This is a genomic window from Chryseobacterium glaciei (assembly GCF_001648155.1).
In the GTDB taxonomy this organism is placed as follows: domain Bacteria; phylum Bacteroidota; class Bacteroidia; order Flavobacteriales; family Weeksellaceae; genus Chryseobacterium; species Chryseobacterium glaciei.
Window position 1 is genome coordinate 865,071 of the sequence record NZ_CP015199.1, and the last position, 115,343, is coordinate 980,413.

A 115,343-nucleotide genomic window follows, 5' to 3' on the forward strand; every position below is an offset into this window, starting at 1 on the left:
ATGTATAATTATATTAGCGCAGAAGAAGCAATTTATACCGTCAAAAGCGGAAACCGAGTGTTTTTTCATGGAAGTGCATGTACTCCAAATTATTTAATTGATGAATTGGCAAGACAATCCCACAGACTGCAAAATGTAGAGATGGTTTCTATCACTCAACAAGGAGCTGTAGAAATTGCCAAACCAGAATATAAAGACAGTTTTTTCGTCAACTCGTTATTTGTTTCCACACCGGTAAGAAATGCGGTTAATTCTGAAAATGGAGATTATGTTCCTATTTTTTTAAGTGAAATTCCTATTCTTTTCAGAAAAAATATTTTGCCACTGGATGTTGCTTTAATTACTGTTTCTCCACCGGACAAACATGGATTTTGCACATTGGGAACTTCGGTAGATGTTGCAAGAGCGGCTGTAGATACTGCGAAATTAGTTGTTGCAATTGTAAATCCATTAATGCCAAGAACGCACGGTGATGGAATGATCCATATCAGCAGAATTCACAAGTTGGTTTGGCATGAAGAAGAACTTCAAACCGTAGATTATGGTTCAAAGGTTGGCCCTGACGAAATGCTTGTAGGGAAAAATGTTGCTGAATTGATTGACGACAGATCAACCTTACAAATGGGTATCGGAACTATTCCTGACGCGGTTTTAAAATGTCTGAGCAATCATAAAGATCTTGGAGTACATACCGAGATGCTAAGTGACGGTGTTATCGATCTGATTCAAAATGACGTTATTAACAATAAATATAAAGGTTACCACGATAATAAAACAATCACAAGTTTCTGTTTCGGAACAAGAAAACTGTACGATTATGTAGATGATAATACTGTGTTCGATTTCAAAGATGTGAGTGATGTTAATTTCCCGATTAACATTATGAGAAACAACAAAATGGTTGCGATTAATTCTGCTATTGAAATTGATCTTACCGGACAGGTCTGCGCAGATTCTATCGGAACCATGCAATACAGCGGAATCGGTGGTCAAATGGACTTTATGAGAGGTGCTGCCTTGAGCGAAGATGGAAAGCCCATTATCGCCATCACTTCAAGAACTAAAAAAGGCGTTTCAAGAATTGTCCCTTTCCTAAAACAAGGCGCGGGCGTTGTTACAACGAGAGGTCACATTCATTGGGTGGTCACGGAATACGGAACAGCCTATCTTTACGGGAAAAATTTACGCCAGAGAGCGCAGGAACTGATCAGCATTGCACATCCCGATGACAGAGAGATGTTGGAAAGAGCAGCTTTTGAAAGGTTCAAGTGTTAATATTGAAATTATTCTTTGATTTAAATTATTTGACATAAAAAAACCGTATTTTTAACTTAACATAAACAAAATCATAAAAAAGCCTTAAAGTTTTGGCAGTATTTTTGATAAAATCACTTTTAAAATCTAGAACTTGAAGACTATATATAATTCGATAAGGGAGGAAGTCATAAAACATTCTAAAGTAAAAAACTCAGTTTTAGGGAATGTTGACGAATGGAAAAGAAGCCATTATATAATTCTTTCTGAGATCATCAAAGATGAGCTGTCGGAATCTGAAGAGATGAAGGGCGGAAAAAAATTCGAAATAGGAAACACTATTTCGCATGTTACCTTACAACGTTTTTTTGAAAATGATTATCAGGATAAAACCCATAATGATTTAAGGTTTTTAAAAACTTTAGATAAAATATGTATTTTTTTAGGTTATAAAGACCTCAACGCTTACATACAGTTTATAAAAGAGAAAAAACAGGAAAATGATTCAGATGATCAGGCATTTTTAAAACAAATGGTTTATGATTATTGTGCTACTGTTTTTGAGTTTTATAAAAAATTCCCTAATCATGAAACAGAATTATTCAAACCATTGGTTTTTGATGATTCTCCGTTTTTGGAAAGAGCATCACAATTCAGCAGAGAATTATGTGAACGAGATTTTCAGTTGGTGACAAAAAACAACCGTTCCAACTTCGAAGTTTTCGATATTCATATTGTTACTGATGAACCGGATAAAAAAATATTAGAATCTCAGGAATTCTGGAATCTTTTATTTAAAGTTGGAGAATCTGGCGAAGAACATTTTGTAAATCAACTTAATACACAAATCTATTTCATAAAAAAGATAGACAACATCTGGAAAATATGGGACAATTACAATCCCGACGCAGGAAGATTAAACAAGAAAATCGAATAAAATAAAAAATGAAAGCCGTAGAGATCTACGGCTTTCACATTTTCGAAATATTTTTTTTCCACTTGCTTTGTGTACACAAATGTAAATAACCTAATCGTGATATAAGAAACTTAAATATACTTAAATGAACTCTTCTTTATGATTATGTTAACTATCTTCAAGGATTCACCATTATTATTTTTAAGGTTTCAGGGAATTTTGTATTTTGCATACCTATAAAATAAAAGTAAAAGAGAAAATATGTCAACACTTACATTTGCCGAAAAAATTGCTCAAGCAGAGAATTTTTTGCCTATTAATGGTACAGATTACATTGAGTTTTATGTTGGAAATGCTAAACAGGCTGCTCATTATTACAAAACCGCTTTCGGTTTTCAGTCTGTGGCATACGCTGGTCCTGAAACAGGAGTAAGAGACCGTGCATCTTATGTTCTTCAACAAGGAAAAATTAGACTGATCTTAACGACTGGTCTTAAGTCTGACTCACCAATCAACGAACACGTAAAAAAACACGGAGATGGAGTAAAAGTATTGGCACTTTGGGTAGATGACGCTTACCAAGCTTTCGAAGAAACTACAAAAAGAGGTGGAAAACCATATTTAGAGCCTGTAACTTTAACAGACGAGCATGGTGAAGTAAGAATGTCCGGAGTTTACACTTACGGAGAGACTGTTCACATGTTTGTAGAAAGAAAAAATTACACAGGTCCTTTCATGCCTGGTTACCAAAAGTGGGAAAGTGCTTATCAACCGGAAGACGCAGGTTTATTATATGTAGACCACTGCGTTGGAAATGTAGGTTGGGACAGAATGATTCCTACCGTAGAATGGTACGAAAAAGTAATGGGATTTGTAAATATCCTTTCTTTTGATGACAAACAGATCAACACAGAATATTCTGCATTGATGTCTAAAGTAATGTCCAACGGAAACGGATTCGCAAAATTCCCGATCAACGAGCCTGCAGAAGGTAAAAAGAAATCTCAGGTAGAAGAATATCTTGATTTCTACGAAGGAGAAGGTGTGCAGCACATCGCTGTAGCTACAAAAGACATCATCCACACAGTAACTGAACTTAAAAAACGTGGTGTAGAATTCCTTTCTGCTCCACCAGAAGCATATTACGACATGGTTCCTGAAAGAGTTGGCCATATCGATGAAGATCTAAAGAAATTACAGGATTTAGGTATACTTATTGATCATGATGAAGAAGGATATCTTTTACAGATCTTTACGAAGCCTGTTGAAGACCGTCCTACTCTTTTCTTCGAAATCATTGAAAGACACGGTGCACAGAGTTTTGGTGCCGGTAACTTCAAAGCATTGTTCGAAGCATTAGAGAGAGAGCAAGAGAAAAGAGGTAATCTTTAATTAAAAAATACAATTACAAGTTTTGTCAGGATTCAGAGTCTTGGCAAAACTTTTTTATAAACACATTATATGAAAAAATTATTTATCGGGGTTTTATTTTTGGGAGCATTGGGTTTAAAAGCTCAATACGGATCAATGAATGAAATTCTTACCATCCTTGAAGAAAAAAAAGGCATCAATCAACATCTGGAAAATGAAAGTGTAGACAACAAAAAATTTGTTTTCATTAAAGACGCGGAAGACCACACAGAAAGGGATTTTATTATTATTAAAGGAAATAACGCTACCTACGTAGAAGTTTTTGATGATAAAGCTACCGGAGAAACAAGCTCAAATGTTTTCACAGGTGATATTATCAGAAAAAAGAACATTCTTTCTCTACGGGCGAATATGCTTGAAAATAAAAGAGTTCCCATTCCGGTTACCAAAACTTTACTGCTTACAAAACAAAAAGATATTCTGTATCTTATTGACATCAACACCAAAGACAGATGGATCGATGAAGCATCGTATTCAAAAAAATAATATAAATCTTGGAAGAACACTCGTCATTGCGCATAGCATAAGTTTATGCTGAGCCTGTCGAAGTAAGCAATCTTTTTAATAATCTAAACTAAATTCAAATCTTATGAAATCATTTGTAGAGTATTCCTCCAATTCGGACTTTTCAATACACAATATTCCTTTCGGAGTAGCAGTTTTTAACAAAGAATATATCGGATGTTGTACAAGAATCGGAGATCAGATCGTTGATCTTGCGACGTTGTATGACCTTAGTTATTTTGAAGACATTGACGGATTAGAAGACAATGTTTTTGAAGCCTATACCTTAAACGAATTTATTGAACTGGGAAAACCTGTTACCAATGCTGTTCGTTTAAAAATTCAGGAATTATTACTTGAAGGTTCTATCTTGTCTAAAGACCAGAAAACCATTGAAGACGCTTTCTATGATTTGGATAAAGTAAAAATGATGATGCCGGTTCACATTCCGAACTACACTGATTTTTACAGCAGCATCGAACATGCAACCAACGTTGGAAAAATGTTCCGTGACCCTGCAAATGCATTGTTGCCTAATTGGAAACATTTACCTGTAGGATATCACGGCAGAGCTTCATCAATTGTGGTTTCAGGAACGGATATTAACCGCCCAAAAGGTCAGACGAAACCTGCAGATGCAGAAAAACCAGTTTTCGGACCTTCAAAACAATTGGATTTTGAATTAGAAATGGCTTTCATCATCAATAAAAATACAGACATGGGTGAAAGTATCTCTACAAAAGAAGCGGAAGACGCTATTTTTGGAATGATTATTTTCAACGACTGGTCTGCAAGAGATATTCAAGCTTGGGAATATGTTCCACTAGGACCATTTTTAGCTAAAAACTTTGGTTCATCAGCTTCTCCTTGGGTTGTAACATTGGAAGCTTTGGAGCCTTTCAGAACGGCTTCTCCTACACAGGATCCTGAAGTTTTAGATTATTTAAAATTTGAAGGAGATAAAAATTACGATATTAATTTAGAGGTTTATTTACAGCCGGAAAACGGTGAAGAAAATCTGATCTCTGAAAGCAATTATAAATTTATGTATTGGAACATGACGCAACAACTGGCTCACCACACTGTAAATGGTTGTAACCTGGAAGTTGGTGATCTGTATGCAAGTGGAACGATTTCAGGAAGCGATCCAAAATCTTTCGGTTCTATGCTTGAGTTGACATGGAGAGGGCAAAATCCAATCCAATTAAGCAACGGACAAGAAAGAAAGTTCATCGATGATAACGACACTGTAACGATGAAAGCCTGGTCTGAAAAAGATGGTGTAAGAGTTGGTTTCGGTGAAGTAAGTGGAAAAATTATTCCTACTAAATAATAAAAATAATATTTAACCACAAAAGTCACAAAAGATTTTATGATTACACAATCTTATCTGACAGATTTAACATATAAGATAAATGGCGCCTGCATAGAAGTTCACAAAATTCTTGGCGCAGGCTTATTAGAAAGTGTTTATCATAAATGTTTGGAAGAAGAATTTAGATTGAGAAATATCAATTTTAAATCTGAATTTAAAATTCCTGTAGTTTATAAAGGAAAAGAAATTAATTGTGATTTCTTTTGTGATTTTATGGTTGAAGATTTAATTGTTGTTGAATTGAAAGCAGTTTCTATATTAAATGAAATTCATCGAGCACAACTTCTGAATTATATTAATTTGATGAAAAAGCCTAAAGGAATTTTAGTAAATTTTAATGTGAAAAATTTATACAATGACGGGCAAGAAACTTTTGTAAATAAATATTACGATATGCTTTTTTGATCTTAAAAGAATTAAGGCTCTTCATCTTAGACTAATTATCTTTTGTGTCTTTTGTGGTTCAAAATCTCATCAATACATAAGCTTTCAAACTTAAAATATTTTCTTAAAAAAATAAACTTTTGCCCTTTTCTTGGTCAAAACAAAAAAATATGAAAACAGCAATCCCATCCGAATTATCTTCCGTACAACTACAAACCATTATGCAAACAGCCGTTTCACCACGACCGATTGCATTGGCTTCAACGGTGGATAAAGACGGAAATCATAATTTATCTCCATTCAGTTTTTTTAATATGTTCAGTACGGTTCCTCCGATATTGATATTTTCACCATCGAGAAGAGTCCGTGACAATACTACAAAACACACATTAGAAAACGTTCTGGAAGTTCCGGAAGTTGTCATCGGAACCGTAAATTTCCCAATTGTACAGCAAATTTCTTTAGCTTCTACAGAATATGGTGACGGAGTAAATGAGTTCATCAAATCGGGCTTAACCATGAAAGACGCGGATCTGGTTCAACCTAAATTAATTGAAGAATGTCCTGTCAACTTTGAATGTAAAGTTTTAGAAATAAAATCTTTGGGAGATCAGGGTGGCGCAGGAAATCTAGTGATTTGTGAGGTTCAAAAAATCCACATCAGAGAAGAATATTTGAATGAAGAAGGAAATTTAGACCAGAAAAAACTTGATATGGTCGCTCGTCTCGGCGGAAACTGGTATTCAAGAAATAATGAAAATAATCTTTTTGAAGTTCCGAAACCGTTGGTAACAAAAGGAATTGGTTTTGATCTTCTTCCTGATGCTATCAAACTTAGTAATATTTTCACAGGAAATGATTTAGGAATGCTTGCCAACGTTGAGGTTTTACCTTCTGAAAATTGTCATGCAGACGAAAACATTCATCAAGAGGCTCAAAAATTATTACTGGAAAGCAAAATTGATGAAGCGTGGAAAATATTAGTCATTTAAGCATATTATATGAAAAACTCTATACTTTTATTTTTTGCTATTTTCACCTTACAATCATGCTACTACCCTGTAAAAAAGGATTACGGAATTTATAGTAGATCGCTTGTCTTTTCAAAAGATCAAAAATGGTTGATCAATAGAATTTATACAGATGTAGATTCTCATCATAGAGAAATGATGGAACAAGATGTTTTAAAATTTTTCAATACAATGAGCAATTCTAAAGCCTATACGCTCAATATGGCTAAATCCGAAAATATCATATTAAACAGAATTCCTTTTGAGCCTGAAATTGAAGATCTAGAAACACTAAAAAGCAGTACAGATTTCAATTTTCTGGTTAATATTTCAACCATAAAAGTTCGAAAAGATCTGGATACCGAACTTGGTCAACAGACAGAATATAAAAAGAATGAAACTTTCGCGATCATGGAAGTTTACGACATCCGAACCATGAAGAAAATATATTCTTTTAAAGCCTCTTCTGAGTTTTCTGTTGAGAAAGGAGAAAAAGCAACTATTTTCACTCCCACCAGTGAGATGATGACGATGAAGAATTTCAGACAATTACTGAAATCTATAAAAAAGAATGCCGTGAAAAGCTAAATTTAAGAGCTTAATGGTTCAATACAATAAAAGGAGTGAAAATTTTTCACTCCTTTCTTTATTCATTTACAATCTTATCGTTGATAAATTGAATGCATTTTTCAACAACTGTATTCAATTCTTTAGGCAAATTATTGTCTTCCCAAGGCTCTTTTGATCCAAACGTGTGATTGGCATTTTCAATTAAAAATAATTCAGAATTTGGGTTTAAAATATGAAGATGTTCCGCACTTTTCACACTTACGCTTTCATCATTTGCTCCATGAATAACTAAGATATGAGCTTTCGCCATTTCTGTAGCTCTTTCTACATCAAAACGATGTTCATCTTTTTCAAAATCTTTATAGAATTGATAGTAATGAGGCATCTCTTGCTTTGTTCGTCCGTTCAACACATAATAAACTCCTTTCGTTTTCCAGTTTTCCAAAGCTTCATCTTTCGGAAAACGTTCCAAAGTATCAACACTTGCTAACGTAATTAATCCATTAATTCTTTCATCTTCAAAAGTTTTAATAATAGAAATCCCTCCTCCTCTGCTATGCCCGATCAATATTATTTTCTGATCATCAATATTCGGATGCTTAACAAAATGATTAATCACAACACCTAAATCTGAAAGTTCTTTAGAATAATTATTATTTCCAAAAGCTTCAAGGTCTGCAAAATTATGAGGATCTTCAACCGTCGTTCCGTTGTGCGAAAAATTAAACTTAACAAAGAAAAGTCCGGCTTCGGCAAACTTTTCTGCCATTAAATCCCATGCTCCCCAATCTTTGTAACCTTTGTAGCCGTGAACGAAAATGACTAACGGTAATTTTTTATCTGTTTCCGGATAAAATGCGTCTGCAAGAAATTCTCTGGTTTCAGAATTTTGGATGATTATATTTTGTTGTTTTGTGATTTTCATGTTTTGATTTTGTCCTATTTATTTGTTGGTTAATCGCAAAGGCGCTAAGTTTTTATTTAAATTATGTTTTTAAGGCGCAAGAAAATCGGAGATTTTCATTTTAGTCATTTTATTTTAATGTTTAATTATTTAGACCCAATCAATTTTATCGCAGATAAAATCTTTGCGTCTTAAAACGTTCTGTTAAAAATTATTTGCGCCTTTGCGATTAACCAACCAATTTTCACTTAAAAATATTAAAAATACACCTAAACACAAAGTAAAATCTTATTTTTGCGATATGTTGGATTTAAGAACGGTAACCGTAATGCGTTATATTCTGCCACTTCGCGAGGGAGGTTCGCTTCCGGCTTTGGCAGAGGCTGATGATGATTTTAAATATGTTTTGAAATTCCGTGGCGCTGGTCATGGCGTTAAAATGTTGATTTCTGAATTATTAGGAGGAAAAATAACAGAAGTTTTAGGATTAAAAATTCCTGAACTGGTTTTTATCAATCTTGATGTAGATTTTGGAAGAGCCGAAGCAGATGAAGAAATCCAGGATTTATTGAAAAATTCTGAGGGACTCAATTTAGGACTGCACTATCTTTCCGGCTCGATTACATATGATTCGAGTATAAAAGTTGATCCGCTTTTGGCTTCAAAAATTGTCTGGCTGGATGCCTTTATTACCAATATCGACCGTACTTTTAAGAACACCAATCTTTTGATGTGGCATAAGGAATTGTGGGTGATCGACAACGGTGCGTCATTTTATTTCCACCATTCTTGGCAGAATTTTGACGTGGCAGCGAAAACTCCCTTCAAATATGTGAAAGACCACGTTTTGCTTCCACAAGCGAAACTGCTGGATGAAGCTGATACGTTCGCAAAAGAAGTTTTGAATGATACCGTTTTCAGAGAAATCGTTAATTTGATTCCTGAAGACTGGCTGCATTGGAATGACGCCGATGAAACGCCTGAAGAAATTCGCGAGATCTATTTCAACTTCCTGAAAACACGATTAGAAAATTCTGAAATCTTTTTAAACGAAGCCAAAAATGCAAGAGGATAAAATTTACGAATACGCTGTAATACGCTTGGTACCGAAGGTTGAGAGAGAAGAGTTTTTCAATGTCGGACTCGTTATGTTCTCAAAAAGAGAGAAATTTATCAAGGTGGATTATTATTTATGTCCCGATAAATTCAAATTAATGCACAGCAAACTGGATTATGACGACATCATTCAAAATCTGGAAAGCTTCCAAAAAACAGCAAATGGAGATAAAGACGGCGGGCCTATTGCACAATTTGAAATCCCAGAACGTTTCCGTTGGTTAACGGCTGTGAGAAGTTCTGTTGTTCAAACTTCAAGACCTCATCCGGGAAAATCTAAAGATCTGGAAAAGACTTTTGGTAAACTTTTTGAAGAGTTAGTAAAATAGCACTCTCTCAAAAAATATTATATGAAATCATTCATAAACAATACATCAATCTACAGGTTTTCAATAAACCTGTTTTTTATTTTATTTTTAAGTTCATTTATGTTAGGCTTTTCTCAGCTTCCATTTGAACCCAAAACTGGGAAAAGTACACTGTTACCGGAAAAGGCAAAAGTTTCTGAAAATATTATCTACAAAACCAATCAAAATGGTGATCAAATGGCTTTGGATATCTACACGCCAAAAGATACCTCATCAGAGAAACTTCCTGTTGTAATCTACGTCTTCGGAGGAGGATGGGTAAAAGGTGATAAAACCATACGATCTGAGACTTATATTGAAGATATGTTTCTAAAATTGGTTGAAAAAAAATATGCAGTAATTGCGATAAATTATACCTTATTAAACGAAAATATTCATTTTCCATTACCTCTTCAAGATACTAAAGACGCGGTAAGATGGGTGAGAAAAAATGCTGAAAAATATAATTTTGACACTAATAATATTGGATTATTCGGAGCTTCGTCGGGTGCTCATCTTTCTATGCTTGCCGCTTATACTCAAGATAATGAATTCGTTGGAAGCCCTGAACTCGCGCCTTATTCTGCAAAAGTAAATTATGTAGTTGATAATTTCGGGCCGGCAGATCTTAATACACTTCTTCATACCCGAATCGGAAAAATACCTGTTTTTTTCGTTGGATTAATATTTTCAGATAAAATCGTGACTTTAAGAGAAAATCTTGTCAATGGAATTTCCGGATATGACATTAAAAAAGAAAAAAGAAAAGTTGTAAAATATTTCAAAACCGTATCTCCGATAACGTATGCAGATACTGCTGTTCCGACTTTAATTGTACAAGGTGATAAAGATAAAGTAGTTCCTTTAAAACAATCTAAAAAGCTCAGCAGAAAGCTAAAAAAAGCCAACGTACAAAATTCTTTAATTATCGTAAAAGACGGAATGCACGGATTTGGAACGACTGACAAGAATTATTTACATCAAATTGATGATGAAATGGTAAATTTTATTGTTTCACAAAAGAAAAACTAATTAATTTCCAGGTTCATCATAAAGCTGACTTCCCCAAAACTGAATATCTCTTTCCGCCAAGTTTGAATTAAAAAATAAATCTTTTACTTCTTCTATAATTTTTTGAACAGCGTTAATATCGGTGGTTCTTATTCTTGTTTCGTGGTTTTCTTTTACACCGCTTCCTGTAAAATTAAGAGAACCTAAATAGGCAATTTCATCATCAATAACGTAAATTTTGCTATGAATAAACGTTTTATTGAAAGAATTTCCATTATTATTTGGAGAAACAAAAACCTTGAAAGGAAATAACTGTTTATAGGTGTAATGATAAACTTTGGTATTTCTAATTTTCTTAACCACAGAATCTCTCGCAAAAAATATCAGAACAACAATGATGAAACCAAGTCCATATTTCAAGTCTTTCAAAAGATACATTAAAGGAAACAAAACGACCGCCAATCCTATCATTGCAAAGAGTAGAGTTCCCGACAAACTCTCCAGATTATCTCTCGTTTCTTTTGCTTTCTGATCAACATGCTTGTTTTGAATAATGAGTTTGTGAATATTTTTTTCATATCCATAAAAATCTTCAATCTCATCACTCGTAATAAGTTTAATATTGATCCCTCTGGAATGAAGAAAAATCAGTTCTTTAATTAAAAAAGGAGAAAGATAGGGAGAAACAATTTTCACGTTTTTCTTAGCATTTCTAATATCCTGCATGAGCTTGGCACCAGCGCCCTTTCCCATGTAGATATCGCATACTGCATTATTATAAAAAGTTCCCATTCTTATTAAAAATTGAAGTTTTTCATTATTTGTTTTTGTTGTTTTTATCGGACAGCAAAAATAGTTCAACTTTAAATATTTTAACCTTTAAAAGTCAATTTTTTCTAAAATTAAAGTGAATATCTGTTTTTAAAGATTTCTTTTAACGCAAGGTTCGCTAGGTTTTTCTTTAAAATAATTGAGAATATTTTCGTTCGCAAAGGCGTTCTACTCAGCTAAGTTCACTGATTTTTCTTCAATTATGCTAAATTAAGGATAATGAAAAATTAAAAAAAAACGGATTCCCATAAAGAATCCGTTCCTAATAAATAATAATAGAAAGCTAAAAAAACATTTAAAAATTGAAATTAAGTCTTGAAAACAGATATCTACCATTCTGTCCAAACTGCGATGTAGAGCGCGAATAGATGAACTGATCGTTATTGGTAGATGCCGTAAGATTTTTTGTAGGATAAATATCAAACAAATTATTTACCCCTAAAGTAAGTCCAACATTTTTTGTAAACTGATAAGCCACAGAAAGATCCGTGATGATTTTTGGAGTGATTTGCTGATGTTCATTCGTCTCAACAATTCCGTTTCCGTTGGCATCAATGATATCCGGACTTGTTACTTTTCCGAAATAAGTATTTCTTAAATAAACAATTGTTTTCCCCCAAGAAAGCTGGTTTGATAAACTTGCTTTTACCCTTGGTACAGCTTCTTCCAAATAAATTCTTGAGGCTTCAGAAAAATAGACATTTTCTAAATTCGTTTCCTGTAAAGAACCTGAGGAATGAATATTTCCAACTTTTTTCGTCTGATTAAGATTGATCGCAAAATTGTTATCCAATTTCACTCCGGAAAACCTCAAATTATGACTGATAACCACATCTAAACCTTTTGTTTCCGTGTCAATTGCATTGGCAAATAGCTGAACTGCATTTACTCCGGCCGCATCAAAGGCTTCCTGTGCTGCTGCAGAAACCGCAGCTCTTGCAAACTGCCCTGTAAGAATAATTCGATTATCAATTCTTGTAAAATATCCATCTGCTGTAAATGTTAAATTAGCAGCCGGAATTTTATAGGTAAAACCTACACTTGCCGACTTTGAAGTTTCCTGTTTTAAGCTTGGAATACCCAATAAATTGGCAACTTTTGAATCATTGCTAAAAGTTCCAACCTCTTTTAAAACCCCGTCTGTAAACAAAGTAGACGTTACATTATAATAAATCTGATGAATTGATGGAGCTCTAAACCCCGTAGATCCTGCAAATCTCAAGTTAAAGTTTTTATCTAATTTAACTCTGGAAGCCAGCTTATAATTAAAAGTAGAGCCAAAATCAGAATAATTTTCATATCTCGCTGCTGCGTCTACCAATAACCAATCTGTGAAATTAAATTCCAGATCTGCATATCCTGCAACCGACTGGCGGTTTTTATCCACCGCATTTTCAGGTCTGAAACCTCCGAAAACCTGTGATCCTCCTGGCAGTACGTTTCCGAAGAAATCTGTTGGTCTTGCAGAACTGCCATTCCAAACATTTCCATTTACATCATATGTTGCATATGACGCTTCTTCTCCGGCCGTAATTTTGAAATTTTCATAACGGTGTTCTGCTCCGAAAGCAACATTAATTCCACTCCAGACATCATATTTTTTAGAAAAATCTAAATTGATTGTATTTTGTGAGAATCTTAATCCACCTGCACTAAACTCGCTTGGCGAGGCAAATCTCAACGATGTATTTCCTGTATTTTGAATAGTATAATCAAATGAATTTTGCCCGAAAGTATTGCTTAAATCAATATTCCAACCACTCCAATTTCCTTTAATTCCTGCAGAAAGCGACAAATCCTGAATATCCGTCCCAATCTGTGGCAAATATCCGTTGGCTGCCAATCCTGTAAACGTTCTGCTCTGATTAGGCTTTCTGTAAAAACCTCCGGAAGTACCTTGTCTGTAGCTGTAACCACCAAAAGTATAGACTTTCCAGTTATCATTTATTGGAATTTCAATGTTGGCAAATAACTGATGATTGCTAAGCTTAGACTGACCAACCTGCATATTGAAATCTTTTCTATCTTGACCTCTGTACGCTAATTCTTTATCAGTTACATCAAAATTTAATAAGGATTGAAGACCTTGCTGGATAACATTTCCATTACTGTCTTTTATATCTTGAATTGTGTTAGCATTCTGTATCGCCGACTGTTGTGTGGAACTAAAATAATTTACACCCTGAGCATATTGATGAATAGAATTAATAATTTGCTGAGAGTTTGGTATACTTCCGATATTCGTAAAAAGGGAAGATAAATTCACTCCATTATTCAAAGCGCGTTGTTCTATGGCGTTGTAAGCATTGTAAATCGTACCACTTTCTGTTCCTGCTCTGTAAGTTGGATTTCTGAACTGTGAAGTCCATGTTATGTTGTAAAAACCACCTTTTTTTCCTATTTTATTTCCGTAATTAAGATCAACCTGAATATTCTGTCCGTCAAAATCTCCGGTATGATCATTGCCTGTTGGCGTCAAATTACCTCCATAATTTACCTGTCCAGTTAGTTTTCCAGTATCTTTTTTCAATTCTAAATTGATAACTCCTGCAATCGCATCCGAACCATATTGAGCGGCAGCTCCGTCACGCAAAACCTCAATTCTGGTTAATGCAAAAGATGGAATTGAGTTTAAATCCGTTCCCACACTTCCTCTTCCAGGCGATCCGTTGACATTCACTAAGGCTGAAGTATGCCTTCTTTTTCCATTCACCAGAACCAAAACCTGATCTGGGCCAAGTCCTCTTAACTGGGCAGGATCGAGGTGATCCGCCCCATCTGCATTCGTCTGAATTGTGGACGTAAAAGATGGAGCAACCGAATTTAAAATCTGCGAAATATTGGTTTGCGGAAGAATAACCGAAGATTCTTTTACATTAAATACATCCACAGGAACCGGACTGTCAACTTTAGACCTTGCACCACTTCTTGATCCCAGAATTACCACTTCCTCTACATCTCCCGTCTTTAAAGTATCTTTTTGTTGAGCGTATGTATAAGTTCCCAAGAAAAAAAGTACGGAAACTGAAAAAATTGTCTTTTTATTTTTCATAGACTTTCTAAAATAATTAATAATTTATGTTTTTTTTGAGGAGCAAATGTAAATCATATTTATTAGTCTACAAAATTAATAGACTTTTAAATTGTAAAAATCTTTATCCTCTAAATTCATTAAATAAATTTTCCATCTAAAAATCACTGCCAATTTAATTTTTAAAGAGTAAAATGGTATTTCACCAACCGATCTTATGACAATCAATCATTTCATTTAAACATGATGTAAAAATGCTAACACACTGATTAATAATTAATAATAACTTATTATATTTACTCTTAAATAACACATAATATGATAAAATTAAATTTACTCGAAGAGACTCGTTTTGAAAAATTACCTGTCACTGTTTTTGAAAATCCCAAATCTGCTTCCATCAATGTCGCTCATCGCATCGCCAATATTATTAGAAAAAAACAGGCAGAAAATACGTTCGCTGTACTAGGCTTGGCAACCGGAGTTACTCCAATTGCAGTTTATAACGAGTTGGTGAGATTGCACAAAGAGGAAGGTTTAAGCTTTAAAAATGTAATCACTTTTAATCTCGACGAATATTATCCAATGCTTCCCAATGCTTCTCAAAGCTATGTTACCTTTATGAATGAAAACCTTTTCGATCATATTGATATAGAAAAAGAGAACATTCATATTCCGGATGGAACTTTACCTTTAGAAGATATTCCTGACTTTTGTTTAAATTATGAAAAGAAAATTGCAGAACTTGGTGGATTAGACATTCAAATTTTGGGAATAGGACGTACAGGACACATTGGTTTTAATGAACCCGGATCTGCACCAAATTCAGGAACACGTTTGGTTACGCTTGACGATCTTACCCGACGAGATGCTGCAAAAGATTTTGGCGGAAAAAGTTTTGTTCCCACGAAAGCAATCACGATGGGTATCGGAACCATTTTTAAAGCTAAAGAAATCATTCTGATGGCTTGGAGCCGTAAAAAAGCTTCCATTATTAAAAAAGCCGTAGAAGGAAAAATTTCAGGAAAAGTTCCCGCGACCTATCTCCAATTATCTAATAATGTAGAATTTATTCTGGATCAGCCTGCTGCTTCTGAGCTTACCCGTTTTGACACTCCCTGGCAGGTAAAAGATTGTGTTTGGACTGATGAATTGATTCACAAAGCCGTCATCTGGCTCGCCAATCATCTGCAGAAACCTGTTTTAAAACTAACAGAAGACGACTACAATAACAATGGAATGGCTCAGTTAGCCACCGAAAAAGGCCCCGTTTACAATATTAATATTCATATATTTAATAAATTACAACACACCATTACAGGCTGGCCTGGTGGAAAACCTAATGCCGATGACTCTCAACGTCCCGAAAGAGCCGAACCGTCTCAAAAACGTGTGATTATTTTTTCACCACACCCTGATGACGATGTTATTTCGATGGGCGGAACCTTTATTCGATTGGTAGATCAAAAACATGATGTTCATGTAGCTTATCAAACTTCGGGAAATACTGCTGTTTGGGATGATGATGCACTTCGTTTTATAGAGTTTAATGTTGATTTTACCGAAAAAATGGGAATGGATAGCGCAAAACTCAAAGAAATGTATCAAAATATGCGCTTATTCATTGATCAGAAAAAACCGAATCAGGTAGATACTTCTGAGATTCAAACCATCAAAGGATTGATCCGAAAAGGAGAAGCTATTGCTGCAGCCCGTTATTGCGGTTTGGAGGACGATCACATTCATTTTCAGTCACTTCCTTTTTACGAAAGTGGAAAAACGAAAAAAAATCCGGTTACAGATTTGGACATTGAATTAACAATGAAACTTCTTCAAAAAATACAACCTCATCAGGTTTTCGCAGCCGGAGATTTTGAAGACCCTCACGGAACGCATATTGTTTGTTTTAATATTATTTTAGAAGCTTTAAAACGTTTACGCAAAACTGAAAGCTGGGTGCAAGATTGCTGGTTATGGATGTATCGCGGTGCGTGGCATGAGTTTGAAACCCACGAAATTGAAATGGCAGTTCCCATCAGTCCGCAGGAATTGGAAAGAAAGAAACACGCTATTTTTAAACATCAAAGTCAGAAAGACAGAGCTGTTTTTCCGGGCGATGATGCAAGGGAATTCTGGCAACGTGCCGAAGACCGTAATCGCGAAACTGCGCAAGCTTATGATGATTTGGGACTTTCTGAATATGAGGCGATGGAAGCTTTTGTGAGATGGAAGTTTGAGGACTAATTCTTTACTTGAATTTTCACTAAAACTTATATTAAATTTCCCACAGATTACACAGATTTGCACAGATGATTGCGTATAATTCTTTTTCAATAAGCCTTGTCAAGGTTTAAAACCTTGACAAGGCTTTATAAATAAATTAAATCTTAGTCAACTTAGCATATTTCAAGATCAGATTTTTTTCGCCTTCATGCATGAAAATAACTTTTGCCTTAATATTTTGCGGGTCTGTACCGTCCAAGAAAGTTACCTGTCCGATTCCGAAACGGTCGTGTCTTACACTGTCTCCTACTACGATATCCTGAGAAGAAGCTCCGCTTGGATTAATAATTTTAGCCGTGCTTACAGGTTTCAATTTTCTTGGTTCAGCAATTGGCTTTGAGCCTTCTGCTTTTTCAATACTTTTCTTTTCAACTCTTTTGAAACTTTTCATTTCAGAAGGATGTTCATCGAAAATATTTGATTTTACACCCGTATTATTAATGAAACGTTTTTCGATCGCAGGATTCACAAATTCAATAAACTCTTCATCAATTTCACTTAAAAATCTTGAAGGTTCTGCATCGGTAATTTTACCCCATTGAAAACGGGAAACTGCATATGAGAAAAACACTTGTTTTTCAGCTCTCGTTAAGGCAACGTAAAATAAACGTCTTTCCTCTTCCAAATCTTCTCTGGTTGCAGAACTCATAAAGCTCGGGAAAAGGTTTTCTTCCAAACCAACCAAGTGGACAACCGGAAATTCCAGTCCTTTTGAAAGGTGAATGGTCATTAAAGAAACCATTTCATCCTCATTATCTTTATTTTGTGTATCCGCCGAAAGAGCAATATTTTCAAGGAAATTCGGTAAACTTGGGTCTCCATCTTCCAGCTGCATCTGTTCTTCGATAAAGCCCTGCATGGAGTTCATTAATTCCTGAACGTTTTCTACACGGGAAATTCCTTCCGGAGTCTGATCGTCTTTTAAAAATTTAATCAAACCGCTTCGTTTGGCAACTTCCATTGCAACATTGTAGGCTGTTTCCGTTTTTAACAACACTTGAAATGCCTTGATCATCGACCAAAAATCACTCAATTTTGTTAAGACTCCGTTATTAAAACCTAATTGCGGTGCATAAATCGGAAGATTATCTAAAACATTAGACACCGGAATATTTTGAGAATCTGCAAATACTATCAACTTATTCTGAGTCGTTTCTCCGATTCCTCTTGTCGGATAATTAATGATTCTCATCAACGCTTCCGAGTCATTTTCATTCACCAATAATCGAAGATAACCGATCAAATCTTTAACTTCTTTTCTTTGGTAGAAAGACAATCCTCCATACACTTTGTACGGAATATTTTTACGTCTCAGCGCATCTTCAAAGGCACGTGTTTGAGAGTTTGTTCTGTATAAAATAGCGAAATCACTGTATTTCCTTTGATCTCTATTTCTTAATTCCCAGATATTTCCGGCAACGAAATTGGCTTCATCCGCATCGGAAAGCGAACGGTAGACTTTAATTTTATCTCCCAGTTCATTTTCACTGAAAACGTTTTTCTTAAACTGCTGTAAGTTTTTAGCAATCACAACATTGGCCGCATTTACGATCGTTTGTGTTGAACGGTAATTTTGTTCCAAAGAAACAGTTACTGCGTCCGTATAATCTTTTTTAAAGTTTAAGATATTGTAAATATTAGCGCCACGGAAAGAGTAAATAGACTGAGCGTCATCTCCAACCACACAGATATTTTCAAATTTTGAAGCTAATGCTTTAACAATAAGATACTGAGAATGGTTTGTATCCTGGTACTCATCCACCAAAATATATCTGAATCTGTCTTGATATTTTGCTAAAGCTTCCGGAAAACGAGTTAATAATTCATTGGTTTTCAATAATAAATCATCAAAATCCATTGCTCCATTTTTGAAACATTGTTCAACATATTTCTGATAGATCTGTCCGATGAATTTCATGTTGGCTTTTTCATCAGCTTCGACCAATTCAGGATTGTTGAAATAGGCCTTTACCGTGATCAGGTTATTTTTATAAGTAGAAATTCTTGACTGAACTTTTTTCGGTTTATACAAATCTGCATCTACATTCATGTCTTTGATCACTTTTCGGATAACATTTAAAGCATCCTGCTGATCATAGATCGTAAAATTGGAAGGATAGCCTAAATAATGACCTTCAATTCTCAAAATTCTTGCAAAAACAGAGTGAAAAGTTCCCATCCAAAGGCTTCTTGCATTGCTTTGTCCAACCACTTTTGCAATACGTTCTTTCATTTCTTTTGCCGCCTTATTGGTAAAGGTAAGCGCCAGAATATTGAAAGGGTCTACTCCATTCGTAATCAAATGAGCGATACGCATCGTCAGTACACGCGTTTTTCCGGAACCCGCTCCCGCAAGCACCATCAGAGGTCCTTGTAACGTGGTAACGGCTTCATATTGTGATTCATTGAGTCCTTTCAGATAATCCATACTGCAAAAAAATTTTGGGAACACAAAATTAGTGTATTATATGGAGAATTCAAATTTTGATTTTGTCGCATCATTGAAAATAACAAACTCTTCAGAATGTTTCTGAAGAGTTTGTTCTCTAATCTAGTTGTTTAAAAATTTATATTCTAATTCATTTTTGTTGAAGTTTTTTAGATTGCTCTTTAGATTTATTATACTTATCTACTTCCCCCCAATATACATCGTAAAATTTTGTTCTGCGACGAAGATTTTTTATCCCATCAGCAAAGTATTCTGTTATTTTATTTCTGTCTGGTGAGTGCTCTGTAAGACAATCTTTCTCATCATCATAAACCAATACACAAGAGTAAATACCCTCAAATTTTTCTTCTCCACCAGCATAAATGGTGTACAGCGTATTTTTATTTGGAAACAAACGTCTTTTTTCCCAAACTAAAATGGGATGTTCTTCATTATTAGGACGAATTTCTTTATCCCAAACCCCAAAATTGTCAAACATCATTTGTTGAGTATAACTAGCAAAATATGTATTATTAAACCTAAGCTCATGGAGTGTATCCTTTTTTGCAGCAACCGGAATCTTAATAATATTAAAATCTTTATAACCACGTTTATAGATAATTGGAGTATTTGGGTTAAATGTTCTTTCTGGAGCCCCAACAGGCTTAGTTTTCTTCTGAGCATTACAGAAAAAAAGAAAATTAAACAATAAGATAAGTGAAAATATAATTTTCATTGTTTATGTTTTTTTTAATAAATCGCCAATATTCACGATTCTTATTATTTACTGCTTTATCATTGTAAACTCTCCTCTTGGTAAGGAAAAATCAGGAGGGTTCATGTTTTCAAAATCAGGTAGAACATCTGTTAACTTCACCTGTAAAACTTCTTGTCCGTTTACCATTGTTTTCCTTATGATATAATCTCCTGATCTGTTTGTGTCTACATCTCTTATTTTTAAACGTAATCTTTTCTCGTTGGGATTGCATTGTGGACATTTCCACACTCTGTTGTTATTTTTAATTGGAGCATTTCCAGCTAATGCATGTTTTGCAAATTGGTTATTATACACAACATTAAGATTAGAAAGTGTATTTGCTTTTTCTACTCCATTCACTATATATTGATATTCTCCGATAATTAAATCTTCAAAGTGCAGTCCTTCAGTTTGCTTTATCATCTTTTGCAAAATGATTTTGAATTTTTTATTTCCATTAGTATAAATATATGTTCCTTGAAATGGATCTAAAACATTATTTAAATCTTTTTTATAATAATTATAGTAGGTATTAGTCATTCCAGAATAAGTAGTATCTGTTATATCAACAATAGTTTGTGATTTTACAATACTTGAGATAAATAGAATTAATATTATATGTATATATTTCATTTGATTAAGTTTTTTAATTACAATTAACAGGAGTTACAACTGCGGTATCTGAATTTTCACTGATTGTAAGCTTGCTCCAATTAGTTAAATCACTACTCGCTTTATACAAACCAATATTGGTACCGAAATTAAGTTGTAAAAATACACGTTCATAATTTGGATTGCTTTTTTCTGATTCAGTATCATATTTATCTTTAAATGCTTTATCCATTTTTTCTACAATCTGTTTAGGTTCTAGTCCTATATTTTCAGGATTAGCCCATACGTCTTCTACTTGTTGCCCTATATTTTCAAAGACAATAGCGTAGGTTTGCTTTACCCCATTCTCATCTTCACAAACTAATAAAAAACTTGTATGTCCATTGTTGTATTGATAAGCTTTCATTTCTAAATTATATAATACCATCATGTCACTATAAGAAAACATTGGATATGCTATTTTGGGGTGAGTATGTGCCATTGAATAATAGCTTGTTCCCCATTTAGGTGGTAGAGATAGGGTATCTGAAGGAGGAGCTATTTCTGTCGTAATATTTCCTGCACTATCTTTTCTTAAATATAACCCGGCTTCACCTTTATTACCGCTATTGATATAGCTAAACATACCGTTAGTAATCAGAGGTTTTAAGTTCGCCTTTGAAGGAGTTAATAAATCTTTTAACTTTTCACAAGGAGTAGGTGGATTTTCCACATTCGGTATCGTAGGAATTCCTCCACCGCAAGGGTTCATACCAATATCATCATTCGGGATTTGTGGTCCGGTAAGTACTCCATTGGGTGTACATGGTCCATCGTTACCTCCTATAATAGGATTATCATTATCGCCGTAACCTCCGCCGCCTGATCCACCACCACTGCCATCTCCGCCACCGCCTCCGTTATTACCATCCCCCATTAGAGTCGCAAACAAGAATAGAAACGGTTACTTTTACAGATTTCACTGCCGCGTCACAGTTTTTTTGTCCTTTCTTATGTACGCCTTGACTACAAGTGGTAAATGCTGTAGCTTGCACCCAACTGCAATCTCCATTTTTATTGGCCAATCCTGTATAGCTACCAAGTTCAGTGATAGAAGTTTTATCTTTTGTATCAATATCTTCTCCTTTCAGTAAAGCAATCTTTTCCTGCTTGGTAAGATTGTAAGAAACTAAAAGTGCTCGGTAGGTTCCATCTGTGTATGGACTTAGCACAACATTTTCTAAAGGATCATTATCAGAGCTGTTTTCTCGGATTACCCTAAAAGTATATGTATAATAATCTGCTCCGTTTTCCATGTAGATCACATGATCGGTATCCAATGAAATTCCATTCCCAAATTCTATTGTTTTTCCAAAGATATTAGCTGTTCCTATTTGTTTAAGCATTGTTTCTGTTTTTAGAACTTCAGGGATAAGTTTATCCTTGTGCTTACTTTGGTTAAGAGAGATTGTTTTAGACGTTAATTGAAATGCACTGCTATTGTTATAAGTTTCCTGGTGATCAGGAAGAAGATCGTTTCTACAGGACTGTAGTGTAAAACCGAAGACTGCTAATAAGAGCAGTCCGATGATAAAGCTTTTTTTCATTAATTGTAGTTTTAAAGTTGTAAATATATAAATTTTTGTTTCACCTTATGGAGAACTTTGGCAAATCTAAAATTATATCTCAATCTGCACAACAACTTTTGTTTTAAAATCCAGCACATTTGTTTTAATTTTAAAATCTAAAAAACAGTAAATTAGCCAAAAATTATACCCATATGTCTTTAGGAACTAAACTTCGTGAGCTGAGAAACGAAAAAAAATTATCACAAACACAGATTGCCGTTGAGCTTGATGTCTCTCAAACTGCATACGGGAAATGGGAAAGTGACCAGACGAAACCCGGAATAGATAATCTTTTGAAGATTTCCGAGTTTTATGAATTAGATATCTATGAGCTTTTAAAACCTGACGATGCTTACACACAAATAAATAAGGAAAATTCAGCTAATGAAAATTCTAGTAATAATATGATTCAGAATCAGACTAATAATTATAACGCTTCTGAAAAGCTAATCGAACAATACGAAGCCCGCATCAAAGATCTTCAAGATCAAAACCAAGAACTTCGTGAGCAGGTAAGCTTCTGGAAAAACAAAACGGAAGGACAGTAACATACTTTCTATTTTCCCGAAAGCTTCCTGCACCCTAGCAACAGACTTTCGGGAAGCTCCGAAAACCTCCCGCATCCTAGTAAGAAGTTTTCGGGAAAGAAAAAGATGTACAACTTTGTAACATCTTATCTATACATTCTACTAATTGACAAAACAATTTCTATTTTATGAAAAAACGACTTCTTTCTGTTGCTGCAGTGGCTTTCTTCGGAATGGCTTTGAATGCACAACAAATTAAATTCGAAGAGTATGACCTACCAAACGGGCTTCACGTAATTCTTCATCAGGATAATTCGGCGCCGGTAGTTACAACAGGGGTAATGTACCACGTAGGTGCAAAGGATGAAGTAAAAGGAAGAACGGGTTTTGCTCACTTTTTTGAGCATCTTTTATTTGAAGGAACTCCAAACATCAAAAGAGGTGACTGGTTTAAAATAGTTTCTTCAAACGGAGGACAAAACAACGCCAACACAACCAACGACAGAACATATTACTACGAAACTTTCCCTTCAAACAATGAGCAATTGGGTCTTTGGATGGAGTCTGAAAGATTGCGTCATGCTGTTATTAACCAAGTTGGGGTAGATACTCAGAGAGAGGTTGTAAAAGAAGAAAAAAGATTGAGAATGGATAACCAGCCTTATGGAAATCTATTCACAACAGTACAAAAAAATCTATTCACGAATCACCCATACAACTGGCCAACGATCGGTTCTATGGAAGATTTGAATTCAGCTAAATTAGAAGAGTTCCAAGCATTCTATAAAAAATTCTATGTTCCAAACAACGCTACTTTGGTAGTTGCAGGAGACATTAAGCCTGAGCAAACTAAAAAGTGGATTCAGGAATATTACGGAGCGATTCCTAAAGGAACTGTATATCCAAAAAATTATCCAAAAGACGCTCCTATTACTCAGGAAAAAGAAGTTACGGCTACAGATCCTAATATTCAGCTTCCTGCGTATGTTTTTGCATACAGAACACCTGCTAACAAAGAAAAAGATGCTTATATTTTAGATATGCTTTCTTCTTATTTAAGCAGTGGAAAATCTTCAGTTTTATACAAAAAATTAGTAGATCAGGAGAAAAAAGCACTTCAGGTGCAGGCTTTCAACCAAGGTCTTGAAGATTATGGAATTTTTGCATTTTTCGCGATCCCAATGGGACAAACGACGAAGCAGACATTACAGACAGATATCGATGCTGAGATCAAAAAACTTCAGACAACTTTAATTTCTCAGGAAGATTATCAGAAACTTCAAAATCAATTTGAAAACCAGTTTGTAAATCAGAATTCGAGCATTCAGGGGATTGCTGCTTCATTGGCAACAAACCACGTTTTGATGGGAGATACCAACTTAATCAACAAAGAAATAGACATCTACAGAGGCATCACAAGAGAAGACCTGCAGAATGCCGCTAAAAAGTATCTTAATCCTAACCAAAGAGTAGTTCTTAACTACGTTCCTGAAAAAAAATAATTTTTTACAAATGAAAAAGCAATTAACATATATAGCGGTAGCATTTTTATTCACAGGAATGCTTTCTGCACAAAAAATAGATATTAATGCAATGCCGAAGCCGGGGCCAACTCCTGCGATCAACATTGCTAAGCCAAAAACTTTCCAGTTAAGCAACGGTCTTACGGTAATGGTGGTTGAAAACAACAAGTTACCAAGAGTAAGCGCTAACCTTTCTATGGACAGACCTCCATATTATGAAGGAACTGTTTCCGGGGTAAGTTCAATCATGGCAGAGCAGCTTGAAAACGGAACAACGAATTTAAGCAAAGACGAATTCAACAAGAAAATCGATTTCCTTGGAGCTAGCTTAAACTTCTCTTCAAACGGAGCTTTTGCAAACTCACTTTCAAAATATTTTCCTGAAGTTTTAGGTTTAATGGCTGATGCGATTATCAATCCTAAATTCTCTGCTGAGGAAATTCAAAACTCAAAAGAAAGAACGATCGAAGGATTGAAATCTGATGAGAAAAATGCTTCTTCTATCGCAAACAGAGTTTCAAACGCTTTGATGTATGGAAAAAATACTTCAAGAGGGGAATTTGAAACAGTTGAATCTATCAGCAAAATTCAATTAGCTGACGTACAGAACGTTTACAAAAAATATTATTCTCCAGACAACGCTTATTTAGTTATTGTTGGTGATGTAAAATTTGATCAGGTAAAACCTTTGATCGAAAAAGCATTCAGCAGCTGGAAAAAATCAAATACAACATTTGCAGCTCTAGAACCGGCTTCTAACGTAGCTAAGACAGAAATCAATGTTGTAGATGTTCCTTCTGCTGTACAGTCTGTTGTTTCTGTAAACAACCTGAACACGCTGAAAATGAAAGATGCGAACTACTTCCCTGCTACAATGGCCAACTATATTTTAGGTGGTGGTGGTGAAGCCAGACTTTTCATGAATCTTCGTGAGAAAAACGGATTTACATACGGAGCTTATTCTAGCATGACTGCAAGTAAATTCTCTCCGGACTTTTCTGCTGAAGCAAGTGTAAGAAACGAGGTTACAGACAAAGCAGTTAAGGAATTCATGAATGAACTTAACGCAATTTCTACTGTAAAACCAGAAGAATTGGAAAATGCTAAAGCTAAATTGAAAGGATCTTTCATTATGTCTTTAGAGAAGCCTGAAACGATCGCAAGATTTGCTTTAAACCAAAAAGTTCAGGATCTTCCTTCTGATTTTTATACTAATTATTTAAAATCAATTGATAAAGTAACTGCTGCAGACGTAACAAATGCTGTAAAAGCTACTATTTTACCAAATCAAAGCAGAATTTTCATCGCTGGTAAAGCTTCTGATATTTCTGAAGGATTGGAAAAATTGGGTTACCCAGTAAAATACTTCGATAAAGATGCAAATCCTGTTGCAAAACCGGCTGCTCAGAAAGTTGACGCAAGTGTAACAATTGGATCTATTGCTGATAAATACATCAATGCGATCGGAGGTTTAGCTGCTGTTCAAAAGATCACTTCAATCTCTTCTGATGCTACTACGAAAGTTCAGGGAATGGATATGAGCATGAAAATGATCCAAGGAAAGAACGGAAAAATGGCAATGAACGTTAGCATGATGGGAAATACAGTTCAAAAAATTGTATTTGACGGAAAAGACGGTTACATGGAAGCTCAAGGAAAAAAAGCTCCTCTTAGCGACAAGCAGAAAGCTGATATGTCGAAAGATGTTGAACTTTTCCCGGAACTTGCTTTTGCAAAATCGGCTGAGTACAAACTTGCAGGAATCGAAAAATACAACAACGAAGATTCTTATGTAGTAAAAGGAGCGAAAGAAACGTATTACTACAGCGTAAAAACTGGTTTGAAAACCGGTGAAGTAAAAGCTGGAGAAGGAGGTTCTATCCCGACAAGCTATGCAGATTACAAGGATGTTTCTGGAGTTAAATTACCTTTCACGATCACTCAGAATATGGGCGGAATGGATATTAATTTGACGGTACAGTCTTACCAGATCAATCAGGCAAAAGATTCTGATTTCAAATAAGAACAACCTATTTCATATAAAAAACGGCAACAATTGTTGCCGTTTTTATTTTTATTACCATTTACTTCTATCTTTTTTTTGCCATTCAGTAAAAAAAGATTAAATTTGCCCATTCAAAAAGATATCAAATTCATGGATACTATATTTATTTTATTGATGGTTCTCACTATGATTGCTAGTGTTTTATTAGTAATCGTTGTTATGGCTCAGAACCCAAAAGGTGGAGGTCTTTCAAGTACATTCGGAGGTGCATCTTCTGCACAGTTCGGGGTACAAAGAACCAATGACTTCATGGAAAAAGCAACTTGGAGTTTAGGAGCAATCATTATCGTTCTTATCCTTATCAGCGTTGTAATTACAGGAAAACCAACACAAGCGGCTCCTGCTCAACAGCCAATTAAGAAAGAAGCACCTGCACAATCTGCTCCGGCTTCTAAAACAGCTACTCCGGCTAACACTCCTGCGACACCGGCTAAATAAGCAAATAATATTTTACATATACAAATAACTCTCGGCTTCGAGAGTTATTTTTTTTATTTACTATCATTGATTTTTATCTGTATTGATTCCAATAATCATCCTGATTCGAGATAAATAAACACTCAATAAAAGAATCCAAAGACATCATATGCAGTGCTTCTTTATCTAATGGTTCGAAATCCTTTTTAAAAAATTCAGCGTTTAATTGAATATTTTCCCGATCGAGAACTAAAATATTTTTTGGATTATAAAAAGGATAATTTTTAATATCCGTATTCGCTGTTATCAGCTTTCTTCCCGAAGCCAAAACTTCAAACGTCCTGATCGTTAAACCATATTGAAAAGGTTTATTAATATCAAGTACAGACTTTGATTTCTGGTAATAATCGATGATTTGCTGATGATTGAGTTTTTCGAAACTTAATTTATTATTATCAAACTTCTTTAAATTTTTATCAATCAACTTTTTAATTCTGAAAGCGACCTTTCCCATTGCATAATAATAGAAAAAAGTCTTTAAATTAAGAGCATCCGCCTTAGCTTTTACCTCCTCTCCTACGATATAACGGTCTGTGTGTGCACTTCCGATAAATACAATGTCATATTCAAAAGCCTTGGAGTTTTGATTTAAATTTTTATATTCATCCAAATAAAAAAGCGGTCTGAAATTTAACCCATACTTCACCGAATCATCATATTCAAACGTAATTTTTCTGTCGAAATATTTGAGATTTGAGATAAGGTTTGGATATTCCTTTAATGGATCGAAATTATAATAGATCATTTCCATTTCAGGGTTTAATTCCTTGATTTTTTCAAGAAAAAAAAACGGAATTGCCTCCCCTTTTATTAATAGAAAATAATTGTATTTTTTATTCTTAATCTCATCTAAAATTGCATTGTAATATTTCGTAATCTGAGATTGATACAATCTTTTATTTAAACGGATAATTCCCTTTGAAAAGTTAGAATTGGAAGGTCTTTCATCATAAAAATCAACCTCAGCGCCTAGCTCAGTTAATCTTTTCGCAATAGCTCTTTCATATTTAAAAAAGCTAACCGATAAGAAAAGTATTTTTTTATGTTTTAAACTGATCATTTTAAAAGCCCTTTAACCTTCATTTCCTCCAACGATTCTTTGAACTTTATGTCCTGAATATTCTGTTGTAGTACCCAAGTTGTAAACCTCGACATTCCTTCTTCAAAAGAAATTTTTGGCTGAAAATTTAGCTTTGATTTAATTTTACTGATATCCGCAAAATTATGCCTGATGTCCCCCAAACGAAACTGTCCGGAAACATTAATATCAAAATCTTTATTGTAAAATTTTCGTAAATTTTCGGCAACTGCAGTTACAGCGGTAGAAACTCCTGTTCCAACATTAAAAATTTCACCATTCGCTTCATCATTTTCGATACACTTTATCGTTGCTTCAACCGCATCATCTACATGCACGAAATCTCTTGATTCTTTACCGTCTTCAAAGACATTAATGTCATTTCCATTAAGGATTTGTGATGAAAAGATGGATAAAATTCCGGTATAAGGATTCAATAAAGACTGACCTTCTCCGTACACATTCTGAAATCTTAATGAAACAGGTTCAATCCCAATAGCAGCGCAGGTTGTCATAACCATTTGCTCCTGATTATGTTTAGTAATTCCGTAAATAGACGTTGGATGAATTTTCGATTCTTCATCAGTTGGAAGAGCTTCAAGAACTTGTCCGTCAGAATATTTCACTTCAAAATCACCGCTTTTCATTTCTTCAACTTTTCTTGGCTTTGGATAAACCAATCCCAGCTTAGGATGAAGATATTTTCCTTCGCCATAAATAGCTCTGGAAGATGCAATGATTACTTTCTTAACATGATGGGTTTTATTAACCAAAATATCCAGCATTTTTGCTGTTCCTGATACATTTACTTCAGTATATTTTTCGATCTGATACATTGACTGTCCGGTTCCAGTTTCAGCGGCCAAATGAACAATTACATCCTGACCTTCAATGGCATTTTCCCAATCTTCACGATTTGTAACATCTCCTTTAATAAAGTTGATTTTATTTAAAATACTCCTATACAAAGGCGAGTCTTCCGATGGATTTTCTCCATGAATCTGTGACGAAAGATTATCCAACACCGTTATCTCATGCCCCTTCTTTGTAAGCTCTAATGACAGCTTACTTCCTATAAAACCAGCTCCACCGGTGACGAGTATTTTCATTGTGAATTAGTAAAAACTTTATTTTTTTATATTGTTGTTATAATAAAACTGTCTGCCTAGCAAAAGTAAGTATTTTGCTTTGTAAAAAAACCTGAATAAGATATATTGGATAAATGATATTTTTTTCAGTTTGTACATTTCATGAAGGTTTTTACGGAATCCTTTTCTCATTTCAAAAAGGTTCGCAGATAAACCCGAAACACCAAAAGATCTTTTTCCTTTTCCAACACTGACTAAACTTTGGTTCAAAATATACATTTTGTTCTTCAAAGAAATTTTCAACCAATAATTCACATCTTCTGCATATCTTTGATTATCATCGAAATACCCTGTATTTTCAAGAATTTTCCTTTTAAATAGTACCGTTGACGGTTGCGCTTCGTTTCTTATGAGAAGTTTGTTGAAAGTTATTTCCGCAAGATTATTTTTTATTTGATAAGGGAAAAGAATTTTATTATCATTTCTTTCCGTTGCTAGAAAATCAATATCCGTCGATGTATCTTCAAAATAACTCATCTGAGTTTTTATTTTTTCCGGCAACCATCCATCATCAGAATCTAATAAGGCGATGTAATCTCCTTTTGAAATCTTTAAACCTGTATTTCGAGCTTTTGAAACCCCACCATTGGCCTGACTGATCAATTTGATGTTCATATCAGGATTTTCTCTGATATATTTCTCGACAATAACTTGGCTTTTGTCTGTCGAACCATCATTGATGATGATAATTTCAAACTCTTTTTGAGGAAAAGTCTGTTGTTTTACGGAATCCAAAGCAAAAGATATAGACTCTTCTGCATTATACATCGGGATAATTACAGAAATCATACTACATTTTTTTGATGGTTATTTTTAAAAAATCCATACACTAAGCCCAATATCACGAACGGCATTGACATATTAAAAAAGCTCAGGTCAAACATAGAATTATTGACAATATCATTGTAACCATACTCCATTAAATAAATAATAAAAGGCACAAAAACGCAGATAAACAGTAAAGTTCCTGTCCAATAAATACTATCATAAAAAGATTTCAATTTAAAGGACAAAATAAAAGCTAATATGATGTATGAAATACTTAAAAATAAAGGTTGCTTTGCCCCTTGTATCATAAACGGGTTATGTTTTACTATCAAATCAAAGCTTTCTGCATTATGAAAAAACAAATACAGAATACAGGAAATCATTATAACAAAAACGGATGCAAAACGTAACTTTTCCTTTATTGTAAAATTGTAAAACTTTTTAAAAAGCAATAAAACAATTGGAATAATTACGGAAAGGCGCGTAAGAAATATTAAAGCTGTTAAAACTGAAGCCCATTCAAGTTTCAGCTTTTTTTCTTTTATAAAATTCTGCCATATCAAAAACACAAAACCTGAAACTATTATAAAATTAGAAAACAAATCACTTTTGACATACACTTCCCATAAATAACTTGGAGAAAAAAATAGCAAAATCAATACTGCTAATCTCTGCTTGTAATTATTAAAAATTTTAATAATTAAATATGAAAAAAATAAAAAAATGAATGACTGCAGAAATCCCACGCTCCCAAATATTAAATAAAAAGGCATTCCTAAGATAATCAACATCGGCAAGTTAGAAGACTCCCTTCCCATATGGTCGGGAATATTATAGGGATATTCACCGTTCAGCAATGCTTTTATGCCTATTTCCATTGCAGACCATCGGTCTACATTCAAAGATAAACCATCAACAGTATAATTTAAATAAATACTAAATATAAAAAATGAAATTACTCCTATCCAGAATATGTATTTATAAAATAAATCTTTAAGTTCAATTTTAATATAAAATAAACTTATACCAAGAATAGCAATAATGTAAACAGCCAATAAAGGAAATCCATACTTTTCACCATATTTTAAAACAAAGAGTGAGTTAACAATAATGTAGATAAAAAAAAGACTGTATTTCTTTATATTGTTTAAAGTATAGTTAGAAAATATATCAGATGTTTTCATGGGAAATCAATCAACTTTATTTGTATTTATTAGCTTGCTTCATTATAAGGCAACCTATTAATAATCGATCTTCCCAAAGAAATTTCATCAGCATATTCCAACTCGTCCCCAACTGAAATTCCTCTTGCAATGCTTGAAAAATTCACATCAAAACCTTTGAATTTCTTATAAATATAATAGGCAGTCGTATCTCCTTCCATCGTTGCACTTAAGGCAAAAATAAATTCTTTTACCTGCCCTGCATTAAGTTTCTTTTCAATACTCGGAATATTTAACTGATTTGGTCCCACTCCTTCCATTGGAGATATTTTTCCTCCTAAGATCAAATATTTTCCTGTATATTTTCCTGTATTTTCAATGGCAATAACGTCGCGAACGTCTTCTACGATACAAATAACTTCGTCATTTCGTTTATGATTGCTGCAGATTTCACAAATCTCAAAATCAGAGAAGTTATGACATTCTTTGCAGTATTTTATTTCGTTAACAAGATTAATCAGAGAATTTCCTAAAGTTACCGCTCTGGAATTAGGTTGTTTCAATAAATGTAATGCTAAACGTAAAGCTGTTTTTCTGCCAATCCCCGGTAATCCAGAGATCTCATCCACTGCTTTTGCCAAAACTTTACTAGGGTAATCCATAACTACAAAAATAATACAAAAAGATGATTTTCCGTAGTTTTACGGGGGCTAAATCAAGAGATAATTCCAATAAAAAAATTATCTTTGGAAACTTAATATTAATCTGAAAAAAAAATAAACTAAATGGTACTTAACAACCTAAATTATCCACTGGATTTTAAATTTAAAATCACAACATTAGCCAGCGATTTCAACATTACTGACAAAAACGGAAATGCCGTTGCTTATGTTCGTCAAAAAATGTTTAAATTGAAGGAAGATGTGATCATTTTCAATGACGAAAGCAAATCAAAAGAGCTTTTTAGAATTCAGGCGAATAAATGGATCGATTTTAATTCTTCTTATTCTTTAAATGACTTAATTGATAAGAAAAATTACGGAAGATTGGCCAGAAAAGGAATGCGTTCTATCTGGAAGTCTACTTATAATATTTTAGACTCAAACGATCAACCAAAATTTACTGTGACAGAGGACAATGCATGGACAAAATTCTTCGACGGAATGGTAAGTGAGATCCCAATTATTGGTATGTTTACAGGATATTTTCTTAATCCGGCTTATACTGTAAGAGGAATTGACGGAAAAGAATATTTTAAACTTAAAAAAATGCCTTCATTCTTCGGAAGAAGATTTCAGCTTGACAGAATGATCGATATTGACGACGAAGACGAAAGTTTAGTTGTTCTTTCATTATTAATGATGGTTCTTCTAGAAAGAGGCAGAGGATAAATAATATAAACCACAAACAATGAAATACCTAATTATTTTCTTTTCAGCGTTCTTATTGGTCGCTTGTAAAAAAGACAAAGAAACAGTTTCGAGTTCGCCAGCTAAAGATTCACTGAATATTGTTCAGGATTCTGCAAAAACGACAGCTTCTTCAGGTAAAATTTTAGTTGAAACTATTACTTTTCCTAAAGAAATTAAAGAATGTTCATGTTATTTTGCCAGAAACAAAGCAGATTTTGAAGCGGAAAAATATATTTACGCCGATGACGCAGGAAAAACAGCCTATATGAAACTTGACGGTAAAAGATTAGCAATGAATCTGATCTCCTCAAGCGATATGGAATCTGACGAAGAACTCAGCAAAGAAATTGAAATTGACGATTACAAGATCTCTGTAAAGGGTAAAAAAATAAAAGGGGAAGAAGCTTTGTTATTTCAAGGCACATTAACTATTGAAAAACCAGACGGAACTGTTGAAACAATGACAATTTATGGTGAATGTGGATGCTAAACAAGTTCTAGCTTCTAATAAAAATAATGCTTCCAGATTTACGGAAGCATTTTTTATTTCGTAATTTTGATAAAAATAAAATTTCATGGAATTATCTAATATAGAACCGCAAATAGTGTGGAAAAATTTCGCCAAACTTAATGCTGTTCCAAGACCTTCAAAAAAAGAAGAAAAAGTAATTGCTTTCATTAAAGAATTTGGTGAAAGTCTAGGATTGGAAACTAGAGTTGATGAAGTAGGAAACGTGATCATTAAAAAACCTGCCACTGCAGGAATGGAAAACCGCAAATCTATTGTGCTACAATCGCATTTGGATATGGTTTGTCAGAAAAACAATGATGTTACTTTTGATTTCGAAACTGAAGGAATCAAAATGGAAATCGATGGAGATTGGGTAAAGGCAAAAGGAACAACTTTAGGAGCTGATAACGGTTTAGGAGTTGCTACAATTATGTCGATCTTAGAAAGTTCAAACATTCCGCATCCAGCTTTGGAAGCGCTTTTCACAATTGATGAAGAGACTGGAATGACTGGAGCAATCGGTCTAAAACCAGGACAATTGACAGGTGAAATTTTATTAAATCTTGATACTGAAGAAGACGATGAAATTGACATCGGCTGCGCAGGTGGAATTGATGTTACGATTTCTCAAAACTATCAAACAGAAGCTTCAAACGGACAAATTGTAAGAATTGAAGTTAAAGGTTTACAAGGTGGTCACTCGGGAATGGACATCCATAAAGGTTTCGGAAATGCGAATGTTATTTTAGGAAGATTACTTTATAAAGCTTTAGCAAAAGAAAATATTCAGTTAATTTCTATCGACGGTGGTGGATTACGAAATGCTATTCCGAGAGAAGGTGTAGCTATCGTATCTGTGAGAAATGCTGAAGAATTTATTGAAGAAATTACGAATGGTCTTAAAAAAGAGATTCTAGAAGAATTTGCAACAGTTGAACCTGCTCTTCATATTAATATTGAAAATTCAACAAGTTCTGATAAAGCGATTTCGGAAGAAGATTCAAAGAAGATCATTTTAACTTTGAAAGCTCTTCACAACGGTGTTTACAGAATGAGTCCGGATGTTAAGGATTTGGTGGAATCTTCAAACAATGTGGCAAGAGTTGAATTAAAAGAAGGAGGATTGAAAATTTTAAACCTTTCAAGATCATCAGTTGATTCTTCTAAAGATTCTGTCTCAGAACAATTAAAATCTGTGGCAGAATTAGCAGGAATGAATACTGAATTCAGCGGTTCTTATCCAGGTTGGAAACCTAAACCGGGTTCTGAGATCGTTCAATTAATGGAGAAAATTTACACTGATAAATTTAACGAAAAACCACAAGTTGTAGCTTGTCACGCAGGTTTAGAATGTGGAATTATCGGAGCAAATTATCCAGAAATGGAAATGGTAAGTTTCGGGCCAACTATCAGAGGTGCTCACTCTCCTGACGAAAGAGCAAATATCCCTTCCGCACAGAAGTTTTGGAGTTTCCTAAAAGATATTTTAGCGAATATTCCTCAGAAATAAAATAATACAATTGCTATATTGAATATCCAAAATCGTTTGATTTTGGATATTTTTTATTATAGGATCATATAGATTTTAAATTTGAAGTTTAATATATTTGCATTAATTATTATTTTATCCCAGTTATAAGAAATATTAAAAAAAATACAACTATATGAAATTAAAATTTTTATTTACAGGCTTAATCTGTTGCCAATTCTTTTCCGCTCAATATAATTATCCAGCAACGCCAAAACACCCTGTTGTAGATGATTATTTCGGAACTAAAATTACAGATAATTACCGATGGCTGGAAGATCTTAAAAGTCCGGCTGTACAATCTTGGTTCAAAGCTGAATCTGATTTTAGCAATACTATCATCGACAAAATTCCTCACCGTGAAGATCTTTTCAAACAAATGAAAGATATTCAAAATATGAGCGGAGATTCTTTCGGTGTTATCATGCAAAGGCAAAATTCATATTTTTACACAAAAACAAAAAAAGGAGAAAACCTTTCAAAATTATACTCAAAAGACATTTCTACAGGAAAAGAAGTTTTAATATTTGATCCTGAAAAAATCAAAAAAGGAACTCAAATAACCAATTTCACCGTTGACCTAAAAGCACAAAAGATTGCTTTATTATTATCAAAATCTGGTGGTGAGATTTGTGAGCTTAAAATATTAGATCTTAATACAAAAAAATTGCTGAACGATTCCATTGATCCGATCTGGAGTGAATTTAATTTTGAATTTACACAAGACGGCAAGTCTATCATTTATACTAAAATGAGTACCGGAGACCCAAACAGCAACATGCTTTTAAAAGACATGAAAGCAATGCTTCACGAAATTGGTACAGATGTAAAAAATGATAAAATATTAGCTTCAAGAGTAGATTATCCTGAATTAAATGCTTTGACCGAACAGTTTACAAGTATAACATTTAGTGATGATTATAAATATATTATTCTGAGATTAAGCTCTGTAAAATCCGAAAGTCCAATTTTTGTTGCGCCATATTCAGAGTTAAAAAATAAAAAAATCAACTGGAAGCAGATCGTCAAAGCGTCAGATGATATTACCGATATCTATATTTCTGATGATAAACTTTTCCTGCTTACCCATAAAGATGCTCCCAATTATAAAATCATACTTACAAGTTTAGCAAAGCCTGATTTTATTAATGCAAAAGTAGTAGTTCCTGAAAGTAAGGATGCGGTGATTATTGCAATTCACACTTCTAAAAACTATTTATACTATTCATTAGGTAATGGCATTACAAGAGATAAATATCAGGTAAATATCAAGACTCTAGACACTAAAAAGGTTCCATTACCACCTGGTGTAAACTCGTCGTTATCATTAAATCCGCATGAAAATGACAATATTTATTGTGAGAATATGAATTGGCTTACTCCATTAACTATTTATGATTATAACCCCGAAAAAGGCGCTCCGGTAAAGAGTAAATATCTTAGCTCTGACGGAAATTATCCAGATTATAACAAACTTTACACCGTAAAAGAAATTGAAGTAAAAAGTCACGACGGAGTAATGGTTCCGCTTTCTATTATTTACCCTAAAAATATGAAAATGGATGGCTCCTCTCCTGCTTATATTACTGGATATGGTGGTTACGGAATATCTTATGAACCAAGATTTTCCCAAAGATTGACTGCATTATTAGAACAAGGAGTAGTTATTGCTATTGCGCACGTAAGAGGTGGTGGTGAAAAAGGCGAAAACTGGCACAAGACAGGTATGAAAGCAAACAAACCAAATACTTGGAAAGATTTTATTGCGTGTTCAGAATATCTAGTTGCTCAAAAATACACTTCTCCTTCAAAACTTATTGGAAATGGAGTAAGCATGGGCGGAGTTCTTATCGGAAGGGCAATAACTGAAAGACCGGATCTTTTTGCTGTTGCAATTGCTGAAGTTGGTATGACGAATGCACTTCGTTCAGAAACTACTGCCAATGGTCCGAACCAAATTCCTGAAGTGGGAACCCTACAAAATGAAGAGGATACAAAAAATTTGATGGAAATGGACGCTCAGAGTAAAGTAAAAAAAGGAGTAAAATATCCCGCTGTAATCATCCGTACCGGAATGAACGACTCAAGGATAACACCTTGGGAACCGGGAAAATTCGCAGCCATTCTGCAGAAAAATTCAGGTTCAGGAAAACCTGTTTTATTATATGTAAATTATGAAAATGGACATTTTACAAGCGACAAAGATGTCGTTTTCCATGAATATTCTGATATTTATGCGTTTGCTTTATGGCAGGTGGGGCATCCAAAGTTTCAGCCAGCAAAATAACGATAAAATTAAATTCATCTATAAAACAAAAACTCTCGAAAATTTCGAGAGTTTTTTATTATTTAGTTAAAACTTTTCTAAGGATAAGGAGCAATCTCCACTTCAAGACCTTCCATTTCTTCAACAATATGCAGCTGGCAACCCAGTCTGCTATTCTCTTTCACATGGTAAGCTTCCGCAAGCATTGCATCTTCTTCATCGCCCATTTCTACAAGTCCCGAATCACTGATCACGTATACCTGACATGATGCGCACATCGCCATTCCTCCACAAACTCCGATTGTTCCTTCTTCTGCTAATTCATACGAACGGATGATTTCCATTAAATTCATGGACATATCCGTAGGAGCAACAATATCGTGAGTTACACCGTCTCTATCGGTGATTTTTATATTAATATCGTTCATTCTAGTTGATAGTTGATTGTCTGTAGTTGATGGTAAAAGTTCGTTTTAACTAACAACTAATAACCGTCAACTGGCAACAAATTTAATCAATTTTTTTCACAACAGCTTTCTCAGCTTCTTTACGGCTTCCGTCAAACCCGTCTACTCCACTTACGGTTGTATATTTTAAGACGTATTTTTTACCCGGATTTAGTCTGTTGTAAACACTCTGACACATCAACGTTGCCTCGTGGAAACCACAAAGAATCAACTTCAATTTACCCGGATAGGTATTGATATCTCCAATTGCATAGATTCCATCGATATTTGTTTGATAATCTAATGCATTGTTTACAACGATTGCGTTTTTCTCAATGTTTAATCCCCACTTAGAAATATCTCCTAATTTTGGAGTCAATCCGAATAATGGGATGAAATAATCAGTTTCAAGATCATAAGCTTCTTCACCATCTTTCACAATAGTGATTGCTTCCACTTTTCCGTCTCCTTTAATTCCTGTAACTTCAGCAGGAGTAATCAATTTGATTTTTCCTTGATTTTTAAGATCCTGTACTTTTTCTACAGAATCCAAAGCTCCTCTGAACTCATTTCTTCTGTGAATCAAAGTAACTTCACTTGCAACATTTGATAAGAAAATACTCCAATCAAGTGCAGAATCACCACCTCCGGCAATCACTACTTTTTTATTTCTGAAATGTTCAGGCTCTTTAACGAAATATTCAAGACCTTTTTCTTCGTAATCAGCTACATTTTCAAAAGTTGGTTTTCTAGGCTCGAAAGTTCCCAAACCACCTGCAATTGCAATTGCTTTTGCTCTGTGAACAGTTCCTTTGTTGGTAATAACTTCAAACCATTCATCATCAACTTTAGAATAAGAAACCGCCGTTTCTCCCAATGTAAAACCAGGTTGAAACTGCTTGATCTGCTCCATTAAATTATCAATTAATTCCCCTGCATTCACCGAAGGATACCCCGGAATATCGAAAATAGGTTTTTTAGGATAAAGCTCAGTCAATTGGCCTCCAGGTTGAGGAAGTGCATCGATGATGTGACACTTCATTTTTAATAAACCTGCTTCAAAAACAGCAAAAAGTCCAGTTGGTCCGGCTCCTATGATCAATATATCAGTAGTTATCATAATAATAAGATAATTTAATTATAAGTATAGCTGCAAATTTACTAATTTTAATGCTAAGCATATTTAATTCAGTCTAAATAAAAAGCTGAGATTTATCAAATATGAGTAAATAAATAAAAAATTTAAATTTGGCAACGTTTTTGTAAAACTCTTAGTATGAAGAAAATATTTATTATTTTAACTTTATTTGTTTTCTGTTTGGGCAGCGCTCAAATAGATAATATCGCGAACGGTGAATCTTTAACCTTGAGAATTCATTATGGTTTTCTCAATGCAGGAACTGCAAACCTAACAACCAAAACCACTACCTATCAAGGAGTTCCGCATCTTTATGTAAAAGGAACCGGATCTACAACGGGTGCTGTAAAAGCATTTTTCAAAGTAGAAGATTTGTATGAAAGTTTTATCAACGTACAAACCGGACTTCCAAGTTTTTATGTAAGAGATGTAAAAGAAGGGAGTTACACACAGCATTTTGAAACTGTTTTCAATCACGATAATCAAACTTTAATCTTAACAGATAAAAAGACTCCGGCTAACGGCTCTAAGGTTCTAAAATCAGTAAAAGGAGTTCAGGATATGCTTTCCTGTTTCTATTATTTAAGAAGTAAAAGCCCGGCCGAGCTAAAAGTAGGAACTGTGATCAACATGAACGTTTGGATTGATGATGAAATGTTTCCTTTCCAATTAAAAGTAACAGGAACAGAGAATTTAAAGACAAAATTCGGAACGATTAATTGTTTAAAAATTATTCCGTCTGTAAAAAGCGGAAGGGTTTTCAAAGAAAAAGAAGGCGTGACGATGTGGGTTTCCAATGATGCGAATCACGTTCCGATGTTATTGAAGGCAGAATTGGCTGTAGGCTCTCTAAAAGCCAGTATTGATGATTATAAAAATGTGAAATATCCCTTGAAATTCACAAAATAAAATATAGTTAGTTTTTTTAATTTTGAAAATGTCTGTAAAAATTTTTACAGACATTTTTGTTTTTAGATGTAATAAATTCTCTTTTTAGATTGTCTTGATTTTATAACACTAAGAACATGAGAACTAAATTACTGATCATTTGTTTACTATTTCACTCATTGATAGCGTATTCTCAGAAAAAAGAAGATGATCATATTGAAAGGAAAAAAATTATTATCACTAAAACCTCATCATCCCCAAAAATTGATGGAATTCTTGATGATGCAGAATGGCAAAACGCTCCCATCGCAACAAATTTTATTGAAAGAAATCCAAATAATGGAAAACCTCAGGCAGATTCTTTAAAAACTGAAGTCAGAATTTTATATGATGATACCGGAATTTATTTTGGTGCCCAAATGTACGATCCCACTCCCAAAAAGATTGCAAAAGAATTAACGGAAAGAGACGGAATCAGCAATGATGATTTTTTTGGAGTTGCTTTAAATGGATACAATGATAAACAGCAAAGTCTGGAGTTTGTAGTAACTGCAGCTGGAGTTCAGTTTGATGCTAAATTAACGACTGACGGAGAAGATGATACATGGAATTCAATTTGGTACAGTGGAGCAAAAATCAACGATAAAGGTTGGGCTGTTGAAATAAAAATACCTTACTCCGAATTGAGGTTTCCAAAGAATAATGTTCAGGAATGGGGAATGAATATGTTCAGAAAAATTCAGCGGACAAAAACTTTTTATGATTGGAATTTTGTAGATAATGCCAAAAACTCCTACACACTTTTTGACGGAGTTTTACAAGGTATCGAAAATATCAATCCTCCTACCCGATTGTCTTTTACACCTTATTTTTCAAGTTATGTCAATAGTTTTGACGGAAAAACCACAACAAATTTCAATGGCGGAATGGATGTAAAATATGGGATTAATGATGCCTTTACATTTGACATGACCTTAATTCCGGACTTTGGGCAGGCTAATTTTGATAATTCTATTTTAAATTTAAGTCCGTTCGAGCAGCAGTTTTCCGAGCAGAGAACTTTTTTCACAGAAGGAACTGAATTATTCAGCAAGGGCGGAATGTTTTATTCAAGAAGAGTCGGCGGTGAACCATCAAGATATCCAACAACAAATGAAAATGAGGAAGTTTTAGAATATCCTGCAAAAGTAAAATTATTCAATGCTTTTAAAATTTCAGGAAGAACAAAAAAAGGTTTAGGAATCGGCTTTTTCAATGGAATAACTCAAAAAATGGAAGCCACAATTTTAAATAATGAAACGGGCGAAACCAGAAAAGAAGTTGTAGAACCATGGACGAATTACAACGTTTTGGTTTTTGATCAAAGATTCAACGGAAACTCATCAGTTTCCCTTGTGAACACCAATGTAACAAGAGAAGGAGATTTTCGCGATGCCAATTCCACAGGGATTCTCTGGGATTTAATCAACAACAAAAATACCTACAAAACTTTCGGAAGTCTGAAGGGAAGTTGGGTGATGGATGAAGGAACAAAATTTGGAAGTCGCGCAGAAGCCGGAGTTGAAAAAATTGCAGGAAAACACCGTTTTTCATTAAACGGAAACGCAACCACAAAAGATTGGGACATCAATGATCTTGGATTTTCAACCAAAACCAATTTTGCTAATTATAACGCTTGGTATGGTTACAGAATTTTACAGCCGACAGAGAAATTCAACAATATTTATCTAAATTTTAACCTAAATTATTTTCATCGAATTGAACCATTTTTAAATTCAAATTTCGTATTCAATAACAACAATAGTTTTACTGATAAAAAGTTCAGAGTTTTTGGTGGCGGAATTGAATTTACCCCTTTCGGACAAAATGATATTTACGAACCCAGAACATTTGGAAGACATCTTAAAATTCCTGGATATTTTGATTCGTGGGTTTGGTTTGAAAGTGACAGCAGAAAAAAATTGCAGTATAATTTTACGGTAGATTATTATGCATTTGATGAAAAAGGAAGAAATCAGTTTTTCACTAATTTCGGATTGCGTTACAGATTTTCAGATAAATTTAATGTCAATTGGAGTTTTAACCCTAGTTTCAGCAACAATGAAACAGGTTTTGCGGGAAAAAGTGACACGGATATTTTCATTGGAAGAAGACAAAGAAATACGTACGAAAATGCTTTAACCTCAAAATATACTTTTAATGAAAAAATGGCTTTAACGTTGACTTTCCGTCATTATTTTTCAGATGTTACTTACAAAAACTTTTATACTTTAAATCAAGACGGAAGTTTAGCCGACACCAATAATTTCACCAAAAACCTTGACGGAACTTACAATGCCTGGAATGTAGATTTAAGATTTTCGTGGTGGTTCGCTCCGGGAAGTCAGTTGACTTTATTATATCGAAATGCAACTTCAAATTATCTGGAAATGTCAAGGTTGAATGTGGGAAAAAATTATGATACGCTCTTCAGTGAGCCGATGGTGAATAATTTTTCGTTAAAGCTCACGTACTTTTTAGACTATAATCGAGTAAAAACCTGGACGAAAAAGAAGAATATGAAAAGTTAGTTTGATGCTTCAACAGGCTTAATACCATCTTTAATACGAGCTGTTTAATTATGTATTATTCCGAGCCAATGTCATGTGGAGCTGCGTTGAAGCATCTTTTAAGAATAATAAGTACTGTATAAGTTTTTCAATAATCAGTTTTTAATTACGTTTTGTTTCTAAGGTCAGTAATTAAAAACAAAAAACCTCCGGAAATTTTCGGAGGTTTTGTTATCATTCATTTGTGTAAAAAGAAATAATTTTTTTTTATCATTTTGTTGATACAAAGATACCAACATCCAGTATATTATTGTTTTAAATAGCGTAGATATATATCGGTTGGGTTATAGATATTTTTCTATAAAAAAACCTCCGAAGTTATCGGAGGTTTAATTTTTATTATAAAGTTTTAAACTGTTCTAATGTTCGGATATCATTTTCGAAGAACATTCTGATATCGCTCATTTGGTAAAGAAGCATCGTAATTCTTTCAATACCCATTCCGAATGCATACCCGGAATATTTCTCAGAATCAATATTTACATTCTTCAAAACGGCAGGATCTACCATTCCGCAACCCATGATTTCTAACCAACCTGTTCCTTTTGTAATTCTGTAGTCAGTTTCAGAGTTTAACCCCCAATAAACATCAATCTCAGCACTTGGCTCAGTGAACGGGAAATAAGACGGTCTCATTCTGATTTTAGATTTACCGAAAAGTTCAGTCGTAAAGAACTGGATCGTTTGCTTCATATCTGCAAAACTTACGTTCTCATCAATATATAAACCTTCAATCTGGTGGAAAATACAGTGCGAACGTGAAGAAATTGCTTCATTTCTGAATACTCTTCCCGGGGATAAAATTCTGATCGGCGGCTGATTTTCTTCCATGTAACGAATCTGTACAGAAGAAGTATGCGTTCTCAACAAAAGATCAGGATTTTGCTCGATAAAGAAAGTATCCTGCATGTCTCTTGCCGGATGATATTCAGGAAGATTCAGGGCTGTAAAATTGTGCCAGTCATCTTCGATTTCTGGTCCGTCTGCAACAGCAAATCCGATAGATTTAAAAATCTCAATAATTCTGTTCTTCACCACATTAATTGGATGTCTTGAACCCAAATCCAATGGAAAAGCAGGTCTCGTAAGATCTTCTTTTTCTAAGATAATAGAAGATTCAGACGATGTTTTCAAATCTTCCAATTTTACAGCAACCGCTTGCTTTAGAGTATTGATCTTCTGTCCGAATTCTTTCTTCTGGTCATTCGGTACTTCTTTAAATTTTTCAAAAAAATCATTCAGAACACCTTTTTTACCATTGTACTTAATTCGGAAGTTCTCTATCTCCTCTCTAGATGTAGCATTAAAGCCGTTTACTTCAACAAGTAGTTCTTCTATCTTTTCTATCATTATTCTACACTTTCAAAAATGTTTTGCAAAAATACGGTTTTTAAGTTTAATAATTTATTTGAACCAAAAAAAATCTGCCTCTTTTCGGAGGCAGACTTCAATCACTTATTTCACTTAAATAAAAAAATTATTTTTTTTCTAAAGCTTTAACGTTGATCTGAAGAGTTACTTCATCCTTGATGACTCCGTTTTCAGCAGGAGCCTGGAATTTCACGCCAAACTCTTCTCTTTTAATATCCTTAGGCTCAGTTGCAACGCTCACTACTCCATCTTTTACGGAAACATTGGCTTTAAACTGAGTTGGTTTTGTAATTCCTTTAATCGTTAAGTTACCGTCTAGCAATGTGTTGTAATCACCCTCCGCAGCTGGCGTAACTTTTGTAATTTCATAAGAAGCTGTGGGGAATTTTTCTACTTCGAAAAAATCTCCGCTTTTCAAATGACCATTTAATTTTCCTAACTGATCAGCATCGTCTTTTAAATCAACTGATGTTAAAGAATTCATATCAGCAACGAATTTTCCGCTTTCAAGTTTTCCGTCTTTTACTGTAACGTCTCCACTTTCAAATTTAATGGTTCCGAAATGGCTTGTATTTTCAGATTTAAAAACTTTATATCCTTTCCATTCTACTTTACTGTTCAATGTATCCAGCGTATATTGGCTACCGTCTTTTGTTGTAGCAACTTCATTACTTTCACTTGTCAGCGGTTTGTCTTTATTACAAGAAACCACTACAACCGCAGTAAAAAGAGCAGGAATAGCTAACGAAAACAGTTTTTTTCTCATTTTTGATATATTTTTATTCTACCTGTAAATATAATAAAATATTTTATTTTTTCCTAAAATCGCTACATTTGTAATATGCTATTAGAAATAAACAATTTATACTTCTCACATACCAAAGACAAACCGCTGTTTCAGAACCTCAACATTAAGTTTGAAGAGGGGAAGATCATCGCATTGGCGGGGGAAAGCGGTTGTGGAAAATCTACCTTATTAAACTTGATTTACGGACTTCTCGACTGGGAAAGTGGTGAAATTATCTTTAACGAAACCAAACTTTTCGGACCAAAAGGAAACTTAGTTCCCGGTGAAGCTGAAATGAAATTTGTAGCTCAGAATTTTGATTTGATGCCTTATTCTACAGTGGCTGATAATGTGGGAAAATTTATTTCTAATATTGATTTAAAAAAGAAAAAAGAAACCGTAACCGAACTTCTGGAAGTTGTTGGCTTGGAAGAATTTACCAACATTTTACCTAAATATTTAAGTGGTGGTCAACAACAAAGAGTTGCCATTGCAAGAGCACTTTCCGTACTTCCGAAGCTTTTAATTTTAGATGAACCTTTCAGTAATCTGGATTTTCCAAGAAAGATAGAACTTCGTGAAAAACTGTTCAGATATGTGAAAGAACATAATATTTCTCTGATTATTTCTACCCACGAATTACAGGATATTATGCCTTGGCTTGACCAGATTGTTATTCTTCAGGAGGGAAGATTAATTCAGAATGAAAGTCCGGAAGAAACGTATAGAAATCCTTACAATTCTTATGTTGCAAAGCTTTTTGGAGAAGTGAATATTTTTAATGAAAATGAAATTTATGATTTAAAACTTTCTAAATTTTCTTATTATCCGAAAGAAGTTACAATTTCTGAAAATGGTTTTGAAGCAGAAGTTTTAGAAAGTCGATTTGCAGGAAATCATTATTGGAATAAGTTGAAAATGAAGGATAAAGAGCTTGTTGTTTATACTGATGGAAAGCTGGAAAATCCGGTTAATATTTCTTTCGAGTAAACGTTTTCAGCATACAGTTTGTCATTCCGTAGGAATCTCAACAATGCTATTTATCACTTAATTTAGATTCCTACGGAATGACAAACTTGGTGTTGACTTAGTGTTAATTTTAATGCTAAATTCAGATGACAAAATTTGAAAAAAACGACTACCACCTTAGCCCAGATAGAAACGGTTACCCCGCAGTAAGAGTTGGAACATTGGAGGGTTTGAGCGTTGGAGTGCGCTGGCACGAGGAGTATGGGTGGATAGCTGGAAATAGCTTCTAAAAAAAATCATAATCACCACATTTACTAACAGTTATTGTCAATTTGTGGATAAAAAAAATCGCGATCTATTAATCTTTTTCTTAGATTTGTAGTACCACAGCATAAGGAAATTTTTGGTTAATTCTCTTTCATCCATTAGACGGACATTAGCAGGCTCTGCAATTAAGTCTTCGAAAGATAACACTGTCCAATTCTTTCCTTTTTTTTGTGTTTTATCAATAAAAAATGCGCCTTAAAGACGCATTTCTATTATATTTATTAAAGCTAACTTAAGCTTTCTTTACAAATTCAGATTTCAAAGCCATAGAACCGAAACCATCAATTTTACAATCAATATTATGGTCGCTGTCTGGTCTTAAACGAATATTTTTCACTTTAGTTCCTGCTTTTACCGGTTTTGGAGCACCTTTTACAGGAAGATCTTTCACAACAACTACAGAATCACCGTCTTGCAATTCATTTCCGTTAGCATCAAGGATTTTTCCTTCGTTTGAAGCTTCAGAAGCCGCTTCTTCAGGATTCCATTCGTAGAAACATTGGGAACAAACCGTCATGTTATCACTTGGATAGGTAAATTCGGAACTACATTTCGGGCAAAGTACAGTATCACTCATATTTTTTAATTTTTGCAAAGGTAAAATTTTATAATTAATCAGCTGGAAGCTTGAAGCTGGGAGATGAAAGTTATTGTGTCGTGAAAAACTCATAATTCATAACTTATAAATCATAACTAATACCATTTATAATTTTCGTATTTTTGCAGATTCAAAACAGGAGAAGCAATTTATGGAACTTATTCACAGAAACTTAGCGATCGGAATTCACGATGCTTTACAAGAAACATTTTTCGAGAAAAATAAATACGCTGATAAAGTAATCGAAAGACTTTTAAAAGCTCACAGAAAATGGGGAAGCCAAGACAGAGCCGTTGTTTCTGAGATTTTCTATAATATCATCCGTTGGAAAAAACGTCTGGAATATTATATGGGAGAAGGCGTAAAACCTGATAATATTTACAAACTGATTATCGCCTATTTACTTTGGAGCAAAACAAATTATAAAAGATTTGAAGAATTCGAAGGTGTAAAAATCGCTGATATCACAACTAAACTTAAAAAAGGAACTGTTCCTACCAAAGCAATCGAATATTCTATTCCTGAATGGTTGGTTGAGACTTTGGAAAGAGAGTTAGGTCCAATTTGGGAAAAAGAAATGAAAGCTCTGAATGAGCGCGCTCCTACCGTTTTAAGAGCGAATGCTTTAAAAACTACACCAAGAGAACTTATTTCTGACCTAGAATCTGATAATATCGTTTCTTATACTGTAAAAAATTATCCAGATGCGGTACAATTGGAAGAGAAAAAGAATGTTTTTCTTACAACTGCTTTTAAAGACGGATTATTTGAAGTTCAGGATGCTACTTCACAAAAAATCGGATATTTCCTTGATGTAAAAGAAGGACAAAGAGTTGTGGATGCTTGTGCAGGTGCAGGTGGAAAAACACTTCATTTAGCTGCTTTGATGGGTAATAAAGGACAAATTATCGCTTTAGATATCTACGAATGGAAATTAGCTGAGCTAAAGCGTCGTGCAAAAAGAGCCGGAGCTCACAACATTGAAACCCGTATGATTGCTGACAATAAAGTAATCAAACGTCTTCATGAGAAAGCTGACAGATTGTTGATTGATGCGCCATGTTCAGGTCTAGGAGTTTTGAAAAGAAACCCTGACAGTAAATGGAAAATCGACCAAGATTTTATCGATAGAATTAAAAAAGAACAACAGCAAATTCTTCAGGATTATTCTAAAATTCTTAAAAAAGGTGGAAAAATGGTGTACGCAACATGTTCTATTCTACCTTCTGAGAACAACTTGCAAGTTGAAGAATTCTTGAAAAACAATGCAGATTTCAAAATGGTTAAAGAAGATAAAGTAATGCCAAGCGAAGGGTATGATGGATTCTACATGGCTTTGATCGAAAGACTTGCTTAAACATTAGCTTAACATTATCAAAATACATAAACTACTCTATTTTTGGAGTAGTTTTTTGTTGTTTTCAATTAAAATTTAGAAAATAAAAATCATACAAATTCGTTTAAAAAATTAATATTTTTTATTGAGGTGTAACTTTCACATTGTCATTTCATACCTATTCATCAAAAGCTATTTTCAAAATTCACAAAGTTGATATTATGTTAACTAAATTTTATCTTTGTGATAAACCTACCCTATTATGTACAAAAGAATTTTATTAAGTTTTCTTTCTGTCTTTTTATTTTGTTTGACGTTTGCTCAGACATACGAAATCCAATACATCAGTTCTTACAACGGAAAAGTGTTGATTGACCAGACTCCTACTTTAGTTTGGGCTAATGAAAAGGAAAATTTCATATTAAATAATAAAATCAGAGAACAAAAAAGCGATTATCCTTTTGAAATAACGAAAATTGAAAAACCATCAAACACCATTATTTCTTATGGATTTTTAAAGCCTAACGAAATTATTTCAACGTCTGATGTAGAATCTATAGGAAAACAAACTTTCGAACTGACGAATGAAACGAAAAAAATTCTTGGTTATAATTGCAAAAAAGCGGTTACAAAAATCAATTCAAACACCATTGAAGTTTGGTATACAAATGATTTAAAAATCAAAGGTGGGCCGTCAACTTTAGGTCAAAACTTAGGACTGGTATTGGAAGTTGAGCGTAATAAAAACTCAGTGATAACAGCTAATTCAATTAAAAAAGTTAAGAAAACAGATATTGAAACTTTATTAAAAGGTTCCATAAATTCTACGGATTTATTAGGCTATAAAGATCTTCTTTGGAAAAGCAGATTTACAACCTTAAAAGTTTTTGAAAACGAAACCATTAATTTTTCTGATCAATCAAAATCAGATGAACAAATAAAAAGATTCGCCAACGGAACAATTATACTTAAAAAAATTAAGTTCCCAAAAATTTCAGAAGGTGAACTTATTTTTGCTGAACTTAAGCAACAATCCAATGGCGACGCTTACGACAGAACCGGAACAGTTTTCTTTATTCCACAGGATAAATCACAATCTTTCTTTGATGGATTAGAAAAAGGAGCAAAAACACTTCCTCTTTATGACAACGGTAACGGAAAACAGTATTACGGGATAACTTCAACCGAAAATTATACTCCCGCAACGGAAATGATGAGATTTTTCACCGCTTTCGGAACTCAAAAATTTAATCATATTGAATTAAAAGGAAAAACATGGCAAACGATCACGCCTTACCGTCAGGATATCACCGAATTGAAACCTTCTCTTTCCGAAAAAGAACTTTGGATCGGTACTTTTATCGGTAACTACGACAAAGGTGGTCACAAAGTGAGTTTAGAAATAACGATTCACAAAAGCGATCAGACCGTGAATAAAAATAACACTGTCATTCCACTTTTTAATACATTAAATATTATGGAAATGGCGGGACAGGATTATTCCACCATGTTCAATAACGATAAAGGGCTTTTTGTAGAATTTACCTTACAAAAAGATTTGAAAAATGCACAGTTAAAATATACAACTACAGGCCACGGCGGCTGGGAAAACGGAGACGAATTCGTTCCTAAAGCTAATTCCATCTTTCTGGACGGAAAAATGTCGTTTTCTTTTGTTCCATGGAGATCAGATTGCGGATCTTACCGTTTGTACAATCCTGCATCAGGAAATTTCCCGGACGGACTTTCATCATCAGACTTAAGTAGATCAAACTGGTGCCCTGGAACGGTTACCAATCCAAACTTCATTCCTCTTGGAGATCTAAAAGCAGGAAAGCACACCATTCAGGTAAAAATACCTCAGGGACCAACGGAAGGAACAAGTTTCAGTTCGTGGAATGTATCAGGTGTTTTACTAGGTTCCCAATAAAACAAAACCTTCTTGCAATGGGATTGCAAGAAGGTAAAAACACAAATGATGAAAAAAAATTATTTCGAGCCACAAAGTAAGGGCAAAAATTCGTATAATTAATTAACATAGATTAATAAATATTTCATTTTTATTTCGTATGTAATAATGAATTAATATGTAGATGTGAAAAATATTAATCAAAATCGCCATAATCAATGGATTTAATTAATATTTTACCGTTAAACAATTTATTAAGTTAAAATTTTTCACATTTATGTATTTTTTGTTGTTATTTTTAAATTACAATTCTATTTTTGCTTTAAATAAATGATAAAAAATGTGTGGAATCGTATGTTTGTTTGATGCAAAACAAAAAACCGAAATATTAAGACCTCAAGTTTTAGAAATGTCAAAAAAAATCCGTCACAGAGGTCCGGACTGGAGTGGCGTGTTTCAAAATGAAAAAGTAGTTTTCTCTCACGAAAGACTTGCTATTGTAGATCCTACTTCAGGAAAGCAGCCTTTATTTACCAAAGACGGAAATGTTGTTTTAGCCGTAAACGGAGAGATTTATAACCATAGAGAATTAAAGGAAGAATTTCCTGATTATGAATTTCAAACTCAGTCAGATTGCGAAGTTATTTTAGCTCTTTATAGAAAATACGGAAAAAATTTCATCGAAAAACTAAATGGAATTTTCGCTTTTGCTCTTTATGACATAGAAAATGATGTTTATCTGATCGCCCGTGATCATATGGGAATCTGTCCATTATATCAAGGTTGGGACAAAAACGGAAACTATTATGTAGCTTCTGAACTAAAAGCTTTAGAAGGAGTTTGTAAAACTATTGAAACTTTTTTACCCGGACATTTTCTTTTCAGCCCGGATGGGACTGAACTTCAACAGTGGTACACAAGAGACTGGGAAAGTTTTGATAATGTAAAAGATAACGAAACTGATATTTCGAAAATCAGAAAAGGACTTGAAGATGCCGTTCACAGACAATTAATGAGTGATGTTCCTTACGGAGTGCTTCTTTCAGGAGGTTTGGATTCGTCTGTTATTTCTGCAATTACTGCAAAATTTGCAAGACAAAGAATTGAAAGTGGTGACACTCAGGAAGCCTGGTATCCAAGATTACACAGTTTTGCCGTTGGTTTGGTAGGTTCACCTGATTTGATTGCGGCAAAAAAAGCGGCAGAACATATCGGATCAATTCATCATGAAGTTAATTTTACTGTTCAGGAAGGTCTGGATGCAGTTCGTGATGTAATTTATCATCTGGAAACTTATGATGTGACGACCATCAGAGCTTCTACCCCGATGTATCTTTTGGCAAGAGTTATTAAATCAATGGGAATAAAAATGGTACTTTCCGGTGAAGGTTCCGATGAATTATTCGGTGGATATTTGTATTTCCATAAAGCTCCGAACGCAAAAGAATTCCATGATGAAACGGTAAGAAAATTAGGAAAACTTCACCTTTACGATTGCCTGAGAGCCAACAAAGCGTTGATGAGCTGGGGAATTGAGGGTCGTGTACCTTTCTTAGATAAGGAATTCATGGATATTGCAATGGCCGTGAACCCAAAAGATAAAATGATCAACGTTGCCGAAGGAAAAATTGAAAAATGGGTTTTAAGAAAAGCATTTGAAGATCTACTTCCTGAATCTATTGCTTGGAGACAAAAAGAGCAGTTCTCGGACGGCGTTGGCTATTCATGGATCGACACTTTAAAAGAAGTTGCCGAAAAAGAAGTTTCTGACGAAATGATGACGAATGCCAAATTCAGATTCCCGCTAAACACTCCTCAAAACAAAGAAGAATACCGTTACAGAAAAATTTTTGAAGAACATTTCCCAAGTGAAACGGCTGCAGCTACTGTTCCATCTGTTCCATCTGTTGCTTGCTCAAGCCCAATTGCTTTGGAATGGGACGAGGCTTTCAAAAAAATGAACGATCCGAGCGGAAGATCTGTAAAGGTTCACGAAACTTCATATGAATAAAAGGGTTTAGGGTTTAGGGTTTAGGGTTTAGGAAAATAAAATTTAAAACAGTAAGCTAAAAACCTAATTCCTAAGCCCTGAATCCTATTACCTAACAATAAAATTTATCAATCCTGTAGCGATACAGGATTTTCTTTTGAAAAACTAATAATAAATTGATATAATTTAACTGACAATCAAAAATATTATCTAATAAATAATTATATTTGGAAAACGAAAAATCAATTTTATAAAAATGAGAAGAAACATTACTATCTTTTTTGCTTTATTATCTATAACTTTTACCTTTGGTCAGGGTAAATTTGGTAAATATCTTAACTCAAAAAAACTTGCTTTAACATACAAAAGCGTAAAGGATAATGAAAAGGATGATTATTATCAACAATTCTATTGGCTTGCAAAAGCTGAACAGCTAAAAACATATCCACACCTTAAGGATGTAAAGCCTAAGGTTTTGTATGAGTTTGTGAAAAAAGTAAATCCTCAAAATCCAACAAAAAAACTGGATGCAAGAGGTAAAGAATTAAGAGCAACAGCAGAATTATCTTTAAATCAATATTTTAAAAATAAAAATTTCGAGAACAATAATGTCTTAATGCTAAACCTGGAAACTTATTGTGATCCTTCTCAAGGAGAATATTTCACAAAAGTAGATCCGGAAAAAATCAAGGAATTGGTACCAAAAGAATTATTTGCATTCAACTCATTGAACAAAAAAACTCAGGAAGAGAAGACTTATTATCTTTGGATCAACAAGAAAAAAGATGATTTCAATATTGTAGACATCATTCCTGAAGAGAAAGAAAACAAAACTTTCTATGCAAGAGTGAAACAATATCTTCCAAGTTATAAATTCTCTAAATATGTACCTTCAGTTAAAAAAGGAACGAAAACAGATAAAACTGACGTAGATTTTTACTACATCATGCCTTTTGAACAGAATACTGATAACATTGAATACAAAACAACGGATTTCAAAACTTACGAACTAAGCCAGTATAGAAAAGCTGGTGACGAGTGGAAAGGAGTAGAAAAACCTAGAAAATAAATTAAAAAGTCTTGTGAAATATCGCAAGACTTTTTTGTTGAAATCAATTCTAAATTTGCCATTCCCAAGAAATCTAAACTTAGTTTACTATTTTACATAAAATCTTTGTTTAAAAAACTTATTAAGGAATAAATATTGCTTTAAAAAGAACAATTCTTTGAACCAAAACAAATCTGGAAAGTTTCATTTTCAGTAAAAATCATATGTCAGAAGTAAGTGAACAACCCAAAACATCCATAAAAAAAATCCTTCCACTGATTCTTGCCACTGCGATTTTCATGCAGATGCTGGATTCCACAATTTTGAATACTTCCCTGCCTTCCATCGCAAAAGACCTGCAGGAGTCTCCACTTAATATGCAGAACGCGATCATCAGCTATGTTCTTACGTTAGCTGTTTTTATGCCGGCAAGCGGTTTCTTGGCCGATCGTTTTGGAACGAGGAAAGTTTTTATTTTTTCGTTAGTACTTTTTAGTTTGGGTTCGTTTTTTTGTGCTATTTCGCAAAACCTTACGCATTTGGTTATTGCGCGAATAATTCAAGGTGTTGGAGGAAGTTTAATGACTCCCGTCGGAAAATTAGCTTTAATTAAAACTTTCGATAAAAACGAATTATTAAAAGCAATGAATTTCGCCATCATTCCTGCATTGATTGGCCCTGTTTTAGGCCCATTGGTTGGAGGTTACATGGTAGATTATCTTTCGTGGCACTGGATTTTCTTAATTAACATCCCGTTTGGTATCATCGGAATTATTTTAGGCGTCAAATATATGCCCAACTATAAATCCGAATCCCCCGATTTCGATTTAAAAGGTTTCCTGATTTTTGCAGCAGCCTCTCTCCTACTTTCAATTTCATTAGAACTTTTTGGAGATCTTCAAAATACAACGCCTGTTTTGGTCGTATTTATTTTAGGCTTTTTATTCATGTATTATTATTACAGACATGCAAAAAGAGGTGGAAATCCTATTTTTCCGTTAAATCTTTTTCAGGTAAGAACATTTCGTGTAGGTGTTGTAGGAAACTTAGCAACGCGAGTAGGAATCAGCGCTATTCCACTATTATTGCCATTAATGATTCAGATCGCGTACAAACAATCCGCGGTAACTTCTGGCTGGATTATCGCGCCAATGGCTTTAACCGCCATGTTTGGAAAATCGTATGTCATTAAAATTTTAGATACATTCGGTTACAGACAAACACTGATGGTCAACACATTTATCATCGGAACATTAATCTGCTTATTGGCCATTCCAAATATTCACACTTCTTTATATTGGTTTGTACCGATTATTGCTGTTTTGGGATTTTTCAATTCGATCCAATTCACTTCAATGAATACAATTTCCATCGCTGATTTGCGAAACTTCCAGACAAGCAGCGGAAACTCATTAATATCCGTTAATCAACAACTTGCCATTGGTTTTGGGATCGCATTTGGTTTAATTGTTTTAAAATTATATGAAAACACAGATTTAATTGAAGGAGAAATTCACAACGCTTTCCGATACACATTTCTCACCGTTGGAATTTTAACCATTATTTCCGGTCTTGTTTTCAGAAGGCTTCATGTCTCAGATGGAAAAAATATGAAATCAAAAGAAGATTAAAATTCTATATTTCATCAATTATAGTTTATATTTTTTTTGAAGCTATTTCCCGCTTTCCGCTACAATCTTTTTTTTCAAAAAAGGATTTTCGCTGCAATCGGGGCTGGGTATTTGTCGTTATTTCAACACTCATAATCAATTCAACATTCTCTTTGTCATTCCACAAACATCTAGACTCGAATTTTTCTACACAATAAACCTAACAGGTTTTGAAAACCTGTTAGGTTTGTCTCATCACTGAGACAAATCTCGTTTCAAAATCTCACTTTTAAAAACTCTTAACTTCAGAACAAACCAACTACTTATCACACATCAATGCATCTGATTTTTAACTTTAATAATTTTGTATCTATAAAATCAACAATTATTATGGCAACTAAAAAAGTAGAAATCGTAATATCTCCAAAACCTGCACATTTCGTGGGTGACGGTTTTAGGGTGCATAATTTTATTCCGAGTGTACAGGGATTGGATATGAAGAGAATGGATCCTTTCATTATGCTCGATTATAACTCAAAATTTCATTTTAACGGAACAGAAACACCAAGAGGAGTCGGCGTACATCCTCACAGGGGGTTTGAAACCGTAACAATAGCTTATCAAGGCAGAGTGGAACATCACGACAGCGCAGGAGGCGGTGGAATTATCGGCGAAGGCGATGTACAATGGATGACCGCTGCAAAAGGTGTTCTCCACAAAGAATATCACGAAACCGAATGGGCAAAAACAGGCGGAATTTTCCAAATGGTTCAGCTTTGGGTAAATCTTCCGTCAGTGTATAAAATGAGTTGCCCAAAATATCAGGCAATCAAAAATTCCGACATGGAAAAAGTTGATCTTGGTGACAACGGATTTATAGAAATCATTGCCGGAGAATATAACGATCATAAGGGGCCTGCATTTACTTACAGTCCGGTTCATATGATGAATGCAAAATTAAAATCAGGAGGAAAAGCTAACTTCAATTTTCCTGCAAACTTTAATACCGCAGCTTTGGTTGTTGAAGGAAGTATCATCATAAACGGAAAAGAAAAAGCACCATCAGATCATTTGGTATTATTCAAAAATGATGGTGAAAATTTCACCATTGAAGCATCTGAAGATTCAATTGTATTAATCATCAGCGGAATGCCATTAGACGAACCTATTTATCCACATGGCCCTTTTGTAATGAATTCAAAAGAAGAAATTATGCAGGCTTTTGAGGATTATAATTTGGGGAGATTTGGATATTTGGCGGATTAATTTTTAATTATTTCTTACCTTTATAATTGAGTTTTTGGATAATCGCAAAGACGCAAATTTAATTAACAACTTATTATTTTAAGGCGCAAGGATTTTATCTACGATAAAATTTATTGAGTAGAAAACAACCATCAAATTAAATAGGATTAGAAATTGAAAATCTTCGATTTTCTTGCGCCTTAAAACAGAATAATTAAAAAATTCTTTGCGTTTTTGCGTTTATCCAACAAAAATCTATTCAACTTTAATTTTCATTAAAGTACCATAACCATTGGAAATATTGATTACATTAGCGTAAACAAAAATTGAAAAAACAACTTTAGCCATGTCAAACATCGGACTTATTATAGAAGAAAAATCAGCAGATATAGGAAACTTTTTAGTGGGAAGATTATTGCCTTTCCGTGAAAAAAGAGCAGTCGGACCTTTCGTTTTTATCGATCATATGGGACCTTCTGAATTAAAAGATTATCAAAATCTTGATGTTCCGCCACATCCGCATATCGGACTTTCAACCTTAACTTATCTTTTGGAAGGATCAATTTTCCACAGAGATAGCATCGGAAGCGCTCTTGAAATAAAACCTGGCGCTGTAAACTGGATGACAGCCGGAAAAGGTGTCGTTCACTCAGAAAGAACACCGGAATATTTAAGACATACCGATAAAAAACTTCACGGATTTCAAATCTGGGTCGGACTTCCGAAACATTTGGAGCAATCAGAACCGACTTTTCATCATATCGAAGCGAATGAAATTCCGGTTTGGGAAGAAGGTGATATTCAATATAAATTAATTGCAGGAGAAGCTTTTGGAAGAACATCTCCGGTTCCTGTTCACAGTAAATTATTTTTTATTGAAATTAAAACAAAAACGGCTCAAAAAATCAGCATCGGAAAAGATCTTTACGGTGAAGCTGCGGTGTACGTTTTGGACGGAACCGTTACTACAGACGGAAATTCTTACGGTTCAAAACAATTAATGATCGCCAAAGAAACCAAACTTTGTGAGTTCGAGATGAGCGAAAACGGAACTGTTTATCTTTTCGGAGGAGAACCTTTCGATGAAGAGCGTTTTATATTCTGGAATTTTGTAAATTCAGACAAAGAATTAATCGATGAAGCAAAAGTGAATTGGAACGATCAAAATCACGATGCTTTTCCTTTAGTCCCAGGCGATGAGCATGAATTTGTTCCGCTTCCTAAAGCTATTTTAAACAGAAAATAAACATTTAAATTTCAAAATAATTACCCGTAAATCCTAAATAAATGAATAGAATAATTCTTGTATTATTAATAATTATATCTTTTATAAGTAATGCTCAGACCGTAAATGAGCCTAAAAACAACCCTGAAGAATGGTCAAAACCTTATGAACCGTTCAGAATTGCAGGAAATTTATACTATGTAGGAACTTACGATTTGGCATCTTATCTGATTGTTACCGATAAAGGAAATATTCTTATCAACACAGGATTAGCGGGCTCACTTTCAATGATCAAGAATAATATTAAAAAACTTGGTTTTAATTATAAGGACATCAAAATTCTGACTTTGACACAGGCTCATTTTGACCACATGGGAGCAATGGCCGACATCAAAAAAGAAACAGGCGCCAAATTGTATGTAGATGAAAAAGATGCGGAAGAATTAAAAAGTGGCGGAAAATCTGATTACGAACTGGGAAAATATGGAGTAACATTTAAACCTGTAAATCCAGATTATCTTTTGAAAAATAATGCTAAAATAAAACTAGGAAATACGACCTTGACTTTACTTCATCATCCCGGACATACAAAAGGATCTTGTAGCTTTTTATTCGAAACCAAAGATAAAAATCAAACGTATAAAGTTTTAATTGCCAATTTGCCTTCGATCATTATTGATGACAAAAAATTCTCTGAAGTAAAAACGTATCAAACTATTCAGAAAGATTATGGTGATACATTTAAAGCTATGAAAAATGTGAATTTTGACATTTGGGTAGCTTCTCATGGAAGTCAGTTTGGTCTGCATTCAAAACGAAAAGCAGGAGATGCCTACAATCCGAAACTATTTGCAGATAAAGAAGTCTATTTTCAAAAACTTGAAAAATTAGAAGCAGATTATCAGGAAAAAGTAAAACAAGATTCACCAGAAAAATAACAGAAAGTATTAAATAATGAAAATATTAGCATTTGCAGGAAGCACCTCTTCCACTTCAATTAACAGAGAATTGGTGAAATTTGTTCTGAAAGATTTTCAGGATGAAGAAATTAATTTAATTGATCTTAATGATTTCACAATGCCTACTTTTTCTGTTGATCTTGAAAAGAAAGGTTTTCCCGATGAAGCGCACAACTTTTTAAAGCAAATAGAAGAATGTGATGTGATTATTTGTTCGCTTGCTGAACATAACAGATCGTACAGCGCAGCTTTTAAAAACGTTTTCGATTGGGCTTCAAGGATTAATGTTAAAGTTTTTCAGAATAAGCCAATGCTATTGATGTCAACTTCTCCGGGAGGTTATGGTGGCGGAAACGTGATGAATACGGCAAAAACGTTCTTTCCAAACTTTGGAGCTGATATTAAAGACACTTTTTCTCTTTCTAAATTTTACGAAAACTTCGATTTGGAAAGCGGCGTCATCAATCCGGAAATGCTTAAAGAATTAAAGGAAAAAATTGAGAATTTTAAAATTCAGGTTAAAAACTAATGACAAAAGGAAGATTAGAGGCTTTCAGTGACGGTGTTTTAGCTGTTATTATTACAATTATGGTGCTTGAATTAAAAGTACCGGAAGGAAGTAATTGGGAAAGTTTAAAACCTATTATTCCAAAGTTTTTGGCTTATATTTTCAGTTTTATTTATATCGGAATCTATTGGAACAACCATCATCATTTGTTTCAGGCTGTAAAAAAAGTGAATGGAAGTATTCTTTGGGCCAATCTTCATTTGTTGTTCTGGCTTTCATTAATGCCCGTCGCAACAGAGTGGATCGGGGAAACCCATTTTGCAAAAAATCCCGTAACAGTTTATGGCATAGGATTGATAATGGCCGGGATTGCGTATACTATTCTGGAAAATTTAATTATAAAAAATGAAGGCGAAAACTCAAAGATAAAAGAAGCAATACATTCTAAATTTAAAGAATATATATCGATTATTTTTTATATTTCAGGGATCGTGACTTCGTTTTTTTATCCTTATATTGCAATAGGTTTTTATTACGCCTCTGCTTTATTATGGCTCGTTCCCGACAAAAGAATTGAAAGATCATTAAAAGAAGATTAGTATGGAAACACACGAATACATCAATGGAGAAATCACTGTTATCTGGCAACCTCAAAAATGTATCCATTCAACAGTTTGCGTGAAAACTCTTCCAAAAGTTTATAATCCAAAAGAAAGACCCTGGATAAAAGTTGAAAATGCAACTCCTCAGGAACTTAAAAATCAAATAGACCTGTGCCCTTCCGGAGCATTAAGTTATAAATTCAAGACACAACAATAATGGGAGTAACCGTAAAAGCAGTTTTAGGAAAAGAAAAATATTACACCGAAGTAACGGCTGGTGAAAATCAACTGATCACAGATGAACCTGTAGATAAAGGCGGACAGAATAAAGGTTTCAATCCTTTTGAAATCCTAGCAACATCTTTGGCAAGCTGTACCGCAGCTACATTAAAAATGTATATCGACCGAAAAGAATGGGACGTAGAAAAAATAAATGTAGAAGTAGAACTTGAAAATTTTCCTTTGACAAAACTTTGTGTTTTCAAAAGAAATATCAGCTTTGAAGGTACAAATCTTGACGAAGAACAGATGAAAAGACTTCATTTGATAGCGGACGCATGCCCTGTACACAAAATATTAACTCACGATATAGAAATTCAAACCAAATTTTCATAATATGATAGAAGTAAAGCAAAACAACGACGAAAAACACGGAAGTTTTGAGGCTTTCATAGACGGGATCTCAACAGGAAAAATGACTTACACTTGGGCAGGTGAAGAAAGATTCATCATCGATCATACCGAGGTAGGCGAAGAACACAACGGAAAAGGTGTTGGTAAAGAAATGCTTTTGGCTGCGGTAGATTTCGCAAGGCAAAATGGCAAGAAAATCATTCCGCTTTGTCCGTTTGCAAAGGCTAGTTTCCAAAAAAGTGAAGAACTTCAGGATGTTTTAGTTAATTAGTTTTAAATTAAACACAGAAAATAAATCAACCTTTCAGTTATCAATACTGAGAGGTTTTTTTTCTTTTTTAACACACCATAAAAAAACTATATTTGTAAAATTTTAATCGAATAAAATATGTCTCCATTTATATTATTGTCCATTATTATCATTTATTTTGCCCTACTCCTTTGGGTAGCTTATAAAACAGGAAAAGGCAGTGATAATGAAAGTTTCTTCATCGGAAACCGTAAAAGTAATTGGATGCTTGTTGCCTTTGGAATGATCGGAACTTCACTTTCAGGAGTGACTTTTGTGAGTGTTCCGGGCGCAGTTGGAAAAGACAGTTTTTCTTATTTACAGATCACTTTAGGATATCTTATCGGATATATTGTGGTTGCCTACGTTTTACTTCCTTTATATTATCGGTTAAAATTAACCTCCATTTATGGTTATCTTCAGCAAAGAATGGGGCAACTTTCCTATAAATCGGGAGCATGGATTTTCATTGTTTCGAGATTGGTTGGTGCGACAGCAAGATTGTATTTGGTTGTTAATATTCTTCAAATCACTATTTTAGATAGTTTGGGTGTTCCTTTTATTGTGACGACTTTAATTATTTTAATCATGATTATCCTTTATACGTATGAAGGAGGCGTAAAAACCATTGTCTGGACGGATACTTTACAGACTTCTTGCATGCTTTTAGGATTGATTATCTGTACGGTTTATATGTTGAATCATTTAGATCTAAGTGTTGGACAGAGTTTAACCGCAATGAACGACAAAGGCTACACGAAAATATTTGAATTTGATATTAATTCTCCCGGATTTTTCATCAAACAAATTCTTGCCGGAGCATTTATTACCATTACCATGACCGGAATTGATCAGGAAATGATGCAGAAAAGTCTTTCTGTAACGAAGCTGAAAGATTCTCAGAAGAATATGGTAACGCTTGGTTTTATTTTATTGGGAGTAATTTCACTCTTCCTTTATATGGGCGGACTTTTATATCTTTTTGGACAAAGCGAAGGTGGTCACATCACAGAAATCATTAAAGACGGAATTCCTAAAAAAGAATTTTTATTGAATGGAAAAGATATTTTCGGAGATAAAATTTTCCCGGAAGTGGCTTTAAATCATATGCCTGGATTTATTTCAATTATATTTATCATTGCTTTAATCTCGGCTTTATTTCCAAGTGCGGATGGTGCTATGACAGCGCTTACCTCATCAATTTGCATTGATATTGTCGGAATGAAAGACAAGCCTTGGGATACTAAAAAGAAAGAAAAATTCAGAAAAAATGTTCACTTGATCGTTGCTGCTTCTTTCTTAGTTATGGTTGTTATCTTTAAAATTATTAATGATAATTCCATGATTGGTTTAATTCTTAAACTGGCAGGATTCACTTACGGACCTCTATTAGGTCTTTTTGCTTTCGGAATTTTCACTAAATATAAAGTAGTTGATAAATTGGTTCCTTACGTTTGTATCGCAGCGCCGATTATCTCTTATTTTATCGATAAATATCAGGCTACTCTTTTCGGAGATTTCAAAATTGGTTTGGAGTTGTTGATCATTAATGGATTGTTGACTTTCTTTGGACTTTGGTTGATTAGAAAGAAATAGTTTTTAAGTTTTGGCTAAAGCCAATTGAATAGATCTTTTGGCTTGGACGGGCTAAAGCCCGCCTCTATTGATGAAAAAATTACATTGTTGAGATTCATTCAGAATTACAAAGATTCAGTTGCAATATTTAGTTAAAAAAGATTAATAATATTTTAATAAAACTGTCAACATCCATCATCAAAGGCTGTTAAAGCAATAAAATGTTTAAATAATTCAAAATCCGAGTTTTACACTCGGATTTTTACATTTTTATAAGCCATTAAAAAATTGTAAATTCGCGTGTAAATAAATCAGATATAATGAGTAAAAGTATCGAAGAGTTGAAATCTCTTACTACACAAATCAGAAGAGACATTTTAAGAATGGTTCATGCTGTAAATTCAGGTCACCCGGGTGGAAGTTTAGGTTGTACAGAATTTTTCACGGCACTTTACGGAAAGGTAATGAACTATAGCCTTCCGTTCACAATGGAGGGGAAAAATGAAGATCATTTTTATCTTTCAAACGGACACATTTCACCGGTTTTCTATTCTACTTTAGCTAGATTTAATTTCTTTCCAGTTGAAGAATTAAAAACTTTCAGAAAATTAGATTCAAGACTACAAGGACACCCAACTACTCATGAGGGTCTTCCGGGAATCCGTATCGCTTCAGGATCTCTTGGTCAAGGGCTTTCTGTAGCTTTAGGTGTGGCTCAAGGTAAAAAATTGGACGGAGACAGCTCTTTAGTATATACTTTACATGGAGATGGAGAATTGCAGGAAGGTCAAAACTGGGAAGCCCTGATGTATGCTTCTGCTAAAAAAGTGGATAACATTATTTCAACAATTGACTACAACGGTCGTCAGATCGACGGTGATACTGATGATGTATTAAGCTTAGGAAATCTTCATGCTAAACTGGAAGCTTTCGGGTGGACTGTTTTGGAAGAGAAAAACGGTAACGATCTTGAAGCAGTAATTGCTATCCTTGAGAGAGCAAAAACTGAAACAGGAAAAGGAAAACCAGTGGTAATCCTTCTTCATACAGAGATGGGTTATGGTGTAGATTATATGATGGGATCTCACGCTTGGCACGGAAAAGCTCCTAATGATGAGCAATTGGATACTGCATTCAAACAATTATATTTAGAAGCTCCTGCGGACTATTAATAATAAATGATGAATCATCAATGATAAATGATGTGTTACAATATCGTTTATCAACTATAATTTATCAATTATCAAAAATTTTAATAAAATGAAATATACATATACAGAAAAAAAAGATACACGTTCAGGATTTGGAGCTGGATTAGCTGAACTTGCTGACACACACCCTAATGTAGTAGCACTTTGTGCAGACCTTATCGGTTCTTTGAAAATGGAGAAATTCATTGAAAAAGCACCGGAAAGATTCTTCCAGATTGGAATTGCAGAAGCAAATATGATGGGAATTGCGGCAGGTCTTAGTATTACAGGAAAAATTCCTTTTACGGGAACTTTCGCTAACTTCTCTACTTCAAGAGTTTATGACCAGATCCGTCAATCTATCGCTTACTCTGATAAAAATGTAAAAATTTGTGCTTCTCACGCCGGACTTACGCTAGGAGAAGACGGAGCTACTCACCAGGTTTTGGAAGACATCGGAATGATGAAAATGCTTCCGGGAATGACCGTAATCAATACTTGTGATTATAATCAAACTAAGGCAGCAACTTTAGCTATTGCTGATTTTGAAGGTCCTGTTTATCTAAGATTCGGTAGACCGGTAGTTCCAGTTTTCATTCCGGAAGATATGCCTTTCGAGATCGGAAAAGGAATTATGCTTCAGGAAGGAACTGATGTAACGATTGTTGCAACAGGTCACTTGGTTTGGGAATCTCTTGTAGCTGCAGATGAGCTTGAAAAAGAAGGTATTTCTTGTGAGGTGATCAATATCCACACCATTAAACCTTTGGACGAAGAAATCATCTTAAAATCAGTTGAAAAAACTGGAAAGATCGTTACAGCTGAAGAGCACAACTATATTGGTGGTTTAGGAGAGTCAATTGCTGGTATGTTGGCTAGAAAAAGACCAACCAGACAGGAATTCGTTGCTGTAAATGATACTTTCGGAGAATCTGCAACACCTGCTGAATTAATGAAAAAATATAAAATCGATTCTACAGCCGTGAAAGAAGCTGTGAAGAGAATTTTAGATAAATAAGATCATCTTTTTGATATATAAAAATGCCTCAAAAATTTTGAGGCATTTTTTATTTAGTATTAGTAATCTATTGATAACGTTTGCTTATTTCGTCCGTATTTATAGTCTGCATGGAATTTAAGTCGGTTTTAAAATAAGTATCATGGATAGAAAAGTAAGCGTCAGTTTTTACTTCCGTTTGTTCTGAAGCTTTTTTCCAACATTCTAAAAACCAATTTTCAAACAATTCGTATTTCTCTGTATTATATTCGTCCAGAATATCATCAGAATCATCCTCTTCATAAATATCTTCAAAAGCTGTAACTGTTACCCATATTTTTTCTGGAATCAATGCATCCCAATCATCACTTTCATTTATGATGTCAATCTCTTTTGAAGGTAACTTAATTATTTCAGTGATTCTTTCACCTTCTTGATCAACTGCCCAAAATATAATGTTTAAATAATCATATCTATATTCAAAATATAATGCTTTTGTATCAGCCTTCGATTTATTGTTAAGATAATTAATGTTCTTATCATTAACCAATTCTGTCAGCTCCACAATAAGCATTGGACTTATTTTTTCTTCCAGATATTTTTTTAATTCAATATTTAAACTTTTAAGATTTACCACAAGCCAATTATTTTTAATAGATATTTAAATTATTTAAAAAACTTCCACTTCGGGATAATCGCCAACATTCCAAATCCTGTGAAAAGGAAAAGGTTGGTAACGTCTGTGTACAAAAATGTTGATAAATAATAGTTGTGCATAAAGAAATGCAGAACCAGCAAAACAGGAAATGCAAAGATCCCTATTTTTCTATAAAAGAACATCAGCACCAAGCTTATCATCATTAATGCATCAATTGAAAAGATCACGTAAAAATACCATCTTGGGATATTAAGAAACTCGTGCTGCAGGTATTCATCTACATCAATCCCCAATCCCATTACCGTAAATAACATCAAAGCGGCAAATGCTGCAATAAAGCCCCATCCTTTCTTCGGATCCTCGTCAAAGTAACTGTATTCTTCCATAGGTACAAAAATAAAGAACTTATGAGAGATTTCATAAGTTCTTTTATAGTAATTCGTTTAAAATTTGATTAAATAGAAATAGCGTTGATCAATCTATTTTTATCGCTTAAGAATTCTTCCATAGAGATCATACTCTCAGTTCTCATAACATCCTGGATGTCATCGATCTGATAAATGATTCTCTTAGCATCGTCCGTATTCTTAGCTCTTACTTTACAGAAAATATTATATTTTCCTGAAATTACGCTCGCTTCGATTACGTTTGGAATGCTTGTAAGCTCTTTCAATACCTCTTGTGTGCGGTTTGATTTCGTTAAAAGAATTCCGATAAAAGCTGTAAAATGATAGTCTAACTTACCATAATCGATATTAAGGGATGATCCCAAAATAATACCTGCATCCTCCATTTTTTTCACTCTTACGTGAATTGTACCCGCAGAAACATCCATTTGCTTAGCAATTTCAGTAAAGGGCATTCTTGTGTTTTCTACTAAGAAGTCAAGAATCTTCTTGTCTATTTCGTCCAGTTGATAGTTCATATTAGTTAAATTACAATTTCCTTAAAAATTCTATGTATTCTTTGCAAATTTAGGAAAAATAATTTAACCCTGAAAATTATATCAAACATTAACAATAATTAACATGTATGATAAAAATCATTAAAATATTCTGATTATTTGCCCCCTGTTTTTACAGAATCTGTTTTTATTTCAGTTTTCGACTCGGTCTGTTTTTTATCTTTTTTCTTCTTTTTGAACAAAGAATTGAAGCTGCGACTCCATACAACACCCCCTCCATAGGCTTGATTAGCAGAACCGTTAGTTCCTGCTCCAACACCCATTCCGATATTACTCGGCTTGGAATATCCTCTTAAAATTAAGCTTCCGTCATTCTTTTTAGACACATCATATTCAATAGATCCTTCCCCTGAAAGATAATTTGCTTCTGTACTTTCGGTTTTTGTTAAAGGAATTCCCAGCCCTGTTTTTACTTTAATTCTAGGCGAAAGCGCAAAACTTACCCCTGCATTTGCCCGGTCTCCCGTATTGGAATTCTGGTCTCCTTTCACATAATTAAGGTCAATCTGGAACTCGTTACTCATGGCATTAAGAACCGAACCTAATTGTTTTAAAAGCAAATTATATCCGGAAGATTCTGCAACTCCGGCAACATCTATATCTACTCCTCCGGTATTCGAAACGTTAAAACTATTTAACAAAAGAATTGAACCAAATTGTAAAACCTTCTCCCCTTCCTGACTCATTTTTGCAGCCAGCGTTTCTTTTATCTGACTGGAAACATCGAGTGCTGAAACATTCAGATCTATTTTAGGATCAATAAGAGATTGTGTGATATTTGCCTGAAGCAAAATGCTGATCGGCTGAATACCTCCCATATTCAAATATTCTCCCGCATTGGAAACCATTCTTACATAATTAGCTTTGATATCTAAGGCAGGCTTCATCGCATCACCATCCCAACGAATGCTACTTCCGTTCGCAATTTGGAAGGTTTTATTAAGAATCGCTTTAGAAACAAAAGTTCCGTTATCTACTTTATATGTTCCATTCATTGCAATACTTCCCTGTCGGCTCATTTGGAACCTCAAATTATCGGCAACACCTTTTACGGTAATATTTCCTACATCATCTCCGATCAATACGTTTACCGTAGTACCTTTATCAACATCAAGATCGAAATCGATATTCATATTGGCTCCGGTTTTTTTCTTTTCCTCGAGTGTGATTAATCCATCTTTTCCTTCTTTCAGGAACCTCAACATTTTGAACTCTTCAACATTTGATGTAGAACTGGAATTGAATGTGAATGTACTTCCATTCAGTGCCTTCATATTTGGAGTTGAGATACTTAATCCCGAAACTGGTCCATCAACATAGAGATCACCTTGTCCGTAAATTCTTCCCCAGAATAGGTCATAATCTTTTTGTGTGGTGTTCAGCATTAATAAATTATCAGCTCTCATTACAAGGTTGACCCCCATTGAAGAAAGCGTTTCAAACTGAATTGCTCCGGAAATCGTCCCTTGTGAATTGGATCTTCCGTCATGAACACTTATATTGTTAAGTACCGCTAATCCTTTAGATAAAGGAATTACCGTATCATCAAATGAATAATCTACCCCAGTGAATAACAGTTTTAAGCCAAAACTTTTCATGGCAATATCTCCACTGTAATCAAGGTTGTTTAATTTTCCGCTGATTTTAAGATCTCCTGTTGCTTTGCCCCTTAAATTTCCAAAAACTGACTTTACAAACTGTTGAGCAAAAGCTACATCAAATTCACGCATTTGTGCCGTTAAATCGATGGTTGGTGAAGAGGTATTATTATTAACCGTACCTGTTAAATCTAAATTATTTCCGCCAAGTACTCCTGCCGAAGTTACTTTTATATCTACATCATACACATTTAATGAAAAACCATTGGTCGCTGAAATCGTAAGATCTCCCATATCATTTCCATTCATCATGATATCGTCAACCGTAAGATCTACCAAAGGTTGCAGCGTACTTTTGTCCATTTTGATTTTTACACTTCCGTTAGCGAGACCCTTGATATTCATTGAATTACCGCCGGACTGCATTTCCAGAAGCTTTTCGATCGCAAAATCTTCTATATCTGCATCTACATAAAAATCCTTGGCAGATTTAAACTGAGCTTCCTTAATAAACAATGAACTTTTATCTGAATAAATCTTTAAATTTCTAATATCAAAATCAGAAGTTGCTTTACGATAGGTAATAGAATGATCGAGTTCCGGGCTAGTATCTATCGCCCAAGTCACATCATTAAATTTAACTTCCGTAGGTTCAAATTTAAATACAAAATCTCCGCTAGCATTGGTAGATTGATTAACATTAATAGCATATTCTTTCAATTGATCACTAAGCTCATCTTCCGGACTTCCGTGCTTGAATTTTGTTGCTAAATGAAGAATACTGTTATTTTCATTTCTACCGCTTAACGTGACATCTTTTAATATGTTTTTGTTGTATTCTACCCTGTTTATTTTAGCATAAATCTGTTCGTCAAGATTGGCCGTATTAATTCTTACCATGACGCTGTCGACCATTGCGCTGTCTCTCGTAATATTATCTCTGTCATTGATTTTATAGGCAGGATTTGCTTCCGCTAAAGCTTTATCTGCTTCTGTAATCTCAACCTTTTTGGTCATGATGTATTTCAGGGAAGCAGCATCAAGATTTAAGATCAAATTATTTGAATTCCCATCGTATTGCCCATCAACTACAGCTCCCTGAGGAAGTTTAAGATCAGGCATAAAATAGCTCACCAAACCTTGCTGAACATTAAAGTTCATGGCAAAATTCTGTCCTCTGTATAATTTTCTCGGCGGTGGACCTACTAATATTCTTCCGATACCGTTTTCGATCATTCCTACAAGATCGGCTAAATTATATTTTCCTGAAATCTTTCCGTTCACAGCTCCCGGAGCATCGACATCGATCACTCGACCACCCGCTTCCAAGAACGTTTTTATTTTAGCATTCGGAATAACATATTTTTGAGTCGCTGTCGCAAAATTGATGTTACTGGCTTCAACATCCAGATTAAGATCACTAATAGAAGTCATTGCCATTTTTCCGACAACTTTTCCGCTTACGATCTGACTTCCCGGTTTATCCGTGAAATAATTCATATTTAAATGATCAACATCAGCGTCTACATTCATAGAAATCTTTGGAGTACTGAAATCTATTAACCCTTTTATGGTCGCTTTCGCCTGTTCATCATTAATTGTGATTAATCCGTTATATTTTTTGTGATCCAGCAAACCGTCCAAATAAAGATTGTTAATTTCTTTATTCATAATCTCGATCTTTGTAATCTGCGATTTTGTAGTCAAACGCATCGTATTAACATCGAAACTCTGTCCGTTGATATCAAATTTTCCTGAAATTAATCCAACTGATTTATTTTTAGTAATGACGGAAGTGTTTAAATCATTCACCTCAATATATCCCGAATATTTTGGAACAGGCGTGCTGTATCCTGTAAGAGAAAATTTGGTAATTTTTGCCTGTCCGATTCCGGTCATTAGATTTCCGGTCGGCACATAAACCTGTTGAGGAGTAACTCTTGCCGCTCCGTTATATTTTAACTTCCCGAAATCATCAGCGAAATTCTTCATTTTTTTAGAAATAAATGAAGGCATCATTGCTTTCAGATCTTTGTATGTAAAATCTGTTGAAAGATTATTGGTTTCAATTAAAAAATTACCTTTTAGTAAATTATTAACCTTCATGGTCTGAGTGGCAATATTTACATCCGGATTTCTGATCAGGAAATTTTCAAGGTGAAATTTATTCAACGGCCCTGTCATTTTTCCGGAAACGTTGAATGGCTTAAAATTATCCCAATTCGTTACAAAATAGCTGATATCATAACCGCTCAACTGGCTTCCCTGTTTAAGATTCATATCCCAACGAACTTTGTCGGCAAAATCTGCCCATGAACCTTTGTGAAGATTAAACTTAATGTCTCCCTGCAAAAGCGTGTGATCGGTATTTAATGTCAAATCTTTAAGCAAAAGAAAATCCTGCGACATCGAAAGTTCCGTAGAAAAAGTATCTACAAAATGAGATTTCCCCCATCTTGTTGTGACAAAGGACATATTATTGATCAACGCAGAAATATTAGTTCCGTTTACTTTAACATTCGGAGCTTTTAGATTGAATTTTGTCGCCGTTAACCATTTTCCAGGCTCGCCGGGTGAATTTTGATTAATAATTGAAACTTTAGAATCAATAATTTGTAACCTAGAATTCAGTTGAAAAGGAGGTTTGGTGGGATCTTTCTTTTTTCCGCTGTCGAACAATTGCGTAAAGCGAATAAAATTTGAAATACTGTCGCCTTTATAAGTAATTACCTGAATATTTGCATTTTTCAGTGTTAATGAATTAAAACTTAAAGAATTGTGCTTACCAATATTTGTAGCCAGTGAAAACCAATCTGAATTGGCAGTAAATTCTTTAGCTGTAATAAACTCAAGGCCTTTATAATCTTTAATTTTTAAACCTTTAATCTTTACATTTCCAAAAAAATTCACTTCTACACTTTCTGTGGACATATCTGCTTTAAAATCCTGATTTACGATCTGTAAAGCCTGATCCGCAGCCCATTGTTTAGTTGCAGGAAGGTTAATAATGATAACGATCAGCGTTACAAGACCCAACATCAGCCAGAAAAGAATCAGCAACAATTTTGCCCACCAAGAATAGCTCGTAACATCTTTTACAGCCTGTTTACCAAATTCTTCAGCAGTTTGAACGGGATGATGAATGGCATCCGAAGCTAGTTCGGACGCTTCTTTAACTGCTTCCTTCACAACTCCCTCTACATCCTCCACAGTCTTGTGTACCTGATCACCTAAGTTTCCAGCTACTGATTTTTTGTTCTCATTCTCGTTATTATTCTCTAACTTTGCCATTATTATGAGCGACTCTATAATTTTAGGTATTGAATCGTCTTGCGACGACACATCAGCAGCTATCATCAAGGGAAATTCTATTCTGTCAAACATCGCCGCGAATCAGGAAATCCACAAAGAATATGGTGGTGTTGTCCCTGAATTAGCTTCACGCGCGCATCAGCAAAATATAATACCCGTAGTTGAAAAATCTCTAACTAAAGCAAATATACAACAAAATGCTATTTCTGCTATAGGATTTACTCGCGGACCCGGACTTTTGGGTTCTCTTCTCGTAGGAACTTCATTTGCTAAGTCTTTAGCAATGAGTTTGGATGTTCCTTTGATTGAAGTAAACCATCTCCAGGCACACATTTTAGCACATTTCATCGAGGATGCAAATCCTATGCCGCCAAAGTTTCCGTTTTTATGTCTTACTGTAAGCGGAGGACATACGATGATCGTTTTAGTGAAGGATTATTTTGATATGGAAATCATTGGAAAAACCATTGATGATGCAGCAGGAGAAGCATTTGATAAGATTGGAAAAATCTTTGATTTAGATTATCCGGCAGGTCCGATCATCGATCGATTGGCTAAAGAAGGGAATCCTGAGGCGTTCAAATTTAATAAACCAAAATTAGAGAATTACGATTATTCTTTCAGCGGAATTAAGACTTCTGTATTATATTTTATACAAAAAGAGGTTAGAAAAGATCCTGATTTTATTAAAAACAATTTAATTGATCTTTGCGCTTCTGTTCAGCGAACAATCATTGAAATTTTGATGGCTAAACTTGAAAAAGCGGCTAAAGAATTAGATATAAAAGAAGTTGCCATCGCTGGTGGAGTTTCTGCCAATTCTGCGCTGAGAAAAGCGATGCAGGACAATAACGAAAAATTAGGCTGGAATATTTACATTCCAAAATTTGAATATACGACCGATAATGCGGCAATGATCGCAATGGTTGCTCAATTAAAATTTGAGCGAGGTGAATTTACGGATCTGAGAACTTCCGCAACCGCAAAATACGATTTATGAAAATATTGTTAGAAGAAAAAATACTTGGAACACAATCTAAAAAGAACTCAAAATATTACTGGGTTTTAGAAACTATTGTAGGAAAAAATGAAGTAACAGAAAAATCTGAAGATGAAGATTATTTAATGATAAGTTCAGAAATTGGATATGTTCAAAATATAAAGGAAGAGATCGTAGAAAAAATCAATTCAGAAAACGTATTTAGTTTTACTTACGAACCCAAAGAAGGAGATTTTTTATCCATCAAAAATAATTTAAGAAAAAACGAATATTTGAATTTAATTTTTATGAATAATAAGTGGATTGAAGAAATTTACTCATGTTCATATAGAGATTGTGAAGGTGATATTTATACCACGATAAAAACCGGTGTGGCATTTTTAAGCGATAATGAAATTACCTTTTAATAATCACTTGTAAATAAAATTAAGGCAGATTTTAAATATCAATATATGAAACTTTTTTTTGGCGAAATCAGTAACGGAAAAGCAATAATTAATGACGAAGAACAACAGCACATCGTAAAAGTTCTTCGAATGAAAGATGGGGAAGAAATTCATGTGACAGACGGAAAAGGAAACGTGGCTTCCGGAAAATTAATGATCGAAGGCAAAAAAGCCAATATTGAAGTTTCTGAAATTAAAACCAACACTCCTGATTTCAATCCAAAACTTCACATTGCGATCGCGCCAACGAAAAATATTGACCGTATTGAGTTTTTTGTAGAAAAAGCCGTAGAAATGGGAATTTCTGAGATCACCATTTTACAGACTGAAAAAACGGAGCGTAAAAATATCAATATTGACAAACTTAGAAAACAGGCTATTGCAGCTTCAAAACAGAGTTTGAGATTTCACTTTCCTGTAATTAATGATTTAATTAAACTTCCTGATTTTCTGAAAAATATTAATCCAGAAACCACTTTCGTTGCACATTGTAATGAAAGTTTAGAAAGGATTGAATTAAAAGATATTCCACATTTAGAGAACATTACATTTTTAATTGGGCCTGAGGGAGATTTTTCTGATAAAGAGATTCAGCTTTTAGCCGAAAAAGGAATTAAAGCTGTTTCACTGGGAAATCAGAGATTAAGAACGGAAACTGCAGGAATATTTGTTGCAGCTTGGAATTATTTAACTTAAAATTAATCACTAATAATTGAATATTTTAGTATTATTTTAATATTTTTGCGCTTAAACTAACATATCGTGAAGCGTATTTATTTATTTTTAGCATTTTTTATATTTAAATTATTTTTCTCACAACTCGATAACACGCATTACTTACAGCCCATTATTTTTGGAGCATATGATACAACTACTATAACTGAGGAGTATATCTACCTTTCTACTCCATCTTCAACAAATATTACAGTAAATATAAGAATGGCCGATGGAACTACCATTCCAAGACTGGCTGTTTATAATATTAATGCAGCAACAACCGCTAACGTTGCTACAGGTGTTGTGACATTTAGTAATACTACTCCTGTAAGAATTACTGTAATCAACGCGTCAAATGTAGTTTTACCACCGGGATCATCTCCCATGACAGTAGCTACTACCAGAGCAGGAACAATAATTCCCGCAAATGTAGGTGGATTATTATTCACTTCTACTGATGATTTTTTCGTCAATTATAGAGGATTATCCGGTTCTCAGGCAGGATCAGTTCTTACAAAAGGAAAAGTAGCCTTGGGGAAAAATTTTTTCTGGGGAGGAACACCCAACGAATTTACCACATCTGTAGCAGAGGTTGGCAATATGGTTTCTATGATGGCTACTGAAAACAATACAGTCATTACCATATCTAATATTGATTCCGGAACACAATTTATTAACGGAGCCAGTGCTACACCACTCACGGGAACGACTTTTACAAGAACATTACAAAAAGGGCAATCTTTTGTACTTTATGCCAAAGTAAAACTTAATGCACTCAGTTTACAAGACCGAGGCTGGCTGGGTGCTAAAATTTCTGCAGATAAAAATATTGCCGTTACCGTAGGAGGGCTAATGCAACAAGGAAGCATTGAAACCGGAACACTTTCAGACAATCGTGACTTTGGTGTAGACCAATTGGTTCCCGTAGAACAATTAGGAAACGAATATGTAGTAATGCAAGGAAATGGCGGAACTTATGAAAGAGTAATTGTGGTTGCGACGGAAGCCAATACAACAATTACCATGAATGCCAATGCAAATCCAAGTTATACATTAGCGAATATTGGAGATTATCAAATCGTTCCGGCCAGTTTTTTCACCAATAAAAATATGTACCTGAAAACCAATAAAGCAGTTTATGTTTTTCATAAAATATTTGGAAGCTCTGCACTTAACACGAACAGTTTTATGTTTATCCCACCTCTTTCATGTTTCGGACAGACGTCAGTAAACATGATTCCGGATGCTAAACAGATTGGAACAACTTTATATGACAATACAGAACTTGCGGTACTTGCCGCAAGCGGAACAGCAAATATCCCCGTTGTAACGGTAGGCGGAACAGCTCTTGCAGCAACTGTAGCAGCAGGAACAGCTGTACCGGGAAATGCTAACTGGAGAAGCTACAGATATAATATTGCCACCGCAGCGGGAGGAACAGCTACGATTAAAAACGTAAGAGTAAGTTCTGCAGGAACCATTCAGGCCGAATTAGTCGGAGCCAGTGGTGCTGCAGGATTTGGAGGATATTATTCAGGATTTGGAACGGCTCCTATCGTTACTATTGCAGTAGCTAACAGCCCTAGTTCAAGACCTTGTACGGGAACTACGGGAAGTTCATCACTATCTTTATCTGTAACACCCGGTTTAGGTACTTATCAATGGTATAAAAACGGTCTTCCCATTTCCGGAGGAACGAACAGTAATTATTCGATTCCAATAACAGATAATTCTGCTGCGGAATATAATGTTGTGGTAACTCCACCCGGAGGATGTCTTATTTATTCGAATGTTGTAAAATCATTTGCATGCCCTTGTTATAAGCCTGGCGCAACAGGAACTCCCGAAATTACCAAAATAGGTGTTTCAACAAGAGCTTCCAAAAGTACAGCAAACTGGCCTGCAGATATGAACAACGCATTTTTAGCACTTGAATCTAACGACAAAGGTCTTGTAATCACAAGAATTCCTGATCCGGAAGTTTCAATTGAAACTCCTGTAAACGGAATGATCGTATTCGACACAGATGACTTATGTCTAAAAATATATGACGGAACTCAATGGAGCTGTATTAACCAAACATGCAATTAATTATGAATTTAAAAGTAAATCTATTTATTATATCTTTTTTTGTATCTGCTCTTGCGAACGCTCAAATAGGTATTGAGAAAGAATCCATAGACGGTAGCGGATTAGTGGATTTTCCTGAAGGAACTACAAAAGGAATTATACTTCCTCAGGTAGCCAATAATATCAATATGACAGATACTTCAGCAGGAACTTTTGTTTTTGACGGAGCCTCTTCAAAAGTAAAATATTACAACGGTGCCGATTGGATCGAGCTTACAGGTCAGACAGGTGCTTCAAAAACATTACTTGCAGGAACTGAGCAGGACAGGTCAGCAGGAGTTATCATTGGAGCCCCAGATTCAACGGCTAAAGGCGTATTAGTTTTAGAATCAAACGATAAAGCATTAATTTTACCTAAAATAATTGATCCTGCAACCAATGTAAAATCACCATCAGCAGGGATGATGTGTTATGATCCTGTAGCAAAACTGGTTTGTTTTTATAATGGAACTAGCTGGAGTTTTTGGGGAAATATAGAATAATACATTTTTCAATAAACATAAAGCACAGAATAGATCTGTGCTTTTTTACTTATATTTCAATATTGTTATCTCTCAAATACTTCTGAAAAATCTGCTGTCCGCTTTGCATTGAATTTACCGCCCAACGGATTTTCATTTTCAATAATTTCTCATCACTTAATTTATAATCGAGGTTTGAATTAATCAGTTTTTGTTTTAATTCATACATACAAATTCCCGCCGCCACAGAAACATTATAGCTTCTCGTAAAGCCAAACATAGGAATAGCCAGCGTTTCATCTGCGAAATCAATTACTTCTTCTGAAACTCCTGCCATTTCAGTTCCGAAAACCAATGCAATAGGTTCTGTAATTTGATAATCAGGAAGCATCACTGCATTTTTTTCTAATGATACAGCCAGGATTTTATATCCTCGATCTTTAATTTTTTGTAAAGAATCGATATTTTTCGGCATTTTTTCAACTTCAACCCAAGTTTCGGCACCTTTTGTTACCGTAAGATTCGGATCAAACACATTTTCTTCCTCCATTGCCACAACTTTGTGAAAACCACAAGCTTCCACCGACCTTATAATAGCCGCGGCATTCCTGAACTGATACACATCATCCATCACAGGAAGCACAAAATCAGAACTTTCAGGAGAAAAATGATCGATCTTTCTCAGTCTTTCATCTGTTAAAAATTGTTTTAAATACTCAAAAGTTTTCGCTAAATCTTCCATTCATTTTCAAATCTTTGCAAATTAACGTAATTTTGAGGAACGAACCTGAAACAGCGGTGAAATTCTAATAAAAGTACTACATGAAACGAAAAGTCCTGCTCATCTATACCGGAGGAACCATCGGTATGGAGAAAGATTACGAAACCGGAAGCCTTCGTGCGTTTGATTTTGGAAATATCTTCGAAAAAATGCCCGAAATGAAGTTGATGGAATGTGAAGTGTTCGTTCATCCTTTTGCCAAACCGCTCGATTCTTCGGATATGGGACCTCAAGAATGGAAAATCATCGCCAATTATATTCTTAAAAGCTATGATGATTATGACGGATTCTTGATTCTTCACGGAACAGATACCATGTCCTACTCCGCTTCTGCATTGAGTTTTATGTTAAAAGGTTTGAAAAAGCCCGTAATATTTACCGGCTCTCAACTTCCCATCGGAGATTTGAGAACTGATGCTAAAGAAAATCTTCTGACGAGCTTGTATTACGCAAGTTTGTATGAAAATGATGAAGCTGTCATTCAGGAAGTTGCCATTTATTTTGAATATAAATTATTAAGAGGAAACAGAACGTTAAAATATTCTGCGGAGTATTTTGATGCCTATTCCAGTCCGAATTACCCTATTTTAGGACAATCCGGAGTTCATTTAAATATAGTTAAAGATAATCTATACCGTTGCGAACCTGATGTAAAATTTCATGTGGATGAACATATTTCAGAAGATATTTTATTTTGGAGAATCTTTCCGGGAATGCATTTAAGTCACTTTAAAGAAATTCCGAAAATGAAGGTTTTAATTCTTCAGGTTTTCGGTTCAGGAACGATTTTCAGCAGTGAAAAAACTCAGGAAACACTTCAGGAAATCAGAAATAACGGAACTGAAATTGTAGTGGTAAGTCAGTGTATTTCAGGCGGAATCTCATTCGGAAAGTACGAAAACAGTAATATTTTCTCAAGAATCGGAGCTATTAGCGGAAATGATATTACTGCCGAAAGCGCGATCACAAAAGCAATGCATTTAATTGACAATCCGACTTACACAGGAACTTTTGCTGATAATTTCGCGAAAAGTTTATGCGGAGAAATCACCGAGTAATTGAATTAATAATTTGTCAGTTCAATAAAATAGCCTATTTTTGCAATCTTAAATAGAGAGGTGTCCGAGTGGTTGAAGGAGCTACCCTGGAAAGGTAGTATGCGGGTAACTGTATCGAGGGTTCGAATCCCTTCCTCTCTGCAAATCAAGGTCTTAGGTTTCATACTTAAGACTTTTTTTATTTAAAAATACTTTAGATCAATAGATAAATAAAAAAAATCCCAATCAACTTGACTGGGATTTCTGTTTGAAAAATCTACTAACTTTTTTCAAACTACAATTTAGCTATATATGAATGTTTTGGTTTCAATTATTAATTACAGATTGTTAAAAACTGATGGCTCATTTGCACTCTGAATTTCGCTTCTGATCTCGCTTTGCTATAAATAGAATGTTCAAAAGCCTGTACCGACTTTAATTTCTGATCTATAAACTCCGCAATTTGAACAATGGAGAACATAAAATCTCTGTATACAGCGATATTAACCGTTTGTCCATAACACGGTAAATATGCTTTCAGGAAAGGGATTGTTGATTGATGTTGGTTATAATTTACGCAATATCCCGCTCCATCTTTAGAAGTGACGATCTCGTGATCGTTGATATAATCCAGCACATTTTCTGTTTTTGGAGAAATATTATTCGTTGAAAAATACCTGTTGATTTTATCTAAAATATATTGTGCATATTCCATCATAGTGATCGTTTTCCACTCGAATACATGATTCATTCCGTTTTTTATTTGTTTCCCGTTTTCACAGCTTGTGCAGAATGAAAGTCCAATTTTTTCATAGTACGGAAAAAAGCAATCTTTAATCTGAATAGATGCATCCGATTGTAATCTGTCGCTCGCAAAATTGTAGTACAGATATGGACTGTACAACTCTGTAAGGCTTTTCAGATAGTCTATTTCGCTTGTATTATGATATTCTTCGAACCAATTTTCAAGATTATCGTAATAACGGTTTTGAAATTCATTGAAACTTAAATAAAACGGCATTTCCATAACTCTGTATTTTGATATGACAAAGCTATAGCGGTAATGCGACAAAACTTGACGTGTTATTTTTTTAGTTGAAAGATTTTTACAGGTATTCTTTTTAATAATTTTTTTTTAACGTAAGGGTCGCAAAGTTCTTTCATCAATAATTCTGCTGATTTTTAAGATCGCAAAGGCGTTCCACTCAGCAAAGCTAACAAAGGTTTCCATCAAAGTTTGTCATTCCGGAGGAATCTAGACGTAGCTTTTAAATGTAATTATTGAGATTCCTCCGGAATGACAAACTTCATGGAAAATTTAAACTTAAAATAGACCAAATATTAAAGCTATTGCTAGTTTATTATTAAGTCAGTTTAAAAGCTTATTCCTTAAAGCCTAATGCATACTGCCATTACTTATCATAGTTTTTCATTATAAACTCAAAATAATGGATCATTTTAAGATAGTTTTCGATACTGATATATTCGTTCGTACTGTGGATTGATTGTTGTTCAGAGTTATTTATTTTGATTGGCATGAATCTGTAAACATTTTTACTTACGATCTGATATTTATAGGCATCTGTAGCAGCCATGGTAAGATATGGAGCTGCGATAGCATTAGGATAAATCTCTTTAATTCCCGCTTGAATCAGTTGAAAAGCTTTTGTATTTGTCGGAGATACCGCCGAAGCTTCTCTGGTATTATCCACCTCTTCTACTTCAACATCAAACCCTTTTGTAGCCTCAGCGATATGTTGTTTAACATCTTTAATAGTATTTCCCGGGAGAATTCTAAAATTGACGACAAATTCAACCTCAGGAGAAAGCACGTTGGGAGCATCGCTGCCTTTCATCATCGTTAAGGCTGTGGTTGTACGAATTAATGCATTAGTAGAATTATTTTTTTCCAACTGTGAAAGCAGTAATGACTTTAAAAGCCATTGATTGGAAATCGCCAATCTGCTCGTAAAAGGCATAACTCCTCCGATGTTATTAAAAAATTCTTTAATAAGCGGTGTAATTTCTGGTTTCATTTGGCTTTTTTCTAACCTCTGCATTATAATCGCCGCTTTCCCGATAGCACTTTCCATAGGAGGCATGGAAGAATGGCCGCCCAGCCCTTTTACTTTGATCTTTGCTGATAAAAATCCTTTTTCTGCGCATCCGATCACGGCAACATCCGAATCGATTCCTTTTACACTTCCTTTTTCTAAAACCAATCCGCCTTCATCATACACAGCATCGAATTTTAATCCTTGTTTTTTGAAATGATTTGCAATCTGTAACGCCCCTTTTTGTCCGCCAACCTCTTCATCAAATCCAAAAGCCAGGTAAATATCACGTTGCGGAACATGTTTATTTTTAATCAAATTAGTCATGGATTCCATCAAAGAAAATAACATTCCCTTCATATCGATCGTACCTCTTCCATAGATTCTTCCATTAGCAACAGCTCCTGAAAATGGTGCATAATCCCAATCTTCCGCAACTTTTGTAACCCGTGATAAAACTTTATCATCCGGTTTGAAAATATTTTCTTCCTTATTTTTAATATCTCCATCTCCAGGAGGAACAACATCCATGTGGGAAAGAAATAAAATGGGCTCCAAGTTAGGTTGACTTCCTTTTAGTTTAAAAACCAATCCATACTCATTAACTTCATAGTTTTCTGTGTTCTGATAAAGTTCGGGATAAGATTTTTTAAGATATTCTTTGAATGTATCAAAGGTTGAATAATCAAAATCACCCAACTCCCCCGTTGAAATTGTTGCGATCTTTATTCCGTTTGAAAGTCTTTGAACAGCCGAATCATTTTTTACAACCTTCCATTCTTTTGCAGCGTTTGAATTATTTTTTTTAAAAGGATACGTGAAAGTTTTAATGAGTAGAATTATAATTAATACAATAATAATTCCCAGAACGATTAAAAGGAGTTTTTTCATGGTGATTTGGTTTTGTGATTGGTACCATAACTAATATAAGGAACAAATTCCACTAAAACCTAATTCGAAAACAAAAACATAAAATTTTCGAAAAAAATAATCTCATCCAGACCCAATCCCTACAAATTATTTTTATTATCTAGCTCCTGTTTTCTATTTTTTATAAAATCCGTCGGGCGAATTCCATTCAGTTCAAAGAAGAGATCAGAGAAATTCTGTCTTGATGCGATACCGCATTCTTTGGCGAGGGTTTCGATGCTGTATTTAAGATATTCTTTGTTTTCGAATAATAAATTAGTGATATAATTGATTCTAAGCTCGCTCAAATATTTATTAAAATTCATCCCTTTACAGTCATTGATAACCTGAGAAAGATAATTGGAATTTGTATTCAATTGAGTGGCTAATTTACTCAGAGTAAGTCCTTTTTGGGTAAATTCTTTTTTATCCTCAAATGATTTTAATTTCTGAAGCAATTCTTCAACCTTGCTTTCATTAAGGCTTGATTTTCTTTCTTCGACAGGAAAAACCAGTTTTTTAGGAACATTTTCAATTTGATGAACTAAGAATTTTTCTTCTAATAAAACATATTTTTTCTTTACTTCTTTCGCTTTTTTATGTCTTTTGGTGAATAAAGTAACCATTCCTATCGCCCAAATAATCAAAACAATAATTACAATCGTTCCTAAATAATTGATTTTCTGCAACTTTTCTTTTTCTTCCAATAACGTTTTTGTGTCATAATCTTTATGGATTTTTGGAGATAAATAAGTAAAATCCTTCGACATGATACTGTCTGCCTTCAAAAGTTGGGTGGTATAATATAATTGCTGCGTTTGATTTTTCTCTTTTTTACTCTGATCAATTAAGATCTCATAATTCTCTCTTAATTCCGGAAGAATAAACTGATTTTCTTTAAAAATAGAATCTACTTTTTTAAAGTATATCATCGATTCTTTAGCATTTTTTAAACTATAATACGTTTTTCCAATGTAAAAATAATCGAGCGAAAGTCGAGAGAAATCCCGGCTTTTTTTAATTGCAGAAAGTGATTGATTTAAGTTTGATAACGCTAACTGAAATTGATTATTCCTATATTCAGAAATACCTTTGGATAATAGAAAATATCCTTTTTCCTGAGCATATTCAGGATTATTTCCTACTTCGGCAAGTCCGATTTGTATGGCAGAATCTGCTTCTTTATATTGCTCTAAATGTCTGTAGCAAATAATTAACTGATGAAGACAGTTCAAATACCCTTTTTTACTATTATAAATAGCATTTGGGCCAAGATTGGATCTGGATTTTTCCCTATCATAATACTCCAGACTATTTTTGAATAATTCTGAGGCATCCTGATAATATCCCAAATAGCTTTTTACAACACCAATATGGTACAAATTCTGATATTTCAGAAATTCATTTTTTGTATTTTTAGAATATTCATAAGCTTTGAGATATTCATTAAGTGCCTGTTGAAATTTTTTATAATGGTAATAATATATAACTCCTTTCTCAAGATAGGCTATACTTTTCAGGTCACCGTCTTTGGACTGATTTGCAGCCCAAATCATACTGTCAGAATATTTTAATTTAATCCTATTTTCAGAAGAATAAAATACTCCATCTTTATATCCTTGAACTAATTCTTTATAGTTCTTCTCTTTTTTTGCTTTAGAAATATAAGGTCGAAGAAACGGAAAAGCTCTTGCATCATTCTCTTCAATATTTTCGAATTTTTGTCTCAGTTTTTGATAATCACTATATTCTTCCTGAGACAGAAGAAGTTTAAAAAATCCGATAAAAAGTATGAAGAATATTTTTCTTGTCACCCCGATGAACATTCAGTGTCCTAATTTCGATCAAAAGTACATAAAATTGACAAGTTTTTCTCATTGATTATTGAATTAATGCCAACATGAGCATTATTTTTATTTTACAAAACAAACCTCTATTAATCAGAACATTAAATATCACTAATTCATACATTAGGACGTATAAATTTATAAATTAAGACAACAAGTATTTTTTTTAATCGATTCAAGGTGATAATTTCGGCCTCAGATTTTAAATGGGAACAACTTAAAAACAAATCAAAGTTGTAGAAACGAAAAAACATTAGACGGGTAAAAACACAAAAAAAACTACTATAAGTTTTGAAGAAAACAAATATAATTTCATGATTGTACAGTAAAAATTACCTCCTTCCTTCTTGGGAAATTTCTTTTAAGGAAGGATGGTTTTTAAAATTGATTAAAAAAAAACTAATAACCTTTTCATATAAAAACTAATATCCATTGAAATATTCAATTTAGTTGTGGTCATTTCCTGCAGGTAAATTTTGAAGGGTTCTTGTAAAAGAACCTTTCTTTATTAAAGTTTTCAGTTTAGAATCGAAAAGAGACTGTTCCGTATGGGCAGCCTCTTTTCTTTTTTAAAACATTAAGGATTTATAATCACTTCCAGCCTCCGCCTAAGCTCTTATAAATATCAACAACTGTACTCAGCTGTTTTTGTTTTGCTTCAATCAATTCCATTTTGGCATCCAAAGCATCTCGTTGGTTCAGAAGAACTTCCAGATAATCTGCTCTTGAGTTTCGGAATAATTGATTCGCAATATCGATAGATTCATCCAAAGCCTTTGTTTCTTGAGACTTCAGCTGATAATACTGATCTATGTTTTTCACTTTTGACATCAAATTTGCCACATCCAGATATGCATTTAGAATCGTTTTGTCATATTCATACAACGCCTGGATCTGTCTAGCATCCGCCGTCTGAAAATTAGCTTTAATCGCACTTTTATTAATAAGTGGTCCCGCCAATTCTCCTGCTAAACTTGAAGCAATAGATTCCGGCAACTTGACTAAATAAGAAGGTTTAAACGCTTCTAATCCTAATGTTGCAGAAATTTCCAATGAAGGATAAAACTCTTTTCTTGCTGCTTCTACATCTAGTTTTGATGATTTTAATTCTAATTCAGCTTGTTTGATATCCGGACGGTTCGCCAATAATTGTGACGGAATTCCTGTGTAAACAGTAGGAGCAATTGTTGACATAAAACTTTCCTTCGTTCTTACAATCGGCTGAGGATATCTTCCTAAAAGAGCATTGATCTGATTTTCTTTTTCAGTAATACTCTGACGGATTGTGTATTCCGAAGCTTTTGATTTGGCTAATTCCGCTTCGAATTTCTTCACTGCTAATTCAGTCGCCGCTGCAGCTTCTTTCTGAATTTTAGAGATCTCCAAGGCTTTTTGCTGAAGTCTGATATATTGCTGAATAATATCCAACTGATTATCAAGCGCCAATAAATCATAATAATTATCAGCTACTTCTTCAATTAAGTTTGAAAGAACAAAGTTTTTCCCTTCAACCGTAGACAGATAATGAGCTACTGCCGATTCTTTTTCTGTTTTAAGCTTTTTCCAGATATCAACTTCCCAATTAGCCATTAATCCACCTTCAAAATTACCAAGCGGATCCGGCATTTCTTTTCCGGGCTCGATTTCAGTAGATGCATCACCGGCTCCTTCACTGGTGTAACGTCCGGCTTTTTTTACTCCGGCTCCTATTCCTGCAGAAACAGTTGGTGTTAATCTTCCTTTTTTAGCTAAAACACCACTTTTTGCAATTTCAATTTCCTGCAAAGTGATCATCAGCTCCTGATTATTTTTTAAAGCTGTTTCAATTAAAGAAACTAAATTAGGGTCAGTAAAAAACTGTCTCCAAGGAGTTGTTCCACTGTTATTATTGGCGTCTTGTTGCTCTTCCTGATTAAAGTTTTGAGGGATATTTTCTTTCACCTCATCTTTTATTACGGTCGCCATCGGTGCTTTACAACTTGCTAAAACAAGCGATAAAGCAATGGCTGCTATATATTTATTATAAGTCTTCATGTTTTCCATCGTGTTTGTAAGGTTCAGTTTGTTCGGTTAAAGGATTTTCTTCTTCATATTTTGCCAGTTTAGATTTCTCGGCAATTGTTCCAAAGATGTAATACAATCCAGGGATAATCATTAATCCGAAAATAGTTCCGATCAACATACCTCCTGCTGCTGCTGTACCGATTGTTCGGTTACCTGTTGCACCTGGTCCTGTTGCCATTACCAACGGAATCAAACCTGCAATAAATGCAAATGATGTCATCAAAATCGGACGGAAACGGATCGCAGCTCCTTCAATAGCAGCCTGCGCCACCGGAATTCCTTCTTCCGCCTTCTTCTGGACGGCGAATTCCACGATCAATACGGCATTTTTACCTAAAAGTCCGATCAACATGACCATGGCCACCTGAGCATAAATGTTGTTTTCTAATCCTAATAATTTCAAGCATAAGAATGCCCCGAAAATACCTGTCGGCAACGAAAGAATTACTGGTAATGGAAGAATAAAACTTTCATACTGAGCCGCAAGAATCAAATAAACAAATCCTAAACACACCAAGAATATATAAATTGCTTCGTTTCCACGGCTTACCTCATCTTTCGAGATACCTGCCCAGTCGATACCAAAACCTCTCGGAAGAGTTTTATCAGCAACTTCCTGAATGGCAGCAATTGCCTGTCCGGAACTGTAACCCGGCGCAGGAGTACCACTTACCTCAGAAGAGTTGTACATATTATGTCTCGTGATTTCAGATAAACCATAAACTTTTTCCAAATGCATGAAATCTGAATATGGAACCATCTGGTCTTTATCATTTTTAACATATAGCTTTAATAAATCGCTCGGTAACGCTCGATATTGAGGTCCTGCCTGAACGATTACTTTATAAGGTCTGTCGAAACGGATGAAACTGGTTTCATAGTTGGAACCTATCAAATTAGAAAGGTTATCCATCGCATTTTCAATCGTAACACCTTTTTGTTCAGCCAAATCATTATCGATTTTCAACATATACTGAGGGAAACTCGCGGAATAGAATGTGAAAGCAGAACCCAGTTCAGGACGTTTTTTCAGTTCTTTAACAAAGTCATTACTTACTTTTTCCATTTTCTGATAATCCCCACTTCCTGCTTTATCTAAAAGACGAAGCTCAAAACCACCTGCAGCTCCATAACCCGGAATAGATGGCGGTTGGAAGAATTCAATATTGGCTCCCGGAATATTTTTAGCTTTTTGTTCAAGCTTTTCTATAATCTCGGCGGCGGATTCTTTACGGTCTTCCCAACTTTTAAGGTTGATCAAACAAGTACCTGAGTTTGAACCTGTACCTTCCGTCAAGATTTCGTAACCTGCCAATGATGAAACAGACTGTACACCGTCAATATCTTCAGATTCTTTCAATAATTCTTTGGCAATCTGGTTTGTTCTTTCCAATGTAGAACCCGGAGGTGTCTGAATAATTGCATAGATCATCCCCTGATCCTCACTCGGAATAAACCCTGATGGAAGTGAATTACTTAAAAAGAATGTACACAAACAGAACGCCAATAATAACGGAAGTGTTACCATTTTTTTCGTCACTGTTTTGTTCAGCATTTTCTCATATCTCCCTGCTCCTTTCGTAAATAAATTGTTGAATTTATCTAAGAAAATAGTAATTGGAGTTCTCTTTTTAGCTTTTCCGTGGTTATTTTTTAGAATTAAAGCACATAAAGCCGGTGTCAACGTTAATGCTACCACCCCAGAAAGGATAATCGCAGAAGCCATTGTAATGGAGAACTGACGGTAAAATACCCCAACCGGACCAGACATAAACGCAATTGGAATAAACACAGATGCCATTACCAAAGTAATCGCAATAATTGCCCCACTGATCTCATGCATTGCTTCTTCCGTTGCTTTTAATGGCGAGAGACCTTTCTCTTCCATCTTGGCGTGGACGGCTTCAATAACCACGATTGCATCATCGACGACGACCCCAATTGCCATTACGAGGGCAAAAAGTGAGATCATATTCAGCGTAATTCCAAAGGCGGACATTACGGCAAACGTACCGATCAATGAAACTGGAACCGCAATCGCCGGAATCAAAGTAGAACGCCAGTCTCCTAAGAATAGAAATACCACAATCGCCACCAAGATAAATGCTTCAAATAACGTATGAATTACCTTTTCAATCGATGCATCCAAGAATCTGGAAACGTCATAACTGATATCGTAATGCATTCCTTTCGGGAAGTTATTTTTCTGAAGATCAGCCATCAAAGATTTTACATTTTTGATAACGTCACTTGCATTAGAACCATATGATTGCTTAACCGTGATCGCTGCAGAAGGTTTTCCATTTAATGTAGAATAGATATCATACATTGAAGAACCAAATTCTATATCCGCAACATCTTTCAATCTTACAAATTCACCTCCCGGTTTTGCTTTAAGGATAATATTTCCGTAGTCTTTTTCATTATTAAAACGACCCGGATATTTTAAAATATATTCAAATGACTGCGAGCGTTTTCCTGAACTTTCTCCTGTTTTACCAGGAGATGCTTCCAAACTCTGCTGATTCAGCGCCTCCATTACCTCATCGGATGAAATATTGTAAGCTGTTAATCTATCAGGTTTAAGCCAAACACGCATTGCGTATTCTCTTGTTCCTAAGATGTCAGCGAAACCTACTCCACCAACCCTTCTCAATTCAGACATTACGTTAATATCGGCATAGTTGAAAAGGAATTTCTGGTCAGCTTTAGGATCATCACTATACAAGTTAATGTACATCAACATGTTAGGCTCTTCACGGGTAATTTTCACCCCTTCACGCACTACCAACGGCGGAAGTTTATTTACCACCGAAGAAACACGGTTTTGAACATTTACTGCCGCAACGTTTGGATCTGTACCCAAATCAAATACGATCTGGATAGAAGCTTCACCGTCATTTCCGGCATCGGAAGTCATATACTTCATTCCGGGAACACCGTTTAGACCTCTTTCCAATGGGATAACCACGGATTTGATCAACAATTCGTTGTTTGCTCCCGGATATTCTGCAGTAATATTTACTTTAGGCGGAGAAATTGAAGGAAACTGCGTCACCGGAAGTTTTACCAGCGACAGGACTCCCATAAATACGATAATCAATGAGATTACGATAGACAGAACAGGTCTGCGAATGAATTTCTTAAACATATAATTTCATTTTTAGAGTCCTACTCTGCTTTTAATTTCAATGATTGAAGAACTTTTTTCGGATCCTGGAACTTCACCTGAACTTTTTGATCATCTTTTACTTTCTGAACTCCTTCAAGAAGAATTTTATCTCCCTCAGCAAGTCCTGAACCTATTACATAAACATCCGGAAGCTCATAAGCTACTTTGATATTTCTAGACTTTACTACTCCGTTTTTATCCACTACAAAAACATATTTCTGATCCTGAATTTCGTAAGTAGCTTTTTGTGGAATAATTAAAGCATTTTTAAGCGGTAAAGTCATTTGTACTTTTCCTGTTTCGCCGTTTCTTAATAATTTATTAGGATTCGGGAACTTAGCTCTGAATGCAATATTTCCTGTTTCGCGGTCAAATTCTCCTTCGATGGTCTGAACTTCTCCTTTCTGAGGAAAAACATCTCCGTTTGCCATCACCAAAGAAACCAGATTGCTTCCTCTTGATGCAACATTCGTTTGATAAGACAGATATTCCGGCTCGGAAACGTTGAAATACGTGTAGATATCATTGTTATCCGATAGAGATGTTAATAAATCACCTTCATCGATTAAACTTCCCAACTTCAAAGGAATTCTATTGATGATTCCTGAGAATGGAGCTTTGATGTCCGTGAATGACAAGTGGATCTGAGCCAGTTTCGCTTCTGCATTAGCCGCATCCAACTTAGCTTTTGCCATCAATCTTTCATTTTTAGAAACAATGTTGTTGTTGGCTAATGTACTTGCGTTTTTCAATTCGATGGTAGCCTGTGCTACCTCAGCTTGCGCCTTTAATAATTCCGCCTGATACAATTTGGGCATAATTCGGAACAATGTCTGACCTTGATGTACAAACTGACCTTCGTCTACAAAGATCTTCTCAAGAAAACCTTTTTCCTGAGCACGAACTTCAATGTTCTTTACAGACTGGATCTGCGCTACATATTCTTTGCTGATCACAGTGTCCATTTTCACGGGGTTTGTAACCGGATAGATTGTAACTTCTTCTTTTTCTTCTTTTTTGCTGTTACAACTTGCGAACAACAAAAGACTGCCAAGCGCGAAGCTTGAGACAACTCTTTTCATCATAATACTAGAGTTTATATAAATCGTTAATGTTTTAAATAGAAAAATTGTGGCAATGAGTATTTTGGCGATGTGAGCTCACCTACAGCACAACGCAGAACATCTTCTGCTCAAAATAAAAAGCAGAAAACTAATCGAAAAATAAAATTTTAGATTCTGATAGAACGAATCAGAATGAATGTTTTAACTGAAGAAAATTCAGATAAATAGCCGTGAATTGCGGGCTTTAATTTTTTAAAACTTTTTAACCCAAAAATATAAACCAGCGTAAAAATACTTGCAAAGAATACGATAGACTGCACTGTATCCGACAACTGGAAGTCGTCTTCCGCAAGTTCTAAGGAATAAGCATTACTTACATCATCCGGAGCCTGCTGTACAGAAAGCTTTTCGTAGGTTTGGTTTAAGCGGTTTGCTCTTTTGGGTAAATTATGAGAAGTATGCGTGTTATAATCGTTTTTCAACGTTTTGACATTGATCTTACTTTCCACTACGAATAGCAGAAAAAGACTGGTCAAAAAGTATACGATGTAGTTTCTCATTTTCAAGGCACAAATGTAATTCTTAGTTTGAATACATTTCTAACAAATTCCATGATAATTACACATATTAACAATATTTAACTCTCCTTTAAATAAGCTGAAAACCCATTAACACTGTTTTTTCTAAAAAATATGAAGCTGAAATAGCGCTATAATTATTTAAAAAATATGATTTCACAAAATATTAATATCAATAAACTTCATACAATTAAATTATTTTTTCAACATATAATATTAATTATCATTAATATTTTTATTATAATTTAAGATTATATCAATATTTTATTTAATTTTAAGTCAGAAATAAATAACTAATAAGTGATTTGTTTTCTTGTATGATTTTATCAACTATGGAAATATCAATTCCTTTTAACATTTGTTATAATCATTTGAATCAAACAAATTCAAACCATAAAAAAAACAATAATAACCACGAAATACTATATTTATGAAAAACAATTTAACATTAGCAGGATTGCTGTTTACTTCAGTTCTCTCATTTGCACAAATAGGTATTAATACCTCAAATCCTCAAAATTCATTACATGTGGATGGAGCAAAAGACAATCCGGCAACAGGCGCTCCCTCAGCTACCCAACAAGCTAACGACTTTATCGTCACCTCTACAGGAAGTACAGGAATAGGAACTACAACTCCAAATGCTTCGGCTATTTTGGATATCAGCTCTGCAAATAAAGGAATATTGGGCCCCAGAATCAGCTTAACATCTGCAACTATGCAGCTTAGCGGCAATCCTAATGCAACAGGTCTGCTTATTTATAATACAGGTCCGGTTTTGAGTCAGGGATATTATTTCTGGAATGGTGCCGAATGGAGAGTTTTTAACACATCATCCGGAAACAATAGCGGAACCAACACTTTAGCAAATGTTGAGAACATAGCAGTTATTGGCCCTTTAATAGCAACCTCTGACAACGGAAGAGCAGGATATGGTCTTTCTATTACAACTCCTGATGGTAAATTTTCGGTAAGAACCTTTATTCCTGCAACTACAGGATTTTCTTTTGTAAATATACAAATCAGAAATAACAGCACCGGAAATGTAGATATTATTTCGAATGAGCACTGGCTATGGGGTGGCTCAGGTGGAAACCAGCAAAACCAATTGAGACTTCCTCCCGGAGTTTGGGCAGGAGACGGAGGTGTTGATTCATCTGCACTTACAGTTGCCACAGCACAGACAGCCTCAACATTTCCATCTTGGGGAAATGCCGAAACCTATGCTGCAGGAATGCCTGAACATCGCCTTTACGCATGGACAACCAACGACGGAAACGACAAGGTTTTCTATAAACTGGATTATATGATGGGTTCTTCAACGCCCGGCAGCGCAGGAAATGCAACAACCTGTCCTGGAGGAGTATGTAATACAACTAAAGCATTTTTCACGATCGATCAAATCACTGCACCATAAAAAAACAAAAAGGGAGTTCTTAAAAAACTCCCTTTTTTAGATATATAAAGAAAATGGAATTGATAATTTACAAGCTTACAAAACACCTTAAAATAAAAATTATTAATTAATTTATGCAAAATTAACATATTTATATTAAAAATAATTGTAAATTTATAACACTTTAATACTTAATTCATGGAAAACCAAATCACTCATCACTATGAAAAAATTTTTACAAATCATTATTTTCGGCATCATTGCCTTTTCGGTAACAGCGTGTAGGCACTCTGCAAAAGAATCAGAAACCCTTACCAACACTATACAGCCCGTAAATACAGATGACATTACTAAAGATGTTTTCAAAGATGCTTACGGAGATCAAATGGAAGTTGCGATCAACAATTCTAAAAACACAATGACTGTACATCTGGATGGCAAAACTTATGAATTGAAAAAAAGTGAAGACCTTCCCGAGTACACTGCTTCTAATGCAGAATACCAATATTCTAATATCAGAGGAAACATTACTTTCCTGAAAAAGAATGTTGATATGGTTTTGTTCCATCATACAAAGGAAAAGCAACAACCAGCTTCTACCAAAATGGCATCATATTAAAAATTATCACTATTAAAATTAAAACTATGAAATTTTTATATAATCATTTAGCGAGTCTGTTTTTGGTAATGTTTTTGGCATCGTGTATGAGCAAACCTATGCCTCCTACTCCCCCAACAACATCAAATGATATTACAGGAAAAACCTGGAAACTCACAGAAATCAACGGTAAACCTATCGCTCTTAAAAATCCTAAAAGCAATCCTTATTTTTCATTAAATATGAAAGAAATGAGATACGAAGGAAATGGCGGATGCAACGGTGTTGGCGGAACTTTTGAAATCAAACAAGAAATGATGCGCATCAAATTCAACCAAGGAATGTCTACGATGATGGCCTGCGACGATCTGGAAACCGAACAATTATTCACAAAAGCTTTATTGGCTGCCGATAATTATTCTGTAAACGGTAATACATTGAGTCTTAATAAAGCGAGAATGGCTCCTTTGGCAAAGTTTGTATTGCAGAAATAACTTCATTTTCATAAAACACATCAACATAAAGGAGTCACTCTACAGTTTGTAAAGTGACTCTAATTTTTTCTGCATTCACCGTCTTCATTATTTTTTTCATCTAAATAAAATGTAACTGAGGGAGTTACTTTTTTTTGTGGGTAAAAGATAACAGTAGGAAATTTCATCACTCTGCTATCTTTGTACACAAAAACAACAAAATATTTTTTTTCATTTGGTAAATTAACCTTCCTGGTTTATTGTATCTCTTGATAAGTAATTGATGATTCATTCCAATCGAATCGAACATCAAAAGAAGTCCTATCCGGTAAGCTTGAAGAATTATCAACAAATAAATAATAGGTTTTATTAGCTGCGGTAGTATTATTAACAGCTAGATTACCAGATACCATTCCTCTCATTTCGGACTTAGCAAAACCTGCAGAAGCTAGTCTAGGCTGTATTGCATCTGCTATGAAAGTGGCATTCGCCATATCAGCAGTGTTATTTCCTAATCTAAATCTAATAAAATTACTTCCTTTAACATATGTATCAGTAGCAGATGATAAAAACTCTACTCCTAATGTTAAATTCAATAACCATTTTCCTGGAGGAAGTACTATAGGAACTCCTGTATATTTGGCGGTAGTATTATTATTTGCAGCAAAAGTATATACAGTGGAAGGTACCGTGATCGTTCTAAAGGCAATAGCAGTTGATCTCCAAGTTCCTACACCATCTGCATCAGATGTAAGTACACTTCCTTCAGCTTGTGTTCCATCAACAATCCTCACAGCGCCTGCTGTTGGAGAAACAACATGCAGCTTTACAGAAGGATCTATAGTTCCTACACCTACTCTTCCGACATTTGTTACGACAACATCATTTACTTGTTGAGCAGCCGTTGGAACAGTATTAATATCATTATCCCTGGCTCCATCAATGTGAAAAATTTGTTGAGGTGTAGAAGTTCCGATACTCACATTTTGATTTTGTGCAGCAAATATGGAAGGTCTTGCTAAGTTAGATACATCTGCAGCTAAAGTTCCAATTCCAATTCCATCAAACCCGTTTGTAGCACCCGGATTTGTATTATGAGTTAAATAATATCCATAATTCTGATCGTTTTCGGTAAAGTATAAAGAACCTCCAGAGCCATCTACATTAGCATTAGACTGAATTCTTAAAACCGGATTAGGAATAGAACCTGTCTGTGAAGCGGGACCTCCCACTCTCATCTCGCCTCCTAAAACTTGTAATTTAGAATTAGGAGCAGCCGTACCTATACCTATTCTGCTATTCGCTGCATCTACCGAGAATGTATTTCCACCAACTGAAAATCCATCTACCGTAGTGGGAGTAAATGCCAATCCAAATGCATTTTGCATCACAATACGGTTTCCGGAAAGCGTACCATTGGTATTGTAAATATTGGTATCTGCAGAAGTTCCTGTGTTTATTTTAACCCAGACCGTTCCATCAAAATAATAATAACCTACCGCATTGATATTAGCTGCCGTTCCTCCCGTGCTTCCGTTAGCAATATTATTTACATAAATCATTGTGGAAGTTGTAACTCCTGTCATTGTTTGTGCTTTTAGTCGGTCTACTCTTGGTATCAACAATCCTTCCGGTACAGCGCCTGTAGTAGATTTAGCCACAACATCAAGGGTTGCTCTGGGATCTGATGTGTTGAATCCAACCTGTGCTTGGGCAATACTTGCCACCGTAAGGGCAAGAACTAAAGTAATCTTGTTTTTCATTTGTCTTAGTGTTTAGCATTCTTCTCCATTTGCATTAAGCTATGTTGAATATTTCCTTCAACGTTTATTGTATGCTTTTTGGAGTTTTCTAAAGATTATTTGTGTTTTTATAAATCTTCAGTTTATATATTAAATGTGTGCTTTATTTTGTGACACGTTTTTGTGAAATATTAATTGAAATTTTCTTATCAATTAATATTTCAATTTCATTAATTTTTCGCTGTAATAGTGGAGTTATTATCCTGAAAGATTGGTTAAAATAAAATTTGTATCGTAAAAAATGTAATAATGCTAATCCTCAAAGAATATTAAATTCATAGAGATTATACCACACATTTTCTCTTAAATTTTAAGTTCCTCCAAGAACTTCAAAGAAGTAAGACATTACGTCTTGTTGATTAGCTATCGAAAAAACTCCTGTTGTCTGATTAAGTCTTAAATTAGTTGTGCCCTGCAAATAATTATCCCAAGATATATTTGTCCCCGTATTGGTTAGTAATGGTTTAGAGTTTCCATAAGCATCTTTAATATTAACATCAACAAATCTAATCGGATTTAAAGGTCCAGTTCCAATTATTGTAAACTCACCATAAGTATAGGATTGAGTAACTTCATTATTTGAATTATTACTAGCATCCACATAACACATAAAACGTACACGCGCTATCGTATTAGTATTCGGTAATACTATAAGATTAAAATTTCTTCCGGGTCTGTATCCGCCAATCACACTTGTAAATCCTCTTGGAGGTATTGTCATCTGCCCGTTATCAATATCTGCATGAAGTGGTCTTGCATTATATATCCATCCTGGTACGTTAGCTGTAACAGATTGGCTCAATCTTAATGTTCCTTCTATATCTACATTATGAGCAGGTGCTGAAGTACCAATTCCCACTTTATTATTAATTGCATCTATAGAGAAAGTTGTTCCGTCTACAGAAAATCCATTTGTTGTCGTTGTATTAAACGCTAAAGTATTTGCACCTTGATTTACAACACGGTTTTCCAACAGAGTTCCATCAATATCATACATACTTTTATCTGTATCAAACTTTAACCAAGAGGTACCGTCGAATTTATAATATCCTACTTCATCTATATTAATGGCTCTTCCTGCTTGTGTTCCCGTACTAGTATCATTCACATAGATCATGGTGGAAACCTGTACTCCTGTCATAGACTGGGCTCTCCCCCTGTCAACCCTAGGTATCAATATACCTTCTGCTGTTCCGGAAGTTCCCGTGATGTTTTTTGCGTTAATATCAAATGTTGACTTAGGATCTGTCGTATTTACCCCTATCTGCGCAAAACTGACCGAATTGGCGACAAACAAAAGACAGATTATAATTATATTTTTCATTTTGTTAGTATTATGTTTTTCCAAGTCTTGCCTGAAATACTTAAATTATTTTTTATTATCCTAATAAATGATCTTATGTTTATATCCCTCCCAGAGTTTCAAAAAAGTAAGTCATTTTATCTGTAGAGTTCTCAATTGTAAACGCTCCTGTGGTCTGATTAAGTCTCAGAGATGTTACCCCTTGAGAATTGTTACCCCAGCTTAAAGTAGTTCCATCATTAGTAATCAACACTTTTGGGTTGCCTTCACTGTCTTTTATATTAAGATCAATAAAGCCGATACGACTAGAAGTCCCTCTTCCTAAAATTGTAAAGTCTCCGTACGTATAAGCTTCAGCTTCGTTGTTTTCAGCTGCAGTGCTATCATCTACATAACATACGAAACGTACTTTTACAATCGTATTGGTATTTGGCAAAGTAGCAATGGTATAATTCTGTCCTGCTTTATATCCCCCGGCTACAGTAGTAAAACCTCTTGGAGAAGTTGTTACCTGTCCCGATGTTGTACTTACATAAAGAGGTCTTGCATTATTCAGTTGTGAAGAGTTGTTCTCTGTAACATTTTGACTCAGCCTTGCCGTTCCTTCGATATCTAATGATTGAGCAGGAGTAGTTGTTCCAATTCCGACTCTGTTATTCGCTGCATTTACAGAAAAAGTAGTTCCGTCTACAGAAAAAGCATTTGCTGCAGTTCCTGTAAACGCTAATGTTTTGTCTCCCTGATCTACAATACGGTTTTCCACAAGAGATCCATTTGCATTATAAATATTGGTATTTAGGTCAACTTTTGCCCAAAGAGTTCCATTGAAATAATAATATCCTGTTGTGTCAATATTTGCAGCAGTGCCTGTTTGGCCTCCTGTCAAAATATTATTTACATAAATCATAGTAGAAGATTCTACTCCGGTCATAGACTGAGCTCTTTCTCTGTCAACTCTTGGTACAAGTAATCCTTCAGGAGCTGTTGATATTCCCACTGAATCTTTAGCGGTAATATCCAGTGTCGCTTTTGGATCAGCAGTATTTATACCTACTTGTCCGAAAGCAAAACCTGAATATAATATTGCAAATAAAATAACATGCTTACTCATTTCTTTCTGTTTTAATTTTGTTTATGTGTGTTTTTAGAATCGTAATCAAAAAAAGTGACCAGTCGTATTTCTGATTTGTTTTCGATAAATTTTCTACTGCAAATCTATCACCAACAACAGCTAAAATTACTACTACAATTTGACTACTCTATTTTAAAATACTAAAAATCAAAACATTACAAAACAAACGCAGTAAGATTGAAGTAGATGAAAAAACATATCTTTAGTAGAGTTATCTTATCAATTTTGAAAATTTGAAACTTTTTATGAATTTTATATGAAGTATTTTTTTTAATCTTTACTTTTGTTTAATATAATTTTTCATGAACTTCTCTACTAATTTTATATTAAAAGCACTTTATCTTTTCACCATATTACTGGCAACACAGTATATGTCACAAAACCATACTTTAGCTGAACTTGACACCATTACCCGTCAATACAAAAATAAAGGCGATCTGGAAGGTGCAATGAAGTTTAATATAGAAGCGCTTAAACATTATGAAAATGATAAAAATATAGAAGGTAAAGCAAGTACATACATCAATATTGGAAACCTTCTCTGCACACTCAACAGACATAAAGAGAGCTTAGAATACTTAGATAAGGCTGAGAAGGAAATAAAAAATACAAGAGATCCTATCATAAAATCCAGATTGTATAGTGAATACGGAAGAAATTATGCACTGCTGAAATTACAGAAGCAGTCTAACAAAATTTTCGATAAAGCCATCAGCTACGCCTGGAAAATCCCTTCCCAAAAGCAGAGAGATTATTATTTATATTACAATTACGCCTGGAAATGGGATAATTTTGATAATCTGAATGAGCTTGATTCTATGCATATGATGCAGAGAAAGTGTCTAAAAATATCATCAGAACCTTTAATATTTGTAAAAATTGCAGATCAATATGTTTCGAGAAAAATACATCTGGATTCTGCTGAATTTTACCTCAATAAAGCTCTTCCGCTAGCTTCAACAGGAAAATATCCGATTCGTCAGAAAGCAATGGCATTAATAACATTCGGGAATCTGTATACTGAAAAGAAGGAATATGAAAAAGCACTGGATTATTATCTTCAATCTCTTGCCGTTTCACAAAAAATGAAGAGCAATGCAGATATACGAGAGGTTTACAAAGCTATTTCAAGAACCTATAAGTTCCTTAATGATAAAGAAAAAGCCCTAGAATATTACTCTAAATATTCTTTTCTAAGCGATAAAATCGTAAGTGATGAAAAAAAAGCGCTTGGTGTTGCAGTAGAAAAATCTCTTCAGGAAAAAGAGCAGGAAAAGAATAAACTCTATTTGTATATCATTATTATTGTAGCTGTTTTCTTCATTTTAGGATATTTTATAAGAAAATTCTATCTCAAAAAAGAGAAGCATAAAGACGAACTTATTGAAGAAAAATCTATTGAAACAGACAAGCTTAAAAAGAAGATCAATGTTTCCTTTGATGAGGTTACTAAGTTGGCGAAAACCAATGATCCTTTTTTTCTGACGCGTTTTAAAGAAGTGTATTCAGAATTCTATGAAAACTTAATAATTCAGCATCCGAATATTACCAATCATGATGTAAAATTCTGTGCTTATCTTAAACTCGACCTTTCAAGTAAAGAAATTGCCCAATACGAAAATATCACCTTACGCGCTGTAGAGACAAAGAAATACAGACTTAAAAAGAAGCTGGAACTTCCTGCCGACACAGATCTGCAAAGATGGATACTTGATTTGTAAAGCATTAAATCTTACGATTTTCTATAAATAAAGTAACAGATAAGAAGGCTTAAATTAACGAGAACTGAAAAAGCATTAGATAAAATAATTGGCAGTTCGTCCTTCATAATACCGTACCAAACCCACAAAGAAACTCCCGTAATAAGAACCAACAACATAACCAATGAAAGGTCTTTCACGTTTTTTTCTTTCAACACTTTTATCAACTGAGGAATCATGGAAGCGGAAGTAAGCACGCCTGCAACAATACCTAAAACATTTTCGTTCATTGCTTTATTTCTAGCTTGAAGATAATGATTTTCGTAATATTCATAAATTTTAAATATATTATTTGCGAATATTCACGCTTAACATTTTTTTAAAAGCAAAGAAAGCAAAGGTTTTTTGGACTACTAACTGTTTTTAAGTTCGCAAGGGCGTTTCACTCAGCGAAGTCCGCGAAAGTTTTTTTTCAATTACATCAGATATTATTTTATTGAATTCAGGAAAACATTTAAATCTGTTTCTTTATTTAATCCTATTTTATATTTTATCTTAGTTTTATATACTCTTACACTTCCCGGTGTAATATTTTCTAAGAGAGAAACTTCTTTGGAGGATAAATTTAATCTGAAATAAACACAAAGCTTTAATTCATGCTCAGTCAGAAAAGGAAATCTTTCAGATATTTTTTGCATGAATTGTTTGGCCTCATCAGAACTTTCGCCTACAAATTCATGATTTTTCTGATCAATCTGAAGGAGATTATTGATCTTGAAAAACAAATCCTTTACGGTTTCCTCCGCATTAATATTTTTAGATTTTTTTATTTTTTTCAAATTTTCTAAAAATGCTTTTTCAGTTTCTATTTTTAAATTAAGGTTGAGATGCAGGTTTTTAATTTTTCCTTTATGAAGTTCGATATCTTTTTCAAGATCTTCTTTATCGTTTTCTAATAGGGTATTTTGACTTTCGAGTATACGTCTTTCTTCCTTATTTCTCTTTCTTATTCTAAAAATAGCTCTGATGAAAAATATAATTACAATGACTGATAAGATGATCATTAAAGCACTTCTTTTTCTTTGATCTGCAATTTTGTAGTCATATTCCTGATTAATATTTTTGATAATATAACCGTTCAATATATCTGAAACAGTGTCTAAATCTCTAACTGTTTCTTTAGAAAACAAATTATTAAACATCTCCAACTTCTTGGAGTATAGCTTAAGATTTCTAAAATCATTATTCTCAGCGAAGTAGTTCTGCAGTAATGTACAAGCCATTATTCCATCCTTTGTACTTTCTAATTTAGGCAGAGTTGCTATCACCCTTTCAATAAGTTTTTTGCTATTCAACGGCTTGTTCAGATCTTTATATAATTGGAGTAATTCTGCGGCATTTCTAATAATGATATAGGGATTCCTATTAGATTTTGCCATTTGAAATTCAATCTGCTCATTATAATATTTTACAGCATTGGTATAATCTTTTTTCATAAAATAAAATGAACCTAAATTCCCTTTCATTATATTAATAAAATATAACTCATCTTCCGTTAATGATTTTTTGCTTTGAAGTATTTTAATACCATATAAAGATAACTTAATGCTAGAGTCTATTTGTCCCATTCTGTGATCGCACAAAGCAAAATTATTATACATTGAGGCAATATATAAGGTATCATTTCTACTGAAACTGTTCAACGCTTTTCCGAAATACAGTTTAGCCTGATAATAATTATTGTGACTAAAATACCATCTTCCCTTCATGTGATATAAATGGGATAAAAAGGTCTTTTTTTCAGACTTTTCTTCGATTTTTATGGCGGCATTTAAAAATTGTAAACATAATTTTGGAGATGCTTCTTCAAATTCAAGCGCTAAATAAAAATTACAGGCGGTCGTTATGTAATCGTACTCATCATTATTAATTCTTAACAATTCGTAGATCAAAGATATTTTTTTCGATCTGTTATCTGGGTAAAGAAACATTTCAATATACTTACTACTAATGAGGTATTTTATGTCCTGTGTTTTTTTATATTTTTCGTCTTCTTTAATGTATAAACCATAAATTTTTTCGCGATCGTTATGAGTTGCTGTATATTCTTTATCAAGTTTATAAAAATACTCATTATCATTCTGAGAATGACATGAATAGAGAAATAAAAATGAAATTAGAGTAAATATTACGATCCTATACATACTCTAAATTAGAAAAAAAAAGTCAGCGAAAATCACTTAATTCTTCTAATCTTATTAAATAAGAAAATTAGTTTTAAAATAATTGAAATTAAATTATAAAATACAATCAAAGGAATTTTACATAGTAAAAAAAACTGTTTTAAATGATAATTCTCACCATTAAATATTTAGATAAAATACCCATACTATTTCAATAATTTATTAAAATATTAATGGAAAAACTAAAAAATATAAATAGTTTGCAATAATTCTGCATCATTTGGTAAAAGTTCTAATCCATATAAATAATTAATAACTGAAAAATTTAACTTATTAATAATAAAAACGTTATAAAAATAAAATTAACACTTTGTGGTGGATAAAAACCTCATGATTAACACCAATTAACACCTCTTTTTCACCACTTTAATGACACGCCACATAAATTTGTTAAAAGTTTCACAAGAACAAAAACAGTTTTTTAACTCTAAATAAAATGTTATGAAGTCTTTTAAAAATATTGATGTAGGGAATCTAATTAGACAAAGAGTTACTGAATCCGAAATAGAAATTCCCAGAGTATGTAATTTTTTCAGTTGTACAGAAGAAGAGATTGAAGAAATGTATGAGTCTAAAAGCCTAGAAGCAGATACTATACTGAAATGGAGCAAGTTATTAGAATATGATTTTTTTAGAATATACTCACAGCATCTTATTCTTTTTTCTCCTCCAAGCAACGCATACAGCGCAGATAGAGAAAAAACAAGCGCGCTGCCCCAGTTTAGGAAAAACATTTATACCAAGGAAGTTATTGATTTTCTGGTAGAATTGATACAATCCGGAGAAAAAAATATGAATGAAATAATTGATCAATACGGAATCCCAAAAACAACCCTTCACAGATGGACCGTAAAATACAGAAACCACGAATTGGAGAAAAAAAATAAAAATACCTCCTAATTTTATTAAAAAACAACACACAGATGGAAAAAGCAACCCCAAACTACAAAAGAATCTATAATGATATTATAGCAAGAAAGCATCCTCACAAAGAAGATCAATGCAAAACGATATTAAAAAAAACAGATCTATCCATGCTTGATGTGATTAAACTCAACAATATTATTTTCGGAATCAAGGATAAGGAAACCCTCATTTTTAACCAGATGCATCGTTCTTATGACGAGAATACAATTCTGGAAATCCTTGATTATCAAAGTAAAAACAATTTAAACAACACCCAACTAGCCAACCATTTCAAGCTCAGCCGAAATACGGTTACTAAGTGGAAGAAACATTTTTCAAACAGGCATTCGCATTCTTTTAAGGCGTAGCAATAATAAAAAAAATCCTTAAAAAAACACAATTTAGTATATGCCATAAAGACAAGATATAGAATGTATTGATTTTTATTTGTGTTTTATTAGTGTTTTCCACCGATCGAAAGGTCTTTAGAAAAATCAACCTTCTATTTTTTGCCTTAGTAGCCCTTATTGAATGTGAATGCTCTTTTTTAAAATTTTAACCAATCATACAACATATATAATTATTAAGTGGAAATAGGAAGCGCAAGTACTTGCCGATGCAAAAACTCATCCCCTTTTACATTGCTTATTTGCGCCCTATTTTAAATTAGAAAAAAACATCTTCATAGTAATAAGTAAAGTGGAAATAGAAATTGCAGGGATCTGATTCATAATCTATAATTAAGTTTTAGCACCTGCATTCTATTTTTTTTGAAAGATGACTAAAATTGTCTCATAAGTTTTTTTAAAAATAAAGTTTGTACCGGAATGCGGACACTCAATCTTGATTTTCAATTTTAAGTGATTCGCATTCCTTTTTTTATTTAAGATTAAAAAAGAAGTCTCAAAATCAGATAAAAACAATTCAATTTATATTAAGAATAAATAAATAATAATAAATTATATCTGTAAATCACACAATAATATACTATAAAAACTACTTTTGCATTACAAAACCACAAGTCATGTTTTTAAAATCCCTCTTAAAAAAAACATTCTATGTTCTCATCTTATTATTTATAGAAAACTATGACGCACAAATATATTCTATAAAAGATCTCGACAGCCTCTCTGAAAAATACCGGACAGAAGGTAACATTAAGAAAAGTATAGAGCTTAATATTAATGCCATAAAAAACTACGAAAAGCAAAACAATAAAGATGGCGTAATAGCAGCTTATATTAATATCGGCGGCCTGTTTTGGAATCTTCACAGATATAAAGAAAGTCTGAAATATCTGGAAAGTGCAGAAACAGAATTAAGAAAAATAAAAAATCCTACATTATGCGCAAGAATGTATGGAGAATATGCCCGAAATTACGCTTCTCTTGGGCTTTTAGATCAATCTAATACCAGTCTTGACACTTCAATTTACTTCGCAAAACAAATCTCTGATAAAAAGGAAAAAGAAAAACTTCTCTATTTTTACTATACTTGGAAAATAGCCAATTTTGAAGAACTCCGTGCTACTGATTCCATCAATTCTACCCTAAAAAAACGATTAAAACTTACGGTTCAGCCTCTTACTTATGTTTATATGGCAGAAAATTTCATCCAGAATAAAAAGACAGATTCTGCCGAATATTACCTGAACAAAGCCAGCAAAATGAGTGGTGATTTTAGTCATTATCAAAAATCTATGACTCTCCTTGCTTTTGGAAAATTGTATACCGCAAAAAAAGACTATCAGAAAGCTTTGGATTATTATCTTAGATCTTTGGCTATTTCTAAACAAGTTTCGAGAAAAAGTGATATTAAAAATGCCTATAAACTGATTTCTATAACCTATGATTCTCTTAATGATATGGAGAAAAAGAACGAATATCTTCAACAGTATTCCAACATCAACGACAGCATTACCAGATCTGAAAGAGAAGCTTTGAAAATACCGGTAGACAAGATCATTCACGAAGAAAATGAGAAGGAAAAAAACGAAAGATTAAAATACTTCATCTTAATATCCGGAGTTGTAGCAGCAGCAATTATTGTCGTTATCGCCCTTACCAGAAAATATATCAAAAAGCAGAAACAGGCCGAGGAAATAATTATCGAAACCATGCACGAAACAGATGAATTAAAAAGCAAACTCAACGAAGCTTTTGAAGAATTATCTAAACTCGCCATGACCAATGATCCTTTTTTCCTGACCCGTTTCAAGGAAGTTTATCCTGAGTTTTATGAAACTTTGACAACAAAATATCCTAATCTTTCGGCAAATGACATAAAATTTTCAGCTTTTTTAAGGCTTAATCTATCTACAAAAACAATTGCACAGTATAAAAACATTTCAATCCGCACTATTGAATCTAGAAAATACCGATTGAGAAAAAAACTAGACCTTCCGTCTGATGTTGATCTTAATAAATGGATGATGGAACTATAATTTCTTAATTAAAAAATAATTTTCAAAACCTTTAAATGAAATATTTTGAAGGTTTTTTTGTGACTTTTTACGTAATAACTCCTCAAAACCAATTTTTAACACTACGTCAAAACTACTACCCAACAAAACACAAACAATTGATAATTAAACAATTAAATACATCAAGTAAATTTGCAGTATTATATTATTCAAAAATTGACTATACATTTGTACCACATTCAAGTTAGTATTTCAAAAACACAAATTTTGATCCTTAGCTTAAATAAGGATTTAAATAGTGAGTGTAACCCAAATAAAGCACTCACTATTTTATAAAGTTTAAAAAATTAATAGAAAGACATAATAAGGTTATTTAAATTTTACTTTATTAATAATTTACAACTTAATTAGAGTGAAGTGGAAGTAGGAATGCAAATATTTAATATAAAGATTCATCCCATTTTATATGAATGTTTGCTTCCTCTTTTTTTAAGAAAAAACTACTAGTTTATTTATAATAAGGGTTGGGTAGTAAGTGAACTACAAGTAAGCTTACTACCTTTTTTTAATCTTCTTGATTTTCAAGAAAAATGCTCTTATTTTATTAAGATATTATATAATCCGATTTATTAAAATTTGCTTACAAATTTAGTCTTTGTGAAGTTTTTTTTCGAAGTAAGTAAATTAGAAAGGTTTGCAGATATATTGATATTAAAAAGTCATCCCGATTTGAAATTGACGTATCTGCATCCTTTTATTAAAACACATTTGAAATTAAACACATCTGCGAAAAAAATTATTAAATCGTCCTATTTTTAGGGCGATTTTTTATATGTTTCAAAAACTGCAATAAAAATATACTCGTTATTAGTTATAACTAAATTATAAGTCACACAAATTCTAGAATAATGTGTTTGGACGAAATTACAGAGTAAATGCTATTATTGAAAATTTAAATAAAATAAGATAAAAACTTCATGATTAGATAGTGAAAAATCTACTGTATTTTAACCATCAATAATACACAATGATTTAGCTATCAACAATTTATATATTTGAAGTATAATTGTAGTAATAGATTTTCCATTAATCTGCCATAAATTTGCTGAAGCTTTTAGCTATCAACCCATCAAGTATTCTTGAGAATATTATTCTACAATTCTCAAAATACTTTTACTAATTATCTGCATTATGCACAATTTAAAAGAAATACATATAGGATCATTAATCAAAAAAAGAGTTACAGAGTATAATATTAATATTTCTAGAATCTGTAATTTTTTCAACTGCGATGAGCTGCTGATTGATGAAATGTACAAGAGCAATTCTTTAGATTCTGCTCATTTATTAAAATGGAGTAAGTTGCTTGAATATGATTTTTTTAGAATATATTCTCAACATTTAATTCTCTATTCACCGCAGTCATCAACTCGGTCCGGTCATTCAAAAGTAGAGAAAACAAGCTTACCTCAGTTTAGAAAAAATATTTACACCAAAGAAATAATTGATTTTATAATTGAGCTTATTGAAACTAAAAAGAAAACGAAGACTCAGGTTATCAAAGAATATAAGATACCAAAAACTACCCTGTATAAGTGGATCGCCAAGTATAAAACAATTAGTAATGACGGAAAATAGTAAACTTATGGAAAACAAAATTTTAAACTCTCCGGATTATAAAAGGATCTTCAATGATATGATACAAATGAAATATCCTGAAAAGGAAAAAGAATGCCAAAACATATTGAATAAGAAAGAATTATCAAGTTTGGACATTCTTAATCTTAATGAAAAAATATTCGGGATTGAGGATAGAGAAACCCAAATATTCAATCAGTCTCATAGATCTTATGACAAGGAAGCTGTATTGGAAATTTTGAAACTTCAGAAGAAAAACAACCTGAGTAATTCAGAGTTGGCAAGAGACCTGAAAATGAGCAGAAATACCATCACTAAATGGAAAAAAATGTTTGCTTATTATAACAATTAATAAAAATTTTCATTTTTGTGTTTTTTGTTGACAGAGGATGTTTAAGCATTACCTGCTCTCCTCTGTCATTTCTCAAAATATGATAATGAAAACCACAGACTCAATTTTTAATTATATTTTTACTACAAAGCCGAAGATTGATATTAGATCTTCGGCTTTTTTATTCAATTATACTTTCTACATTTCCAAATACTCTGATAATTCATTTTGAATGTATTTTTGAGGCTTTTTTATATCTCCCGAGATATTTTAAGGTTCTCAGTTGACTTTTTTACTTTGACAACCAGCCTTTTAATATCTCAGTTCAGGTTTTTAACTTGAAAATTGACGTTTTTTACTTAAAGAGCTTTGATCATCAAACAAAAAACCGAAGATTTAAAGTAAATCTTCGGTAAACACAAACCCTAAAAAGATCAGGGATATTGGGGAACATTATCCCTTCCTTTAAAGAAAAACACTAGAAACTACGTGTATAGTTTAGGGTATTTTTTTCATCAAAAAACGAAAGCAGGGAAATGGGAAGTTTCTCTGCTTTCGGGATAAACACTAAGTCTGAAAACTCAACACTACTTTTCTCATCATTTGTTTTTTTATTTTCTTTTAAAAAGATCTAGAAAAAGACAGGGCAATGGAATATGAGTAATGTACGGGGATCCCTGCCTTTAACTAAATCAAAATATAATTAAAATTGTTTTTTAATTTAAGAGAAGCTTTAACTACGCTTTCTCTTATAGAATTTATTGAGCATTTCCTATGGAAATAGTGAATTGTGATAATTGAGTACCAATACCTGAATCTGTAATGGCAATAGAATCAAACCAAACTCCTCCAAAATTATAAACTATTCCTGATGTACCAATACTAGTACTCACAGTAATATTTGTTGTAGCATCATCAATTGTAAAATTATTATTACAGCCACCATTAGGAGCTACAGAAATTACCGGTGATACTTTTACACCACCTTTCGTCAATACAAATGAAAACTTGTTACCTGAATTTGAACCTGCTTGAAGTACTTTGAAGTTAGTGACTTCTCTATTAAAATCAATTATAGTATGAGATCCAGAAAATCTGAAGTTTGAAGCAGTAACTCCACAATTGGTAACAGACCCTGAGGGTTTTTCAACATCACCATAATTTCTAAATTTCGCAGTAACAAGTAATCCATCCACAGTACCAGTTGCAGTACCATTACTTACCGTGTAAGGAATTCGAAATCCTGTTGGGGAAAGTGAAAGATCGGGAGGTGGCACTACGGGAATCACTGTACAATCATTTCCTATCCAGGAAGTACCGTTCCAATATTCCATGCAGTTATCATCCGTGTTATAGATCCACGATCCTGCTGGTTTAGGATTGATACCATCTCTCTGCGCTATTGTAAGTCTGGGAGGCAGAAATCCCTTATCTATGGAAAACACCTCGAGCATAGCACTGGGGCTAGGGTTTGGAGTACCTACACCCACCTGCCCGAAGACTAATGCCCCAATACTTATCATCGCTGTGATTAATATTTTTTTCATTCTTAATTTTTTTAATTTTAAAGTACATTCAATTTTTTCCTTGTATGAATTGAATTAAGTTTATAAAATATTTTTGAACTTCTAAAAAAGCAGGGATATAATAAGGGAATTCCCTGCTTTAGTTAAAGGATATTTTATAATTTCCGAGAAGTCATCATTCTTCTCTGGCATTTTAGTAAGGTGTTATGTTGTTTTTTTACAATGCATCTCCTATACAGAAATCGAGATTAAATCCATTACCACTATTATGATTAGTAGCTTCAAGAGTCATTTCATCAAACCATACTCCTCCTAAATTATATACAATATTACCAACTCCGGAACCAGATCTCTTCACATAAATTGAATTACCATTTTTAGAAATTGTAAAACTACCGTTACAAGTTGTTTGCCCAAGAGAAACTATAATATCTGAGCTACTAATAATTTTATTATTTCTTTTTAATGTAATAGTATAATCTTCTCCGGAATTTAAGACTACTGATTTTACTTTAAGATTAACAACCGGCTTATCAAATTTAACCGTCATAGTAGAATAACTATATTGAGCAACTGCAAGAGCAAAACTTTTTGATGTATCGTTACTTGTTCCGCAAAAAGTATATACTCCAGTTGCCTGTCCAACATTCGTATGGTTAAAGGTAGCTGTAACAAATTTATTCGTACTAATAGGACCTGAAGCCTGTCCTCCACTTCCGGTATGCGGAAGAGCAAAACCATAACAAGCATTACCAAGATCTGGTGGTGCAACAACAAATACGTATAAATAACAACTTTTACCATCCAGATTAATCTCAAAATAAGCTCTACCTGTAGAAGTTGGTGTTCCGCCAATTTTTACTTGAATGTCACCGCTACCATTTACAAAATTTCCTGCAGATATTTCAGCTGTTAAACCTAAGATCCCTTTAGAATTAAAGAACTGTTGAGCATATGGCCCACCATTTCCTCCAGTATACTTGATAAACATATTGTCAGAATATGAACTGTTAGCTGTTGCAACATTATTTTGAACAGCTTGACTGCAATCTAACCCTATTATCGTCCCTTGATTGCTCGCAAAATTAATATTTCTATTACAGGTAGAACTTCCCAATGTAAATATGAAATTATGATCCCCCGCTCCTTGAGGAGTCCCACTTGCATATAAAGTAATCTTCTGAGTGGCTATACTCTGGAAATCTCCACTTCCTTCAAATTTAATACCATTCACAGAGTTACTTGATGCTGACCAAGGTCCTGTAGAAGCAGGGGTTACGTTTAGTTCAATCTTATTAGCAGATGTCATTGCTGTTCCCTGCTTATAGGTACCACTCAGTACCGCATTATTACAGCTAATAGTTCCTCCTCCCTGGCTTGCAGAGAAAGTAATATTTCTTACACAGGCAGTCGAGCTTCCTACAGTAAAGGAAAATGGAAAAGTTCCGTTTGATACCGGTACTCCATTAGCTCTTAATGTAATATTCTGAGAACCTGGAGAAGTAAAATCTCCGCTTCCGGTAAACTGTACTCCGTTTACAGTATTACTATTTGCTGTCCATGCTCCAATGGTTGTTACATTTACGGTAATTACTACTGTATTTGCAGAGGTCATTGATACTCCTTGTTGATAAGTACCACTCAAAGCTCCTGTAGTACAATTGGTAATAGTACCGGCTCCGGGATCTACGGTGCCTCCACTACAATTTCCTACCCATGCTGTAGTGTTCCAGTATTGCAGACAGTTTATATCTGCATTATATATTGTTAATCCTCCTGGCTTAGGATTTATACCATCTCTTTGAGCAGTTGTTAACCTTGGTGGTAGAAATCCCTTATTTGTAGAAAATACATCCAGCATAGAGCCGGGAGTAGGATTAGCAGTGCCAATACCCACTTGACTAAAGAGGAATATGCTAATACATATCATCAATGCAGTCGATATTTTTTTCATTCTTTATTTGTTTTAAAAATTAATAATACATTCAAAATTTTTCCTTGTGTGTTTAGAATCGTACTTCAAAAAATGACTAGTCTTATTTTTCCGAAATCTTCTCTCGAAAGAGGGTGCAAATGTAGAATTGAAAATATGAGATTTCTTTACGTCATTTTTACGACATAACTGTAATTTATTTAAAATCAAATAATTAAAACCTAACTTAAGTAAGAATGAAGTATAAAAGAAAATAAGGTCAACAATTTTTTTTACGGTTTAATTGATCTTTTTAGAATATTTATTGATAGATATTACAATAGAATGTTTCATTTAAAACATAAACGTAATTTTCTTTTCGAAAACATTATATTTGTTATTAAACCACATGTATGTTCCCATTACAATTAAAAAAATTAATCTATATCTTATTTATACTTATATTTTCACTTCATAAATCTCAAGCTTACACTTTAGATGAGTTAGATAGAATTACTGAAGAGTATAGAAAGTCCGGGAAAATGAAGGATATTATTGATATTAATAAAAAGGCTCTTGCACAATTTCAGAAAGAAAATAATAAAGAAGGAATTGTTTTAGCCTCCATTAATATTTCCAATTACCTAGTGATAAACACTGAACATAAAGAAAGTTTACTTTACCTTGAAAAAATAGAAAAGGATATAGAAGAAATAGAAAATCCTGAACTCAAATCAAGATTTTATGGTGGCTATGGAAGAAATTACTGTTATTTGGGAATGCATGAATTATCAAATGAATATTTCAATAAGGCAATCAAATACGGGGAACAAATTTTAGATAAAGATAAAAGGAAAAGACGTCTATATCTTTGTTATTCTTGGAAAAATCTTAATTTTAAAGAACTAAAGATTCCGGATTCTATAAAGCTAATGGAGCGAAAATGCCTTGCATTATCCCCAACTCCGTTCCTGTATGCGTCCATCGCTGAAAGATTTTTAGATGAAAAGAAGCATTTGGACTCTGCGGAATACTATCTACAAAAAGGATATACTTTGAATAAAAAATTCTCTTTATATGAAAAAGGTTTATTTTTTTATAATTATGGAAGATTATATACCGAGAAAAAGGAATATAAGAAAGCACTAGAGTATTATTTACAGGCTAAACCCATATTTGAAAAAACAAAAAGTTTAAGTGAAAGAAGAATTACCTATGATAAGATTTATAGAATTTATAAAACACTCAATGATATAAAAAGCTCTGATGAATACTATAAGAAGTATGCTTTTCTAACAGATAGTATTAGTAGAAGAGAGAGAAAAGCAATCAATATTCCTATTAAAAACATTGCAGAAGAAAAAGATGAGCAGAAAAAAGATGAAAAATTTCAGCTTTATATTGTTATTATTTTTGCAGTTTTAGCTTCTATCCTTACATTTTATTTTATCCGTAAAAAAAATCTTAAAAACCAAAGACAAAAAGATAAGATCATCGATGAAACTCAGCAGGAAACTATTAAACTAAAGAAAAGAGCTAATCCGATTATTTTTAATGAGATGAAGGAGCTTGCAAAAAATGCTGACCCTTTTTTCCTGACACGCTTCAAAGAAGTTTATCCCGAGTTTTATGAGAATCTCATTTCTCAATATCCTACCCTTACCTCCAATGAACTAAAATTCTGTGCATTGCTGAGGTTAAACCTTTCAAACAAAGAGATCTCTCATTACGAAAATTTATCCATCCGAACTGTTGAAACAAGAAGGTACAGGCTGAGAAAAAAACTGAATTTTTCTTCGGATACCGATTTCAATAAATGGATCATGGAATTGTAAAATTTCAACTATTTTTAAAAGAGATAAATAATTTAATTTGTCTCTTTAAATCTATCCAAAGATACTTCTTCATCCAAAGGAATATCGTTTTCAATAAACTCATACAAACTCTTTGAAAAGTAACAACCGTTCAAAATTCCGCGCGCTCCAAGGCCGTTAAAAACGTATAAGTTTTTATTTTGATAGTGGCGACCGATAATTGGTCTTCGATCCTTCACAGTAGGCCTAAAACCGAAATTTACTTCCTCAACTTCAAAATCGTAAGGATAAAATTCCGATAATCCTTTAACCAATTGCTCAACTGCAGAATCGTCTATATGATGATGTAATTGTTCTCTGTCGTAAGTCCCACCATAAAAATATAACCCGTTATAAGTGGGAAACAAAAAATGTTTCTTTTTGATTGTAATATTTTCAGGAATCGGGGTAGAAAGTTTTACTTTGATATGATGTCCTTTATTGGGAATAACAGCAATATCAGAAAAATAAGGATTATCCTTCACTCCCATTCCTTCACAGAAAAGGATATTTTTAAAGCTGATATTCTTGTAGGTATTTTCGGAAGTATTTAATTTACTGTAATCAAATTTCTCTTTTATTAAGTGAGAATTATTTTCAAAATAAGTGAAGAAATCACCAAAAAAATTGTTTACATCAAGCCTTGCAGACTGATTAACCTCTCCTGTATTAAAAGAGTTTTTTACTACATCTAAATGCTTAAAATCTTTATCTAAAAAATTAATTAAATCTTCATTCCCTGATTTTTTAAGCCAAAGATTCTGTTCATTTTCATCATGAAAAATCCTGTGGATAGGAGCCTCAATCAAATAATTTTTGCCTGTGTAAGTTTCAATTTCTTTAAGAGAATGTTTAAGAAAATCTATCTGTTCCTGAGCTTTCCAAAAGGTTGTAAATTTCTTTAGTACTACAGGATTAATGATCCCTGCAGAAACCTGAGAAGCACTCTTTTTTCCTTCCGAATACAGTACAAATGACTTATTATTCTTTATCAATTGATGAGCGAAAAACAATGCCGCATATCCATCTCCTACAATTATATAATCTACATTTTCCATAATAAAAAAACCTGAGTAAAAGTACTCAGGTTTTCTATAAATATCAAGTGAAATTTAGTAATTCCACATATCATTTTCCATTTGAAGAATTTGCTCCTTAATTCTGTCGCTTTCTTCTATCTGCTCTTCAGCATTTCTAGGAATATAATCTTTAATAACTCCATCTCCTAAACCGCTTGAAGACTTGTAGATTACAGAAGAAAATCTTCTTGCATTCAATAAATCATCAAAAGATAGGTCAGCAGATGAATTCTTTCTGTTATAAACAAAGTTATTTGCTAAAACATCTCTTGCACTAGGATAATAAACCCAGAACAAATCGATAAGCTCGTCAGCACCAACCAAAGGCTGTCCGTCTGGTCCTGTTCTACCTTGTACAGCAGGATCTGGACCCATTGCTGCGATACCAAGAGGTCTGTATTTCATTTGACCATCTCTTTTATCGATAAACCACATACCCATAATTTTAAGAACCTTAACCTTATCTGTAGTTGTTTTAAAGATATCTGTATATTCTTTCTTCTCTTGCTCAGTAAGTTGTCTTCCTGAGTTAAGAATGTCAATAGCTGCATCAGAGACTCTTACACTTTCTAATCTCTTCTGAATTCCTTCAGGAGAAAGTTTAGTTACAAAGTTCTCGTCGTCATATACCTCCTGAATTTTTCCAGTAATAGCTGCATCAAGTAACAATTGATATAAAGATCTTGTTTGAGTAGCCAACAATCCATCTGGATTATCATAATAGTACGGCTGGTTGATCTTATCGTTCATATCAATAATCTCCCAAACAAACATACTTTTCAAGATATCTTTATCATCTACAAAACCATATTCCAAAGGCTTTACTGTTTTGTCAACGATAGTATCTCCAACTTTTTGTTTATTCTCAGCTCTCATCTGTCTAAACTCCTCAGGAGAAGAAGCGTTTAGAATAGTTTGGGAAAATGCAAACCCCGAAACTAAAACTAAAAGACTGCTTATATATTTTTTCATAATACTATTTTAAACTTATTAAAATTAATTAATATTGATAACGATAGGAGATATATTCTTAATCTGCTGATTACCTAGACCTGTAGCCGTTGCTTTAATATCAAATATATAAACTACGTCTCCTGATCTTAAGTTTTTCACCAATCCAGCTGCGTCATCTAAGCTGCTACCTTTAATCAATAATGCTGCTCTACCAGGGATTTTTACCATAAACTGATTAACAGTGAATGAAACTGGGAAGTCGAAATCCGGTATTGCTGCTTGTACAGACTGGTTAGGTACTGAAGTTGCAGGCATAGATAATACGTTCTGACCTCTCATTTGTCCTTGTGGTGGCGGTACATTTTTAATTCTGTATTCAAACACCTGAGAAACATTTTGTCCACTAGGGTTTTTACCTGATAGTGTTAATTTAACAGTGTTTCCTGAGCTAGGACTAACAATCCATTTTCCTGGACCTGTACTTCTTACTGTAGCACCCGGAGCAGATAATGAAAGTTTAGAATTGTCAGCACCTAAGATTGATCCTGAAACAGGGTTCTCAAGTCCTCTATACATTACATTCATCTTATCAGCAGAAAGTAATAATCCTTTTTCAAGTTTTACTTCTTGCGGACCAGCAATTACATTATAAGTATGCGTATAAGGGTAAGGTTGTGATTTTCCTGTAGCATCTGTTAATGTAATAGTTCCATTAATTTTGTGCTCACCAAGTCCACTAGTATTTAAAGGAATATATCCTTTACCGTTTTCTTGTCTGCTAACTCCACTGATACTAATTTTATTACTGTTTGAATAAGTTCCTAACATAATAACCGCTTCTGCTTTTTTACCAGACTGAATATCTGTAGGCGCAGAAACAATAGCTTCATAATTATTAAACTTGATGCTTGCATCCACTTTTTCCTGAAGCAATAATGCTAGTGCATCAGATTGTACGTTTCTTGCATCATTCTGAATGATTCCAAGATTTGATATTGCTGCGATAAGTGACTGGTGATAGAATTTATTCTGGAACCAAGTTTTACCATTTGGAGATTTTCCTTGAGGATATTCTGCAACGATAGATGCATTAGCTCTATCTACTAAATCCTTCAATTGAGAATTTTTACCAAAAGTTGCAACAATATAATTTCTTACATCATCCATTTTAGCTTTCAAATCCGTAGACCCTTTTGTCAGAGTATTTTCATCTCCATCTTTAAAGAAGTAACTCATCGTTGCTTCATTATTATTAAGGGCTGCGAAGTTTTCGCTTACATCAATCTCTTTTCCTGCTTTGTCTTTTTCGTGAAATTCAGATTGTTTTTTAAGATTATCTTTAATCTCTTCTGCTGATTTCACCAATACATCTACCTTAGATTTCAAGACTTTGTACTGCTCCCAAGGCGTAGCATAAGTATCTGGTACTTGTTGAGCTTTTGCCTCTAAAGTTTTTTCGAAAATTTTCTCGTTTTTCTTTTCAGTTAAAAATCTAGTCTCGTTAAGTGCTTTAGTAGAATCATAAAATGATCTGATGATTTCCGCATCAATATTTAGGGCCATCATAGCGATGAACACCAAATACATAAGGTTGATCATCTTCTGACGAGGCGTCTGTTTTCCTGTTGCCATTCTCTGTTGTTTTTGATTAAGTAGTTAAAATTTAGAAATGGTTTAGGAAATTATGACTTCATAGCAGTTAACATACCACCATAAACTCTGTTTAAGTTATTTAAGTTAGATGTTAAACCTTGTAATTCCTGATTAAATTTTTCTGAGTGCTCAGCAGATTTTTGCATATCTGCAACATATTTGTTAGCAAATTCTGATTGTCTTTTACCGTTTTCCAACTGCATTACATATAGGGCATTCATACTTTCCATGTGTGTAGCCGCTTTGTTTAACTGATCATTATACTTATGAGTAGAAGCAGAAACGTCAACAGTTTGGTTGATCTGGTCTACAGAGTTTGAAAATTTATCAATACCTGTTCTTAGTCTATCAAATAACTGAACATCTAATTTTGCATCAGCAAGCATTTTGTCCAATTTTGTAGAAAGAGAATTTTCTAATTCAGCAAATTGAGCAGCTCCATTTTTAGAAGAGATATTTGAATGTATTGGGTTTGGATTTGCATGCTTATCTAATAATTCTGGGTAAACATTTTCCCAAGCATAAGACTCTTCAGATTTTGGAGGGTCAAAAGCGAAAATAATAAAGATAATTGCTTCAGTAATAAGCCCCACGGTAAGAGCGATGTTACCATTGATTGGTCCTAATGTAATGTGAGTAATTTTAAGCCAAGCTCCAAGAATTACAATTGCAGCACCGAACGAATAAAAGAAATTCATCCAAGCATCTTTAGTCTTAAACATATAAGTTAGTTTTTTTAATGTTAAATAAAATTGTTATTGAAAAAATAAATGTCCGATAATTATTATCTGTTAACTCTTCTCGGCTTAACAGCAGCTTCAGGAATATCCTGGATTGTTCTAAATCCGATATAACTTCTCGCAGAATCTTTTCTTTCCCAATCTCTTGCACCAGTCATAAGCATATAACCTACGTCTTTCCAAGAACCACCTCTTACAGATTTCTTAGTATCAGTTTTACTTTTAGTTGAAGGATTTAAAGTAGAAGAGAACCCGTATGAAGAATTATTATATCCAGACTCTGTCCATTCAGAAACGTTTCCGGCCATATCAAATAACCCAAATCCGTTTTTCTTAAATTTCTTTACTGGAGCGGCATATGTATAAGTACCTTTTTTATCATCTTCCATGTAATTACCTCTTTTCGGCTTAAAGTTTGCTAAGTAACAACCTCTATCATCCATTAAATATGGACCTCCCCAAGGGTAAGTCGCATTTTGCATACCTCCTCTTGCAGCGTATTCCCACTCAATTTCTGTAGGTAAACGGAAAGTTAATGGTCTTTGTTTTCTTCTTTTTAAGCTTTCGTTATAATCAGATTTCAATTTAGACCTGAAGTTACAGTATGCTCTAGCTTGATCCCAAGTTACCCCAACAACAGGATAATCTTTGTAAGCTTTGTGCCAAAAATATTGTTCGAACAATGGCTCATTATAAGCAAAGTGGAAATCTTTTACCCAAACAGTAGTGTCCGGATAAACTGCAATACTCTCACTCTTAAGGAAGTTTACACCTCTCTCGTTGTCAGCAAGTGCAGCATCCATATCTCCCCACTGATAATTATATTTTAATTTACTAACATCTAAGATTCTTTCGCTACCCATTCTTGAAGAAGCAGGTAAATATAAAGACTCTAATACTTCTGCATATTCTACATCAGGATATTTTGTAGTACTCCAATGTAAAGGAATTTTCCAGTCTAGTCTCTTGCTTGCATCAAATCCGCCGTCATCTCTACCTCCTTGTCCCTCTAAATACTCTTGATATGGTGTTAAATTCTCTTCTTTTTTAGCAAGGTATGCATAATCTCCTATGCTTGCTCCTTTACCACCACCTTCACCACCTTCTCCGGCAGCTTCAGCAAGTAAAGTTCTAGCAATTGAATCTCTTACATAGTTGATAAACACCCTGTACTCTGCATTAGTAGTTTCAGCTTCATCCATGAAGAAAGAAGAGACAGTCACAGTTTTCAATGCTGCTTTTTCAGGAGTATTTGTTGGATCCTGGTCTGCTAAACCAGCAACAAACGATCCTGCAGGAATTGCCACCATTCCGAATGGTCTTTCCGCAACAAATGATTTTGTTTTTTCTCTTGGTATCAATTCTCCTTTTGTTCCTGGCTTCCCTACAGAAGAGCTTCCACCACCTGAACAAGATACCGACGCTACTGACGCAGACAATAATAAAAGAAATATCCTTTTCATGTTAATTTTTATAATTAAGCCGTAAATATATAATTTTTTTAAGAAACTTTTAAGATTTTTTTTGAAATAACGAAAGAAATCTAAATTTATTTTATTTCCAAGTATTTTTATTCCACAGTTACAGATTTCGCAAGGTTTCTCGGCTGGTCTACATTGGCACCTCTATATACAGCGATATAATATGCTAAAAGCTGTAAAGGTACTGATGCAACAATTGGAGAGAAACATTCTGAAGTCTCAGGGATCTCAATAACATAATCTGCCATTTCGCTTACCTGTGTGTCTCCTCTATTTACTACAGCAATAATTTTTCCTTTTCTAGCCTTAATTTCCTGAACATT

General features: G+C 33.9%; 98 protein-coding genes and 1 tRNA gene (1 of these 99 only partly in view). 56 read left to right on the forward strand and 43 right to left on the reverse strand.

Features of this window, described 5'->3' with window-relative positions:
- From A0O34_RS03805 to A0O34_RS03840, 8 genes are all read left to right on the forward strand, one after another.
- Positions 1–1,275, forward strand: a complete 1,275-nt coding sequence (locus A0O34_RS03805; protein ID WP_066751368.1) for an acetyl-CoA hydrolase/transferase family protein — start codon at positions 1–3, stop codon at positions 1,273–1,275.
- 133 nt (positions 1,276–1,408) lie between these two features.
- Positions 1,409–2,191 (forward strand): hypothetical protein, encoded by a 783-nt coding sequence (locus A0O34_RS03810; protein WP_066751371.1) that lies wholly within the window; start codon positions 1,409–1,411, stop codon positions 2,189–2,191.
- 240 nt (positions 2,192–2,431) lie between these two features.
- Positions 2,432–3,562 (forward strand): 4-hydroxyphenylpyruvate dioxygenase, encoded by a 1,131-nt coding sequence (gene hppD / locus A0O34_RS03815; RefSeq protein ID WP_066751374.1) that lies wholly within the window; start codon positions 2,432–2,434, stop codon positions 3,560–3,562.
- A 69-nt stretch (positions 3,563–3,631) separates the two neighbouring features.
- Positions 3,632–4,087: a hypothetical protein gene (locus A0O34_RS03820; RefSeq protein WP_066751376.1), complete on the forward strand. Its 456-nt coding sequence runs from the start codon at positions 3,632–3,634 to the stop codon at positions 4,085–4,087.
- 103 nt (positions 4,088–4,190) lie between these two features.
- Positions 4,191–5,438, forward strand: a complete 1,248-nt coding sequence (gene fahA / locus A0O34_RS03825; RefSeq protein WP_066751379.1) for a fumarylacetoacetase — start codon at positions 4,191–4,193, stop codon at positions 5,436–5,438.
- Positions 5,439–5,477: 39 nt separating this feature from the next.
- Positions 5,478–5,885, forward strand: coding sequence for a GxxExxY protein (locus tag A0O34_RS03830; RefSeq protein WP_066751381.1), 408 nt, complete (start codon positions 5,478–5,480; stop codon positions 5,883–5,885).
- Positions 5,886–6,034: 149 nt separating this feature from the next.
- Entirely contained in the window at positions 6,035–6,856 is an 822-nt protein-coding gene (locus A0O34_RS03835; protein WP_066751383.1) for a flavin reductase family protein, read from the forward strand.
- 9 nt (positions 6,857–6,865) lie between these two features.
- Positions 6,866–7,462 (forward strand): hypothetical protein, encoded by a 597-nt coding sequence (locus A0O34_RS03840; protein WP_066751385.1) that lies wholly within the window; start codon positions 6,866–6,868, stop codon positions 7,460–7,462.
- Between the two features lie 58 nt (positions 7,463–7,520).
- Here A0O34_RS03840 and A0O34_RS03845 read toward each other — a convergent pair whose 3' ends face one another.
- Positions 7,521–8,369, reverse strand: coding sequence for an alpha/beta hydrolase family protein (locus tag A0O34_RS03845; RefSeq protein WP_066751387.1), 849 nt, complete (start codon positions 8,367–8,369; stop codon positions 7,521–7,523).
- A 280-nt stretch (positions 8,370–8,649) separates the two neighbouring features.
- On the opposite strand from A0O34_RS03845, the gene A0O34_RS03850 reads away from it, so the two are divergent.
- The 3 genes from A0O34_RS03850 to A0O34_RS03860 are packed head-to-tail and all read left to right on the forward strand — an operon-like array spanning position 8,650 to position 10,843.
- The gene (locus A0O34_RS03850; protein ID WP_066751389.1) at positions 8,650–9,423 is read left to right on the forward strand and encodes a HipA family kinase; all 774 of its coding nucleotides are present in this window, start codon (positions 8,650–8,652) and stop codon (positions 9,421–9,423) included.
- The gene (locus tag A0O34_RS03855) at positions 9,410–9,793 is read left to right on the forward strand and encodes a DUF3037 domain-containing protein (protein ID WP_066751391.1); all 384 of its coding nucleotides are present in this window, start codon (positions 9,410–9,412) and stop codon (positions 9,791–9,793) included. Before A0O34_RS03850 ends, A0O34_RS03855 begins: the two co-directional genes overlap by 14 nt.
- A 21-nt stretch (positions 9,794–9,814) precedes the next feature.
- Positions 9,815–10,843, forward strand: a complete 1,029-nt coding sequence (locus A0O34_RS03860; RefSeq protein WP_066751393.1) for an alpha/beta hydrolase — start codon at positions 9,815–9,817, stop codon at positions 10,841–10,843.
- Here the strand turns inward: A0O34_RS03860 and A0O34_RS22055 are convergent, their stop codons facing one another.
- Both A0O34_RS22055 and A0O34_RS03870 read right to left on the reverse strand, forming a co-directional pair.
- A complete protein-coding gene (locus A0O34_RS22055; RefSeq protein WP_082891091.1) occupies positions 10,844–11,683 on the reverse strand; it encodes a phospholipase D-like domain-containing protein in 840 nt (279 codons plus the stop codon).
- A gap of 265 nt (positions 11,684–11,948) precedes the next feature.
- Positions 11,949–14,705, reverse strand: coding sequence for a TonB-dependent receptor plug domain-containing protein (locus A0O34_RS03870; RefSeq protein ID WP_066751396.1), 2,757 nt, complete (start codon positions 14,703–14,705; stop codon positions 11,949–11,951).
- A 297-nt stretch (positions 14,706–15,002) separates the two neighbouring features.
- Here A0O34_RS03870 and nagB point away from each other — a divergent pair, with 297 nt between their 5' ends.
- Positions 15,003–16,928 (forward strand): glucosamine-6-phosphate deaminase, encoded by a 1,926-nt coding sequence (nagB, locus tag A0O34_RS03875; protein WP_066751399.1) that lies wholly within the window; start codon positions 15,003–15,005, stop codon positions 16,926–16,928.
- 136 nt (positions 16,929–17,064) lie between these two features.
- On the opposite strand, the gene A0O34_RS03880 is transcribed toward nagB, so the two are convergent.
- The 5 genes from A0O34_RS03880 to A0O34_RS03900 all read right to left on the reverse strand — a co-directional run bounded on the left by A0O34_RS03880 (position 17,065) and on the right by A0O34_RS03900 (position 22,350).
- Positions 17,065–19,395, reverse strand: a complete 2,331-nt coding sequence (locus tag A0O34_RS03880; RefSeq protein WP_066751402.1) for an ATP-dependent helicase — start codon at positions 19,393–19,395, stop codon at positions 17,065–17,067.
- Positions 19,396–19,546: 151 nt separating this feature from the next.
- Positions 19,547–20,131, reverse strand: a complete 585-nt coding sequence (locus A0O34_RS03885) for a hypothetical protein (RefSeq protein WP_066751405.1) — start codon at positions 20,129–20,131, stop codon at positions 19,547–19,549.
- 48 nt (positions 20,132–20,179) lie between these two features.
- Positions 20,180–20,785: a DUF6705 family protein gene (locus tag A0O34_RS03890; protein WP_066751408.1), complete on the reverse strand. Its 606-nt coding sequence runs from the start codon at positions 20,783–20,785 to the stop codon at positions 20,180–20,182.
- A gap of 13 nt (positions 20,786–20,798) precedes the next feature.
- Positions 20,799–21,695, reverse strand: coding sequence for a hypothetical protein (locus tag A0O34_RS03895; protein WP_157885941.1), 897 nt, complete (start codon positions 21,693–21,695; stop codon positions 20,799–20,801).
- Positions 21,667–22,350, reverse strand: coding sequence for a hypothetical protein (locus A0O34_RS03900; RefSeq protein WP_066751420.1), 684 nt, complete (start codon positions 22,348–22,350; stop codon positions 21,667–21,669). The genes A0O34_RS03895 and A0O34_RS03900 overlap by 29 nt, the downstream gene beginning before the upstream one ends.
- Positions 22,351–22,523: 173 nt before the next feature.
- Here A0O34_RS03900 and A0O34_RS03905 point away from each other — a divergent pair, with 173 nt between their 5' ends.
- From A0O34_RS03905 to secG, 4 genes are all read left to right on the forward strand, one after another.
- A complete protein-coding gene (locus A0O34_RS03905; protein ID WP_066751423.1) occupies positions 22,524–22,919 on the forward strand; it encodes a helix-turn-helix domain-containing protein in 396 nt (131 codons plus the stop codon).
- Between the two features lie 167 nt (positions 22,920–23,086).
- Complete coding sequence (locus A0O34_RS03910) at positions 23,087–24,400, forward strand: M16 family metallopeptidase (protein ID WP_066751426.1); 1,314 nt, start codon at positions 23,087–23,089, stop codon at positions 24,398–24,400.
- A 10-nt stretch (positions 24,401–24,410) separates the two neighbouring features.
- Positions 24,411–26,444: a M16 family metallopeptidase gene (locus tag A0O34_RS03915; RefSeq protein ID WP_066751427.1), complete on the forward strand. Its 2,034-nt coding sequence runs from the start codon at positions 24,411–24,413 to the stop codon at positions 26,442–26,444.
- A gap of 132 nt (positions 26,445–26,576) precedes the next feature.
- Positions 26,577–26,924 carry a preprotein translocase subunit SecG gene (gene secG, locus A0O34_RS03920; RefSeq protein ID WP_066751434.1) on the forward strand — a complete coding sequence of 116 codons (348 nt, stop codon included), beginning with the start codon at positions 26,577–26,579 and terminating at the stop codon, positions 26,922–26,924.
- 73 nt (positions 26,925–26,997) lie between these two features.
- On the opposite strand, the gene A0O34_RS03925 is transcribed toward secG, so the two are convergent.
- Genes A0O34_RS03925 through recR form a run of 5 tightly spaced genes read right to left on the reverse strand, consistent with a single transcriptional unit; the run spans position 26,998 to position 31,782 of the window.
- The gene (locus A0O34_RS03925) at positions 26,998–28,023 is read right to left on the reverse strand and encodes a WaaS/CpsH family glycosyltransferase (RefSeq protein WP_066751439.1); all 1,026 of its coding nucleotides are present in this window, start codon (positions 28,021–28,023) and stop codon (positions 26,998–27,000) included.
- Entirely contained in the window at positions 28,020–29,150 is a 1,131-nt protein-coding gene (locus A0O34_RS03930; protein ID WP_066751441.1) for an NAD-dependent epimerase/dehydratase family protein, read from the reverse strand. The genes A0O34_RS03925 and A0O34_RS03930 overlap by 4 nt, the downstream gene beginning before the upstream one ends.
- An 18-nt stretch (positions 29,151–29,168) precedes the next feature.
- Positions 29,169–29,978, reverse strand: coding sequence for a glycosyltransferase family 2 protein (locus tag A0O34_RS03935; protein ID WP_066751443.1), 810 nt, complete (start codon positions 29,976–29,978; stop codon positions 29,169–29,171).
- Positions 29,975–31,141, reverse strand: coding sequence for a hypothetical protein (locus tag A0O34_RS03940; protein ID WP_066751446.1), 1,167 nt, complete (start codon positions 31,139–31,141; stop codon positions 29,975–29,977). Before A0O34_RS03940 ends, A0O34_RS03935 begins: the two co-directional genes overlap by 4 nt.
- A gap of 29 nt (positions 31,142–31,170) precedes the next feature.
- Positions 31,171–31,782 (reverse strand): recombination mediator RecR, encoded by a 612-nt coding sequence (recR, locus tag A0O34_RS03945; RefSeq protein WP_066751451.1) that lies wholly within the window; start codon positions 31,780–31,782, stop codon positions 31,171–31,173.
- Between the two features lie 123 nt (positions 31,783–31,905).
- On the opposite strand from recR, the gene A0O34_RS03950 reads away from it, so the two are divergent.
- The 4 genes from A0O34_RS03950 (at position 31,906) to A0O34_RS03965 (ending at position 36,858) form a co-directional block, all read left to right on the forward strand.
- Positions 31,906–32,511, forward strand: a complete 606-nt coding sequence (locus tag A0O34_RS03950; protein WP_066751454.1) for an LURP-one-related family protein — start codon at positions 31,906–31,908, stop codon at positions 32,509–32,511.
- Between the two features lie 19 nt (positions 32,512–32,530).
- Positions 32,531–33,022, forward strand: a complete 492-nt coding sequence (locus A0O34_RS03955) for a hypothetical protein (RefSeq protein ID WP_066751457.1) — start codon at positions 32,531–32,533, stop codon at positions 33,020–33,022.
- A gap of 85 nt (positions 33,023–33,107) precedes the next feature.
- Positions 33,108–34,553, forward strand: a complete 1,446-nt coding sequence (locus A0O34_RS03960; protein ID WP_066751459.1) for an aminoacyl-histidine dipeptidase — start codon at positions 33,108–33,110, stop codon at positions 34,551–34,553.
- Between the two features lie 154 nt (positions 34,554–34,707).
- Positions 34,708–36,858 (forward strand): prolyl oligopeptidase family serine peptidase, encoded by a 2,151-nt coding sequence (locus A0O34_RS03965; protein ID WP_066751462.1) that lies wholly within the window; start codon positions 34,708–34,710, stop codon positions 36,856–36,858.
- Positions 36,859–36,935: 77 nt separating this feature from the next.
- Here the strand turns inward: A0O34_RS03965 and A0O34_RS03970 are convergent, their stop codons facing one another.
- Both A0O34_RS03970 and A0O34_RS03975 read right to left on the reverse strand, forming a co-directional pair.
- On the reverse strand, positions 36,936–37,265 hold the full coding sequence (locus A0O34_RS03970) for a 2Fe-2S iron-sulfur cluster-binding family protein (RefSeq protein WP_066751465.1): 330 nt from the start codon (positions 37,263–37,265) through the stop codon (positions 36,936–36,938).
- Between the two features lie 82 nt (positions 37,266–37,347).
- Positions 37,348–38,403, reverse strand: a complete 1,056-nt coding sequence (locus tag A0O34_RS03975) for an NAD(P)/FAD-dependent oxidoreductase (protein WP_066751468.1) — start codon at positions 38,401–38,403, stop codon at positions 37,348–37,350.
- Positions 38,404–38,559: 156 nt separating this feature from the next.
- Between A0O34_RS03975 and A0O34_RS03980 the strand changes: the two genes are divergently transcribed.
- Positions 38,560–39,330: a DUF3108 domain-containing protein gene (locus tag A0O34_RS03980; RefSeq protein ID WP_066751471.1), complete on the forward strand. Its 771-nt coding sequence runs from the start codon at positions 38,560–38,562 to the stop codon at positions 39,328–39,330.
- Positions 39,331–39,446: 116 nt separating this feature from the next.
- The gene (locus A0O34_RS03985) at positions 39,447–41,879 is read left to right on the forward strand and encodes a DUF5916 domain-containing protein (protein ID WP_066751474.1); all 2,433 of its coding nucleotides are present in this window, start codon (positions 39,447–39,449) and stop codon (positions 41,877–41,879) included.
- A gap of 378 nt (positions 41,880–42,257) precedes the next feature.
- Here A0O34_RS03985 and pheS read toward each other — a convergent pair whose 3' ends face one another.
- Both pheS and A0O34_RS03995 read right to left on the reverse strand, forming a co-directional pair.
- Positions 42,258–43,268, reverse strand: coding sequence for a phenylalanine--tRNA ligase subunit alpha (gene pheS, locus A0O34_RS03990; protein WP_054511197.1), 1,011 nt, complete (start codon positions 43,266–43,268; stop codon positions 42,258–42,260).
- Between the two features lie 127 nt (positions 43,269–43,395).
- A complete protein-coding gene (locus A0O34_RS03995; protein ID WP_066751477.1) occupies positions 43,396–44,055 on the reverse strand; it encodes a YceI family protein in 660 nt (219 codons plus the stop codon).
- A gap of 75 nt (positions 44,056–44,130) precedes the next feature.
- On the opposite strand from A0O34_RS03995, the gene A0O34_RS04000 reads away from it, so the two are divergent.
- Positions 44,131–45,066, forward strand: coding sequence for a sulfate/molybdate ABC transporter ATP-binding protein (locus A0O34_RS04000; RefSeq protein ID WP_066751480.1), 936 nt, complete (start codon positions 44,131–44,133; stop codon positions 45,064–45,066).
- A gap of 538 nt (positions 45,067–45,604) precedes the next feature.
- Here A0O34_RS04000 and A0O34_RS04005 read toward each other — a convergent pair.
- On the reverse strand, positions 45,605–45,949 hold the full coding sequence (locus tag A0O34_RS04005; protein ID WP_066759489.1) for a zinc ribbon domain-containing protein YjdM: 345 nt from the start codon (positions 45,947–45,949) through the stop codon (positions 45,605–45,607).
- 172 nt (positions 45,950–46,121) lie between these two features.
- Between A0O34_RS04005 and A0O34_RS04010 the strand changes: the two genes are divergently transcribed.
- From A0O34_RS04010 to A0O34_RS04085, 16 genes are all read left to right on the forward strand, one after another.
- Positions 46,122–47,327, forward strand: coding sequence for an RsmB/NOP family class I SAM-dependent RNA methyltransferase (locus A0O34_RS04010; protein WP_066751483.1), 1,206 nt, complete (start codon positions 46,122–46,124; stop codon positions 47,325–47,327).
- 241 nt (positions 47,328–47,568) lie between these two features.
- The gene (locus A0O34_RS04015; RefSeq protein WP_066751485.1) at positions 47,569–49,236 is read left to right on the forward strand and encodes a GLPGLI family protein; all 1,668 of its coding nucleotides are present in this window, start codon (positions 47,569–47,571) and stop codon (positions 49,234–49,236) included.
- 319 nt (positions 49,237–49,555) lie between these two features.
- Positions 49,556–51,226, forward strand: a complete 1,671-nt coding sequence (asnB, locus tag A0O34_RS04020) for an asparagine synthase B (protein ID WP_066751494.1) — start codon at positions 49,556–49,558, stop codon at positions 51,224–51,226.
- Positions 51,227–51,461: 235 nt separating this feature from the next.
- On the forward strand, positions 51,462–52,274 hold the full coding sequence (locus tag A0O34_RS04025) for a hypothetical protein (RefSeq protein ID WP_066751496.1): 813 nt from the start codon (positions 51,462–51,464) through the stop codon (positions 52,272–52,274).
- A gap of 203 nt (positions 52,275–52,477) precedes the next feature.
- Positions 52,478–53,884, forward strand: coding sequence for an MFS transporter (locus tag A0O34_RS04030; RefSeq protein ID WP_066751499.1), 1,407 nt, complete (start codon positions 52,478–52,480; stop codon positions 53,882–53,884).
- Positions 53,885–54,253: 369 nt separating this feature from the next.
- Positions 54,254–55,129, forward strand: a complete 876-nt coding sequence (locus A0O34_RS04035) for a pirin family protein (RefSeq protein ID WP_066751502.1) — start codon at positions 54,254–54,256, stop codon at positions 55,127–55,129.
- A gap of 325 nt (positions 55,130–55,454) precedes the next feature.
- A complete protein-coding gene (locus tag A0O34_RS04040) occupies positions 55,455–56,354 on the forward strand; it encodes a pirin family protein (RefSeq protein WP_066751507.1) in 900 nt (299 codons plus the stop codon).
- 41 nt (positions 56,355–56,395) lie between these two features.
- Positions 56,396–57,271, forward strand: a complete 876-nt coding sequence (gene bla, locus A0O34_RS04045; RefSeq protein ID WP_066751510.1) for a subclass B3 metallo-beta-lactamase — start codon at positions 56,396–56,398, stop codon at positions 57,269–57,271.
- A gap of 16 nt (positions 57,272–57,287) precedes the next feature.
- Positions 57,288–57,821 carry an NADPH-dependent FMN reductase gene (locus A0O34_RS04050; RefSeq protein ID WP_066751513.1) on the forward strand — a complete coding sequence of 178 codons (534 nt, stop codon included), beginning with the start codon at positions 57,288–57,290 and terminating at the stop codon, positions 57,819–57,821.
- Positions 57,821–58,399 carry a TMEM175 family protein gene (locus tag A0O34_RS04055; protein WP_066751517.1) on the forward strand — a complete coding sequence of 193 codons (579 nt, stop codon included), beginning with the start codon at positions 57,821–57,823 and terminating at the stop codon, positions 58,397–58,399. Before A0O34_RS04050 ends, A0O34_RS04055 begins: the two co-directional genes overlap by 1 nt.
- A 1-nt stretch (position 58,400) precedes the next feature.
- Entirely contained in the window at positions 58,401–58,619 is a 219-nt protein-coding gene (locus A0O34_RS04060; RefSeq protein WP_066751522.1) for a (4Fe-4S)-binding protein, read from the forward strand.
- Positions 58,619–59,017: an OsmC family protein gene (locus A0O34_RS04065; RefSeq protein WP_066751525.1), complete on the forward strand. Its 399-nt coding sequence runs from the start codon at positions 58,619–58,621 to the stop codon at positions 59,015–59,017. The genes A0O34_RS04060 and A0O34_RS04065 overlap by 1 nt, the downstream gene beginning before the upstream one ends.
- Before the next feature lies 1 nt (position 59,018).
- Complete coding sequence (locus A0O34_RS04070; protein WP_185097273.1) at positions 59,019–59,306, forward strand: GNAT family N-acetyltransferase; 288 nt, start codon at positions 59,019–59,021, stop codon at positions 59,304–59,306.
- 117 nt (positions 59,307–59,423) lie between these two features.
- Entirely contained in the window at positions 59,424–60,920 is a 1,497-nt protein-coding gene (locus A0O34_RS04075) for a sodium:solute symporter (RefSeq protein WP_066751527.1), read from the forward strand.
- A gap of 296 nt (positions 60,921–61,216) precedes the next feature.
- A complete protein-coding gene (locus A0O34_RS04080; protein ID WP_418219371.1) occupies positions 61,217–62,071 on the forward strand; it encodes a transketolase in 855 nt (284 codons plus the stop codon).
- 88 nt (positions 62,072–62,159) lie between these two features.
- The gene (locus A0O34_RS04085) at positions 62,160–63,107 is read left to right on the forward strand and encodes a transketolase family protein (RefSeq protein ID WP_066751531.1); all 948 of its coding nucleotides are present in this window, start codon (positions 62,160–62,162) and stop codon (positions 63,105–63,107) included.
- A 67-nt stretch (positions 63,108–63,174) separates the two neighbouring features.
- Here the strand turns inward: A0O34_RS04085 and A0O34_RS04090 are convergent, their stop codons facing one another.
- From A0O34_RS04090 to A0O34_RS04105, 4 genes are all read right to left on the reverse strand, one after another.
- A complete protein-coding gene (locus A0O34_RS04090; protein WP_066751533.1) occupies positions 63,175–63,723 on the reverse strand; it encodes a hypothetical protein in 549 nt (182 codons plus the stop codon).
- A gap of 29 nt (positions 63,724–63,752) precedes the next feature.
- On the reverse strand, positions 63,753–64,130 hold the full coding sequence (locus tag A0O34_RS04095; protein ID WP_066751536.1) for a hypothetical protein: 378 nt from the start codon (positions 64,128–64,130) through the stop codon (positions 63,753–63,755).
- 68 nt (positions 64,131–64,198) lie between these two features.
- On the reverse strand, positions 64,199–64,669 hold the full coding sequence (locus A0O34_RS04100) for an Lrp/AsnC family transcriptional regulator (RefSeq protein WP_066751538.1): 471 nt from the start codon (positions 64,667–64,669) through the stop codon (positions 64,199–64,201).
- Between the two features lie 134 nt (positions 64,670–64,803).
- Positions 64,804–69,597, reverse strand: coding sequence for a translocation/assembly module TamB domain-containing protein (locus A0O34_RS04105; RefSeq protein ID WP_066751540.1), 4,794 nt, complete (start codon positions 69,595–69,597; stop codon positions 64,804–64,806).
- A gap of 4 nt (positions 69,598–69,601) precedes the next feature.
- Here A0O34_RS04105 and tsaD point away from each other — a divergent pair, with 4 nt between their 5' ends.
- The 5 genes from tsaD to A0O34_RS04130 all read left to right on the forward strand — a co-directional run bounded on the left by tsaD (position 69,602) and on the right by A0O34_RS04130 (position 74,393).
- Positions 69,602–70,618 (forward strand): tRNA (adenosine(37)-N6)-threonylcarbamoyltransferase complex transferase subunit TsaD, encoded by a 1,017-nt coding sequence (gene tsaD / locus A0O34_RS04110; RefSeq protein WP_066751551.1) that lies wholly within the window; start codon positions 69,602–69,604, stop codon positions 70,616–70,618.
- Entirely contained in the window at positions 70,615–71,025 is a 411-nt protein-coding gene (locus A0O34_RS04115) for a hypothetical protein (protein WP_066751554.1), read from the forward strand. The genes tsaD and A0O34_RS04115 overlap by 4 nt, the downstream gene beginning before the upstream one ends.
- Positions 71,026–71,070: 45 nt before the next feature.
- Positions 71,071–71,760, forward strand: coding sequence for an RsmE family RNA methyltransferase (locus tag A0O34_RS04120; RefSeq protein WP_066751565.1), 690 nt, complete (start codon positions 71,071–71,073; stop codon positions 71,758–71,760).
- A 66-nt stretch (positions 71,761–71,826) separates the two neighbouring features.
- Complete coding sequence (locus A0O34_RS04125; RefSeq protein ID WP_066751573.1) at positions 71,827–73,872, forward strand: IgGFc-binding protein; 2,046 nt, start codon at positions 71,827–71,829, stop codon at positions 73,870–73,872.
- Positions 73,873–73,874: 2 nt separating this feature from the next.
- Entirely contained in the window at positions 73,875–74,393 is a 519-nt protein-coding gene (locus A0O34_RS04130) for a hypothetical protein (RefSeq protein ID WP_157885942.1), read from the forward strand.
- Between the two features lie 49 nt (positions 74,394–74,442).
- Here A0O34_RS04130 and A0O34_RS04135 read toward each other — a convergent pair whose 3' ends face one another.
- Positions 74,443–75,114: a TrmH family RNA methyltransferase gene (locus A0O34_RS04135; protein WP_066751579.1), complete on the reverse strand. Its 672-nt coding sequence runs from the start codon at positions 75,112–75,114 to the stop codon at positions 74,443–74,445.
- A gap of 80 nt (positions 75,115–75,194) precedes the next feature.
- Here A0O34_RS04135 and A0O34_RS04140 point away from each other — a divergent pair, with 80 nt between their 5' ends.
- Both A0O34_RS04140 and A0O34_RS04145 read left to right on the forward strand, forming a co-directional pair.
- Positions 75,195–76,211: an asparaginase gene (locus tag A0O34_RS04140; RefSeq protein WP_066751582.1), complete on the forward strand. Its 1,017-nt coding sequence runs from the start codon at positions 75,195–75,197 to the stop codon at positions 76,209–76,211.
- Positions 76,212–76,265: 54 nt separating this feature from the next.
- A tRNA-Ser gene (locus tag A0O34_RS04145) sits at positions 76,266–76,352 on the forward strand.
- A gap of 172 nt (positions 76,353–76,524) precedes the next feature.
- Here A0O34_RS04145 and A0O34_RS04150 read toward each other — a convergent pair.
- The 7 genes from A0O34_RS04150 to A0O34_RS04180 all read right to left on the reverse strand — a co-directional run bounded on the left by A0O34_RS04150 (position 76,525) and on the right by A0O34_RS04180 (position 87,860).
- Complete coding sequence (locus A0O34_RS04150) at positions 76,525–77,217, reverse strand: hypothetical protein (protein ID WP_157885943.1); 693 nt, start codon at positions 77,215–77,217, stop codon at positions 76,525–76,527.
- A gap of 385 nt (positions 77,218–77,602) precedes the next feature.
- Positions 77,603–79,135 (reverse strand): M20/M25/M40 family metallo-hydrolase, encoded by a 1,533-nt coding sequence (locus A0O34_RS04155; protein WP_066751588.1) that lies wholly within the window; start codon positions 79,133–79,135, stop codon positions 77,603–77,605.
- A gap of 119 nt (positions 79,136–79,254) precedes the next feature.
- Positions 79,255–80,967, reverse strand: coding sequence for a helix-turn-helix domain-containing protein (locus tag A0O34_RS04160; RefSeq protein ID WP_162271023.1), 1,713 nt, complete (start codon positions 80,965–80,967; stop codon positions 79,255–79,257).
- Between the two features lie 624 nt (positions 80,968–81,591).
- Complete coding sequence (locus tag A0O34_RS04165; RefSeq protein WP_066759492.1) at positions 81,592–83,034, reverse strand: TolC family protein; 1,443 nt, start codon at positions 83,032–83,034, stop codon at positions 81,592–81,594.
- Positions 83,021–86,215 (reverse strand): efflux RND transporter permease subunit, encoded by a 3,195-nt coding sequence (locus A0O34_RS04170; protein WP_066751594.1) that lies wholly within the window; start codon positions 86,213–86,215, stop codon positions 83,021–83,023. The genes A0O34_RS04165 and A0O34_RS04170 overlap by 14 nt, the downstream gene beginning before the upstream one ends.
- A 20-nt stretch (positions 86,216–86,235) precedes the next feature.
- Complete coding sequence (locus tag A0O34_RS04175) at positions 86,236–87,318, reverse strand: efflux RND transporter periplasmic adaptor subunit (protein WP_066751597.1); 1,083 nt, start codon at positions 87,316–87,318, stop codon at positions 86,236–86,238.
- 149 nt (positions 87,319–87,467) lie between these two features.
- Complete coding sequence (locus A0O34_RS04180; RefSeq protein ID WP_066751600.1) at positions 87,468–87,860, reverse strand: hypothetical protein; 393 nt, start codon at positions 87,858–87,860, stop codon at positions 87,468–87,470.
- A gap of 448 nt (positions 87,861–88,308) precedes the next feature.
- Here A0O34_RS04180 and A0O34_RS04185 point away from each other — a divergent pair, with 448 nt between their 5' ends.
- The 3 genes from A0O34_RS04185 (at position 88,309) to A0O34_RS04195 (ending at position 90,366) form a co-directional block, all read left to right on the forward strand.
- Positions 88,309–89,295: a hypothetical protein gene (locus A0O34_RS04185; RefSeq protein ID WP_066751603.1), complete on the forward strand. Its 987-nt coding sequence runs from the start codon at positions 88,309–88,311 to the stop codon at positions 89,293–89,295.
- Between the two features lie 202 nt (positions 89,296–89,497).
- Positions 89,498–89,893 (forward strand): hypothetical protein, encoded by a 396-nt coding sequence (locus A0O34_RS04190; protein WP_066751607.1) that lies wholly within the window; start codon positions 89,498–89,500, stop codon positions 89,891–89,893.
- Between the two features lie 26 nt (positions 89,894–89,919).
- Positions 89,920–90,366, forward strand: coding sequence for an META domain-containing protein (locus A0O34_RS04195; protein ID WP_066751609.1), 447 nt, complete (start codon positions 89,920–89,922; stop codon positions 90,364–90,366).
- A 236-nt stretch (positions 90,367–90,602) separates the two neighbouring features.
- Here A0O34_RS04195 and A0O34_RS04200 read toward each other — a convergent pair whose 3' ends face one another.
- From A0O34_RS04200 to A0O34_RS04210, 3 genes are all read right to left on the reverse strand, one after another.
- Positions 90,603–92,108 carry a hypothetical protein gene (locus A0O34_RS04200; RefSeq protein ID WP_066751612.1) on the reverse strand — a complete coding sequence of 502 codons (1,506 nt, stop codon included), beginning with the start codon at positions 92,106–92,108 and terminating at the stop codon, positions 90,603–90,605.
- 349 nt (positions 92,109–92,457) lie between these two features.
- The gene (locus A0O34_RS04205; RefSeq protein ID WP_066751616.1) at positions 92,458–93,471 is read right to left on the reverse strand and encodes a hypothetical protein; all 1,014 of its coding nucleotides are present in this window, start codon (positions 93,469–93,471) and stop codon (positions 92,458–92,460) included.
- 79 nt (positions 93,472–93,550) lie between these two features.
- A complete protein-coding gene (locus A0O34_RS04210) occupies positions 93,551–94,561 on the reverse strand; it encodes a hypothetical protein (protein ID WP_066751619.1) in 1,011 nt (336 codons plus the stop codon).
- A gap of 323 nt (positions 94,562–94,884) precedes the next feature.
- Between A0O34_RS04210 and A0O34_RS04215 the strand changes: the two genes are divergently transcribed.
- Positions 94,885–96,303 carry a tetratricopeptide repeat protein gene (locus A0O34_RS04215; RefSeq protein ID WP_066751623.1) on the forward strand — a complete coding sequence of 473 codons (1,419 nt, stop codon included), beginning with the start codon at positions 94,885–94,887 and terminating at the stop codon, positions 96,301–96,303.
- A gap of 11 nt (positions 96,304–96,314) precedes the next feature.
- Here A0O34_RS04215 and A0O34_RS04220 read toward each other — a convergent pair whose 3' ends face one another.
- Both A0O34_RS04220 and A0O34_RS04225 read right to left on the reverse strand, forming a co-directional pair.
- A complete protein-coding gene (locus A0O34_RS04220) occupies positions 96,315–96,572 on the reverse strand; it encodes a SemiSWEET transporter (protein ID WP_066751625.1) in 258 nt (85 codons plus the stop codon).
- Between the two features lie 198 nt (positions 96,573–96,770).
- Positions 96,771–98,486 carry a helix-turn-helix transcriptional regulator gene (locus A0O34_RS04225; RefSeq protein ID WP_066751628.1) on the reverse strand — a complete coding sequence of 572 codons (1,716 nt, stop codon included), beginning with the start codon at positions 98,484–98,486 and terminating at the stop codon, positions 96,771–96,773.
- A gap of 480 nt (positions 98,487–98,966) precedes the next feature.
- On the opposite strand from A0O34_RS04225, the gene A0O34_RS04230 reads away from it, so the two are divergent.
- The 5 genes from A0O34_RS04230 (at position 98,967) to A0O34_RS04250 (ending at position 103,843) form a co-directional block, all read left to right on the forward strand.
- The gene (locus tag A0O34_RS04230) at positions 98,967–99,425 is read left to right on the forward strand and encodes a transposase (protein ID WP_066751629.1); all 459 of its coding nucleotides are present in this window, start codon (positions 98,967–98,969) and stop codon (positions 99,423–99,425) included.
- Positions 99,426–99,448: 23 nt separating this feature from the next.
- The gene (locus A0O34_RS04235) at positions 99,449–99,799 is read left to right on the forward strand and encodes a transposase (RefSeq protein WP_066751632.1); all 351 of its coding nucleotides are present in this window, start codon (positions 99,449–99,451) and stop codon (positions 99,797–99,799) included.
- Positions 99,800–100,455: 656 nt separating this feature from the next.
- Complete coding sequence (locus A0O34_RS04240; protein ID WP_066751634.1) at positions 100,456–101,874, forward strand: tetratricopeptide repeat protein; 1,419 nt, start codon at positions 100,456–100,458, stop codon at positions 101,872–101,874.
- 1,170 nt (positions 101,875–103,044) lie between these two features.
- Positions 103,045–103,491 (forward strand): transposase, encoded by a 447-nt coding sequence (locus tag A0O34_RS04245; protein WP_066751636.1) that lies wholly within the window; start codon positions 103,045–103,047, stop codon positions 103,489–103,491.
- A 7-nt stretch (positions 103,492–103,498) separates the two neighbouring features.
- Positions 103,499–103,843 (forward strand): transposase, encoded by a 345-nt coding sequence (locus A0O34_RS04250; protein WP_066759493.1) that lies wholly within the window; start codon positions 103,499–103,501, stop codon positions 103,841–103,843.
- 737 nt (positions 103,844–104,580) lie between these two features.
- Here A0O34_RS04250 and A0O34_RS04255 read toward each other — a convergent pair.
- A complete protein-coding gene (locus A0O34_RS04255; protein ID WP_157885944.1) occupies positions 104,581–105,345 on the reverse strand; it encodes a hypothetical protein in 765 nt (254 codons plus the stop codon).
- Positions 105,346–105,565: 220 nt separating this feature from the next.
- Entirely contained in the window at positions 105,566–107,302 is a 1,737-nt protein-coding gene (locus A0O34_RS04260; protein ID WP_157885945.1) for a hypothetical protein, read from the reverse strand.
- Positions 107,303–107,673: 371 nt separating this feature from the next.
- Between A0O34_RS04260 and A0O34_RS04265 the strand changes: the two genes are divergently transcribed.
- Positions 107,674–109,095 (forward strand): tetratricopeptide repeat protein, encoded by a 1,422-nt coding sequence (locus A0O34_RS04265; protein WP_066751643.1) that lies wholly within the window; start codon positions 107,674–107,676, stop codon positions 109,093–109,095.
- A gap of 32 nt (positions 109,096–109,127) precedes the next feature.
- Here the strand turns inward: A0O34_RS04265 and A0O34_RS04270 are convergent, their stop codons facing one another.
- The 6 genes from A0O34_RS04270 to glmS all read right to left on the reverse strand — a co-directional run.
- Positions 109,128–110,171, reverse strand: a complete 1,044-nt coding sequence (locus A0O34_RS04270; RefSeq protein WP_066751645.1) for an NAD(P)/FAD-dependent oxidoreductase — start codon at positions 110,169–110,171, stop codon at positions 109,128–109,130.
- A 54-nt stretch (positions 110,172–110,225) separates the two neighbouring features.
- On the reverse strand, positions 110,226–111,164 hold the full coding sequence (porN, locus tag A0O34_RS04275) for a type IX secretion system ring subunit PorN/GldN (RefSeq protein WP_066751647.1): 939 nt from the start codon (positions 111,162–111,164) through the stop codon (positions 110,226–110,228).
- Between the two features lie 24 nt (positions 111,165–111,188).
- A complete protein-coding gene (porM, locus tag A0O34_RS04280) occupies positions 111,189–112,778 on the reverse strand; it encodes a type IX secretion system motor protein PorM/GldM (protein ID WP_066751649.1) in 1,590 nt (529 codons plus the stop codon).
- Positions 112,779–112,828: 50 nt separating this feature from the next.
- Entirely contained in the window at positions 112,829–113,521 is a 693-nt protein-coding gene (gene porL / locus A0O34_RS04285; protein WP_066751651.1) for a type IX secretion system motor protein PorL/GldL, read from the reverse strand.
- A gap of 62 nt (positions 113,522–113,583) precedes the next feature.
- The gene (gene porK, locus A0O34_RS04290) at positions 113,584–115,002 is read right to left on the reverse strand and encodes a T9SS ring complex lipoprotein PorK/GldK (RefSeq protein ID WP_066751654.1); all 1,419 of its coding nucleotides are present in this window, start codon (positions 115,000–115,002) and stop codon (positions 113,584–113,586) included.
- 107 nt (positions 115,003–115,109) lie between these two features.
- Positions 115,110–115,343: the 3' end of a glutamine--fructose-6-phosphate transaminase (isomerizing) gene (glmS, locus tag A0O34_RS04295; RefSeq protein ID WP_066751657.1), read on the reverse strand. The gene runs 1,620 nt beyond the window's last position; only the last 234 of its 1,854 coding nucleotides appear in the window; the start codon falls outside the window, past its right edge; it ends in the stop codon at positions 115,110–115,112.

What these genes read in the sequence shown, in the direction of transcription:
- A0O34_RS03910 (WP_066751426.1), top strand. Translation starts at nt 23,087, where the DNA reads ATGAAAAAACGACTTCTTTCTGTTGCTGCAGTGGCTTTCTTCGGAATG.
- A0O34_RS03880 (WP_066751402.1), bottom strand. Translation starts at nt 19,395, where the DNA reads ATGGATTATCTGAAAGGACTCAATGAATCACAATATGAAGCCGTTACC.
- A0O34_RS04170 (WP_066751594.1), bottom strand. Translation starts at nt 86,215, where the DNA reads ATGTTTAAGAAATTCATTCGCAGACCTGTTCTGTCTATCGTAATCTCA.
- A0O34_RS04260 (WP_157885945.1), bottom strand. Translation starts at nt 107,302, where the DNA reads ATGAAAAAAATATCGACTGCATTGATGATATGTATTAGCATATTCCTC.
- A0O34_RS03940 (WP_066751446.1), bottom strand. Translation starts at nt 31,141, where the DNA reads ATGAAAACATCTGATATATTTTCTAACTATACTTTAAACAATATAAAG.
- A0O34_RS03965 (WP_066751462.1), top strand. Translation starts at nt 34,708, where the DNA reads ATGAAATTAAAATTTTTATTTACAGGCTTAATCTGTTGCCAATTCTTT.
- A0O34_RS03860 (WP_066751393.1), top strand. Translation starts at nt 9,815, where the DNA reads ATGAAATCATTCATAAACAATACATCAATCTACAGGTTTTCAATAAAC.
- A0O34_RS04095 (WP_066751536.1), bottom strand. Translation starts at nt 64,130, where the DNA reads ATGGAAGAATACAGTTACTTTGACGAGGATCCGAAGAAAGGATGGGGC.
- A0O34_RS03885 (WP_066751405.1), bottom strand. Translation starts at nt 20,131, where the DNA reads ATGAAAATTATATTTTCACTTATCTTATTGTTTAATTTTCTTTTTTTC.
- A0O34_RS03840 (WP_066751385.1), top strand. Translation starts at nt 6,866, where the DNA reads ATGAAAAACTCTATACTTTTATTTTTTGCTATTTTCACCTTACAATCA.
- A0O34_RS04205 (WP_066751616.1), bottom strand. Translation starts at nt 93,471, where the DNA reads ATGAAAAATATAATTATAATCTGTCTTTTGTTTGTCGCCAATTCGGTC.
- A0O34_RS03905 (WP_066751423.1), top strand. Translation starts at nt 22,524, where the DNA reads ATGTCTTTAGGAACTAAACTTCGTGAGCTGAGAAACGAAAAAAAATTA.
- A0O34_RS04240 (WP_066751634.1), top strand. Translation starts at nt 100,456, where the DNA reads ATGTTTTTAAAATCCCTCTTAAAAAAAACATTCTATGTTCTCATCTTA.
- A0O34_RS04035 (WP_066751502.1), top strand. Translation starts at nt 54,254, where the DNA reads ATGGCAACTAAAAAAGTAGAAATCGTAATATCTCCAAAACCTGCACAT.
- A0O34_RS04245 (WP_066751636.1), top strand. Translation starts at nt 103,045, where the DNA reads ATGCACAATTTAAAAGAAATACATATAGGATCATTAATCAAAAAAAGA.
- A0O34_RS04175 (WP_066751597.1), bottom strand. Translation starts at nt 87,318, where the DNA reads ATGAAAAGAGTTGTCTCAAGCTTCGCGCTTGGCAGTCTTTTGTTGTTC.
- A0O34_RS04000 (WP_066751480.1), top strand. Translation starts at nt 44,131, where the DNA reads ATGCTATTAGAAATAAACAATTTATACTTCTCACATACCAAAGACAAA.
- A0O34_RS04270 (WP_066751645.1), bottom strand. Translation starts at nt 110,171, where the DNA reads ATGGAAAATGTAGATTATATAATTGTAGGAGATGGATATGCGGCATTG.
- A0O34_RS03950 (WP_066751454.1), top strand. Translation starts at nt 31,906, where the DNA reads ATGGTACTTAACAACCTAAATTATCCACTGGATTTTAAATTTAAAATC.
- A0O34_RS03930 (WP_066751441.1), bottom strand. Translation starts at nt 29,150, where the DNA reads ATGAAAATACTCGTCACCGGTGGAGCTGGTTTTATAGGAAGTAAGCTG.
- A0O34_RS03870 (WP_066751396.1), bottom strand. Translation starts at nt 14,705, where the DNA reads ATGAAAAATAAAAAGACAATTTTTTCAGTTTCCGTACTTTTTTTCTTG.
- A0O34_RS04010 (WP_066751483.1), top strand. Translation starts at nt 46,122, where the DNA reads ATGGAACTTATTCACAGAAACTTAGCGATCGGAATTCACGATGCTTTA.
- A0O34_RS04250 (WP_066759493.1), top strand. Translation starts at nt 103,499, where the DNA reads ATGGAAAACAAAATTTTAAACTCTCCGGATTATAAAAGGATCTTCAAT.
- A0O34_RS04070 (WP_185097273.1), top strand. Translation starts at nt 59,019, where the DNA reads ATGATAGAAGTAAAGCAAAACAACGACGAAAAACACGGAAGTTTTGAG.
- A0O34_RS04130 (WP_157885942.1), top strand. Translation starts at nt 73,875, where the DNA reads ATGAATTTAAAAGTAAATCTATTTATTATATCTTTTTTTGTATCTGCT.
- A0O34_RS04055 (WP_066751517.1), top strand. Translation starts at nt 57,821, where the DNA reads ATGACAAAAGGAAGATTAGAGGCTTTCAGTGACGGTGTTTTAGCTGTT.
- A0O34_RS03900 (WP_066751420.1), bottom strand. Translation starts at nt 22,350, where the DNA reads ATGAAAAAAAGCTTTATCATCGGACTGCTCTTATTAGCAGTCTTCGGT.
- A0O34_RS04225 (WP_066751628.1), bottom strand. Translation starts at nt 98,486, where the DNA reads ATGTATAGGATCGTAATATTTACTCTAATTTCATTTTTATTTCTCTAT.
- secG (WP_066751434.1), top strand. Translation starts at nt 26,577, where the DNA reads ATGGATACTATATTTATTTTATTGATGGTTCTCACTATGATTGCTAGT.
- A0O34_RS04115 (WP_066751554.1), top strand. Translation starts at nt 70,615, where the DNA reads ATGAAAATATTGTTAGAAGAAAAAATACTTGGAACACAATCTAAAAAG.
- A0O34_RS04190 (WP_066751607.1), top strand. Translation starts at nt 89,498, where the DNA reads ATGAAAAAATTTTTACAAATCATTATTTTCGGCATCATTGCCTTTTCG.
- A0O34_RS04230 (WP_066751629.1), top strand. Translation starts at nt 98,967, where the DNA reads ATGAAGTCTTTTAAAAATATTGATGTAGGGAATCTAATTAGACAAAGA.
- A0O34_RS03960 (WP_066751459.1), top strand. Translation starts at nt 33,108, where the DNA reads ATGGAATTATCTAATATAGAACCGCAAATAGTGTGGAAAAATTTCGCC.
- porK (WP_066751654.1), bottom strand. Translation starts at nt 115,002, where the DNA reads ATGAAAAGGATATTTCTTTTATTATTGTCTGCGTCAGTAGCGTCGGTA.
- A0O34_RS03915 (WP_066751427.1), top strand. Translation starts at nt 24,411, where the DNA reads ATGAAAAAGCAATTAACATATATAGCGGTAGCATTTTTATTCACAGGA.
- A0O34_RS04105 (WP_066751540.1), bottom strand. Translation starts at nt 69,597, where the DNA reads ATGGCAAAGTTAGAGAATAATAACGAGAATGAGAACAAAAAATCAGTA.
- A0O34_RS03995 (WP_066751477.1), bottom strand. Translation starts at nt 44,055, where the DNA reads ATGAGAAAAAAACTGTTTTCGTTAGCTATTCCTGCTCTTTTTACTGCG.
- A0O34_RS04215 (WP_066751623.1), top strand. Translation starts at nt 94,885, where the DNA reads ATGAACTTCTCTACTAATTTTATATTAAAAGCACTTTATCTTTTCACC.
- porN (WP_066751647.1), bottom strand. Translation starts at nt 111,164, where the DNA reads ATGAAAAAATATATAAGCAGTCTTTTAGTTTTAGTTTCGGGGTTTGCA.
- A0O34_RS04155 (WP_066751588.1), bottom strand. Translation starts at nt 79,135, where the DNA reads ATGAAAAAACTCCTTTTAATCGTTCTGGGAATTATTATTGTATTAATT.
- recR (WP_066751451.1), bottom strand. Translation starts at nt 31,782, where the DNA reads ATGGATTACCCTAGTAAAGTTTTGGCAAAAGCAGTGGATGAGATCTCT.
- A0O34_RS04120 (WP_066751565.1), top strand. Translation starts at nt 71,071, where the DNA reads ATGAAACTTTTTTTTGGCGAAATCAGTAACGGAAAAGCAATAATTAAT.
- hppD (WP_066751374.1), top strand. Translation starts at nt 2,432, where the DNA reads ATGTCAACACTTACATTTGCCGAAAAAATTGCTCAAGCAGAGAATTTT.
- A0O34_RS04235 (WP_066751632.1), top strand. Translation starts at nt 99,449, where the DNA reads ATGGAAAAAGCAACCCCAAACTACAAAAGAATCTATAATGATATTATA.
- A0O34_RS03850 (WP_066751389.1), top strand. Translation starts at nt 8,650, where the DNA reads ATGTTGGATTTAAGAACGGTAACCGTAATGCGTTATATTCTGCCACTT.
- A0O34_RS03890 (WP_066751408.1), bottom strand. Translation starts at nt 20,785, where the DNA reads ATGAAATATATACATATAATATTAATTCTATTTATCTCAAGTATTGTA.
- A0O34_RS04195 (WP_066751609.1), top strand. Translation starts at nt 89,920, where the DNA reads ATGAAATTTTTATATAATCATTTAGCGAGTCTGTTTTTGGTAATGTTT.
- A0O34_RS03975 (WP_066751468.1), bottom strand. Translation starts at nt 38,403, where the DNA reads ATGATAACTACTGATATATTGATCATAGGAGCCGGACCAACTGGACTT.
- fahA (WP_066751379.1), top strand. Translation starts at nt 4,191, where the DNA reads ATGAAATCATTTGTAGAGTATTCCTCCAATTCGGACTTTTCAATACAC.
- A0O34_RS04220 (WP_066751625.1), bottom strand. Translation starts at nt 96,572, where the DNA reads ATGAACGAAAATGTTTTAGGTATTGTTGCAGGCGTGCTTACTTCCGCT.
- A0O34_RS04025 (WP_066751496.1), top strand. Translation starts at nt 51,462, where the DNA reads ATGAGAAGAAACATTACTATCTTTTTTGCTTTATTATCTATAACTTTT.
- tsaD (WP_066751551.1), top strand. Translation starts at nt 69,602, where the DNA reads ATGAGCGACTCTATAATTTTAGGTATTGAATCGTCTTGCGACGACACA.
- A0O34_RS03925 (WP_066751439.1), bottom strand. Translation starts at nt 28,023, where the DNA reads ATGATCAGTTTAAAACATAAAAAAATACTTTTCTTATCGGTTAGCTTT.
- pheS (WP_054511197.1), bottom strand. Translation starts at nt 43,268, where the DNA reads ATGATAGAAAAGATAGAAGAACTACTTGTTGAAGTAAACGGCTTTAAT.
- porL (WP_066751651.1), bottom strand. Translation starts at nt 113,521, where the DNA reads ATGTTTAAGACTAAAGATGCTTGGATGAATTTCTTTTATTCGTTCGGT.
- porM (WP_066751649.1), bottom strand. Translation starts at nt 112,778, where the DNA reads ATGGCAACAGGAAAACAGACGCCTCGTCAGAAGATGATCAACCTTATG.
- A0O34_RS04030 (WP_066751499.1), top strand. Translation starts at nt 52,478, where the DNA reads ATGTCAGAAGTAAGTGAACAACCCAAAACATCCATAAAAAAAATCCTT.
- A0O34_RS03955 (WP_066751457.1), top strand. Translation starts at nt 32,531, where the DNA reads ATGAAATACCTAATTATTTTCTTTTCAGCGTTCTTATTGGTCGCTTGT.
- A0O34_RS03820 (WP_066751376.1), top strand. Translation starts at nt 3,632, where the DNA reads ATGAAAAAATTATTTATCGGGGTTTTATTTTTGGGAGCATTGGGTTTA.
- A0O34_RS04210 (WP_066751619.1), bottom strand. Translation starts at nt 94,561, where the DNA reads ATGAGTAAGCATGTTATTTTATTTGCAATATTATATTCAGGTTTTGCT.
- A0O34_RS04255 (WP_157885944.1), bottom strand. Translation starts at nt 105,345, where the DNA reads ATGATAAGTATTGGGGCATTAGTCTTCGGGCAGGTGGGTGTAGGTACT.
- A0O34_RS03935 (WP_066751443.1), bottom strand. Translation starts at nt 29,978, where the DNA reads ATGATTTCTGTAATTATCCCGATGTATAATGCAGAAGAGTCTATATCT.
- A0O34_RS04140 (WP_066751582.1), top strand. Translation starts at nt 75,195, where the DNA reads ATGAAACGAAAAGTCCTGCTCATCTATACCGGAGGAACCATCGGTATG.
- A0O34_RS03980 (WP_066751471.1), top strand. Translation starts at nt 38,560, where the DNA reads ATGAAGAAAATATTTATTATTTTAACTTTATTTGTTTTCTGTTTGGGC.
- A0O34_RS04185 (WP_066751603.1), top strand. Translation starts at nt 88,309, where the DNA reads ATGAAAAACAATTTAACATTAGCAGGATTGCTGTTTACTTCAGTTCTC.
- A0O34_RS04165 (WP_066759492.1), bottom strand. Translation starts at nt 83,034, where the DNA reads ATGAAGACTTATAATAAATATATAGCAGCCATTGCTTTATCGCTTGTT.
- A0O34_RS04180 (WP_066751600.1), bottom strand. Translation starts at nt 87,860, where the DNA reads ATGAGAAACTACATCGTATACTTTTTGACCAGTCTTTTTCTGCTATTC.
- A0O34_RS04085 (WP_066751531.1), top strand. Translation starts at nt 62,160, where the DNA reads ATGAAATATACATATACAGAAAAAAAAGATACACGTTCAGGATTTGGA.
- A0O34_RS04265 (WP_066751643.1), top strand. Translation starts at nt 107,674, where the DNA reads ATGTTCCCATTACAATTAAAAAAATTAATCTATATCTTATTTATACTT.
- bla (WP_066751510.1), top strand. Translation starts at nt 56,396, where the DNA reads ATGAATAGAATAATTCTTGTATTATTAATAATTATATCTTTTATAAGT.
- asnB (WP_066751494.1), top strand. Translation starts at nt 49,556, where the DNA reads ATGTGTGGAATCGTATGTTTGTTTGATGCAAAACAAAAAACCGAAATA.
- A0O34_RS03855 (WP_066751391.1), top strand. Translation starts at nt 9,410, where the DNA reads ATGCAAGAGGATAAAATTTACGAATACGCTGTAATACGCTTGGTACCG.
- A0O34_RS04005 (WP_066759489.1), bottom strand. Translation starts at nt 45,949, where the DNA reads ATGAGTGATACTGTACTTTGCCCGAAATGTAGTTCCGAATTTACCTAT.
- A0O34_RS04040 (WP_066751507.1), top strand. Translation starts at nt 55,455, where the DNA reads ATGTCAAACATCGGACTTATTATAGAAGAAAAATCAGCAGATATAGGA.
- A0O34_RS04015 (WP_066751485.1), top strand. Translation starts at nt 47,569, where the DNA reads ATGTACAAAAGAATTTTATTAAGTTTTCTTTCTGTCTTTTTATTTTGT.
- A0O34_RS04200 (WP_066751612.1), bottom strand. Translation starts at nt 92,108, where the DNA reads ATGAAAAACAAGATTACTTTAGTTCTTGCCCTTACGGTGGCAAGTATT.
- nagB (WP_066751399.1), top strand. Translation starts at nt 15,003, where the DNA reads ATGATAAAATTAAATTTACTCGAAGAGACTCGTTTTGAAAAATTACCT.
- A0O34_RS03970 (WP_066751465.1), bottom strand. Translation starts at nt 37,265, where the DNA reads ATGAACGATATTAATATAAAAATCACCGATAGAGACGGTGTAACTCAC.
- A0O34_RS04050 (WP_066751513.1), top strand. Translation starts at nt 57,288, where the DNA reads ATGAAAATATTAGCATTTGCAGGAAGCACCTCTTCCACTTCAATTAAC.
- A0O34_RS04060 (WP_066751522.1), top strand. Translation starts at nt 58,401, where the DNA reads ATGGAAACACACGAATACATCAATGGAGAAATCACTGTTATCTGGCAA.
- A0O34_RS04075 (WP_066751527.1), top strand. Translation starts at nt 59,424, where the DNA reads ATGTCTCCATTTATATTATTGTCCATTATTATCATTTATTTTGCCCTA.
- A0O34_RS03845 (WP_066751387.1), bottom strand. Translation starts at nt 8,369, where the DNA reads ATGAAAATCACAAAACAACAAAATATAATCATCCAAAATTCTGAAACC.
- A0O34_RS03805 (WP_066751368.1), top strand. Translation starts at nt 1, where the DNA reads ATGTATAATTATATTAGCGCAGAAGAAGCAATTTATACCGTCAAAAGC.
- A0O34_RS04065 (WP_066751525.1), top strand. Translation starts at nt 58,619, where the DNA reads ATGGGAGTAACCGTAAAAGCAGTTTTAGGAAAAGAAAAATATTACACC.
- A0O34_RS04150 (WP_157885943.1), bottom strand. Translation starts at nt 77,217, where the DNA reads ATGGAAATGCCGTTTTATTTAAGTTTCAATGAATTTCAAAACCGTTAT.
- A0O34_RS03830 (WP_066751381.1), top strand. Translation starts at nt 5,478, where the DNA reads ATGATTACACAATCTTATCTGACAGATTTAACATATAAGATAAATGGC.
- A0O34_RS04100 (WP_066751538.1), bottom strand. Translation starts at nt 64,669, where the DNA reads ATGAACTATCAACTGGACGAAATAGACAAGAAGATTCTTGACTTCTTA.
- A0O34_RS03985 (WP_066751474.1), top strand. Translation starts at nt 39,447, where the DNA reads ATGAGAACTAAATTACTGATCATTTGTTTACTATTTCACTCATTGATA.
- A0O34_RS03835 (WP_066751383.1), top strand. Translation starts at nt 6,035, where the DNA reads ATGAAAACAGCAATCCCATCCGAATTATCTTCCGTACAACTACAAACC.
- A0O34_RS04135 (WP_066751579.1), bottom strand. Translation starts at nt 75,114, where the DNA reads ATGGAAGATTTAGCGAAAACTTTTGAGTATTTAAAACAATTTTTAACA.